Here is a 115343-nt window from a genome sequence, read left to right as displayed (position 1 = left end):
TCTATCTTCAACGGAAAATTCTAAATGCGCGTCATGCAGGTCTTTATAAAGTCTGAAGTTTTTTGAGTAAGCGTGCAAACTGCCCTGCTTAAGTTCAAAGTCCATCCCGGCGTCAAAATACCAGGTGGAACCGGCGGGCCTAAACCAAATTTTTGTGTTAAATAAATATGAGTTAATATCGTCTGCATGGTTAGTCATACCGAAAACACCTCGGCTGGCTTTAAACAACTTAAAATCAGACTGCATAATAAAAGCCTGGTTGCCGTCTTTAACATCATAGTCATTACGTAAGAAAATATTAAACGCACCGTTGCTCATATTATAACCAAGCTCGGCAAAAATAGGGTCCAAGCGGTCGTCAAAGGTCCAGTCCGTGTCGTTATCTAAAATATCGTAAGCGGTACCAACTCTAAAATAAGTGTAAAGCGTAGGGCGGAAATAGTTTTGAATTGTTATTTTATTTTCTTCATCACCTTTATCAGCTGCGTCGTTGTCTGGTTTAAATTTATTTGTCTCAAAACGTTTAGTATAGCGGTATCCAACGTCGAATGAGCCTGTAATAAGCTCCGCACGCAGGTTAGCACCGCCGCCAAGGCGGCTTACATAAGTGTCGTCGTTATCATAGCCTTCGTCTTCTAGCACCACACGCTCGTCAAAGTCAACATATGGCGTAAAGGTAAACTTTTTACTTAACTTAAACGGCCTGGCGCTCTTCCAATAAGCGCGGGCGGTTTGGTTATAGTCGCCGTCTAATATTTGCGTATTATAGAGGTTAACGTTAAAATTATTTACTATACCAAGCGGAAACATAAACGGCATAGCCTGAAACTCAACGCGGGGCAAAGTGCGCTCGACAGTTTCGTACTTATCTTCACGTGAATTAAACCTGTCTTTTTGCGAGTAGCTTACACGGAAAATAGATTTTCTTGTCTGCCTGGAAAAGGCGAAACTTACGTCTTGGTCCGGCATAAATTTGTAAGGGTTGGAGCGGAAAAATGTGTCGTTAAAGTACGGGTCAGACACTGCCCTAAACTGGCCCTGGCTGCTGTATATCGCGCCACCGTCGTCACGGTTAAGCCAGTTAGAGTTATCGTAAAGTATAGCGCTGTAACCGCCATTTACGCCCCAGCGGCTTTTGCCGTATTCTTGGTCGTCAATGGCGTAGGCTTCCATATTGCCGGATACCTTGTCAGAGTTTCTTACCTGCAGCTGCGCGCCGTAACCAAAACCTGATTTTAAATAACCGTCTAAGTTAACAGTAGCGCGCAAGTTTTTTATAGGGTAAAACACGGTGCTTGTCAGTAAGCCAAAACCCGTTTTGCCGCTTTGCGTAAAATCAACATATGTTGTAAAAGGTTTTTGTGAATCTAAAGAACGCCAGAATATAGGCACGTAAAAAACCGGAATATCGCTGAGATACAAAAGCGCGTTGGCGCCAAAAATCTTTTTTTCAGGCGTCATAGCTATGTAACCGGCTTTAAGGTAATAGTGCGGGTTTTCCTGATCGCAGCAGGTGACTTTGGCAGACTTATAGGTTTGTTTGCCGCTTTTCATCTCGCCTTTTTGGGCGCCTAAAAGCCTGATGGGCGGATACTCGGCCGTCATATTTTCTATTTCTAAATCTTTTGTTTCGTAATTATATTTTATGTTCTGTCCGCGCAATTGCCCGCTGTCCTGCTCTACCAGCACATCGCCGTCAGATGATACTGTTTTATCAATCTGGTTAATCATCAGGTTTTGGGAATAAAGCCTGGTTTCTTCTGTGTCGGGCTGAGACAAAACAACATTAACATTGCCAAACAAGCTAAGCTGGCGGGCAACGGTATCGTAGGTAAGTTCGTCCGCCTCGTAGTATATAAATTTATCAGCGTCGGGCGGCGGCAGGTCATACTCCTGCGCACCGGCAAAAGCGGCCGCGCCCGTAATAAATAATATTAAGGTTAAAAGTTTTTTAATTTCCATTGCTTTGGTCTATCGCGTACAGCGCGGCGCCAAGGCCGCCTATCTCGGCCGTGGCTGAGGTAAAAATTTTAAGTTTATCAAACGGCGTTCTTATATGTTCCTGGCTAAGGCGCTTTTTAAGCGCGGGCATAAAATATTTGTGCGCGCGTGACACGCCGCCGGCAAGTACCACGGCGTCTAAGTCTAAAATAAGACAGGCGGCTATTATGCCTACGGCTATCGCAATGCCAACTCTGTTCCACACCCTAAGCGCGCTTGGGCAGCCTTGCTCAGCCGCTTCTGATACTAAGGCTATTTTAAATCTTTTGGCTTTGCCTACTGTCTTGGCAAGTTTGCTTTGCGGGTGCAGTTTAATTTCTTCGGCCACCATTCTTTGTATACCGTAAGTGCCCGCGTAAGACTCCAGACATCCTCTCGCGCCGCAGCCGCATTTGGGGGCGTGCTTATCCATAGACAGTTTAATGTGTCCTATTTCCCCCGCCACGCCGTGCGACCCCTGGAACAGTTGGCTGTTTAATACAAGCCCGCCGCCAATACCTGTGCCCATGGTAATAACAATTACATTGGGGTATTTCTTTTTAAGCTGTAATTCATAAACACCCCAGGCGGCTACGGTAGCGTCGTTAGCTACAACGGGGCGTATGCCCGTGTGTTTTTTAATTGCGTCGGCAAATTTTATATTTTTAATATTTTTGCCTTTAAATTTAAGGTTAGTGCCAAAGCGCAGTACGCCTTTAACGTTATCCACGTCACCCGGCAGGCCCATGCCTATAACAAGCTTTTCTTTTTTAAATTCTTTTTTCCACTCATTAATAAAATCAGAAATCTGCTTAAGAAAGTACGCCGGACCGCGGTTCATATCAGTTTCCAGTTTATGGGATTTAATGATATTACCTTTTACATCCACCGCGAAAAATTTGACGTATGTACCGCCAACATCTATACCTATAGAAATCATCTGCTATTTTCCCCTTGGGTGCGAATCCCCGTAAATTTTTTTAAGCCTGTCTAAAGACACGTGCGTATAAACCTGTGTGGCGGCTAAACTTTTATGCCCCAGCATTTCCTGCAAACTTCTTAAATCGCACCCGTTATTTAAAAGATGCGTGGCAAATGAATGGCGCAAACTGTGCGGCGTTATCTTCCTGGCCAGGTTAGACTTGATGGTAATATTTTTTACCAAATACGCCAGCCCGTCGCCCGTTAACCTGCCGCCAAGGCGGTTGAGAAATAACGGTGAGTTATTGTCGTACCCGGGCCTGGTGGCAAGATACTCTTTTAAAGCGTCTATCGCCGCGTCTGTTATCGGTACCAGGCGCTCTTTGCGGCCCTTACCCATAACACGCACTATGCCTAAATTTAAATCTATATCGCTAATGCTTAACTGCACCAGCTCGCTGCGCCTAAGGCCGCTGGAATACACCAGCTCAAATAATGCCCTGTCACGCGCGGGCAGCCTGCCTTGTTTACCCGCGGTTTCTATCAAACGGTCCGCCTCTTCAGGCGTAAGAAACTTGGGTAAAATTCTTTCCCTTTTAGGCAGCGGGATAAGCTTAAACGGGTTGGTTTCCAATATGCCGTGTTTTAACAAATATTTTGTAAAACTTCTAAGTACCGATATTTTGCGAAGCACGGTATTTTTCTTGTTGCCATCCTGCGTTATCATACCTAAATAAGAACGCAGGTTGCCGTGGCTAAAAAACGCTTTTACCGTAAGATTGTTTTTAACAGCGTAATCATCAAATTCTTTTAAGTCCGCAGTGTACGCACGCAAAGTATGCTCGGAAAAATTTTTACTTTGCAAACTTAAAATGAATTTGTTAACAAGCTCCGTTGATTCCATTTTTATTTATTTTTAGCTTCGTGCTCTTTTTCTATCTTTTCAATTTCTTCAGGTGTTACACTGACGATAGTTTTGCACTTAGGATAACCGCTGCAACCTAAAAATTTGCCGCGTTTGCTGCTGCGCAGTATCATGTTTTTACCGCACTTTTCGCACTTAATATCTGTCTCTACCGGGCCGGATGTGGCGACTTTTTGCCCCTCGGCGTTAATAGAAAATGTATTTTTACATTTGGGGAAAGCGCTGCATGCCATAAACTTGCCCCTGCGGCCGCTGCGTATTACCATGGGGCTGCCACACTTTTCGCAGACTTCATCGGTTGTTTCGGGCGCGGCCTTTTCACCGGATGATGATAAATTTATTTTACCTTTACATGTAGGATAAGTTGAACACGCAAGGTACTCGCCGTATCTGCTGCGGCGCACTACCATTGGGCTGGCGCAAAGCGGGCACTTTTCGTCCGACGGTTTGGGCGCGGCGCGTTCCATGCCTTTGTCCGCGGCGGCAAGGTCGCGTTTAAAGCCGTCGTAAAAACCGCCTATAACCTTAACCCAGTTAATATCGCCTTCGGCCACGTCGTCCAGCTTTTCTTCAATACCGGCTGTGTAAGAAAGGTCCATAATATCTTTAAAGAAACCTTTTAACTGGTCTGTTACCGTTGTGCCAAGCTCTGTTACCATAAGTTTATTGGTTTTGGGCTGGCGCATAATATATTTGCGGTCTATAATAGTTTTAATTGTAGGCGCATATGTGGACGGGCGGCCAATGCCGTGCTTTTCAAGCGTTTTGATTAAGCTGGCTTCGTTATAGTTTGGCGGCGGGGCCGTTTTGTGTGATTTAGTAATAATATCAATAAGATTAAGCTTGTCGCCTTCCTCAAGTATGGGCAGCAGCGCTGAACCTTCATCTTCGCTTTCTTCGGCCTCGTCATCTTTATATACGGAAAGGAAGCCCGGGAATTTAACCGTGCGGCCTGTGGCCCTTAAAATACAATCCGTCTTTTCGCCTGCTTCAATATCTACTGACACGGTGTTAAACACCGCGTCCGCCATTTGGCTGGAAATAAAACGTAACCAAATAAGCTCATAAAGTTTGTACTGGTCGGAGCTTAAGGCACTTTTAATTTCGGCCGGGGTTTTGTATACATCGGTAGGATGTATAGATTCGTGCGCTTCCTGCGCGCCTTTTACTTTACTTTTAAAAACGTTCGCGCTGGCGGGGGCATAGTCCGCGCCGTATTTGCCGGAAATAAACTTTTTGGCCTGCGCCTGCATGTCTTTTGATACGTTAAAAGAGTCCGTTCTCATATAGGTAATTAAACCTACTACTTCGCCGGCAATTTCAACGCCTTCGTAAAGAGACTGCGCCGTCATCATGGTTTTTTGTGAGGAAAAGCCGAGTTTATTGTAAGCGTCTTGCTGTAAAGAGCTGGTGATAAACGGCGGTTTAGCGCGCTGTTTAACTTCCTTCTTTTCAATTTTTGTTACCGTCAGCGGGCCTTTGCGCAGTAATGAATTTACCGGCGCTAGGTCTTCCGCTTTTTTAAATACTGTTGTTTTTACTTTGTAGTCTTCGGCAAACAGTTTATAGGTGGTAATAATTTCTGTATTTTTACCCTGCCATTTAAGCATACGCGCGTTAAACTTGGGCTGTACGCCGGCCTTTTCAACCTCGGCCGATAAAGAATAGTATTCTTCTTCTTTAAAATCTTCTATTTCTTTAGCGCGCTCGGCAAGTAACCTTACCGCAACGCTTTGCACTCTGCCGGCGGAAAGGCCGCCCGTAATCTTCTTCCAAAGAAGCGGCGAAAGTTTGTAGCCTACCAAACGGTCAAGCACGCGCCTCGCTTGCTGCGCGTCTACCAAATCTTTATTTATGCCTCTGGCATGGTCAAAACTGGCCTTAACCGCGCTTGGCGTAATTTCATGAAAAAATATACGTTTAATTTTTTCGGCCGGGATTTTTAAAAGTTCTACCAAATGCCACGCGATGGCTTCGCCCTCGCGGTCAGGGTCAGTGGCGAGGTAAACGTACTCAGATGCCTTGGCGGCTTTCTCAAGTTCGGTTACCATTTTTTTGGCTTTTTCCACGGGGACATATTTGGGCTGGAAATTATTTTTTTCGTCCACGCCTATTTCTTTAGAGGGCAAATCTCTAACATGCCCGAAAGAACTTCTTACAATATAATCGTTGCCTAAAATTTTGCTGATGGTTTTTTGTTTAGTGGGAGACTCTACAATAACCAGGTTTTTACCAGATGGTTTAACTGCTTTTGTTGTTTTTTTTGCTGTTGCCATTTTATATCATCCTTTTATTTCAAGGTTAAAATTTATTTTTACTGTATTTGCCGTCAATACAGGTAAGTACGCCTTTTATTTCCATATCAAAAAGTACTGTGGACGCTTCCTGTACGCTTACGCCCAGGTTTTCTATTATTTCATCTACCGTTACTTCCTCGCTTCCTACTACGCTTAAATAGCGTTTTTCTACTTCCGTTAAATTGTCAAATTCTTTTTTATTATCCTCTTGCAAGAAGTCTGTATCCAAACCAAAACGTTCTTCAAAGGGGATCATATCTATTATATCTTTGGTGTCAAGCAGCGCGTGCGCGCCGTCTCTTATAAGTTTATTGGTGCCGCCGCTTTGTATGCTGTCTATATTGCCGGGCACGGCTAAAATGTCTTTGCCCTGCTCTGCCGCCAGTTTTGCCGTTATCAAAGCGCCGGAGCGTTCTTTGCCTTCTATAATAACCACCACGCTGCCTAATGCCGATATTATCCTATTACGTCTTGGAAAATGAAAAGCGTGCGGAGGCTTGTTAAAAGGCAACTCCGATATTATACAGCCGCCATGCTCAAGTATGGCTGAGGCCAAAGCTCTGTTTTCCGCCGGGTAACAACGGCCTATGCCTGTGCCGACTACCGCCCAAGTGGGTTTCTTGTTAGCTACTGCCGCGGCGTGACATGCGCTGTCCACGCCCCTTGCCAAACCGCTTACCACTATACAACCCGCCTGTGAAATTTCCGACGCAAATTTATTGCAGCACCTTCTGCCGTAGGGCGTTATCATCCTGGTGCCTACCATGGATACACGCGGGCCGGTTTCCTTCATTTGGCCGCGTACATAAAGGACAAAGGGCGGGTCTTTAATCTCCGCCAGTTTAGCCGGGTAGCCGTCTTCACCCAAAAATAAAATTTCGCCGCCCGCGTTGCGAGTAAGTTCAACTTCTTCTTCCGCGTTAAGCGCGTGCGCGTCACGCAGTAAGTCTGCCGCCGTACCCGTACTTATGCCGCCTTGTTGTGCCAAAGTTGCAGCGCTTTGTTTAAGCACATCTTCGGCGGAACCAAATACGTCTATCATTCTCTCCGCCCAGTCCGTACGTAAATAGGTAAAAGCGTTTAGTTTGATTCTGGCTAATTTTTCTTTGTCTGAAATTGTCATTATATATCCGCCACGCCTTTACGGTCTAAGGGCCTGTATTGTAATACTTCTATAATATGCGCCTTGCTTATAGCTTCAGCGCCCTCAAGGTCCGCTATGGTGCGGGCTGTTTTTAAAATTTTATCAAGGCTTCTGGCTGAGAGGCCAAGCTTTTTCATAGCCGCCTCAAGTATAGCCCCGCCGCCCTCAGGCATAGGGCAAAACTTTTTTATTTCCGCCGTTGTCATAAAAGCATTGGCACGGGTTTTGGATTTACCAAAACGTTCTTTTTGCGTTTCTCTGGCCCGCATAACGCGCTCTTTTATTTGCGCGGAAGTTTCCCCTTCCGCCTTCTTTTCCCAGTCTTTAAATTCCACCGGGTTAAGGTTAACAGTTAAATCTATTCTGTCCAACAGCGGGCCTGAAATTTTTGCTCTGTAACGGTTAATCATAACAGGCGTACAAGTGCACTGTTTGTGCGGGTGGCCGTGGTTGCCGCACGGGCACGGATTCATGGCCGCTATCAAAGTAAACTGCGCAGGGTATGAAACACGCTCTCTTGCGCGCGCTATGGCTACGGTTCCCGTTTCCATAGGCTCTCTTAAAACTTCTAACGTCGCACGCCCAAACTCCGCGAACTCATCTAAAAATAATACGCCGTTGTGAGAGAGTGAAACCTCGCCGGGTCTTGGTTTAACTCCGCCGCCTATTAACGCGATGTCTGATATTGTGTGGTGCGGGTCTCTAAACGGGCGGTTGCCTATAATTTTACTTTCGCCAAGCATGTTTGACACTGAATAAATTTTGGTAATTTCCAATGCTTCACCGTGTGAAAGCGGCGGCAAAATGGTTGGGAAGCGTTTGGCAAGCATGCTTTTGCCTGTGCCGGGCAAACCTATCATAAGTATATTATGCCCGCCTGCCGCCGCTATTTCTAAAGCGCGTTTTGCAAGCGGTTGGTTTTTAACTTCGCTAAAATCGAACGGATAAATTTGCTCATCTACGCCAAACTCTGTATGTTCAACTTTAGGTAAAACAACTTCACCGTTAAGCCAGTCCGCAAGTTCTTTTAATGTGGCGGGTGTAACACAGTCGGCTTTAGCAAGCGACGCCTCTGCCGCGTTTGCCGGCGGTATAACGGCGGTTTTGCCGTTAAGCACGCTAAGCATGGGCAGCACGCCCGCGCACGCTCTTATACTGCCGTCTAAACCAAGCTCGCCTATAAAAACATAATTTGTCAAAGATTTTTTAGCCGCGTCAGTCAACTGGTCTGAGGCCGCCAAAATACCCACCGCTATGGGCAAGTCAAAACCCGTGCCGGACTTTTTAAGTTCCGCCGGGCTTAAATTTACCGTTATTCTTTTAGAGGGGAAGTCGAAACCGGAATTTCTGACAGCCGCCACCACACGGTCTTTAGCTTCTTTTACTTCAGTGTCAGGCAGGCCTACTACGGCCATGGTAGGCATGCCGGAAGCTATGTCAACCTCCACCTCAATGCCGTACCCTTCTACGCCGCGTACACCTGCCGTTAACACTTTTGAAAGCATATTAAATTAGTTTAAGAACAATATCTTTAGTTGTAACAACGTCAACGGTAAAGTTGGCGTTGAATTGCCTGATAATTTTGGCTACCAGCTCGTCCGACGTTTTGATATTTGCCTGAATTTCAAAATCAGCGTTAGAGTTATTGTAACGCACCAGGTTAAAATCTTCTATCTCTCTTAAATCTCTTAAAATATTTTGCACACTTTTAAGGCGCTCAATATTGTTAACATCTTTTATTTTAAGATTATAAGACCTGGCGGAATTTACCGCTGATTTAAGAGGTTCAAGTAAATCTTTTGTAGCCATATCGCACGCGGCGCTGATAGCTTTTTGCGCGGCTATAGATTCTACGCCGTCAAGCCCGCTCTGCTGGCTGGCGCTGGTGCCTATGACGCCATAGTTTTTGGTTGAAAGCAGCCTCATGTTAACGCTGGCTCTGTATGATTTAAACGGTGTGGTAATAGAACCAAGCGTTGTAATAGGCGCAGCGTTAACGTCGGCCAATATAATGTATCTGGCGCCGTCGTAACGGGCTTTATCTATTATGCTGACCGGGTCGTCAATGTTACTTTGGCTCAGGTTGTCGCCGTTCATAAGAGCGTAAGGCGAGTTACGCATAGCGCCGTAAATGGCCTGTTTACAATCCTGCTTTAAAGAGATTTCATCGTTAACAGATTCCTTAGAAGCTACCATTATATTAGTTTTTTTAATTAAAGTAGATTCGTCAGATTGTTTGATAATATTGCTGATGTCCGTAACAAGCACAAGCGCTTTAATTTGCGTGTACCACTGGTCGCCTTTGCGGTAAGAACTCATAACATAATACTTTCTTATAAAGCCGGCGCTTTTAGAAACTATTTGGCTTTGCACTACCTGGCTGTGGTCAACAGTTGTGCTGGCGGACACAAACACGCCGGCAACCTGCTCTACCGCTGCTTTTTGCGCGGCGGCAATGCCTTCTTTTTTCATGCTGTTAACGTCAACTTCATTGTACGGCACCATGCTGTCGGCCAGTACGTATTCGCCCTCGCCTTTGGGGCCTATTTGTAAATATTTACACGCGCTCATACCAAGCACTAATGTAAAAATAAATAAAACGCTTATAAACTTTTTCATTATTTCTCCAAATTATTTTACTTCTATATTAGCCGCTTTAAGCTTGGCCAAAGGTAAACGCATAACAACACTGCAGCCGCCGTCTGACAGGTACTCTGTCTCGTAAATTTCCATACCGGCAACCACGCCTTTAACAGTGTTTTCTATGGTGGAATTATCCGCCACGGCGTCTTTTATTCTTACGTTAGCGTAAACACCGTTACCGTAAATATATTCCGCGCCGCGCTGGTAGCCGTGGGCAATGGCGGCCTCGCGGCTCATGATTCTTTTTTGGGAATCTGTAGTGTGGGCGGGGTTAACCGCGCCGAAACCGCGCACCCAAAGATATTTGGAATCAACTTTAGTGTCGCTAAAGCTGGGCGCAATTTCCCCTTTTTTAACAGCTGAGCCAAGCCCGCCGCAGGCGGCCATAAACACTATGGCTAAAAGTAAAACTGTAAGTTTTTTCATTATTTTAATAACTCCGCTATGACTTTAACATATGTGCTGGGCGCTTTAATCTTTTCAAAGTTTATTATGCCGCAGCGTATTAACATAATCTCAAGCATGTGAGTGAGAATGTCATAAAAGTTTTCCCTCACAGACGGGTCGCACACGTCTACAGACGGGCCCAATATGACGGCGCCTTTAAGCTTTTTATTATCGCAAATATTGGCGATTTTAAAGGCGGAAGAAATGATGCTGGCCGGGTTGTAGGATGATTTTAAAGCCAGCTCATAGCTGCCCTTAATGCCAAGTTCCTTTGCTCTTTCACCTGTGGAATAGGCCATCCACTTCATCATGTTAGAATTATCTTGCGGGTAGAAGAAGCCGATTTTGCCCCACTCGCCGCGGCCAAAGTTAGGCACCTGCGTAACTTGTGAAAAATCTTTTACGCTTATGGCGGACTCTACGTCTTCGCCGGAAACGGCAAGCAGTTTTTCAAAAAGTACGGGGTAGGGCGGCGGCACTCTGCCTTCAGTGGAAAGCACATTAGACAAAACTTTAGCGCGTTTAATAGTGCGTGAAATCACGCTAAGAGACATGCCTCTAAAAAACTTTTCATTGTCTGTATCCGTAAGTTCAATATCATTATCTGACAACATTTTTTTGACAATTTTAGCGTGATTGGCGCCTGTGGCTACTTTAAGTTCACTTATCCAGCCCGCGTCAAGTTTAAAGTCGATAAGCTCTTCTAACTTTAACAAACTTTCCGGCGGATATTTTGACGTAATAACAATTTGCTTATTAGCCGCCAAAAAGCCGTTTAAAAACTTGGAGATATACTCTCTGTTTTGTTCATTAACAGCGGTTAAATGAATGTCGTCAATAAGTATAGCTTTAACACTCTTAATAAATTCTTCAAACTGCTCTATTTTACCCTCAACCACATAACGCTGTATACCGCGTGAAAAACGCACGCCGTTTGTCATAAAAATATTTTTCTGCCCGTATTTTTTAGATAAAGCGTAACCGATAGCGTTAAGAAAGTGGGTTTTACCAGTGCCCGTGCCGCCGTGCAAAACAAGCGGGTTATACAAATTGCCCGGGTTATCTATTACTGAAATAGCGGTGGCGTGCGCAAAACGGTTGGCGCCCGTTACCATAGACTCAAAAGTAAAGGTTGGCACTAAAGGCACTTCAAGCGGCCAGTTATGCTTTTCTCTATCGGCCAATTCTATGGAATGGTCTATTTTAGACTGTTCGGCTTTTCTCGCGCCGTAAAAAGAATGCTGCGTTTTTAAAGCATTAGCGTTAGGAGCAGAGGCGGCCGGCGGCGGTGGCGCCACGGGACCGGCAGGTTTGGGCGCGGCGGTGGCTTTTGGCGCCGGAGCGACTGGCGCGGCCGGGGTAACAGCGGGCGGCGGCGGAACAGCGGCCGCAGGTTCCGCTTCTTCTACAGAAATTGGCGGCGGGGCCGGTTTAGAAGGTTCTTGTTCAGACACATCTTCCGCCTCTATAACAGGCTGGACAGGCGGCAGAGGTTTGGCCTCTTCAACTTTAGGCGCCGCAGGAGCGGACGGTGCCGGGGCCTCGGGGGCGGCGGGAGGCTGGGGAATACCGCATTTGCCCTCAGCGGGCGCGGGCGGTTCAACAACAAACTCATCCGCATTGTCCTCTAAAATGTTTTGTTCGTCACTATTTAAAATATCTTTATTCTCTTCCATTTTCTCATCCCCGTTTAAACTAACGTCTCCCTTTTGATTCTCTGCTTCTTTAGTTGTTTCCGTAGTTATTTCTTCTTTTTCCGGGCCGTCGTTGCCCGGCGGCTGGTCTTCAGCCGGCCCGCCGGAAGTGTCAATACTTTCCGGTGGCGGCATACTTAGGCCAAGCGTGGTGCTAAGGTCCATTTTCAATTCAGATTTTTCATGCAAAGTGTTTTCTTCTGACGGTGGCGGCGGGGTGTTTGCGCCAAGAGTAGTGCTTAGCCCGGGGGCGCCGTCAACAACTCCGTCCGCGTCCAAGTCCAAGTGCTGCGGGCCTGTAACCGTTTTTAAAGTTTCTTCTAAAAATGTTCTGGCTATACGCGCGGTATTTTCATTTTCGATATGCGCGTCCTCCACGTTTTCGTAATCAACCGTCTCCTCAGGCGCGGCGGACTCTAGCAGGTTTTCCCCACGCTCCGCCGGGGCGTCATTAATATCCCCCTTTAAAAGCTGCCTGGTATAATCATTTTCATCTTCTTTTACCTCAACAGCGGGAGCGGGCCGGGCAGGAGACTCATCTTCTTTATTTTTAGATAAATCAGATTCATAGCCCTTTTGAAATTTTTCAAAAAAATCCTGGTCTTCCATAGAACCGCTTTCTATTTCTTCAAAACTGTCAAACGGGTTTAAAAAAGTAGCTTTTGTTTTTTCCGCTTCTGCGGCCTGTAAAGCGGCGGCGTCTTCCACCGTTTGGGGCGCGTCTGCTTTTTTAGGCTCTTCTTCAGCAGGCTCCTCTTTTACTTCAGGCGCGGAAGATTCTTCAATTTTTTCTTTAGCAGGTTCTTCTTCTTTTTCTTCCGCCGGGGCTTCAACCGTTTTTGCTTCCTCAGCCGCGGGCTCCTGCGGTTTAGGTTCTTCTTTTTGCTGCGCGTGCCCGGCCTCTTCAGAGTCTACTGAAACTGTTTTCTTCACCACATTTTTTTCTCTTTCTTTTTCAGCGGCTTGACTGAAAATTAAATCAAAAGGGTCAACCGCGTGTTCTTCCGCCCTGGGGTCTTTGGGCGCGGCGGAGCCGTCAAAAACATTAAAAGTAGTTTTAGCGGCGTCGTTAAGAAAAATTTCTTCTACGTTTTTTCCCTCGTCTTTTTTATCCTCACCGGGCTGTAAAGGCGCCTGGTCAAGGCCTGTGGTGGCGTACATATCCAAAACTGTTTTAGCGGCTAAAATATCCTCAAGACTGGCGCCCTTTTCAGCCTTTAAAGGCACCGCGTCATCGTCGTCACCCAATTTAACGGCGCGGTTTTGTCTGCCGGCGTTAACCTTACCCAAAATAGCGTCTATTTTGGGGCTTAAGTCAGACTCTGAACCCGGCGCGGTATTGGTTATATTATCCATTTTACCCGCGGTATTTAATGTGTCTTCACCTATACCCGCGGCCTCGGTCTTGTCCTGCTCATCAAAGTCATAGTTTACGTCGTATTCTGTATCAGGTTCTTCTTCCTGCACGGGCACTGGGGGACGGTCGTCTATAAACAAGCTTTTTTGGTCAAATATTTCAGTTGTGGGAACAGATTCTTTTTCTACAGGTTTATCGTCTTTAACAGAAACAAGACCCAAGCCCTCTAAATTAAGGTCAAAGGATGTAATTTGGTCCAGTTGCGTCCTGTCCGCAAAGGGGTTGTACTCTTCGTCGCGGGCAATTTCTATGCCTGTTAACTCAAGCGGGTCCTCTTTCTTACCCGCAGCGGCGTTTTCAAGATTGGCAGGAGTAAACGGAATAACTTTTTTACTCTGTTCAACCACTTCAGCAATGGCTATTTTTATTTTGGACAGAGAATCCGGGTCATACGCGGTTAAATCTAAACGGTAATTGTAAGGCGGGATACTTGTTTGCACAGGGTCTTTGCTAAACCCCTGCAGCTTTTTAGCCGCGAGTTTAGCGTCGGTCATATTCCCCTGGAGGAATAAAACCATAACACCCTCTACATTTTTAATATCCCACTTCTCAATCATAAACTTTCCATTATTGTTACACCGGAGCTGGTGCCTATTCTTGTGGCGCCGGCTTCAACCATTTTTTTAAGCGTTTCTAAGTCTCTTACTCCGCCTGAGGCCTTTACCTGCATGCCCTCTTTTATGTTAGCGGCCATAAGTTTAACGTCTTCCACCGTGGCGCCGCCATTTGCAAAACCCGTGGAGGTTTTTACAAAATCCGCGCCTGCGCATGACGCAAGTTCGCACGCTTTTATTTTTTCTTCATTTGTTAAAAGTGTGGTTTCTAAAATAACTTTTAAGACAAAGTTGTTGCCAAGGTCTCTTATAAGTTTAATATCGTGGTACACGTCCTCGTTAAGGCCGCTTTTAAGAGCGCCTATATTAATAACCATGTCCACTTCCTGCGCGCCATTTTTAACAGCGTTAGCGGCCTCAAACACTTTAACATCCGTTGTGTTGGCCCCTAAGGGAAAACCTATTACGGTACATACTTTAACGTCTGTACCTTTAAGTTCTTCCGCGCAAAATTTAACCCAGTACGGGTTAACGCAAACGGAAGCGAAGTCAAACTTCTTTGCCTCGGCGCAGAGTTGGGCAATTTCCTCTTTTGTAGCGCCGGGGCGAAGTAAAGTATGGTCTATTAATTTAGCTATGTTCATATTAGTTATAGTTTATAATTCTGATAAACTGTTCCGCCACAAGTGACTGGCCGCCTACAAGCGCGCCGTCCACGTCCGCGCCCGCCATAATGGCGTCTACGTTGTCTGTTTTAACGCTGCCGCCGTAAACTATTCTTACGGATTGGGCGTAACCTTCGCTGTATGTTTTGGTAAGGTACGCTCTGATAGCGGCGTGCACTTCTTGGGCTTGCTCGGGCGTGGCTGTTTTGCCTGTGCCGATGGCCCAGACAGGTTCGTAAGCTATTACCATGGTTGAAAGCTGCTCGGCGGTGAAACCTTTAAGGCCGTTTTCAAGCTGGCCTTCTATAACGGCAAGCGTTTTGTCCGCTTCGCGTTCTTCAAGTGTTTCGCCTACGCAAAATACGGGTACTAAACCGTGCTTAAGGGCGGCGGCTACTTTTTTGTTAAGTATGGCGTCGGTGTCGCCAAAAAGGCTGCGTCTTTCGCTGTGGCCGATTATAACGTGCGTGGCTCCGGCGTCTTTAATTTGTGACGGGGAAACAGCGCTTGTAAAAGCGCCTTTTTCTTCATAGTGCACGTCCTGCGCGGCTACTAAAACTTTTGACCCTTTTACGGCCTGCGCAACGGCGGCAAGACTGGTGTAGGAGGGGGCTATCATAATGTCGGCGTTATTTTTGTTTTCTTTAGCTTCCGCTATGGCTTTGGCCAGGGCGGCAGACTCCGCTATAGTATTGTGCATTTTCCAGTTGCCTGATATGAAGGGTGTTCTCTTTGTCATTTTACAAGACCTCTTAAATAAAAGTTTTTTACATATATAGTATAAATATATATATTTATATTATCATTATATGCAGTAAAATGGAAAGATTTCTTTTAAAACCGTTGTTTATCCACGTTAAAATACTAATTGGTTATAGTTATAAATTTTCAAAGCATAAGGCGGGCGCCTTTTAGCGTCCGCCTTAATATAAGCCATAGAAACCGGTTTTTATTTTTTTGTTTTAACGACAACCCCATTTTTGGGGCAGGTTTTGGTTACACGGCAAACATCGCATTTGGGCTTTCTGGCATCGCACACTTTGCGCCCGTGCCATACAAAAGCGTTGCCCACCCATATCCAGTCAGATTTGGGGATTTTCTTCATTAAATCTTTTTCTACTTTTACGGGGTCTGTATTTTTGGTAAAACCTAAGCGGAAGCTGACACGCTTAACATGAGTGTCCACCACAACCCCCTCACTAATGCCAAAATGGTCTGCCAAAACAACATTTGCCGTCTTACGCGCCACACCTTTTAGTGTAAGCAGATCCGCCATATTGCCGGGCACCTCGCCGCCAAAGTTAGCTGTTAATATTTGCGCTGTGGCAATAATATTACTGGCTTTGGCACGGTAAAATCCCGTGGAATGTATTATTTTTTCTACATCTTCCTGTTTAGCTTTAGCCATTTTTTGCGGGGTAGGAAATTTGGCAAAAAGATGCGGGGTAACCATGTTTACGCGCGCGTCTGTGCACTGCGCGGAAAGTATGACTGATACCAGTAACTCAAAAGCATTTTTATGCGTAAGCGCTGTTTTGGTAGCGGGGTAATCTTTTTTTAAATCTTTTATCACTTGCAATATTTGAGCTTCTTTAAGTAACACTTAATTCCCCCTTGGCCCCGGCGTCTAAATACATTTTTAAAGGTTCGGGTAAGACGCTTTTTTTAATACTCTGGGCAAAGCCCTTTTCCACGGCGTCGTAAATAATTAAGTCCTCATAAGCGGCGCCCATGGCAGCGCGTAAAATGCGTAAGCTTCTGTCGTTAAAAGTGGCAAAGCCCGAATATGTGTGCGCCACTTTACCCGTGCTTATTTTGATGTAAGAAGAATCGAACGATACTATGCCGGCAAGCTCCCCGGTGTTTGTCATAACGCCGGAACCTGATACGCCTTTTTTAGAGCCAAAATTTCTGGTCATTAAAATTCTGTCGTCTTTTAAAAAGTAAGATGGGTTTTTGGTGCCTGCGGCGTCACGCGCGTAGTCGCCCGATACTTTTACTTCTCTATCCGCGCCGTCAAGCGTAATTAAAGTTAACACTCTGTTTAACCTGTAAAAATTATTTTTAAAAGAAATCATCGGCAATTCTTTTACGCTGCCCATTCTGCGTTTAACGCGGCTTACAATATTTTCAGCATTAGGCGCGTTAAGCAAAAAATTTCTGCCGTCATAATAACGCTTAACTTTTGTATTAAAAAAGAAAACCGTCCCCATCGGGTTAAACTTTAAAACCGCTACGTCTGAGGCGCGCTGCCCGGCGTAAGGCGTGTCTACAAAACCGGACTCGTAAAAAACCGTTTGATTGTCTGCCGTATTATTTATATAAGTAAAAATTTCGTATGAAGGCGTGGTATGCAAAACAACTTTTATGCTGCAGCCGTTGTCGCACGCGCCGGCCACGCAGTGCGCCGCGGTTAAAAAATAATTTTGGTGCACGCGCACAGCCTGGCACTTCTTTTCTTGGTTGGGCGATACTCGTACGCGGATGTCGTAGGTGTTGCTAAAATCATCTTCCTGTGTATATGCGTCTGTCCCGGTTACGCTTATAAAACTGACTTCCGCATATACCGGGACGCTAAATAAAACTAAAAGTAAAACTAACAATTTTTTTAAGTTCATTATTATTGGTTGGATTTATAAATATCCCAATTACCCGCCGTGGCTACCTTTTCGCCCATAAAAATTTCGTCGCAGGCGTTTCTGTCATGTAAGGTGGTTTCTTCCATACAATACTCTTCGCCTTTGTAAAAGAATAAGCCGTAACCTCTGAAATAACCGTTGTTTTTTATTGCGACTATATTTTCATACAGCATTTCGTTGGGGTTGGAGGAAATAACATAATCATAATTTTTCATGGTGCCTTGCCCGTCGGGGAATGCCTCCAGGTTGCCGTAGTTGGACGTTGTTAAAGTAAAAGCGCTGTAAGTTCTGTCAAAGTTTTTAAAGGCGCGCATTTTCTTTTCAAGCGTGGCTTCTGATATTGACTGCATATCTCTAACCCTTTTTAGCACGGTCATAGGCTCCGCCGCGCGGGTCTTCTCTATCGCTTTAATATAATACGGCATGGCGGCAGCCGCCAAAATGCCTATAATTATTACAACAACCATTAACTCTATAAGAGTAAAACCTCTTTTATTTCTCATCATTTCCCCTTGGCAATTAGATTATACCCATCTCCTTGCCCACTTTTTTGTAAGCGGCTACAGCATGTTCTAAATCTTCTATGGTGTGGCCGGCGGTAATAATATTGCGCAGCCTCTCTTTGCCTTTACCAACCGTAGGAAACCCTATGGAAAGAGCGAAAACGCCCTCTTCAAATAAGCGTTGGCTGAACTCTATGGCTTTTTTGGTGTCGCGCACCATAACGGGCGTTATCGGCGTTTCGGATTTGTTTATATCAAAACCCGCTTTAATAATTTCCTCTTTAAAAAATTTAGTATTGTCCCAAAGTTTTTTAAGCCTTTCAGGTTCATTATAAATAACGTCCAGCCCGGCTAAACATGTTGCAATAACACTTGGCGGATGGGAGCTGGAAAATAAAAACGGCCTGGCTGTAGAAACCATATAATCACGTAATTTCTGAGAGCCGGCAACATAACCGCCTATCGTGGCAAAAGCCTTTGAAAGCGTGCCTATCTGTATGTCCACACGGCCTTTTAAATCAAAATGGTCCACGGTGCCCCTGCCCTGACGGCCAAGCACGCCGCTTGAGTGCGCGTCGTCCACCATGATAATGGTGTCGTACTTTTCACAAAGTTCTACAATTTCAGGTAAAGGCGCTATGTCGCCGTCCATACTGAAAACGCCGTCTGTTACCAGCATTCTGCGTCTTGCCTTTCTTACTTCGGGGCTTTCTAAAATTTCTTTAAGGTGGGCCATGTCGCAGTGCCTGTAAACTTTTTTAAAAGCTTTAGACAGGCGCCCGCCGTCTATGATAGAGGCGTGGTTAAGTTCGTCTGAGATAAGCACGTCTTCGGGGCTGGTCATAAGGCTTTGGCAGGTTGCTGTGTTGGACGTAAAGCCTGATTGTATTACCAGCGAGGCCTCGGTGCCTTTAAATTCCGCAAGTCTCTGTTCCAGTTCCTCATGCAGTGACGTTGTGCCGATAATTGTGCGCACAGCCGCCGTGCCTATGCCGTACTTCATGGTAGCGTCGGCCGCTGCCTGCTTAACTTTGGGGTGCGTGGTTAAATTAAGGTAATTGTTAGACGTTAAGTTAACAACTTTTTTACCGTCAATTACCGCCACAGGCGCTTGTTCTGACTCTAAAATGTGCAACTTAATAAACCTGTTTTCTTCCTTTAACTGCGCTATTTCGCCGTCTAAAAAGTTAAGTCTGTTGTTCATATTTTCCTCTAAGGCACCATAATTACTTTGCCGCACTTTCTTTCGGGGTCCATCATGGTGGCAAAAGCTTGTTCAAAATCTTTCATTTCAAATGTATGCGTTATAACAGGCGTAGGGTCAATGGCGCCGCTGCGAAGCAAACTGTCCATTTGGTGCCAGCTTTTAAATATTTTACGCCCTGTAACGCCCTCTACTTTAACGCCTTTAAATACAATATCATTCGAGTAGTCCAGTGTCAACGGCGCGCCGGGCAAGCCAAACGCCGTAAAACGGCCAGCGGGCTTAGCGGCTTTAAGGCCCAGGTTAATAGCGTCGGGGTGGCCGGACATTTCTAAAATTACGTCAATGCCGCTGGGGTCAGAAGAGGCGGAAATTATTTTTCTGAGTAAATCGCCCTCTTGCGGGTCAAATATCATATCGGCGCCCATTTGCTCGGCCATTTCTTTGCGGAACTGTGAGCCTTCCATAGCAAGCACCTTGCCCGCGCCGCAGGCTTTGGCTATTTGTATGGCAAAAAGGCCTTGCGGGCCGCAGCCCGTTACCAACACGTCTTTCCCGGCGATTTCATCTGCCAAGGTGGCAAAAACCGCGTTGCCAAGCGGCTCAAAAATAGAGCCTATTTCTTTAAACTTGTCGTCTTTGTGCTTCCACGCCACGCGGGCGGGGATAGCGGCATACTCTGCAAAACCGCCCTGGCTGTCCAACCCTATGACTTTCATGTTGGAGCAAACATAATTTTGGTCATTTTGGCACTGGTAGCAGTGCCCGCAAAAAACGTGTGATTCTACTGAAATAAAGTCGCCTTTTTTAAGCGTTTCTACGCCGGGGCCTATTTCTACCACTTCACCGCAAAGCTCGTGCCCGAAGACGAAGGGGATAGGTATTCTTCTGGGGGCCCAACCGCTGTAGTTGTAAACCGGGATATCGCTGCCGCAAATTGATGTTTTGTAAATTTTTATAAGGACTTCGTCGTGCTTGATTACGGGGACGTCTACGTCTATATACTCAACGCCTTTTTCAGGTTTTGTTTTGCAAAGTGCTTTCATAAAGTGGCTCCTTTAAAACGCCTTAGCAATATTCTATATTATTTTTAAAATTTTTAAAGGGATATATGATTATTATATAGCGCCCCCCATTTTATCCCCTCGCCCCATCGGGTGATAGCGTAGCATGCATATATAAAAATGCGGAGAGCGTGAGCGAAGCGAGCGGGTGAGGGGGAATGCGCACAAATATTATGCTGTAAAGCTTATGTTAAAAATCTAATTTTATAACCCCAGCAGCACCCTCACCTGCTTTTTTGCAGCCGCTATGCGGCAAACAACGCAAAAAAACTTCCTCTCCCCTAAGAGGGAGAGGAGATAAGGCGTATATAAAAACTGAAAATAGCTTACTGTTCTTTTAACTTTTTTAGTCTTTCTTTGATATTTTTTTCTTTGCCCATTTCTGTGGGCTCGTAAAACTTTTTGGGCTTTGGCATGTATTCCTGCTTAACGTAATGGTTAGGGTAATCATGCGCGTATTTGTAACCCTCGTTTTTAAAGCCTGAGCGTAAATGCGCGGGCACACGGCGGGCAATGCCTGTACGCACCTCTTCAAAAGCGGCGTCTATGGCCAAATAACTAGCGTTGGATTTAGGCGCGGCGGCCACGTAAATAGCGGCCTGGGCAAGCGGGATACGCACCTCCGGCATGCCAAGAACCTCGGCCGATTTAAAGGCCGCCTCGGCCACCATAATGGCGGCGGGTTCGGCGTTGCCAACGTCCTCGCTGGCGCAAATTAAAATGCGGCGGGCTATAAAGCGCGGGTCCTCGCCGGACTCTAACATTCTTGCCAGCCAGTATACGGCAGCATCCGGGTCAGAGCCTCTCATAGATTTTATAAAGGCGGAGATAATATCGTAGTGTTCGTCGCCTTTTTTATCATAATTAAGATGGCGCTTTTGTATGCACTCTTTAGCAATATCCAGCGTAATGTTTACTACGCCTTTTTTGTCTTTATCAGTTGTTAAAAGAGCCAGTTCTATGGCGTTTAATAAACGCCTGGCGTCGCCGTTGGCCTGGGTTATTAAAAATTCTTTGGCGTCTTTGTCTATTGCGGCGTTTTCAAGCTTTAGTACGCGGGTTAAAATTTGTTCAAAATCTACAGCGGCAAGCGGTTTAAACTCGAAAATGGAAAAGCGGGAAAGCAGCGCGGAATTGATGTAAAAATAGGGGTTTTCGGTAGTTAAACCTATTAAAATAATGTCACCGCGCTCAACTGAGGGCAGCAGTACGTCTTGCTGCGTTTTATTAAAATGGTGTATTTCATCCAGCAGCAAAAGTGTGCGCTTTTCAAGGAATGTATCGTTACGCCTTTCTTTAGCTTCTTCTATTACTTTTTTAACGTCGCCTACGCCGGCGGCCGCCGCGTTAAGCTCTACGGTAACGGCCTCGGTTTTAGAAGCTATGTAACGGGCCAGCGCGGTTTTCCCGCAGCCCGGCGGGCCAAAAAACACCGCTGACTTAATAGTGTCAGACTCCACCAGACGGCGCAACATTTTGCCCGGGCCAATGATATGCTTTTGCCCGGCAAACTCGTCTAAATTTTTGGGCGCCATACGCGCCGCTAAAGGCATCTGTTTTTCTTCCATAAATTATTTAGAAACTTTTATTGTTGGTGTTGCGTTATTATGCATGTTAAGAAAAGATTTGTTTATCTCATCCACTTTTTTTAAAGTCATTTCACCCATTTGGGTGCCTGTTAAATTATGATATTTTTCGCCAAGTTCTTTGGTATGTGTCATAGCGGCGTCAAAATATATTTTGCCGTTGCTGCGGTCAAGTACGCCATTATCTATAATTTTTCCTAAAATAAGACTTACCACAACGCACCTTTCATTAGCAGCCGCGATAACATCGCCCATATCACTTAACCTATTTTCAAAATCTTTTGGGGTAGGATTACCGTCAAAAGTTCCCAGAAAAACATTAAAAACATAGTCTTTGGCGGGAAGTATTTTTTTATCAACATCCGCCATGCACATGGTACCAAACTTCTGCGGCAAAACCCCCATATCTTCAAAACCCACATCCATAGCGTGTCTGGCAATTTTTTCTTTAATATCAAAAGTTATAAAAGAATTTAATACCTTATCAAAATTATCGTCAACAGCTTTTTGTTTGGCAAAATATTCCTTTTCTAAAGCAAGAGCCTTTTTTCTCAGCTCTTTACCTGTTATGGTTGTGCCCGCCTCGGCAACTACCGATTTCGTAAAATTTTTTACATTTTCTTTAGTTTTAGCGCAGGCTTTATTATGGGCGGCCATGCCGTATTTTCTTAAAAATTCGACGTATTCTATTTCTGTGTAGTATTTTTTATAATCCCAGGTATTTGTTTTTCTTGAGGCAAAAGACGGACAATTTTCCATGTATCTGTCTTTATATTTACTATGGTAGAAATCATTTTTACTCATATATTCCACAGTAATACGTTTTTTTTCTTCTGTCGTAACAGCAGCGGAAGTTTTGTTTATAATTTTATACATAAACGGTTTGGGGCGGTAAATATAGCCTAGTGTTACCAAAAGAACTACAAACAAAACAATCAGTATTAAGAAAAATACTCCCAGCCTGATAAAGAATTTTTTCATTTCCTCTCCTATTTAGTTGGCAAGGTGTGTGACAGGGTGGATTGTAATTTTAAAATAATTTCGTCTATTCTGTGCTGCTCTTCCTGGCGTTTGGCGCCGTCGTCTGAACCTTTTAAATATACTTCGGCGGCAAACTCCATGGCCGCCATTATGGCAAGCTTAAGAGTGTCAACACTGCCGGTATTGTCAGAAATACGCTGCATGCGGTCTTCCACCATAGTTACCAGCGTGGCTATCTCCATAGGCTCTACGCCAGTTATAGCCACCTCTAAAGGTATTCTGCGTACAGAAACTTCTATGCCTTTTTTTGCCATAATTTTACCTTTTATAAATTTTCCTCTCCCTCTTAGGGGGTAGCGTAGCATGCAGATATCAAGCTGTAGAGGAAGCGAGTGTATACGAGCAGGTGAGGGTGATGCACACAAATATGTGCTGTTATAAAATAAAGTGCCTTTATGAATAAAAGCTGTAGCACCCTCACCTTACTCCTCTCCCCTAAGAGGGAGAGGAAAAATTATTACCCTTTTAATTCTTTTTCTACTTTGGACTGAAGTTTTTTAAGTTGAGCAAGAGTGTTTTTTTTCCAGTCGCGAAGCTCGCGGGCTTCGTCTTCTATTTCACGCAGTCTGTTAATTTGCCCGTCAACGGTACGCAAACGGTTTTTAAGCGTGGAGTTCTCTTCCTCCAAACCGGTTAACCTGGCCGTTGCCTGCGATACAAGCAGTTCTAACTGTTTTATTTTCTCTTGCATAATATTAATATAAAAATTATAGGAAGGGGTTCTAAAATCCCCTCCCTATAATATACAAATTTTAAGCTTATTTTTTACTTTCTAAGTTCCGCGCCCAGCGCCGCTATGGCGGACACTATTTTATTCATATTATCCTCCACCTCTGCGTCTTTAAGAGTACGGTCCATCAGCCAGAAAGCAAAGTTAAGTGTTACGCTTTTTTTACCCGCCGGCACGTTACTGCCGTGGTAAACGTCCATTAAACTGTAAGACATTTGTGCCCACGCGCCGCTGCCCTTTATAGCGTTTTCTATTTGGCTATAGGCAACGTTCTCATCAATAATAAAAGAATAGTCTCTATATGATGACGGAAACTGCGCCACTGCCTGGGCAGGTTTGAAATCCTGCGCGTTAAACTTTTTCTCAAGCGGTTTTATGGCAAGTGAAAACACAAAGATCTCGTCATTCTTAAGGCCATATGCTTTTGCCGTTAACGGGTGTAATTTGCCCGCAAACCCGCAGGCTTTACCGTCAAGCAGCACATCCACACACACCTTGGGGTGCATGTAAACAGGCGCTTTGGCCGCCGGGGCGAATGTTACGCCCGGCATATCTTTAAGCAGTTCCTCTACCATGCCTTTAATAAAGTAAAAATCAGCCTGTGCGGGCTTTTGCGCGGCAAAATACTGTTGCTGAACATTACCGCACGCTGCGCCGGCAATCGTCCAGTTTTCAGCCGGGAAACCTTTGGCCAAAAGATATTCTTTGCCTGATTCAAAAAATTTGTAATCTGCCGTGCTTCTGCTTTGGTTAAAGGCGGCGTTTTTAAGCAGGCCCGCAAGCAAAGTGGGGCGCATATACTGCCAATCCTCGTTAAGCGGGTTGGCAATTTCTATAGCCTGCTCTTTTGTAAAACCAAAATTATTTAAATCACGTTCAGACAAAAAGTCGAAGTTCTTACATTCGCAAAACCCGGCCCCGATAAGTTTGGCGGCAAACTGCGTAGCAATATCCACATTTTTAGGGTTTTCGGCAAACGCCACACTGGCGCGGGTACCTGCAACGGGTATGTTTTCATAACCGTTAAAGCGGGCGGCTTCCTCGGCCATGTCCCATTTATGGTTAAGGTCGCGGCGGTGCGCGGGCGAGACAAACGTCCACGGCGTAAGGTTGGAATCAAAGCTGCCAAGCGCGTTAAAAATATCTTTAAGCTTAGCGTCCGGTATTTCCATACCGAGGATTTTAGCTATATCCTGCGGAGTAAATGAAACCACGGGGTTTGTGTAGGGCGCGGGGTAATTGTCCTGCGCGTGCGCGGCGGTGCCGCCGCAGATTTCTTGCACTAAATTGGTAGCCCTGTTAAGCGCGGTTGCTGTTATAGAAATATCCGCGCCGCGTTCAAAACGCTGGCTGGCCTCGCTGGAAAGGCCGTACTTTTTAACAGTTTTATTTATTGTGGGCGGGTTAAAATAGGCCGCTTCTATAAATAAATCTTTAGTGTCATCTTTTATACCGCTGCCCAGGCCCCCCATTACGCCAGCCAGACAAAGCGGTTTTTCTTTGTCGGCAATCATAAGGTCGCCTGAGTTAAGCGTAAGCTTGGTGCCGTCTAAAATTTCAAAAGCCTCGCCTTCAGCCGCTTGGCGGATAATAACGTCGCCGTTAATATCATTCAAATCAAAAAAGTGCAGCGGCAGGCCAATGTCATAGAGCACATAGTTGCTGATATCAACCAAAGCATTTTTGGGGTTTACGCCCATAGCGGTTAAACGTTCCTGCATCCAGGCGGGTGACTGCGGGTTTGCCACGCCGCGTACCGCGCGGCTGGTGTAGCGGTGGCAGTTTTCGCTTTCTATTATTGTTTTGGGGGAGTCGCCAGACTCTGTAACAGGTTTTAAAGCTACAGGTTTAAGCGGTGTGTTAAGCGCGATGCTTAACTCTCTTGCTACGCCTAGGTGTGACAAAAGGTCGGGCCTGTTAGAGGTAATTTCAAGTTCAAAAATATAGTCCGCTTTGCCGTAAAGGCTGCTGACGTCCGTGCCCGGTTTAATAGACTGGTCTAAATGTAAAATACCTTTGGCACGGGTTGCGGTAAGACCAAGCTCGTCGCTGGAGCAAATCATACCGTCTGATTTTACGCCGCGTATCTCGGCCGCTTTAAGCACGTTTGTACCCAGCCTGCTGCCCTCGCGCGCTAAAGGCACTATAATGCCTACTTCTAAATTTTGCGCGCCGCAAACAACTTTTTTTACTTCTGTACCATTGTCTAATTCTACAAGAGAAAGTTTGTCGGCGTTGGGATGTCGGTCAATTTTTAAAATTTTGGCGGCAAGCACATTTTCAAAATCCGCGCCGCGTTTTTCTACCGACGCTATTTCTATGCCTAATGCGCCAAGCTTGGCGGACAGTTCTTCCGCCGTTAAATTAATGTCTATATAATCTTTTAACCAAGAGTAAAGTATCTTCATTTATTTTCCTAAAACTGCTTTAAAATCCTTAAATCATTTTCATAAAACGCTCTAATATCTTTAATATTAAGCATTAACATGGCCAGGCGCTCAACACCCATGCCAAAAGCGTAACCACTGTAAACTTCCGGGTCTATGCCCACATTGCGCAGCACATTGGGGTGCACCATGCCGGCGCCAAGCATCTCTTTCCAGCCGGTACCTTTGCAGAAAGCGCAAGGCGAGTTGCCGTCGCAAAGTACGCATTTTACGTCAACTTCAACGCTGGGCTCTGTAAACGGGAAAAATGACGGACGGAATTTAACTTCCGCTTTGTTACCGAACAAGCCTTTCATAAATGCGGTCAAGTCGCTCTTAAGGTCAGCCATAGTAACGTTTTTATCCACGTACAAACCTTCTATCTGGTGAAACACCGGGCTGTGCGAGGCGTCTATATCGTCTTTTCTAAACACTCTGCCGGGCGACATAATGCGCAGCGGCGGTTTATTCTTTTCCATATAACGCACCTGCACGTTAGAGGTATGCGTGCGCAGCACCATGCCCTTTTTGGCGGAGTTGGCTATAAAAAGTGTGTCCTGCACGTCGCGCGCGGGGTGGTTTTGCGGAATGTTAAGAAAGTCAAAATTATATTTTTCTTCTTCAATCTGCGGCCCTTCTGTCCATACAAAGCCGAGTTTGGAAAGCACCGTTGTCATGCGTTCTAAGGCTATTGTAAGCGGGTGGCTGTGGCCGCCCGTTACAGGCGTGCCCGGCAGAGTAAGATCAATGTTAGTTTTGTTAAGCTCTTCGTTTAATTTGGCCGATGCCAGTTCAGCCTCTTTAGCGTCAAAGGCGGACTCTAAAGTTTTTTTAAGGTCATTACCCAGCGGGCCGGCGACCTTTTTTTCTTCTATGCTAAAGTCTTTCAGGTTTTTAAGAAGTTCAGTAAGAACGCCTTTGCGGCCTAAGGAGGCAACTCTGGCGGTTTCTAATGCTTCAAGCGTTGTTGTTTTAGAAATAATATCAACATACTCCGCCGCCACGGCGGAGCATTTTTCTTTCCATTCGTTTAAGTTCATATAGTCCTATCTGTAATTTGTGAATTGCAAGTCTAAACCCGCGTCGTTTGCTTTAAGCAGGGCCATTGTTGCCTGCAAGTCGTCTTTAGACTTAGACGTTATTCTAAGCTGGTCGCCCTGTATAGAGGCGTTTACTTTCATTTTAGCGTCTTTTATTGTTTTAACAAGTTCTTTTGCTTTGTCTGATGGTATACCCTGCTGTACTTTAACAGACATTTTGGCGGTGCCGCCAAGGGCGCTTTCCACAGTGCCGGGCTTAAAATTTTTAAGGCCTATGCCGCGTTTTGACATGCGGGTAAGCAAAATGTCGTAAAGCGATTTTACCTTGAAGTCATCGGCCGAGGAAAGCTTTATTTCATTATCCTTAGCGTTGTATTCCATGGTGGAATTTGAGTCTTTAAAATCGTACCTGTTTACAATTTCTTTTAAAGCAACGGCTATTGATTCCTCAATAAGGCTGTTTTCTATTTTTGAAACTACGTCAAAGCTGTAATCTGCCATATTAAATCTCCTAAATTATATTTATGCTGCTGATTTTTTTGCGGCCGGCTCCCTAAAAAACACCATAAACAGCACCGCTATTACTAAGGCGTATATTGCAAAGCTAAGCCATATGCCGTGCCAGTCCTTCATATTGCCGTGCGTGAAGAAAGCGTCTATCACTATACCGCTGATAAAGCTGCCCGCTACCGCGCCCAGGCCGTTGGTGGCCATCATAAAAAGCCCTTGCGCGCTGGAGCGCATTTTAGGCTCGACCGCGTTGTCCATATATAAAGAACCTGAGATATTAAAGAAGTCAAAAGCCATACCGTAAATGATGCAGGACATTATGATCATCCAAAATCTGCCAACAGGGTCGGCGTAGGCAAACAGGCCAAAGCGCAGCACCCACGCTATCATGCTGATAAGCATAACCTTTTTAATACCAAAACGTTTTAAGAAGAACGGTATGGTTAAAATAAACACAGTTTCCGATATTTGCGAAATAGACATTATGATTGTGGAGAATCTTACCACGTAAGAGTTGGCGTAGGCGGGTATTTTGCTGAAATCGTCTAAAAACACGTCGCCGTACATATTGGTAAGCTGCAGCGCCGCGCCTAAGAAAACGGAGAACAATAAGAATAATGCCAGCTGCCTGTTTTTAAGTAAGGCAAAAGCGTCCAAACCAAGAGCCTGAGCAATTGTTTTTTTATTACCGTCGTTTGTTGGCGGGCAAGCGGGCAAGGTAAAAGCGTATGCGCCAAGTATAAAAGCGGCCGTTGCGGCTATATAAAACTGGTTTGGGGATGCCTTGTTGCCTGATAAGTTAACAATCCACATAGCGGCGATAAAACCTATTGTGCCAAATACGCGTATCGGCGGGAAGGCCTTAACAATATCAAGCCCTTCTTTTTTAAGCACTGTGTATGCGATAGAGTTGGAAAGAGCGAGCGTAGGCATATAAAAGAACATTGCTAAAAGTATACCCCAGAAAAATATTGTAGGGTCAGTCACCATAGGCATACAGGTAAGAGTCGCGCCGCCAAGTATGTGCAGTATACCGTATAAACGTTCCGCGTTTACTTTTCTGTCGGCCAGCATACCCATAAGGGCGGGCATAAAAAGCGATGAAATACCCATTGTTGAAAACACCAATCCAAACTGCGCACCTGACCAGCCTTTTGTTCCAAACCAATAGTTTGCTATTGTAATAAGCCAAGAACCCCATATAAAAAACTGCAGGAAGTTCATTACCGTAAGACGCATCTTTATGCTCATATATAACCGCCTCTTGTCTAGTTTATTGTTAATTTTAACGCGCAGGCACATGCCTGTAAAATATATAATATCAAATCTTGCACAATATGGCACCCCCGTGTAAAATGGGGGGAGGCTATAAAAAGCGTCTAATTTCCATCTTTTTATTTAAAAGAAAATTTGTTATAATAGTTTTACAGTTAAATTTTAGCGCCTGTAGCTCAGTTGGTTAGAGCAGCCGACTCATAATCGGCGGGTCGCAGGTTCAAGTCCTGCCGGGCGCAGTATATAAATTGCCGCTTTTTTAAGCGGCAATTTATTTAATATAATCAAAATGTAGGGCAAAAGCAGTTGCTGTATAATACGGGGCATGGCTCAATTGGCTAGAGCGCTCGCTTTGGGAGCGAGAGGTTCCCAGTTCAAGTCTGGGTGCCCCGATTTTTATTTTGAGAAATAGTTTTACGTTGGGACACAAGTGTTATGTTCGACTTGGGAACCTCAAAAAGCGAGGCAAACTTGCCGAGCGTATCAATAGGTAGAGGACGAAAGTTTTTCTCGTCCCAGTTCAAGTCTGGGTGCCCCGATTTTTATTTTGAAAATTAGCTTTAGTTTGGGACACAAGTGTTATGTTCGACTTGGGAACCTCAAAAAGCGAGGCAAACTTGCCGAGCGTATCAATAGGTAGAGGACGAAAGTTTTTCTCGTCCCAGTTCAAGTCTGGGTGCCCCGATTTTTATTTGATAAATAATTTTAGTTTTGGCTTGAGACCCTCACGCTCCTACGTCGCTGAGGGAACGGCATTTAATATATAAGGCTCCCAAGCTTGTGTAACAATAAGTGCTGTTATGCCGTTTTTGCTTCTGCCCCGCAGTCAAGGAGAGGCAATATATAAAGTTTTTAAGGGTATTTTTTGAATTCTGTTTGAGTAAAAAATTTATAGGTTGCCGTACTACAACAAATTTTTTACGAGTTATTCAAAAACCCTTAAAACACCTTGCTCGACCATGGCGGGGCGAGGTTTTTGATTACTTTTTTACGATAAAAAAAGTAATTCGCGCTCAAAGCGCGAAACTATGAACCATATTTTAGGGAGGAAAAATTTATGCCCCACACCCCTCTTTACCGCAACTCCCTAAGCTTTGCCCACACCAAAAATAACACGCTGGAAACAATAAAAACAGAAACCTCCACCATAACAATCTCAAAAGTTATCGAAACCCCTTTCAATTTTTCAAACTTAATACTTTCACCCTGCGTGTTTGTACCGCAAAACTCATCAGTATTACTTGAAGCCAAAATATTTAAAGATACGCAGGAAACTCCTTGGCTAAACATAATAAAAATTGAACATAAACATAACACTTCTTTCGACCCGCAGGAGTCAAATATAGGCAAACTGAACATAGATAACTTTACCTGCGCCTCATACGCTACAGCCGTGCAATACCGCATAACAATTACCGGCAAAGCAATGCTGTTGGGCTTAACAAATACCATAATAAAAAACGACGCAGAGTTTAACCTTAACGAGGCCGTAAAAGGCGATATTAAAGCGGTTAAACTAAATGTCCCACCCATAAGCCAAATAACAAACGGAAGAGATATTAAAGAAAGGATTTGCAGCCCAACGTGCGTTACCATGCTTCTAAAATATTATGCGTTTAAAGACAGTCTGTTTGACGTAGTTGACGCGGTATATGACAAACAAAACGATATTTACGGCAACTGGCTTTTTAATACAATTTACGCCGGCAACCTAGGGCTGGATTCTTACGTAACAAGAATAAACACGTTAGAACAAGCGTACAATATTGTATCTTGCGGCACGCCTATAATAGCGTCAATTACATTTACCGAGGGCGAGCTGGATAACGCGCCAAAAAAATCTACCAAAGGCCACCTGGTACTTATAAAAGGTTTTGACGATAAAGGCAATATTATCGTTAACGATCCCGCCGCCCCCACCGATGACACCGTAGAAAGAATTTACGACAAAGAACAGTTTGCCAAAGTATGGCTGGGCAATAAAATGGGGTTGTCTTACATAATAGTAAAACCAAATTTATATTAATAGGAAAATTCTTATGAAAAAATTTTTGCTTATTGCTTTAACACTTTTTATTTTTGCCTGCGGCAACGGCTCGCAGGATAATAAAGAAACTATTATTTTCGCGCACAAAGGCGAAATGCAGTCGCTTGACCCTATATATTCCTACGACGCTGTAACACAAGGTTTGATAATGAACGTGTATGACACGGTTATCAAATTTAAAGGCAGTTCTATTACAGAATTTGAACCGCTTATATCAACCAAAGTACCGTCTGTTGAAAACGGTTTAATATCTAACGACGGCCTTACATATACTTTCCCCATAAGAAAAGGCGTTAAGTTTCACGACGGCACAGAACTTACCGCTGAGGACGTAAAATATTCCATGCTGCGCTTTATGCTGTCTGACCGCGCGGGCGGCCCGTCTAACTTACTGCTGGAACCTATTTTGGGTGTTTCCTCTACCAGAGGGCCAAACGGCACCTACACAATTACAGATAAAGAAATTCAAGAAGCAGTTAAAGTTATTGGCGACAATGTTGTAATCAAACTTAAACGCCCGTTCTCACCGTTTCTGTCAATTATGGCGCGCTGGTCATATGTTGTCAGCCAAAAATGGTGCGCTGATAACGGCCAGTGGGACGGCGGCATTTCTACATGGAAAAAATTTAATAATACGGACCGTGACTCCTCCTACCTGTTTGACCATATGAACGGCACCGGCCCGTTTAAACTGCTGCGCTGGGACATTCCCGCTAAACGCCTTACGCTTACCGCGAACGAAAACTATTTTCTTGGCGCCGCAAAAATAAAAAATATTTTACTTATGACGGTGGACGAACCTTCCACCATGCGCCTGATGCTTGAAAGCGGCGATATTGACCTGGCCGAAATTTCCACAAAGTTTGACGCGCAATTTGCCGGCCGTGACGAAATAGTAATTGCCGACAACCTGCCCAGATTAAAAACTGACCCCGTAGTATTTTTTACCCTGGACATTAACACAACCGCCAACCCAGACGTGGGTTCCGGCAAGCTGGACGGCAATGGCATACCGTCGGATTTTTTTACAGATAAAGACTTACGCAAGGCTTTTGCCTATTCATTTGATTACCAGGCCTTTTTAAAAGAAACCATGGAAGGCAAAGGAACTCTGGCCAACGGCCCCGTACCTAAAGGTCTTTTGGGTTATGACGAAAACGCGCCTTATTATGAGTTTGACAAAGAAAAAGCTAAAGAATATTTTAAAAAAGCCTGGGGCGGCAAAGTGTGGGAAAAAGGTTTTAAATTTACCGTAACCTACAACACCAGCGGCGAAATGCGCCAAATAGCGTGTGAAATTTTAAAAAGAAACGTAGAGTCGCTTAATCCAAAATTTAAAATAGAACTGCGCGGTGTAACCTGGGCAACATTTTTAGAAAAGACAGACGGCCGCCAAATGCCAATGTGGTCGCGCGGCTGGATTGCCGACTACGCGGACCCGCACAATTTTGTGTTTCCATTCCTGCACAGCCACGGGCGTTACGCTTACAGCCAAGGTTTTAAAAATGCGGAGCTTGACGCGCTTATAGAACGCGCGGTAACCAGCGTCAGCGTTAAAGAAAGATCGTCTTTATATTCGCAGATACAACGCAAATCCTACGACGAGGCGCTGCAAATTTATACCGTTTATCCCTCGGGCCTGTGGGCGCATCGCAGCAGGGTAAAAGGTTTTTACGATAACCCGGTTTTTATGGGAATTTATTTTTACCCTTTATATAAAGAATAAAACAAGTCATGTTGAGAAGGCGCGACAACGCGCCGACGTAGACATCTACCGCTTAAAAACTACAGTTGTTTTATAAGGTAGATCCTCACATTTTTGCGTTGGCGCAAAAATTCAGGATGACTTTATTTATAATAATATAAATATATAAATAAAAACTAACCCCGGCGCTCCCGGGGTTAGTTTTTTATTGTATATTTCATAGGGGTATATTTTATACCGTCGTCTTCTTGTTCGGGCTCGGTATCGACAAAACCCAGTTTGTGGTACGCTTCTAGTGCGTAGGGGGAAGAATTTACTGTTATCTCATCAGTCTTATTTTTATAAGCCGCTAAAATCGCTTCAAATAGTCCTCTTGCCACACCGCGCCTGTGGTGTTCTTTATCAACAAATAAAAACATTATATGCGCCGGCACTCTTACAGCGGCCACGCCGATAATATTTTCCCCGTCATAACACGCAAACATTGTAAGTGCGCAGGCTAAAATATATTCACGCACCTTTTCTTCTTTAAGAACAATGTTTTTAAAATGATTCACACCCTCTTCACTGTACCCGGGCGCCTGAAACTCGCTAAAAACAACCCACACCAACGTTAACGCACGGTTAAGGTCTTCAAGTGGAAGTTCTTTTATTTTATACTTGCTGTCCATTACAAAGACATGCCTAGCTTTTGGGCGCGGTCAAGAAGATTTGTTTTTGCCACATCGCCTTTTTTAACAATACCGGGCGCTATAATTATGCCGGCGTTTTTCCAGTTCATATAATCGGCAGTAAGTTTGTAGGAAGAAATTACGGCGTCAAAACTGTCTTCCTCACCCGCGCCGCAGCAAATAAATACGCTTTCGGAAATCTTTAATTTACGTTTCGCGTTTGGGTGAGAGTAGCAATACATTCTGTCTATAGCCGCTTTAATTTGCGCCGATACCGTAAACCAATATAAAGGTGACGCTATTACCAGCACATCCGCCGTCTCAAGCAAAGGTTCCAGCTCGGCAAATTTATCTCTAAACATGCACGGTAAACCGTTGCCCCAGCAATTGTCGCACGCCGCGCAGGCGGCAAGTTTTTTAACACCCGCGTCAAATCTTGTTGTTTGGTGCCCGTTGGCGCTAGCGCCTTTTATAAAAGCGTCTGCAAGAAGTTCCGTATTGCCGCCCTCGCGCGGGCTGCCGGTAATTACAAGAATATTTTTAGACATAGTTATTCCTCATCTATTTTTAACATAGCTACAAAAGCTTCTTGCGGTATGTTAACGCTGCCTATGGACTTCATCCTCTTTTTACCCTCTTTCTGTTTTTCTAACAATTTACGTTTGCGGGTAATGTCGCCGCCGTAACATTTGGAAATAACGTCTTTACGCATGGCGGGGATGGTCTCTCTCGCTAAAATTTTACCGTTTACACGCGCCTGGATGGCCACTTCAAACATTTGGCGGCCGATAAGCTCTTTAAGCTTTTCGCATAATGCGCGGCCTTGTGTTTGCGCTTTGTCTTTGTGTGTGATTACGGAAAGCGCGTCTATAGGTTCGCCGTGGATAAGTATTTCCATAAGCACAACGTCGCCGCTTCTGTATTCGTCAATTTCGTAATCGAACGAGGCGTAGCCCTTGGAAACTGATTTTAGTTTATTGTAAAAGTCTATAACCATTTCAGCCATAGGCATGTAATATTTAATAATAACGCGCATATTAGAAATGTGCTCCATTTCAATATACGTGCCGCGCTTTTCTTTAAGCAAGGTCATCACGCCGTCCATAAATTCTACCGGGGTAACCACGGTTATTCTTATGGTAGGCTCTTTAATGTCTATGATGTCGCCGTACGGCGGGAAGTTTGCGGGGTTATCAATAATTTTATAGCCGTCACCCGCGTCAGACAGGGCCAATAATTCCTGCGGATGCGTTTTGCGGTTATGAAATTTTACATGATACACCACGTTAGGGCTGGTGGCGATGAGCGAAAGATTAAACTCACGCTCTAATCTTTCTTTAACAATTTCAATATGCAAAAGCCCCATAAAACCCAAACGAAAGCCATAGCCCAAAGCCTTAGAAACTTCGCTCTGGTAATGGAAAGACGAGTCTGAAAGGTTCAGCTTTTCAAGCGCCGTTCTAAGCAGCGGGTAATCGGGCGAGTCTATAGGAAAGATACTGGCAAAAACCACAGGTTTAGCGTCTTCATAACCAGGCAAAGGGTCTTCAGACGGGTTGTCGGCCAATGTAACAGTGTCGCCCACATGCACGCTGTGAATGTCTTTGATACCCGCCACAATGTAACCTACTTCGCCCATGCTAAGGCCGTCGCATTTTACAAGCTGCGGGCTCATGTAACCTATTTCTTCAATTTTAGAGCTTATACCGCTGGCCATAAGTTTTAAGGTTTGGCCTTGTTTAAGAGTGCCGTCCACCATGCGGACATAAATAATTACGCCTCTAAAGGTGTCATAGTAAGAGTCAAAAATTAAAGCGCGGGTTTTGCCTTTAGGTTCACCTTTTGGCGCCGGAATATCGGCAATAATCCTCTCAAGCAAACTATCCACACCCATACCTGTTTTGGCGCTGACACGTTCAGCTAAAATAGGTTCGCGTAAAATTTCCCACAGCTGTTCTTCCGCCACGTCAGCGTCTGACTGTGAAAGGTCAACTTTATTCATTACGGGTATAACTTTAAGGCCAAGGCTTTGCGCCAAATGCGCGTGCGCCACAGTCTGCGCCTCAACACCTTGCGAAGCGTCTACAAGCAGCAACACGCCCTCGCAAGCGCGCAGCGAGCGGGCTACTTCATAAGAAAAGTCCACGTGGCCGGGGGTGTCAATTAAATTTAATTGGTAGTCTTTATATTTAATGCGCACGGCTTTGGCTTTAATGGTAATGCCTCTTTCTTTTTCAAGGTCCATACCGTCAAGCAGCTGCGCCGTCATTTTGCGCTTGGCAACTGTGCCGGTGTCTTCAAGTATACGGTCAGAAAGTGTGGTCTTGCCGTGGTCTATGTGTGCGACTATGGAAAAATTACGAATTTTCATCTAATGTATTTAAACTCAACTTTTTAATTTCTTCAGAACTGTCCATAAGAAGCGCCGCTTGGGCCAAATTGGCGCACGCGTCGTAACTTACCGTGCGCAGCCTGTTTTTAATTCTTAAGAACATTCTTGGCGTGGTGGACAATGTGTTAACACCCAGACCTATAAGCAGCGGAACCATGTTAGGGTCGGACGCTACCTCACCGCAGATGCTTACACTCTTATTTTTTTGCGCGCAAGTTTGAATTATATGATTAATAATTCTTATCACACCCGGGTGATAGGGGTCATAAAGAGAGGCCACTTCCTGGTTAACTCTGTCTACCGCTATTATATATTGTATCAAGTCATTAGTGCCAATGGAAACAAAATCTATTTCCGGCAGTATACTGTCAAGAGCCAACGCCGTCGATGGAACCTCCACCATAATACCATAGTCTATCTTGGTCTTAGGCACTATGCCTTCCGCCGCGCACTGCGCTAAAACCTCATCAAACGCTTTTCTTACCGCGCGCACCTCAGTTATGCACGATACCATAGGCACAATCATTTTTATTTGCGCCGGCACTATTGAAGCGGCGCGCACTATGGCGCGTAACTGCGTGGTTAAAAGCGCGGGATATTTTAAAAGTAATCTTACGCCGCGGCACCCCATAAAGGGGTTAAGCTCGTGCGAATAATCGCCAAGATGCAATGAGTGCACTTTATCCCCGCCCAAATCGGCCAGCCTTATGTGAACGGGACGCAGGTCAAATTTTTTGGCGGCGTTAACATAAATATCGGTCTGTTCCTGCTCGCTTGGCGGGATGGAGCGGTCCATATAAATAAACTCTGTGCGCAAAAGACCAAGACCGTCCGTTTTTAGCTTTTTGGTTTCTTTAGAATCCAGGCGCGGGTCATAGTTTATCATCATATGCACCTGCTTGCCATCGGTAGTTACAAAAGGCAGGTCATTAATTGTTTTTAATAAAATTTCTGACTTTTTAATTTCACGCTGCGCGCGTTTGTAAGTGACAAGCGTTTCATGGTCCGGGTTAATTATAAGCAGGCCGCTTTCGCCGTCAACTATTACAATGTCTCCGTCTTTTACCGTTTTACTTGCTGTGGAGGAACCTACAACAGCCGGCAGTTCTAAACTTTGCGCCAAAAGCGCCGTGTGGCTTGTTTTGCCGCCTATATCAGTAACAAAACCTATATAGTTGTGGTCTTTTAAAGTAAGCGTGTCCGACGGCAGTAAGTTATGCCCTATAAGTATAGACGGCGTGGCAGCGCGCTCAAACGCCGTGTGGTTGCTGCCGGTAAGGTTAGTCAAAATTCTTTTAGCCACGTCGTATACATCGGCCTTTCTTTCTTTAAAAAAATCATCGGCAATATTGTCAAAGCTTATTACTATTTCCTGTAAAACACTATATATCGCGGTCTCGGCCGATAAAAGATCTTTTTCTATTTTATTTTTTACGGATTCTTTTAACGACGGGTCTTCCATGATAACCTTATGGGTGGCTATCATCTGCGCGTATTCAGGGCCAAGCGCGTCCATAATCTCCCGCTCGGACCTGACCAAATCCGCTATAGACTTAGCGTAAGCTTTTTTAACGCGCGAAATTTCCGCCGCCACATCGGCGGCGTTTATGTGACGCGCCTCAATATTAAAATTGGGGTGCTTATAAAGTGACGCGGGCCCTATTGCCACACCGGGGCTTGCGGCTATGCCTTTTATAATTTCCATTAATATCCTTCCGAGAACTGGCTGTTAAATAATTCTTCCATGGCGCTAAACGCCTCGGCTTCGTCCTTACCCTCAATAGTAAACATTAACATGCTGCCGCACTCCGCGGCCAACATCATTATACCCATAATGCTTTTTGCGTTAACTTCTATGCCACCTTTGGCAACCATAATGTCGGAAGCGAATTTTGACGCCAACTGCGCCACCATTGCGGCGGGTCTGGCATGGACCCCCATTTTATTTTTTACCTGTATACTTTTTTTTATCATAGTTTATATAATGTACATCACTACACTGAGAATTAAACATACCATAAGATATATATACACATTAGGTATGTCGTACTTGTAAGCAAACCCGCTTACCACAAAAATTAATAATATCATACCGCAAAAAACTAAAAACTGCGGAGAAAAAGAATATAAAACAAAAATGTCACAAAACACTAAAATTATAAGCGCCGCCGTTAGGGCAAGGCCTATTATTCTAAACGTTTTTATAATCTTGTTCCAGTTAAAACCAAGCAGACCAAAAGTATTGCCCCTGCTGCCGGCGTAGCCGGCGCCTATACCTTTCCATTTAATATAAAAAGCAACGCTGTTATAAGACACCAGTACCGCTAAAATTAAAAAAATGCCTGTAAGCCAACTGCAGCGCACCATATCAAAATCCGGCAAATCTCTTACCAGTAAATAGGTTATAAAGGTGCCAAAAGCCAGAGAAAGCGGGCGCAAGGTATCCCAAAACAACCTGTCGCCAATAGACGCTAACGATGATGATAAAAATGTTTTTACCACGCGCCATTCTGTTTTTTTAGCCGGGGCGAGCAGCACATCCTCTTCCGCCTTGGCCAACGCGCCAAAACAAAAACCCGCCATAACAGGCTGCGTGTTAAAAGTTTCCATATATCTAAGCACAACAATATCCAACGTTTTGCCTTTATATAATTTTTTTAAAAACGGCAGCATGGTAAAAGCAAAACCAAAACCCTGAAAGCGCAAATAATTCCACCCTGCCTGCAACAGCATGGAGCGGAAAAATATTGTAAGCCTGGTTTTAAGCTTCATGCTTTTAACCTCACTCTAAATTTTCTAAATAAAACAAACGCGCCCATCCACGGCACCGCCATATACGCCGTGTGCAGCGCCAGGTGCAGCTGCGGGCTTAAAGTTTTGCCATAATATAAAAACAAATTTACAGAGTAAACAGCAAAGAACATAACAAAAAAGTTTATTATAAACTGCCCCAAAATGCTGCCGTATACAAAATGTTTAATTGTTCTTATAGGGTAGTTAACAATTTCCACCTGTCTGCCCATAAGCATTTTGCCTGTAAAAAGCCTTATTCGCATTTCAACAAACCTAAAAATAAGCCCTGTTAAAACACCGTAGAAAAACGCCGCGTACACCGGCGCGCCAAACGCCGCCGCGCCAACGGCGCAGGCCGTGGCCACGGTACCGTTAGGCGGCAGCACGCCGCCGACAGGCGTATAATCTAAAAATAAAAGTTCTATAAAAATACCCAGCTGTAAACCCGTGCCAACATCGCCTATAAGCGCGCCAAAAATAATGCCGCACACAAACGGGCGGCCCAAACCTATTTGGCCGAAAATAACATTGTCCAGCTCCAGCAAAGCGGCAACAAAACAGAGAATTATTATTACTTGCATAATATCTTCTCCACATCAACGTGAGCTTCCTTGGGTACGGAGCGGCCGTCTAAAGTTATGCCCATTTTTATTATTTGCTTGGCTACGTCTTTTTCATGGGAATCAAGGTAAACGTCTGTAAGAAATTTTTCTCTGCCATCGCGGTAATGTATGCCGCCAACGTTGAGTGTGGTAAGCGTAAGCCCCTTTATAAGCGCTACGTAAACATCGTCAATATTACTGAAAAGTAAAAAGATTTTATTTTTGGCTTTTGCCGTATAATTAACGGCTTCTTCAACGCCTAAAACTTTGAGAGAGTATTCTTCCGGCAGAGACATTCTTAAAAGAGAGGTCATTAAACTATCGGCATTGTTTATAACAACAACAAACTCATCCACATTAAGCCCCGGCAGCCAGCCCTGCACTATCTGCCCGTGGATAAGCCTGTCGTCTACTCTTGTAAAAACAATTGCCATGCGTACCTCACGCGTTCATAAAATTAGTAGCGTTTATTACAGCGCGTTTACCGTCCGCTTCTACTTTGGCGGCCAAGGCCTCTATATCCATTTGTCCGCGGTTATTAAGCGCGGAGATAAACATGCCCATATTAACGCCGGTAATTACTTTAATTTTAGGCAAATCTCTGGAAGCTAAAAGTGAAATATTAGCGCCTGACCCGCCAAACATATCGGTAAGCACAATAGCCCCTTCCTCAGCGGCCGTAAAAATATTTCTTAGTTCTATAATTATAGACTCCACGTCACTGTTGCACGCTACCGAAAAGCACGTCACGCGGCTTGTGTCCATACAAGACATCGCGTGCGTGGTTTCAAAAATGCTTTTGGCCAAATTACCGTGCGCCACAATAATAATTTCTATCATTGCCTCATATCCCTATGGTATTCAGATACGGTAAAGCCACCCTTTCTAAGCACTTTGGTAAGCTCGTGCGCCATATAAACGCTTCTGTGTTTACCGCCGGTGCAGCCTATGGCTATGGTAAGGTAAGATTTACCTTCTTTCATATATTTGGGTATTAAAAATTTAAGAAGATCGGCGTATTTATGCAAAAATTCCTTCGCTTCCGGGAACTGCATTATATATTTACCAACAGGCGCGTCCAGCCCCGTTTGCTCTTTAAGCTCGGGTATATAATACGGGTTTGGCAAGAAACGCACGTCTATAACAGTGTCGGCCTCTAACGGTAACCCGCGCTTAAAACCAAAAGACAGAATGCTTATTTGCATTTCACTTTCTTTTTTAAGGTTAAGCACTTTTGAAAGCTTTTCTTTAAGTTCACCAAGCGTAAGGTTAGTAGTGTCTATTTCTTTATCAGCTATGGCCTGAATAGGTTTTAACTGCTTGCGTTCCTGCGCGATGGCGGCTATAAGCTTTTTTGTATAGGATGCTTGTGTTTTGTTTCGGAAAATCTTTGCACCAGTTTAGAGTCAGACGCGTTAAGAAAAATTATGTAAGTGTAAAAACCGCTTTTTTTAAGGTCTTTAACAATACGCGGCAGAGTTTTAAGATCTTTACCTTCTCTGATATCAACGCCAAGCGCTATGTTTTCCTCTTCTCTGTTTTTTATGTGTTTAGAAAAGTCTTCAAACAAAGCCAGCGGCAAATTGTCCACGCAATAAAACCCAAAATCGCCAAATGTTTGCAGCGCTTTTGTTTTACCCGCGCCGGAAAGGCCGGTAATTATAAAAATTTTTTTATCCGTTTTTTTCATCATTTTTATTTGCCGCCGCGTTTTTGTCTATTTTTTCAAGCACGCGCTTGCTAAACTCTTGCGCAGGAAAAACACCCTGGTTTTTAAGACGCTGGTTTAAGGCGGCCACCTCTATAAGTATGGCTAAGTTTCTGCCCGGCGTAACCGGTATTGAGAGCGACGGTATTTCCACCCCCAGTATTTCAATTTTTTTCTGCTCTACGCCCAAACGGTCCAGCGGCGCATTGCTGGGGGAAAGAAGGTTAACCTCCATTTCCACCTGGTTAGACTGCATTGTATACCCCACGCCAAACAGCAGCTCCACGTCAATAATGCCAAGCCCGCGCACTTCCATGTAATGCTTAATCATGGTGGGGCAGGAGCCCATTAAAATATTACCCCTTCTTCTTTGTACTTCAACAATATCATCAGATACTAAAATGTGGCCCCTTTTAACAAGTTCTATGGCGCACTCGCTTTTGCCTATACCTGCCTCGCCCCTGATCAACACGCCAAGGCCGGACACGTTAACAAGCACGCCGTGCACATGTGTGGTGGGTGAAACAAGCTGGTCAAGATAAGCGGACAAATCGCCCACAAAGGCGGACGTGTCTAAGGTTGTTGTGAAAAGCGGTACTTTGCCCTCGCGGCAGGCTTCTATCATAGGTTCTAACGGCGGCTGCGATGCGGTAATAACAAGACAGGGTACATTGCCTACGGCAAGCATTTTAACAATGTTTTCTTTAAGGATTTTTGGATCAATGGTTTTGCAAAAAGCGTATTCCCCGCGGCCAATAACCTGCACTAAGTCCGCGCGGAAGTTTTCTAAGTAGCCGCACAAGGCCAGGCCGGGGCGGTTAACGTTACGGTGGGCAATTTCTCTGTTTAAAAAGCCGTCACAGCAAACAAGAGTAAGGCGCAAATCGCGCTGCTTTACCTTTAAAACTTCTTCTACCGTAACTGCCCTGAAATAATTCGCGCTCACGTTTCCCCCCATAAACATTATGCGCCGCGACGCCGCGGCGCATAACAGTAAACTTATTTTTTCTTAATAGGCTTGATAAGGCCGTATGTGCCGTCGAGACGTTTGAATATTAAGTTGATTTGTTTAGAATCCTCGTCAAGAAACATCCAGAATGTGTAGCCCAGTCTTTCCATTTCATAGGCGGCGTCTTCCGGGTTCATGGGGTTAACTTCAACCTGTTTTATTACCGAGAATTTAATATCGTTCTGCACAGCTATAACCGGGTCAATAAAAGCGATGGGTTCGGCTTTTTTAGCGGTTCTTTTGCTTTTTGTTTTTTCTTTAAGTTTTTTAATTTGCGCTTCGGCTTTTGTAACAGCGGCGTCAATAGCTCTATATAAGTCGGCCTCAACTGCTGTTGCGCTTACCGTTTGCTTATTGCCTATGTGTACAATAACTTCCGCACGCTGGTTAATTTTTTTATCAACAGCTAAAAGTACTTGCGCCCATACAACATTGTCAAAATACTTCTCAATTTTGTCTACCCTTGTTTGTGCGAACTCTTTAATAGCTGGTGTTAATTTAATATTTTTAGCTGTAATTTTGATTTCCATAAATCCTCCGGTTTTCAGGGCAAAAATAAAGCATTCTACCCCGTCTAAAGATTAAAGAATTTTAAGAGCGCCTAGTCAAGGATATTCTGGAGATAAAGGAAAGGCGGCCCCTAAGGGCCGCCTTTTATTTAAGCATTAGCATTTTTACTGCTAAATTTACTTTTGACCCAATTGCTTAAGTCGTCAAGCAAAGTATAAGCTACAGGCGTCATGAGCAGCGTAATTAACAGCGATAATGTCTGCCCGCCGATAACTACGATGGCCAAGCTGCGTCTTAATGTAGCGCCCGAGCCTGTGCCGAACACCATGGACAGCACGCCGCAAACAAGCGCGATTGTGGTCATCAAAATAGGTCTTAAACGTACTTTGTTACCCTCTAATATAGCGTCAAGCCTGTGTAAGCCCTCTGAGCGTAGTGTGTTAATATAGTCCACCTGCAAGATAGCGTTTTTACTGACAACGCCTATCAACATGAACAGGCCTAACATACTGAATATGTTTAGAGACTGGTTTGTTATCAGCAGTGAGAATATGGCAAACGGTAACGTTAACGGCAGAGAAACCAAGATTGCCAAAGGATGTGAGTAATTCTCAAACTGCGAAGCCAAAATCATGTATTTAAACAATATGGCCAAGGTAAACGCAACCGCAAAGGCGGCCATCATCTTACCCATTTCTTTACTCATACCCACGAGTTCGCCTTTATAGGTGACAGGTGCGTTAAGCTTTTTAAACTCTTCATCCACAAACTTGCCCGCTGTACCCAAGTCCATATCTTTAGTAATGTTTGCCGATACGGTAACCTGGCGCTGCCTGTTATAACGGTCAATCTGCGTGGGGCCGAAGCCGGGCTCAATTTTTGCCAAACTGTCCAGCCTGACTAAACCTTTTGATGACGGAATCATAAGAGCGGAAACGGTGGCCACGCTGTCTCTAAATTCCTCAGCGACGCGCAGTCTTACTTCATAAAGCTCCTCGCCTTCTTTATATTTAGTAATATCCTCTTCACCGCCGACCATTGTGCGTAAGGCGGACGCTATGTCCAATACTTTTACGCCAAGATCCTGCGCTTTATCTCTGTCTATTACTATACGATACTCAGGTTTTGCCAATGAGAATGACACGTCAACGTCAATAAAACCTTTTGTATGCCTAAGAGTATCGGCTATAGTATCGGAATAGTTTGTGAGCGTTTCTATATCCGGGCCGGAAATAAGGTATTCCAACTGCGCTTGACCGCCGCTGGGGCCGTCGCTGACTATAGCAACCATGGTGCGTAACCCTTCATACTTGGCCAACATTTCTCTTATATTGTCCTGGTATGTGAATGTGGTAATCTTTTTACGCGCGTCTCTGTCTTCAAGTTCAACAAGAATATAACCCTCGTTAACCGCGCTGCTGCCAATACCGCTCATAGCGGGCACGCCAACAGCCACAAACAAGTCTTTAATATAAGGCAGCCTTCTTAAATCATTAGACAATGTGCCAAATATTCTTTGCGTATCCTGGTAGCTGGTGCCAACAGGCGCTTTAATAGAGATTCTTATTTTGCCGGTATCGTCCTGGGGAATAAAGTCAGACTTTACGCCTTTTAATATTCTCTCCATCACAACATTGTGGTCGCCCGCAACGTATTCGGGGGCAAACTTCTTTACAACACCGCCGATACCTGTAACCATCGGTATTGCCGACAAGAACAATAATACTGAACCTATTACCATTATAGCTCTGTGTCTGAGAGCCCACTCAAGCATAGGCATGTATATCTCTACAAGCCAGCCGTTGATTCTGGTAACAACATGTTCAATTTTACTCTTCTTTTCATTCTGGTTAAGCATTTTGGCGCAAAGCATAGGCGTTAATGTCAAAGCGATAACGCCAGACAAACCAATAGCCACCGCCACTGTAATACCATAGCTTCTTACAAAGCGGCCCACTATACCGCTCATAAAAGCAAGCGGTAAGAAAATAACCAATATGGACAGCGTAGTGGCGATAATAGCGCCCGTAATTTCTTTAGACCCTTCTAAAGCGGCCTGAAGCGGCGTCTTGCCGTACTCTTCCATATGCCTATAAATATTTTCCAACATAACGATGGCGTCGTCGATAACGATACCTACCGCCACGGTCAGCCCCAACAGCGTCATGTTGTTAAGAGTAAAACCAACTTGGTCCATAAAGAAGAACGAACCTATAATAGACGTAGGTATGGCCATAGCCGCTATAAACGTAGATTTCATAGAACCCATGAATATAAGTACCACTATAGCCGCCAAAATGCCGCCTAATATTAAATGCTCAATAACGCTGTAAAAAGAATCTCTGATGTTGCCGGACTGGTCGGATAAAAATGATATTGAAAAATCTGAAGGCAATGTGGTATTAAGCTCATCAATTCTGGCCTTAACGCCCTCAATAACTTCCAATGTATTGGCGCCGGACTGTTTTTTTACCTCAAAAGACACCGTGCGTTTACCGTTAAGATATGTTGACTGCCTTTCAAATTCACCGGTATCGGAAACTGTGCCGATATCTGAAATTTTAATAGGCGTGCCGTTAACCATGCTTACAAACACGTCTTTAAAACCCGCCACCGTGGGAACACGGCCTAAAATGCGCAGCACAAACTCCTGCTTAGGCTGTTCTATACGGCCGCCGGGGATTTCAACGTTCTGCTCTTCTAAGGCTTTTTTAACGTCCGCTATCGGTATGCCAAGAGCGTAAAGCTTAAAAGGGTTAACCTCTATATGCACTTCTCTTTTACGGCCGCCCACAATATCTACAGAGCCTACGCCGCGTACGTTTTCAATATTTTCTTTAACCTGCTTTTTGGCCATTTCCGTAAGTTCGACAATATCTCTGTCGCCGGAAACAGCTATTGTAAGCACCGGCAACGCGCCAATATCCAACTTTAAAATAACAGGCACATCCACACCGTCAGGCAAATCAGCCTGAACCTGGTTAACTTTATCGCGCACTTCCTGCGAGGCCACGTCGGCGTTCTTTTCAAGTTCAAACTCAATAAGAACCATTGACAAACCTTCCATACTGTAAGACTCTATAGCCTCAATACCGGAAATGGTGTTAACCGCTTCTTCAATAATTTTGGTTATGGATGTTTCTATTTCCTCAGGGCTGGAACCCGCCAATGTTGTCTGTACAAGCACGTAAGGCATTTCCACGTTAGGGTACATATCAATACCCATGTTTTTAAAACCCATGAACCCCAGTACCAAAAGAGCCAGCGATATCATTATGGTTGTGACCGGGCGTTTAATAAAAACTTCGGCCATGCCGCCTGTTGCTGTTTCGGGAACTTTTTCCCCTACATGTTCTTTCTTTTTATTTTCTTCCATAAAATTTACCGTTTATTTTGATACCGTTATTTTGCTGCCGTCTTTAATGCCGAAAACGAATGTTATAATATCATCGCCTTCTTTAATACCTTTTTTAATTTCAAGATATTCACCGTTTTGAAAACCGGTTTCAACGTCTTTTCTCATGGCGAAATCATTGACGGGCACAAAAACATATGTTTTGCCTGAATCATCAGTATAAACGCTGGATTTCTGTATAGAAAGAGCGTCTTTCTTTTCATCAAGCACAATATCTACCTTTGCGAACATACCGGATTTTAACATGCCTTTGGGGTTATCTGCCAAAAGCTCAACAAGTACGCTGCGGCTGGCTGTGTCAACCACGGGGCTGATAATATTTATTTTACCCTCAAATCTTTCATTTTCCAAAGATTCTACGGTAAAAGAAGCGGACTGGCCTTTATAAATTTTGCCAATATATCTTTCAGGTATATCTAAAAGCACTCTGACTTTTGTCTGGTTAACAATAAAAGCAATTGCAGTATTACGCGTAACGTTAGCGCCGGAATCCAAATATACTCTGCCCACCACACCCGTAATTGTGGACGGCACGGCGGCGGCCTCATAAACGGCGCCTACTTCGTCGCGTTCTATTAAAGAAACTGTTTCACCCCTTTTAACGGCAGAACCTTCTTTAAGAACGTTCCTGAGCAGCTTGCCCTCTACACGGGGGAAAAGCGTGGCTTCCTCAAGCGCTTTTATGCTGCCCGAGATGAGAAGCTCGTTCTTAAGATTACGTTTTTGCACTTGTTCTAATACAACTGTAAAACGGTCCTTTTCCACAGAGGAGACCTCTTTGGAGCTATTTCTTGTCGCGAAAAATATTATACCGGCGACAACTATTATTGATCCTATTATTAGTATTTTCTTCATATTATATTTTCACCTCGTACCCTACTGAAAATCTTAAATCCGCCAGCGCGTTAAACGCGTCATGCACCGCCTGCACATACTGCAGCTGGGCATTTGTAAGAGCTACCACCGCGTCGTCAAGTTCCAGCCTGCTGGCAAGCCCCGCGCGGTATCTCTTGGTCATAGAGTCTAAATTCTGCTTAGATTGTTTTATAACAGTATCGCCGCTGGCCATTCTTTTTTTGGCTTCGCCAAAGTTAAGCCAGGCGCTTTTAATGCTGATACGCACCTCTCTCTTCATGTAATCATAGTCCTGCTGCGCTTGTTCGTAGGCAAGCTTTTTCTGTTGTACTACAGAGTTAACCCTAAAACCCTCAAACAGCGGGAAATTCATTTTAAGCCCAAAAGCAGATGACCAGTAATTCTCCGTATTATCCGGCCATACGCCGTCGCTCTGCCCGTTATAATACTTATTGGCAAACGCTATAAGCTGCGGGAAGTGTTCAGATCTGGCCAAAGTAATATCTTTTTTGGTTATCTCCACTCTTAACGCCGCCGCTCTAAGGTCCGGCCTGCTTTCGGCGGCCAGGTCATAAAGCTGCGCCAGGTCTTTTACTTCAGGCACATCCATAGCTACGTCCCACGCCAAATACACCTCGTCTTCCGGGTCTTTATTTAAAAGTTTTTTAAGCTGCAGGTTACCCACTTCAAAGGTATTGTGGGCCTGTATGACCAAAGGCTCAATGTTAGCAACTGTAACTTCCTGTGAAAGAAGGTCCAAATTGCTTGATAAGCCCTGGTCATATTTAAGCTTCATTTCTTTTAATGTCTGGTTAGCAATATCCAAGTGCCCCTGCTGCACTCTGGCCACAGCGTTAGACAGGATAATAGCGTAACACATGCTTGTTACTTCTTTTTCTATCTGGTCACGCACACTTTGCAAGCTAAACTCAGCGGACGCTTCCGTCTTTTTAGCTATTGTGTAACCTGACCTTATCTTCCCCCCGGACCACAGAACCCAGTTTGCGTCTGCCCCTACGGCTAAAGAATTGTCTGAACCCATTTCCATTTTGGCGCCGTTAAAAAACGCGGCTTGCCTTTCATTATTATATGTATATGTGCCGCTTACACTTAATGTGGGGAACATATAGGACCTGAACTCTTTTACCTGCGCGCGGTAAATATCACGGTTCTTCACAGCGTCTTTGATAGTTGTGTTATTATCAAGCGCTATTTGCACGGCTTCTTCTATGGTAATGGGGGTGCCCTGCTCCGCATGTTTAGACGGAACAAACAGCTCTTCAGCGTTTTGCAAAGCAAAAACACTGCAGGCCAGTACCATTAATGTACTTGCTATAATTATCTTTTTCATCTTATTTATCCTTATAATATTCCTTTAAGCCTAAAAGAATTATTTTAGTAAATCTTGCAGGCATGGTTTTATCAAATGTAAACTCGCTGTTGTGCGCGTTTAAAAGTAAATGCGCGGACAGCGCCCCTAACAAATGCGACAAGTCCTCGCCGCTGCCGCGGGGTACCGCGCCTATTTTTTCCTGCTGCGCTAAAAAAGTTTCCCAAATGCAGCGTTTTTTCATACGCGCTTCCAAAAATGTTTTGCTGCCTTTTTTATCATTAAAAGAGTAGCTCATAAGATGAAGAATGAACGCGTACATTTTTTTATCTTTAGTAAAAAATTCCAGCTGGTTAACAAACGCCATCGATAATAAATCCTGCAAAGAAGCACCGCTGTTATAAGCCACCTCTATAGCCTTATTAAAGCCGGACACCCCCTCCATTATAATACTATGGCAAAGATCTTCTTTATTTTTAAAATAGTAATAGAGAACAGGTTTGCTTACGCCAATTTCCTCAGCTATTTCACGCATAGACACCTGGTTAATCCCTTTTTTACTCATAAGATTAAACGCTTTGTGTATAATGCGGGAACGCATTTTTTGCTCTCTGGATATTTTTTTTGTCATATTTTACCTTTAATTAAAACCATATTAGCAACAAACAGTAATTAAAACTACCTTCTGAAAATCTGTTTTTTTACTACCCGGCAGTATAACATCTACTTACCGGTCGGTAAAAATATTATAACAAAAACCAAAAACTTTGTACAGCCCCAATTTTACAAATATGCTAATCTATCTTTTGTACTGGTACGCGTATGATGGTAAAGAATATTAATAAAAGCACTATTATTGTTGGCGACGTGCACGGGCACTATGACGAGCTTGTGCTCATACTGCGTTCCGCCGAACTTATTGACGCGAAACTGCGTTGGTGCGGCGGCGCGTCCACCCTTATACAAATGGGCGACCTTATTGACAAAGGCCCGCAGTCAGACCAAGTTTACCAGCTGACGGACGCGCTTCAAGGCCAGGCGGCGCTCGCCGGCGGGGAGGTGGTGCGCATTATAGGCAACCACGAACTGGAGCTTATTATGGGTAACTTTGTAATATCAGAACTGGGCAGAACCGCCGCGCAACATTACCAGGAAGACCTTATAAAATGTGTCCTAAACGGCAAATTTAAAGCGGCCTATCATAAACACGGCCTTCTTTTTACCCACGCCGGCGTATGCGGCAAACTTCTAAATGTTTTCAAAATGCAGCTTGGCGCTCTTTCAGAGGCTAAAGTAGCAACGCTTATTAATAGTATTTTTACAAATTGCGTAAAACACGGTTTTTACAAACACCCTATTTTCAATATCAGCATATCACGCGGCGGCCGCGATAAATACGGCGGTATTTTTTGGGAAGATTTGCAGGACCTTTACCTGTCTTTCCCGCGCAGCCCGCTTAAGCAGGTTGTCGGGCACACTATGGTGGACGAAGTTGTTATAAACGCCGACAAAAATATTATTGCCACCGACGTAGGCATGCACCGCCTTATACAATACTTAAAAATAGAAAATAATAATATGGAAATAGTAACCCTTTCCTAAGTCTACTTTAATGCCTTATAAATTTTTGCAAGTATTACCCAAACAACTATAAGTGCAACTCCAAAATAAGCCGCTTCTAAATATTGCCTTGCGCCCGCGCCGGGAAACAAGAAAAACACCACAACGCCGCAAAGAACTATAAAAACCAGTCCTAAAAAATAAGGCAGCAAAGCCTTACGCATTTGCGGCAGTTCATTTCTCATTTGCATAGAAACATTATGCAAACGGTCTTCCACACTTTCAACTTCTACGTAACCTTTGTCTTTAATCTCACGCTCAATATCCTGTGGAGATTTTTTCAAGCCCGCTCTTATCTGTTCTACTTTTTTCTGTAATAAAACAATAAAAACCGCTATAGATATAAACACCAAAATAAAAAATATAAATCCCATATTTTACCTCTAGTTTTTTGAGTAAAGATATTCAATTATTTTCATACAGTCCGCTGTGTACGCCAACATATCCTTAGGCATACCGCGCCTGCTGTTATCTTCTATTACAATACGCCCGTCCATATAGGAAATATTAAAAGAATTATAATTGTTTTCAATAATAAACCCGCTAAACCCGTTATTAAAAAAACTGGCGGCATCTTCCGGTTTTTTTACATATAAATTACGCCCGGTTATAACACTTTGTTCGGGTAAAACAATTTGGGTAAAATCCGCCGGCTTACCAAAGTTTTTATCATATTTAAACTCCGGCAATTTACGCTGCTGCATTTTGTAAAGAGTTTGGCACATATATGTTCTTCTTGTCTTACCGCCGTATCTTTCAGAATGGGAAATAAAACTTGTAACAGCCCTGCTGTCCTGATACGGAATTATTAAAGAAGATTCTATTTCATACTCAGGATACGGCAGCCCCCAATATTCTTTACTTTCAATGCCCGTCTCGTCAATGTAAATGCCCGGGAAGGTATTATTCAAAACCATGGCTGCGTGCTTAATTCTCTTTTTAAAAATTATTTTTATACCTATAAAACCTAAAAAAAGTATAGTTATAACCGTGCCGGCAAAACCAATAAACCCAATAACGCCTATTGTCTTATTGGTCTCAACATTCATTATCCCCAAAGCAAAAAAGGCGACCGCAATAGGAAAACCTATCAACATTATTTTTTCAAGCATTTTATTACCTCTGAATACAAAAAAGCCTTGGTTTTTGGCCAAGGCTTTTTAATTTGTATTAACTTATTTCAAATTTTTAAAAGCCCTGAACAGCACCGCAAATAACCCCATCAATACATACGCGCTAAACACAAGTAGCACCACGTTTTGCGGGTATTTAATAAGCAAATATATAATTATCGCTATAAATATAATAAAGAAAACGCTTCTTTTCTTTCTTTCTTTTTTATCTTTAAACGCCGCGTACGGGATGTTGGAAACCATCAGCACCGCAAGCCCCACAACTACAAAGGCCAACATATTATAAAAGTGCGGGAGTATAGCGTTAAAATAAGGTAAGTTTTGCCCTTTTGCGCTGACATCGGCAAATATTGTGTATGAAATAGCAAACGCCGCCAATACCGCCGCCGCCGCTGGTGTGGGCAAACCTGAAAAATACTGTTTAGAACCTGTGCCCGCATGCGCCATGGCGTTAAATTTAGCCAGCCTTAAAGCGCCGCAAAGCACATAAATAAAAGCTATGGCCGAACCTACCACCGGGGTATGGGCCAAAGCCATAAAATAAACTAAAAAAGCCGGCGCCGCGCAAAACGTTATAAGGTCAGCCAAAGAGTCCATTTCTATACCAAAGTCACTTTCCGCCTTAAGGTATCTTGCCACTTTACCGTCAATGCCGTCCAAAAACATGCCCACAAAAATAAGCCAGCCGGCCTTATAAAAATTACCTTGAAATGAGGCCATTATCGAGAAAAACCCGCAAGCCAAATTACCTATGGTAAATAATGACGGCACCGCCATCGCGCTTCTGTGTCTTAATTTTTGTAATGTTGTTGTTTCTTTCATATATACTCTCTTTAAAGTCTGTTATCAGGCTCTAGAAATAAAGCCGCCAAATACACTATGGTACATTGGCGGCTTTAATTAAAAATGTATTTTTTACGGGGCCTTGTGCCAAATAGCGAGAACAGTGTTGCCGCCTTCAACTTTTTGCCCTTCTTTTACAACTATTCTTACAGCGTCCTTAGGCAAATACACCGCCACCTGTGAGCCAAATCTTATAAGGCCTACCAACTGGCCTATTTTAACATCTTCGCCCGCTTTTACGTAGCATTTAATACGCCTGGCTATGGCGCCTGTAATCTGCTCAAGGTGGGCATATTTAAAATTTCTTGAAAGTTTAATAAGGTTGCGTTCGTTATTTTTAGCGTCATCATTATTGGCAAAAGCAAATTTGCCGGGGGTATATATAACATCTTCTATAGTGCCCGTCATTGTGGCGCGCTGCACGTGAACGTTAAAAACGGATAAAAAGATACGTATTACTATAGTGTCGGGGTTGTCTTCTGTTTTAATAGAAAGCACCTGGCCGTCGGCCGGGCAGGCTATTTCATCATCGGCAAAAACTGTATTTCTTGTAGGATTTCTGAAAAAGAAAGCGCAAAAAGCGGCAAGACATAAACCTATAAAACCCAGCGTCCAGCAAAACCACCCCAAAATGACCGCCACAACTGCCACGCCTAAAGAAAGGAGAACCCCCTCTTGCAGCACTGTGGGTATCCAGCCAAAAACATGTCCTAATGTTTTTTTGATATCTTCTATCATTTTTTTACCCTTTAAATAAATGTGGGCAGGGGGGGACTCGAACCCCCACGACCTTGCGATCAACAGATTTTAAGTCTGTCGCGTCTACCAATTCCGCCACCAGCCCAACAAAGATATTTTAGCAAAAAATAATTTATTTTTGTGAATTAATACGTTTATGTTTAAATTTCTCAGAAGTAAATTAATCTGTTTTATGCTGTTATAAGTGCCGTTGTATCAGTGAATTTCACAGGATTTTGAGTGGTTTTCGTTTATTTTTGTTTTCGGCACACTTGGTGCGGGCAACACGGTGGGTGTGGTGAAAATATAAAAATTCAAAAGCCGCCAAAAGCCGAAGAAATTTTATTCCGCTTATTGAAACTCAAGCGAGCGCAGAGAGCGCCACCTGGAAGATGCGAAGCAAAAGCCGTCCTGCAAGGACAGCGAAGCAAAAAAAGAAGTGGCCTCTAAGGTAAAACCTTAGAGGCTTTGTCAAAAAACTTTTGGCAAAACATTGTCTTAATACCGTGCTCGCGCACGTCGCTTTGCAGCCCGCGGTCAGAGGTAACTACAACAACTCTTTCGCCCCGGTTATATAAATAGTACGCTTGCTCATATATAAGGTTATCGGCTGTTTCGCTTTCGGCAAAAGTTACTTTTAAAGCGCGGCGCGCGGTTGCGCCAACAGGCCTGTAGGAACCGTCAAATATTACCCTAAAAAAAGAATCATAATAAATTTCTGTATCAGAAAGTTCTTCCAACCAATTTAAAAATTCTTTTGTAACGGCTTCTTCATTGGCTGGTTCTGCATTAAGGCAGCTGCGTACAAAGTTATGTCCGTCTATAATATAAATAATCGCTTTTCTACTAATATACATATTAAAAATGATACAATATTATCCCTGTACGTTGTTGTACCCGGGTTTAACGGGGGTGACAAGTTTCGACAGGTGTAAGTAGCTTACAGTTGCAGGTACTGGTTGGCCAGGCCAGTTAAAACAGGGCTAAAAAAAATAATCGGCAATCAACCGACATTCGAATACGCACACGCGTAATCACCATATCCTTGTTAAGCCCGCGTAGCGGGGAATATGGTCAACACAGCGGGATGCTGCATATAGGGCGAGTTTCGTCCTTATCTGCCTAAGATCAACGAAACAAACAAAACTCCGGCGGTTACGGGCCATGGGTTTTGTTAACAACCGTAACTAAACCTGTAGTAGCTGTAACTTAATTATGCTTGGACGGGGGTGCGAATCCCCCCACCTCCACTTTTGGCTTCGGTGTTTGGCGGCTTTTTTGTTTTTCCTTATGCTCGGATACCATACGCGCTGCGCGCGTTACGCTGTAAGTATACCTCGCAACAGAAAAACAAAAAATCCACTCAAACCCCTTTGCCAAACCGCATGCCTTGCTGGCCAAAAGCCCCGCCGTTTTATTTCCCCGTACAGATATTTTTTTAAAGTTAGGCAAGTTAAATACTTGCAAAATAATATTTATTTGTTTATCATGATGTTTTGGCACAGGAGAGAGTTTATGGCAGACATTAAATTTGGTACAGACGGCTGGAGAGGCGTAATAGCCTGGGATTTTACTTTTGAAAACGTGCGCCGCATGGCACAAGCTATAGCTGATTATGTTAACGAAAACGCCCCTACGCTTGACGACGGCAGGTCAACAGTGGTTGTAGGTTATGACCGCAGGTTTTTATCAGACAAATTTGCCGCCGATATCGCCGCTATTTTACGTTCCAACAAAGTTGACGTTACATTACTTTCAGAACCCGTGTCCACACCTGTAATAAGCTGCCTGAGCATGATGAAATTTTGGATGGGCATCATGGTAACCGCCAGCCATAACAAGCCGGAATGGAACGGCGTTAAAATAAAAATTGACGGCGGCAGCGCCAGCGCCAGGGTAACCAAAGAAATTGAACAGTATATAGACGAGTCTTCCATACTTTACCTACACGGCCAAAAAGCGCCGCAAAAAAGCATGACGGATGTTTACTTTAAATATTTAAAATCTAAAACAAATGTAAAGAAAATAGAAACCATAAAAGGCGCCATAGTGGTGGACTATATGTACGGCAGTTCCGCCGGGTTCTTCTCTGAAGTTTTGCCTAAAAACAAAGTAATTGCAATAAGAGACGAGCATGATCCGTCTTTTAAGGGTATACAGCCCGAGCCTGTAGAGGCCAACCTGCATTTACTGCAGGAAACCGTGGTTAAAAACAAAGCGGTACTTGGCGTAGCGTTTGACGGCGACGGCGACAGAGTTACAATTATTGACGAAAAGGGCGTCTATCTTACGCCGGAACATTTGTCTGCCGTACTGCTTGATAATTTGCTTAAAACAAAAAAACTTAAAGGCAGCGTAGTACAAACATTTTCTATGGGATATATGCTTAAACGCATAGCGCGTGAAAACAATATGCCGTTTGAAGAAGTAAACATAGGCTTTAAACACGTGGCTGAAAAAATGGCCCTTGAAGACGTGGCCTTTGGCGTGGAAGAATCCGGCGGGTACGCGTGGAAAGGCAATGTGCCTGACCGTGACGGCCTTTTGGTAGCCATGGCGTTTTTAGAAATTATGGCATCCACAGGTAAAAAAGCAAGCGAGCTTGTGGCAGATGTTGAAAAGAAGTACGGCGCCAGCGCTTACCTGCGTAACGATTACCACCTTGCAAAACCGGTGGAAAAGTCTTATCTTACAGATAAGCTTAAAAAGAAGCTGCCCAAGAAAATTCTTAATTTTAAAGTGGCAGATATTTACACACAAGACGGCCTGAAAATAATTTTTGAGGGTGACGAATGGTTATTAATCCGCCCCTCCGGCACGGAACCCGTGCTTAGAGTATACGGCGAAACGGCGGATAAAAAAACCACAAAGGCGCTGCTGGACCTGGGGTATAAACTGGCGCTGCCTTTTATGAAAGGGAGGGAATAATGAAAATAGCTGTTCTAGATGATTCCAACATACTGCGTACAGCCATAAGAAACACGCTGGAATCTTTTGATTATGAAGTTACGTTTGACGCTTCGACCTCGGCAGAGTTATTTGAGCACCTTAAAAAAAACAGTGTGGACGTTATACTTTTGGACATATTTTTTCCTAATGAAAACGGGCTGGATACGCTGCGCACATTAAAGCAGTTTCACCCGGATATTAAAGTTATCATCATTACCGGTATGAACCAAAAGACAATAACTCAAGAAGCGCAAAAACTTGGCGCGGACGACATAATCTACAAACCGTTCGGTACCGAAGACTTAACTATGGCGCTTGAAAAACTACGTTCTTAAACAAAACAAAAGGCCCCGCGAAAATTCGCGGGGCCTTTTTTATAATATTTTTAAACTGCGCCTTTTTGTTTTAAAAGCTCAACCACATCCATAAGTCCGCTTTGCTCGGCCAGCATAAGGGCGGAAACGCCATCTTTATTTTTAATGTTAATATCAGCACCCGGGAATGAGGCTAAAATATTTATAAGCTCTCTGTTGCCGCCGCGCACCGCTATCCACAACGCGCTGGCGCCCGTGCCGCTGTAAACGGCGTTAACATCGGCCCCCTCAGATAAAAGTTCTTTTACTTCTTCGACATTTCCTTGCACAACAGCGTTCATCAGCGGTGTTGTTTGAAAAAATGTATTTGGCGCGGCCTGTGCTTGTTCTTCAGCGGCCGCCATAGTTTATGCAGTCTCAAAAACAGGCACCGCAAAATCTTTAGCTACTACTATCGTCCCGCCGAAAAAATCATGTAATGCGGGTCTGGTATCGGCGAAAAAACAGGTTAACGCCCCCCATGGCATAGCTATGCCTTTAACCAAAGCTCGTATAAAAGACATGTACGCGTCAGGTTTAGTGCCGTCCGGGTTTATAATTTTAATACCCACAATCCTTTTGCCCGGGCTCCTGCCCATAAGATAATCAAAAATAAAGAACATAAAACCGTTAATACAGCCACCCACTATATAGCCGCCCCATCCCGGAATTGAAAAGGAAGTCTTCATGCGGGATATCAAGCTAATCATTACCGCCATAATAATACAAGCCGCTATTATATTGTCAATAAGATACGCAAGCATTCTTTTTCCAAACATAATTGTCTCCTTATTATTAGACTTTCATTATTCTAAATTCTATTAGAACTGCCGCCGCACATAGCACAACTATCCCCCAGCCGGCCACAACCGGGCTGAGCACGCCGTTTTCACCGGCGGTTACGGCCATTGTCATAACCCACCAGAATGTGAACGACATTACCATAGCCGCAATCATGTTAACAATCTTGCCTTTCTTGCGTACCGTTATGGCAAACGGCATGCCAAGCAGGCACATAAGCACCGTCATAAAAGGCATGGCTATTTTATTATGTAAATTTGTAGTTTCTTTGTAGGATACAAGGCCGCTGCGTTTTAAAAAATCTATTTTTTTAAGCAGTTGTTTTATGCTGTATGTTTTTTCTTCGGTGCTGCCCACGCTTATGTCTTCGGGCGCTATTTTAAGCGGTGAGAGAAGTTTTTCAAAAGGCGTTTCTTTTAACTCTATGCCGTTGGCAAAAGTGCGTTCAACGCCGTTATAAAAATACCAGTTATCCACGTTGCCGTCCCACACCATGCTTTTGGCGACAACCTGGCGTTCTATTTCCCAGGCGGAATTATATTTTTCAAAACTGACGTCTGTTATTACTATGGAATTGCTTTGTATTTTGCCGGCAAACAACATTTCGCTGTCGCCTATGCGCAGCGTAACATCCTGCTCAATGCCGGGCTTAAAATCTTTTTCGCCTTTCAGCCTTTTGTGGTAAACTTCCTCTGCCCGCTGGTTAACTTTTGGGAAAACAAATTCCTGCAGCCAGCTATTAACGGCAACTACCAAAAGTACGCACGCTATTATAGGCATAAACAACTGCCTCGGGCGGTAGCCGCTGGCCAGGCAGGCCGTCCACTCGCCGCCGGCAACTAAGTCTGATATTACAAATAACGCCGCCAGCAAACACGCCACAGGTATCAGCATGCCAAGCCAGCCGGGTAAATTTAAAAGACAATATTTTAATATCAGCCTGAACGAGGCATAACCATTGGTTATGATTTTAACGTTCTCAAAAAAATCGCCCAATAAAACTAAAATACAAAACATGGCCATAGCAAAAAAGAACGGCATCCAAAACTTGCCAGCAATATAGCGGTAAATTATTTTTACGTTCATCGTTTAAGCCTTGTCTTCCATAAATATCTTGATACTCCAAGCCCGGTAACTATGGGTAGCAGCGGCGCGATATAGGCCACTATCTCATATTTTTTACCCAAGCTTATGCCGCCCATAAGCAGCATATAAAATGAGAGTACTATAATTATACTCCACAGCATACCCCAGGCCTTATTTGTTTTTTTGCCAAGGCCAAACACCAGCGGGCAGCTTAAAAGTAAAAGCACTATAGGCGACATTGCCATAACCTGACGCATTGCAACCTCTGTTTTATACTCCGCTCTTGTTGTGGGCTCCAGTTCGCTTTTGTTTATTTGCGCTAGTATTTGCGGGGTGGTAAACTCGCCCACTTTTAACCTTCTGTTATGCTGTTTTACCAACGGGAACACCACTCTATAGTTTTTAAAATTGGCCGCTATTATCTGTTCGGGCTTATCGGGCGATACTCTTTGCATTTGTCCGTCTTCAAGTTTTAAAGAAAGGTATTCCGAACCTAAATGCACGTTACCCTTTAAAGCGTTAATTTTGGTAGTTACAGAGTCTTTAGCCTCTTTACTTACCAGGTACACCATGGACATGGTGTTAGTTTTTTCGTCCAGCGCTTCTGTGTACAGGCTCCAGTCGCCTATTTCCATAAATGTTTTGGGTTCTAAAATTATTTTGCCTATGCGGCCGCGCACATTACTGCGTTCGTCCAAAAACGCTTTTGTGTTTTTAGGCGTAATCCAATTGGTAAAAGAAAAAATTATTACGCATAAAAGTATGGCAAAACCAAACAGCGGGCGCACAATCTCGCCAAAAGAAAACCCCGCGGCGCGAAGCGCAATAATTTCGCCGTTTTCACTCATAGCGCCAAGGCTTAACAAAATACCCAGCTGAAACGCCATAGGCGCGCACAGTGAAAACACGTCCGGCACTAATTTGAGCATGGTTTTAAACACCCATGTCATATCCGCCCCATAATACATAGCCAGGTTAAACAACTTTATAAAGTGCATCATAAAAAATATAAACACCAGTACAAAAAGCGCCCCGCCAAAAAATGTAAGCAGGTTTGTTATTGTATATCTGGATATTATATTTACACGCATTTTTATATTTTAGCTTTTTTAACCGCTGTATGGATAGTTTTTAGCCTGTTTTTACTCACTAAAAATGGTTACAAGACAAAAATCCCCATTTCTCTATATGATTTTATATTATATAAATTAGGACATTTGTCAAAAAATGAAAAGAATTATCAGCCTGGTACTTAGTATGGGACTTGTGCTACAGTCATTGCCCGCATTTGCGGACAATGATTTTGGCTTGTCTATTTTAGAGGAAAACGACTATAAAATTTTAGCCATTCCCGAAGATGACTACCCCGCACAGCCCGAGAAACTCAGCGACGCGCAACTGATGGAATATTCCGAACAGTTCTGGCGCGACGCCGTGCGTGCTATTGACGGAGATAATCCTTTAGACAAAGACGTCCCCCCGTCCATAACCAGCTTACGCCCGTCACTGGCTTTGCCGCTTTATGGCACCAGCATTTCTCTTACCGGCAAGCAGACGTTCGGCCTTAAGATGGACAGCAAAAGATATAAAGAAGACAACGGCACGGAAAAAAAATCATACAACGATACCAGCTTTGAACAGCAAATGCAGATAAAAATGCAAGGTAAAATAGTAGACAGAATTTTTGTTGATATCGACTATGACAACCAAGACAGCGAACGCCAGGACATATCTGTCGCGTACCGCGGCAAAGAGGGCGAGCTGGTGCAAAGCGCGGAGTTTGGCGACGTGCAGCTCTCGCTGCCCACCACAGAATTTATTTCTTTTAATAAGCAGCTTTTCGGCGCCAAAATGCACTTGCAGCACAAAAAGGCCAACCTGCGCCTTATAGGCAGCAAAACAAAAGGTACCAGCAAAAACAAAACATTCCAGGGCAGCAGTGTATTTGAAACCGTAACAATCCGTGATATTGACTATATCCGCCGTAAATATTATTACGTTAACAATATGCTTGACTCGTCGGACCCTAATTACAACTTTTTCCGCTACCAAATAACAAAAAATACCGAATATATTTATATTGACGACGGCAAATCATCTAACCAATACAGTTATGAAACACTGCCCTATGCCGACTTTGCCGACCCGCACAACGTAAAAACAGACCGAAAATTCCGCCTGCTTAACCGCGGCACAGACTATACGGTTGATTATTCTTCCAACACAATTTCTTTTAAATCTTCTTTGGCGGAGAGTGACACCGTTGTAATAGACTACACCAACTCAATAGGCCAGCAGTTAAGCCTGCAGGATATTCCCGGCGCGCAGCCTATTTACAAAACGCTTAAAAAAGAGGGTGATAAGGTGGTATCCGGCGTAAACGGCGTGGAAACCGAAGTCAAAACCATGTACGACATTGGCCGCCAGCAAATTACCCGTGACGACGGCAACGGTAACTTCACTCTAGTTTTGCAGGACGCTAACGGCAACAATATAAGCAAGCAGGAATCACAAATATACCCCACTACAATAGGCGTGGATTTTGAAAGAGGCACATTCCAGCTTATTAACCGTTTAACGGAACAAAGCGTTTATAATAGTACCCCCACCTCAACACGTAACTTAAGCTTCCGCCTGGAACTTAACTCTAAAATTAAATCTTACTTTGTTGAGGCTGACATGGTTGTACAGTCTGAAACAGTTAAAGTAAACGGCATGACGCTTAAAAGAAACGACGACTACTACATTGACTACTCCTCAGGCTTTTTAACTTTTTATAAAGAAGGCACGGTAACGGAAAGTTCCACCATAGACATTACTTATGATACTGTCGGCGGCGAAAGTTCCGACGTTACCCTGCTTGGCGCCAGGTTTGACTATGATTTTACCGATGACATAGGCGTTGGCGCCACAGTACTGCAGGAGGGCGGCACAGAACCTAACCGGGCGCCCAACATTAACGCGCTCTCACAAAACCTTACCGTATATGAGGCCGACGTTAAAGCCAACAATATTTCCGTAACCGATGACTTTAAAGTCTCCGCCTCCGGCGAAGTAGCAAGAAGTGTAAGAGAAAAAAATATGTTCGGCTACGCGATTATCGAGAACTTTGAGGATAGCAAACAATTGGTGGCAGGCAGCATGGCGTTTCGCGATTGGCTTATAGCGTCCAACCCGCTGGCGGGCCCCTCATACTGGGGCTCTATACGCTGGGACACGCAGGAACTGCACGCATTGGAAATTAACCCTAACTCCGCCAGCACAGGGTCAGACAAACAAAATGTTTTAGTTATTGATTATGACTTTACCAAATCGTCCGAAACGTCTATAGTTTTCCCGCTCAGCCAAACAGGCGTGGATCTTTCGGAAAAAAATATGTTTGAGCTTACCGCTTTAGGCGCCGCCGGCGGGCCTGATATCAACGTACACTTTGGCAACATAGACGAAATTTCCGACAACAGCAACGGTGACTCTACCATAACCTGCAGCCCCTACAGCCCTGTGCCCAAAACAGAAGACAGATATTGCAGAGGCACGGTATCGGCCGAGGAAGACCGCGGCTGGATATTTGTTGACCCCGACGGCACGCAGCACCGTTATGACCCTTTTTCCAATAATGAGTTTAATAAAGAGTCCCAACCCAACGGCCGCGTGGACACGCAGGATTTAGACGGAAACGGCCGCATTGACCATGGCGACACAGGCATAGGCGGCAGTTTTGGTTACACAACATTTAACACACGCGCCATCCCCGACATGACCAACGGCTACACGCTTGATAACACTTCATGGAAAACATATACAATGCCGCTAGATATCCCGGTGTCGGACAAGGCTATGTGGACATCCGTTAAACACTTAAGACTCACTTTAAAAAAACCCGCCTCAGGCCCGCTTAAAGGCCGCATTAAAATTGCCAACGTGGGCGTGTCTGGCAGCGCGTGGACGCCAAACAGCGACACCGCGCAAATCACTCCTATCAACAAAACCGACAATACAGATTACGTGCCTATATTTGACGACCACACCGGCGACGGCCGCCGCGTATTTAGCGACTTGTACGGCTCTTTAGACGAACTGCGCTCTGAAAGCAGAGACAAAAACATTTTTGAACAAGCTTTAAATTTTAAATATGACACTATTGTTGATAATGAGATTTACGCTAACAGAAACTTTAGCTCTATGGACTTTACCACCCACAAGCAGCTGCGCTTCTTGCTATACCCAAAAAGTACGGACACTGAAAGCTCTTTCTTTATGCGCCTTGGCACAGACCAAAACTACCAACAGGTTGAGGTGCCGCTTGACACTCTTATCCCCAACCAGTGGAACCTGATTAAACTGAAGCTTAAAGACAGCAACGGCGACAGTATTAACGATGTTTTAGAGCCCATAACCGCCGGAGTAACAGTGACTGAAGTGTTTGACTCCATCAGCCCCGCAAGCGTAAACTACCAAAAGATAAGTAAAATTGTGGCCGGTATCAGACGCACGGGTTCTTCAGGCGCTGTGGGCGAAATTTGGTTTAACGAGCTGCACATGTCAGAATCAAGCGTGGCGGAAGGCACGGCTTACCGCGGCGACGTTAAAATGCAGCTTAATGGCTGGGGCGAAGCCGGCGCGACATACAAAAATGTTGATGACAAATTTGAAACCCCCGTAAGCGTGGCCACAAACCAGAAAAATGAAACAATGGATTATTACCTTAATTTAACCAGAATAAATTATCTGCCCATTAAGGCCACATACAAAGAAAGCACCGTGGAGACAGTAAGTTTGTTAGACACAGTAAACACAAACACTATCCGCACATTAGACCAAGGTGTTGTTAATAAGAAAAACGGTTCTATCCGCGCGGATTTCCAAAAACCGAACCTGCCGCAAGTTACTATGGAATACTCTTTTGACAAAACAGATTATGAGTTGGCCGAACGTAAAGACGACAGGCAAACTTACTCCGCAAACGTTAAGCACAACCGGCCGGCAGGAAACTTTTTTAGAGATGTACAGGCGGGCTACGCGCTGTCAAATAATGATATATCTTACAGCGGCCGCGTGCTAAATTCATCAGACTTATACTATGACACACAGGAACAAACCAGGCGTTTAAACGCCAAGCTAAGTATGGAGCCGTGGCAAGGCTCCACAATAACGCCAACCTACAGTTTAACCACGGTTAAAGAGGACCGCAGCGGCGGCTCTTACGATTCTATCAGCTACCCAAAAGGCATGCAGCAACAGGCGGGCATTACGGCAAACCTGAGAATAACCAAATGGCTTGTGCCGGCGCTCAGTTATAACGTAAACACAACCGAAACAAACAATTTGTCACAGACACAGCTTACCGCAAACGGCGTTACCGAGACATTTGAAATAGGCTCTATCAAAAACATTAACCGCAGCGCCGACGGCGGCATAGCGCTTACATTAAACATGCGCGACATCTTGCCCAAAAATAAACTGCTCAGCACTATGGTGCTGTCCAACTCTTATAAATTACAGGACGCGGACTCTTATGTAAACGTGGAAGATTCTTATGACTCCAAAGGTTCTTTATGGATAAGAAAAAGCCTTGACGCCAGCAACCCATACTCCTACAGGCGCAACATGACTTTAAGAGATACACTGACATCTTCGCAAAGATGGTCCCCGTTTAAAGAATACTCTATGCAGGGCAGGCTGGCGCCGTTAAAAACAATGTCTATTATTAACAATTTTACGCAAACCTTCCAAACCAGCGAGGAGACGGGGACAGAGTCCAAATCCAACTCTATCACTTTACCGGACGCTGTTATAACTATAAGCGAAATGGAAAAGTTTTACAGCGGCACATTCTGGCTGACATCAGTAAACATGAAGGTACGATACTCGCAAATTAACAGCGAGATTATAGACACCAGCGATAAAAAAGAAGTTAACTACGGCGTAGAGCTGCGCTTTATGCTGGCCAAAATTTTTGACACCGCGCTTATATATTCACATAAAAACAGCAATAACATAGACCTTTACACCAACGAATCTTTTGAAAAAAATACTTATGACGAATATTCCGCGCAGACATCATTTTACATAAAACGCTTTAGAATAACGCCAAAGGTTATATATGTGGAAAGCAGAAAAACACAAAGGCAGGGCATTGTTTCCGAGGAATATACAGAACTCAACCCCAGCATCAACTGCCGTTTAGACTTTAGTATGCCCGGCGGCATATGGCTGCCGTTTGTTAACCGTAACTACGCTACCACAAACCGTATTATCTGGAACACAAATCTTGGCTATACTAAACGCCGTTCTGACGTAGTGGTACTAGAAAATAAAGACTACTATGACCTTAACACAAGCTTGGATTACGAGTTTTCCAAAAACCTGCGCGTAACGGTAAGCGGCGGCGTACAGCTTATGGACCATCTTTATATAGAATCTGAAAGTTATGTGGGCTATAACTTGGGCACAATGGTTACGCTGCAATTTTAATATGAAAAATTTTATTATAAAAGTAAAAAATCATATTCTAAATATTCTCTTGCCAAAAACCTGCCACCACTGCGGGCGTGACCTGGGCGCGGACACTGTTTTGCCTTTATGTGAAGACTGCCTGAAGCGTATTAAAACGCCGGGGCCGCTGATATGCCGGCGCTGCGGCATAACTTTGCCTTCCGGCGGGGCAACCTGCCATAACTGCCGCGGCGTAAAAGAGAAAAAGTATAAATGTTCTATTATCCGCTCCGGCTTTGTTTTCACGCCGGAGGTTAAAAGCATAATCCATAATTTTAAATATAATGAGCACACCTACCTTGGCAAATTTCTTACCGCCGCCATACTGCTGACTTTTGACGAAACTAAAGAATTTGAAAATGTGGACATTATCGTCCCCGTGCCATTACATAAATTAAAACAGAGAATACGCGGCTACAACCAAAGCGCTCTTATTGCCGCGCGTCTGGCTAAAAACAAAAATATTATTTATGATGAAAAGCTGCTTAAGAGAGTTAAGTTTACCAAGTCACAGGCCAAGCTTGGCAGAAAAGACAGAGAGAAAAACACCCTTGAAGCCTTTGCCTGCACAAGAGAAGTAAAAGGCAAAATAGTTTTGGTTATAGATGACGTGGCAACTACAGGTTTCACACTTGAGCAGTGCGCCATAGCGTTAAAGAAAGCGGGCGCAAAAAAAGTCTACGCCCTAACCGCCGCCAGAGAAGAATAAAATAATAAAACTAGTGCCGTTTATGTTTTTATTAATGCCGTTAAAAGGGGCCCCGAAGATTTGAGATTAGTTTGCGTTTTTATTTTTTGGGCACACTTGCGCGAGGAGCCCAAAGGGCGGACGGGGTGTGGTCAAAAAATAAAAACGCAAAATAACTCAAAGATTTGGGGATAAAAAAGCCCGCCGAAATCGGCGGGCTTTTTTTATTTAAGATCTTCTGTGCAGTTGGGGCATTTGATTGCGCGTTTGTCTATCTTGGTAAAGCAATACGGACATTCTTTTGTGGTATCGGGCGCGGGGGCGTCTTCATGTTTAAATTTATTAATAAATTTAATAAGCAAAAATATTGCAAACGCCATTATTATAAAACTGATAATGGTATTTAAAAATATACCATAGTTAACAGTAACCGCGCCGGCCGCCTGCGCCGAGGTAAGTGAAGCGTACGGCCCTGCAACCGTGGCGCCGTCTTTAAGTGTGACAAACAGGTTAGAAAAATCTACTCTGCCAAGTAAAAAACCCAACGGCGGCATTAAAATATCCGACACTAAAGAGTTAACAATTTTGCCAAAGGCCGCGCCTATAATAATACCCACTGCCATGTCTAAAACATTGCCTCTCATGGCGAATGTTTTAAATTCATTACCCATACTTTTAATTGCTTTAAACATTTAATTTCTCCCTTTTATGTGGTATGATACCAGTATACATTTTTAAGGTGAAATTATGAATACCCAAGAACTTAACGAACACAAAAAATTTTTACAAATGGCCATAGATTTGGCCAAGAAAAACATGCTTGCCGGCAAAGGCGGCCCCTTTGGCGCCGTTATAGTAAAAGACGGCAAAGTACTGGCGGAGGGGTTTAACCAGGTAACATCATCTAACGACCCTACCTGCCACGCCGAAGTGGACGCTATTAGAAAAGCGTGCGCCCAGCTGAACAACTTTGAACTGGACGGCTGCACTATATACTCATCATGCGAGCCCTGCCCCATGTGCCTGGGCGCCATATATTGGGCGCGCCCCAAAGCGCTTTACTTTGCGGCGGATAAACATATAGCGGCCAAGCACGGCTTTGACGATAAATTTATTTATGACGAAATAGCCTTACCGTATGAAAAGCGCACCATAAAAACAGTTGTTATAAATATGGAAAACGCCGAAGAACCTTTTAACCTGTGGGACAATAAAGAAAGCAAAATAGAATATTAAATTATAGTGTAAAAAATACCCCGTGAAAATCACGGGGTGCTTTTTATTTTTTAAATTTTTCAATTAGCGCTTTGTGCACCTCGGGCGGTACGCAGCCGGGCAGCTGCCCGCCGGCGCCGTATGCCTCGCGCACTACGCTGGATGTTAAAAATGTGTAGTTGCTACTCGGCATAAGAAACACTGTTTCTATGCCGGGGTCCATCATATTATTAATGGTGGCCAGCTGGAATTCGTACTCCATATCAGTCGCCGCGCGCAGGCCGCGCAACACAACATTACACTGTTTCTTTTTAAGATAATCCACCATCAGCCCGTCGTAACTTTCAACAGAAATACCTTTAAGGTGCGCGGTGGATTTTTTAATAAGCTCCACACGCTCCTGCGTGCTAAAAAGCGGCGCTTTTTTATTATTAACAAGCACGGCTATAATAACCTCGTCAAAAATATCCAAAGCGCGCGCGGCTAAATCCACGTGCCCGTTTGTAATAGGGTCAAAAGTTCCCGGGTAGATTGCAAATTTCTTATTCATGTATATTATGATATCATAATCTTAGGGTCCTAGCATGCACTGCACCCACAGTGCATTTGCCTAAAACAAGCAAATGCTAGGCCCGACGAAGAGAAGACCCTTACCGGGTCTCGATGAGGAGAACGACGCAGTTGCTTGTTTTAGGCAAACCCTGCGGGCTTTCTTCTTTTTTGAAAATTTTTATTTTTTTATTCCTTACATACCTTTTGGTATGCTCGTCATAAAGAAAATTAAAATTTTCTAAAAAATAATTTAGTGCACTGCGGGTGCAGTGCATGCTAGGACCCTATGGCAACAAAACATAAAAATCCGTTTTCTTATGAAGTTTACACCAAGCGCGCCCACCCACATACGCCGGACGTGCGCGGCGAGTATTTTAGAGACCAAACCAAAATTATACACTCTCTGCCTTTTAGAAGATTAAAACATAAAACGCAGGTTTTCTTCGCCCCGGATAACGACCATATTTGCACGCGTATAGAACACGTGCTGCACGTTGCCACCATCGCCGCCACCATATGCCGCGGCCTTAACCAAACAGGCGACTGGGAGCTTAGCGAAGACATGGCCTACGCCATAGGCCTGGCGCATGACCTGGGCCACGCCCCGTTCGGCCATGAAGGTGAGAAAGCTATTTCTAAATGTATCGCCCCAGACAAATTTATGCATGAGATTAACTCTTACCGTGTGGTGGAATATTTAGCCAACTACGGAGAGGGGCTTAACCTTACCTATGCCGTAAAAGACGGCATACTGTGCCACTGCGGCGAAGACTTTAACAATAACGCTTTACAGCCGTCACAAACTTTAAATGATTTAGACACTATATCATCACGTACCTATATGCCCACAACGTACGAGGGCTGCATTGTAAGACTGTCGGACAAAATAGCCTATCTTGGCCGTGATATTGAAGACGCTATTAAAGCCAAATTTATAACCAAGTCAGACATACCGGAAATTGTACGCAAAGAAATAGGCGCCTCTAACGGTGAAATTATTAACACTCTTACACTGGACCTTATTAATAATTCAGCCAAAACAGGCACCATAGGATTTTCTAAAGAAAAATTTGACATAGTATCTGAACTTAGAAAATTTAACTATGAACAAATTTATTATAACACCCAAATGCAGGAACGCAAAAAAATGATAGACAAAGGCATAGCGGAGCTTTTTGAGTTTTTCTTAAACTTATTTGAAAAATACCGTTATGACTACCCGTCTTATGACCGCTTGGGCAAACAAAGCGCGGTAGCATTTGGCCGTTATATAAAATCAATGACAAAGTTATATAAAGAAGATGAAACCATGGGTAAAACAATAGTAACAGATTATATAGCGGGGATGACGGACAGCTTTGCCATAGAAAACCTGAAAGACGTTATTTTGCCTACAGCCATCAAATTTAAATTATAGAGGTAATATGAAGAAAACACTTACTGCGCTTACATGTTTAGTTTTAGTCGCCGCCGCTTGCCAAAAGGCTTCCGCGCCCGCGCCGCAAGGGCCTACGGCGGAGCAATGCCTTGGCCAAAGTAAATTTGAAAAAACAATGTATAAAAACGACTGCTTGGGCATAACCTTAAAATCATCGGCCAATTTTTTATTCAGCCAAACTATGCTGGCAAACAACCCGTTATTTTTCAGCGTGCCGGATTTTAATTATACGCTTTCTATTTTTGTTCTTAATTTTGAAACCCCAGACATTAACAGCGACGGCAACAAAACTCTTTTTGAAGCTGAGGTTGAAAAGTTTTTCGCACAAAACCTGCCCTATTTTAAAAAGATGAAAGCGCAGTACACAAATTTTGGCAACGTGCCCTCATACTATATAGCGGGTTCGGAGTCCGGCATAATAGAAAAATATTTTTTCTTTAAGCACAACGGCGTTTGGGCCTATCTTTACATGGGCGCGCAGGAAAAAGAATATAATAAAGCCAATAAAGACCAGGCCAAACTTATTAAAAGTATAAAGTTTTATACAGCAGAAGAAGCAGCACAATAATAATATAGTTAAAAAGATAAAAAATCCCCTGGTTTTTACAGGGGACTTTTTATTTTAAATGCCAAACATTTTTTTAGAGTTTTCTGTAGTAGTGTCGGCCACCTGCGCAACCGTTACACCAAGATAGTCCGCTATAAAAGTTGCTATTTCGGGTATGCTTAGCGGGCTGTTACGCTGGCCGCGTATGCTTTGCGGCGGCAGGTACGGGCAGTCCGTTTCCAACAAAATATTTTTTAGTCCCACTTTTTTAAGCGTTTCTCTTAAATCATTATTCTTTTTATATGTAATAATACCGTTTATACCCAGCTTAAGCCCCATATCAAGCGCGGCGGCAGCGTGTTCATAAAGCCCGCTGAAACAGTGCAGTACGCCGCCTGTTTTACCCGGCATCCAAGAGGATTTTAAAATACTGAACATATCCCCGTATACGCCCCAGTCCTCAGGGTCATTATTTTTTCTGGCGTGCAAAACTATAGGTTTATTTACAGTTTTTGTAAAGCCCAAAATATTTGTAAAAATTTCTTTTTGCGCCTCGGCCGCTGTACTCATATGCACATAATCTAAACCAATCTCGCCAATGGCCACAACTTCCGGCCTAACAATTAAATCCGCCAAACGGGCCAAAACATCTTCACTATAATTACTGCCGCAGCTGGGGTGCAGGCCAAGCACAGGGTAAACTATGCCTTTATATTTAGCGGCAAGTTCTAGTGTAGGTTCCCATTCCGGCACGTCGCAGCCTATTTCTAAAATATTTTTTACGCCATTTTTAACGCACGCTTCTATAACGGCATCTCTGTCAGCGTCAAAAGCAGGGTCCGTCATGTGGGCGTGTGAATCTATAAGATGTATGTTCATATATATATTTTATTAAATTTATATGTATAATACATTTACCCCCATAACTAGCAGACTAAAAAGGGGATTGACAAAAATAAAAAATTTATTTATACTATTAGCAGAGTGATTTAATGACTGCTAATTAATCAATAAGATATTAGACGGTTACTAAACAATTAATAATAAGCTAAACATATGAGAATACTTAGACCTGAAGTAGCTAAAGAACGTGAGGAAAAGCTGTTGCGCTGGGTTATACAAGAGTTTGTGGAAACCAGGCGCCCTATAGGCTCTGAACTTATAGCAAAACACGCTTTACCGGGCATTTCCAGCGCTACAATTAGAAATATTATGAAAAAGCTTGAGGAAGAGGGTTTTTTACTGCAGCCCCATACCTCCGGCGGGCGCGTGCCTACCGACAAAGCTTACAGGTTTTATGTAGACTATTTGTCGCAAGTGCAAAAGATAGCCGCGCAGGAGCGCCAGCGCATACAGCAGGAGTACGACGACCGTATTGCGGAACTGGACAGAGCTATGCTGCAAACCTCAAGAATGTTGGCGTCACTATCAGGCTCGGCCGCGTTTGTTTATACGGGCAATATAACAGACCAAATTGTAACAAGATTAGATTTTATACCATTGGCGCCGGGGCATATTTTAGCGGTGTTGGTAACGGATACGGGTACGGTAAGAAACTGGCCGCTGCGCACCAATTATAATATCTCCCCCTCCAGGCTTAGAGTGTTAAGCAGTTTTATTAATGAGCAAGTGGCGGGTAAGACGCTTAAAGAAGCGGAAAGGGTTCTGTGGGAACACTTGGAAAAAGAGCATAATGAGTTCACTGGCGTTATGGACCTGGCCAGACATGTTTTGGCGGAAATAGGCCAGCAGGAAAACAGCTCTGAGCTTTATCTTGAAGGGCTTGGCCAGTTATTGGCGGAAACTACCGACGTAGACCACGAAAGCCTGCGCCAAATGATAAAAGTGGTTGAGGAAAGGGAAACCTTTGTACATATGCTGGAAGACAAAATGAACGAGCTTAAAGCCAGCGACAAAAAACTTTCCGTAAGCATCGGTTCTGAAAACCATATTAAAGAATTTAAAGATTTAAGCGTAATAACCTCCGCCTATAAAGTTGGCGATAAAACTATAGGCATGCTGGGCATAATAGGGCCTAAACATATGGAGTATACGCGCATGATCTCGCTGGTTGATTTCATAGGAAATTTACTTGAGGGCACAATAAATAACTGGGGTACTTTACCTGGAAGTACGGAGGACGATTTGGATGAAGAAACATAAGGAAGAAGAAGTAGAACAGGTTGAAGAAATGGCAGAAACACAAACTCAGGAACCGCAGCAGCCGGACTACTACGAGCAGCTTGTAAGGCTAAAGGCGGAGTTTGAAAACTACCGCAAAAGAACCGAAAAAGAAAAACCGGAACTTATAGCCTTTGGCGCCCAGAGCGCGATAGCAAGCTTCCTCCCCATATACGACGCTATGTTTAAGGCGGAAGAGGAAGCCAACAAAAAAGGCGCCACAGCTGAAAATATGAAAAAAGGCCTTGATATGGTGTTTAAAGAAATGAAGCGCACCTTTGAGGTTAACGGGGTAAAACCTATGGATACCATGGGCAAACCTTATAATCACACGGAGCATGAGGTACTGACAACTCTGCCCTGTGAAACAGAAGATAAAGACGGGGTAGTAACAGAAGAAGTACAAAAAGGTTTTAAAGTGGGCGACAGGGTGCTGAGACACGCTAAGGTTTGCGTAGGAAAATTTGAACCCAAAGACGCCCCCCAAGAGGAAGCACCAGAAGTAACCGACGAAAATTAAGCAGTTAAAATTTAAACGAAACAATAGACAGAAGGAGAAATTAGTATGGCTAAAATTATTGGTATAGACTTAGGAACTTCAAACACGGCCGCGGCGGCGATGGAAGGGGGTAGAGCCACCATCATACCGTCAGCCGAGGGCAGTTCCATAGGGGGCAAAGCATTCCCCTCATACGTAGCATTTACAAAAGACGGACAAAGACTTGTGGGCGAGCCGGCAAGACGCCAGGCCATCGCCAACCCAGAGGGTACGGTAACAGCGTTTAAACGCAGAATGGGTGAAGATTATAAATTCAACCTCCGCGGGCAGGATTTTACGCCCCAGCAGCTTTCCGCTTTCGTATTGCAGAAAGTTAAAAAAGACGCTGAAGCATTTTTGGGCGACACAGTTGAAAAGGCCGTCATCACCGTTCCCGCCTATTTTAATGACAACCAGCGCCAGGCCACCAAAGACGCCGGCAGAATAGCCGGCCTTGAAGTAGTAAGGCTTGTTAACGAACCTACGGCAGCTGCGCTTGCATACGGTATTGATAAAGCGGGTAAAGAACAAAAAATCATGGTATTCGACCTTGGCGGCGGTACGCTGGACGTTACCATTATGGAAATGGGTAAAGAAGGCACGTTTGACGTTATGTCCACCTCCGGCGACACAAAGCTGGGCGGCACGGACATGGACAACGCCATCATAGCCTGGATGACCGATGAGTTCAAAAAATCAACGGGTATTGATTTATCGGCCGATAAACAGGCCCAACAGCGCTTAAAAGACGCGGCTGAAAAGGCTAAAATAGAACTTTCCACCACAATGGAAACCGACATTAACCTGCCATTTATCACAGCGGGCGCGGACGGCCCGAAACACTTGGAACTTAAACTTTCCAGAGCTAAACTTGAGTCACTGGTTGACTCTATTGTTAAACGCTGCGGCGCATCAATAGACCAGGCCATGAGTGACGCCCAATTAAAAGCGGATGGGATTGACAAAGTAATTTTAGTAGGCGGCCCTACAAGAATGCCCATTGTGCAAAAATACGTAGAAGACCATGTAGGCAAAAAAATTGAACGCGGTATTGACCCTATGGAATGCGTTGCCATGGGCGCCGCGGTACAGGCCGGTATTTTAACGGGCGACGTTAAAGACGTGCTTCTTTTAGACGTTACCCCGCTGTCTTTAGGTCTTGAAACATTGGGCGGCGTAACCACCAGGCTTATTGAAAGAAACACAACAATACCTGTCAGAAAAACACAGGTTTTCAGCACAGCGGCAGACAACCAGCCCGCGGTTACCATTAACGTATTACAGGGCGAACGCCCTATGGCTAAAGACAACGTGCCTTTAGGTAAGTTTGACCTTGACGGTATACCGTCCGCCCCCAGAGGTGTACCGCAAATTGAGGTAACCTTTGACATTGACGCTAATGGTATTTTAAACGTATCGGCTAAAGACTTGGGCACAAACAAAGTACAGCATATTACAATAACTTCCAAAACCAAGCTTTCTGACGACGAAGTTCAGAAGTTTGTTAAAGAAGCCGAGAAGTTTGCTGACGAAGACAAAAAAACCAAAGAAAGAGTTGACGCTAAAAACAACGCCGACGCTGTACTCTTTAAACTTGAAAAAGATCTTAAAGAACACGGCGACAAAGTGTCACAAGACGACCGCCTTGCCATTGACCGCGCTTTAAACGACCTTAAAGACGCAGTAAAAGGCGACGACGTTGAAAGAATTAAAAAAACTACGGACGACGCTATGCAAGCCGCCCAAAAACTGGGTGAGGCCATGTACAAAAACGCCGGGGCTAACGCCCAGGGCGCAGAGGCCGCACAACAAGCAGGCGCGCAGCAGGCAGGCCCCGCTGACGGCGGCAATAAAGAAGACGTAGTAGAAGCCGAAGTCGTAGACAAATAAAAAAATATAAGTCCTGTAAACCGCCGCCCCGTACCCCGGACGGCGGTTTTTTACTTAGCAAAAAAAGACTAATCAAATCACACTATCCTCGTCTAGGCCCTATGGCCCCTTTATTTATGGGCCTAAGTCACCCGCCCCGCTAGGCCTTATGGCCCTGGTTGCAAACATAATAGGTATCTATACTATAAATATCCTTAGGAGGGATTATGAAAAAAGCAATCTTAACAGCACTTCTTGCAACAGTACTCGGGGCCACGGCTGCTTCAGCGCAGACCTTTGACTCTCTTATTAAAAGCGCGCATTTACGCATTGACGTTACCGGCGGCAGTTTTGGCGAAGTTTCAGGTAAAAACGCGGCATTAGACGGCGTTTTGGTCGCACCGGGGTGGGTGCTTACTAAAAAGTCCGATCTTCCCGGCGGCACAACCAAAGTAACAGGTTTTTTTACCGATACACATGACTATGTACACAAAGTACAGTTAAAGAATAACGGTGTTAAATCAACCGCTACATTTGCTATTAACAGAAACAGCAACCAGTGGTATGGCAAATATGATTTGTCTAAAAGCACAGCACCTAAGGACGATTTAGCCTTATTAGATATTTCCCCATGGGGTTTATCGCAAGAATTCAAAAGCAATTTAAACTTAGCGTTTATTCCCAAAATCATGCTTTTTGAAGAAGCTTATGACGCTAACGGCAACGCGGTTGTTTCACAAGATCTTAAAAACTTTTTTCCTAAAGCTGATGATTCCCGCAAAAAAGTACACACCCAGGCTAAAGGCGCCAACAGCGGTAAAACCTGCTATGTGGACGGCAATAATGACTACTGCTATGTCGACGGATTCTCAGGCATAGACAAAGGCGGCGCGATGTATATAAAAAGCCCGCACACAGGCAAACCGGTTCTAGTTTTCATCCAGCACAACCGTAACAAATTTACAGATGACGAAGCCACGGTGATTCCTTTAGCCGCCGCATATAAAATGCAGGAGCTTACCAAACGCGGCGTTAAATTTGTTAACAGCAAATTCCAGCAGGTTATTATCCACCAGGATATTTCCAAAACCGGTAAAGTTTCCTACAAATTAATACCCGTGACAGGAGTTAGTTTAGCATCGGTGGACGCGCAAGATTTACACAACAGCCCGCTTTACAAAAATATCAATTCCGGCAGACTCGCCGAAGTTGAAACAAAAGCGCAAGCTGTAAGAAACCAAATATAAGTCATACCCTCCTATCAGTACAACCTGCCCGCTACCCCCGGGCAGGTTTTTTTTACTTCGTAAAAAAGATTTTGAATATTTTGGCTTTGCCAAAATAACGACTTTCAAAATCCCCTTATTAATACGGCCGTGCAGTTGCCCGGCCTTTTTTGGCTAGCGTCGCGTCTCCCAAAGTTTCACTCTCTGCGTTCGCTTAGCTTAAAATTAAAATTGATTTACTCCATTTGTATGCCTAAAATAAAAAGATTTTGAATATTTTGGCTTTGCCAAAACAACAACTTTCAAAATCCACTTATTAATACGGCCGTGCGGTTGCGCGGCCTTTTTTACTTCGTAAAAAAGATTTTGAATATTTTGGCTTTGCCAAAATAACGACTTTCAAAATCCCCCTATTAATACGGCCGTGCGGTTGCGCGGCCTTTTTTGACTCGCTTCGCGTCTGCCAATGTTTCGTTCGCTTAGCTTTTTCTAACTGTATACTCTCCTCTATTTAAAAGAGGTATAATTTATTCATATTAGAGGAGGGGTACTATGAAAGTAATAGCATTTAACGGTAGCCCAAGAAAGGGCGGGAACACAAACTTAATGATAGAAACCGCGCTAAAACCCTTGGCGGCAGCGGGAGTGGAAACTGAGGTAGTACAAATAGGCGGCACAGGTATAAAACCATGCACCGCGTGCGGCATGTGTTATAAAAATAAAGACAGAAAGTGCATTATCAAAGACGATATTTTTAATGATTTACTGGAAAAAACATGGGCGGCGGACGGTATTATAATCGGCAGCCCGACATACTTTGCCGCGTTAACGCCCGAGACAAAAGCGTTTATTGACCGCTTAGGTTACGTATCGCGCGCCAACGGCGGCCTGCTTAGAAGAAAACCCGCCGCAAGCGTAGCGGTAATGCGCCGCGCGGGCGGTATAGAAGTGCTTAACAGTATAGACAAACTGTTTATGATAAGTGAAATGATTGCCGTAGGCTCCACCTACTGGAACGTGGCTTTCGGCCTGCAAAAAGGCGACGCCGCCAACGACGAAGAAGGCGTACAAACCATGACAAACCTTGGCAATAATATGCTGTGGTTACTGCAAAAAATTAACGGGTAAGATTACTGTTAGCCGTAAATATTTGAACCAGGTTTTCAAAGAGTTCTTTTTCATTCTCTGAGAACCTGTTTTTTATTGGAGAATCAATATCCAGCACACCGTATAAAACGCCGTCTTTTATAACGGGCACCACTATTTCGCTTTCAGACGCCGCGTCGCAGGCGATGTGGTCCGGGTGGGCGTGAACGTCGGGGACTATAATTGTTTGCTTTTTTTGGGCGGCCTCGCCGCATACGCCGCGGCCTATATTTATACGTACGCAGGCGGTTTTACCCTGAAAAGGGCCGAGTACCAAAACGCCGTCTTTTAATATATAAAAACCCGCCCAGTTAATATTATCAAGACTATTAAAAATAAGCGCCGATAAATTAGCCATATTAGCCACCGCGTCAGTTTCGTTTGCCAGCAGGCTTTGCGCCTGTAAAATTAAGTTATTCATAATAGAATTATATATAATTTACACCTGGGCGCTAAAATTTGATAAAATAAATATAGAAATGGGCCGGTAGCTTAGCTGGTAGAGCACCTCCTTTACACGGAGGGGGTCGTAGGTTCGAGTCCTATCCGGCCCACCATTTTAATACAAAAGCTTTCGCGTATGCGAAGGCTTTTTTATTTTGTAAAAAATTTTTAAACCGCATTTTTATATGCTTTTTTAACTAACCCAAAATGACTGTAAAACGTAGGTCTTTTTTTTGGGCCCTTTTTTTTGTTTACGACGAGGATTTTATTTTAGATAATTTAAGTGTAGCAACAACCAATATATATACTTAAACAAACAGAGGACAAAAAAATGAACAAAATAACCAGAGTAGCAGTTGCAGTAATTGCGGCAGCTTTCACAGCGGTAGCCGCCCACGCAAACGCAGACTTGTTTGCCTTATCCGCCAGCGGTAATGCTAACGCTCTTAAAGGTAATGTTGATAAATACAACGTGCTTAAGAAAAACGCAGCCGGCGAGACACTTTTTCACGTAGCCAAAAACAAAGCTACCGCAGAAGTATTGTTTGAAACATTAAGAGAGGCCAAACTTTCCGAAGAAGTAGGCCAGGTAAGATTTGTATCTAAAGATACACCCGCCTCTCCTTTCAACGATAGAATGACAGCTAAAAACAATGCTATCACAGAAATCAAAATGTTGAAAGACAACCAAGGCAGCAATGTTTTTACCTCAGCCGTAAATAAAGGTAACACAGAAACAGCCAGCTACTATGCCGACCTGCTTGGTTTCAAATCATCCAGCAAAACCTTAGCCACAACAAATAAAGATGATAAAGGCCAGGATAAATCAGCATTTGATACCGTTAAATATTATGGTAAAAAATTCGCAAAAAACTTTGTAACAGAAAACGCAAAACGTGAACCCTATAAGTTTGGCCAGGGTGTAAGATAGATTTAAAACAAAAAAAGCTCTCCCGTAAGGGAGAGCTTTTTTTATAGCCTTACCAAGCGTATATTTTTATATAATAAAATTAGGGTTTATTAAACAAGTAAGAGAGGCTTCTATGGCTGATAAAATATGGATTTTAAATATAGATGATTTTATGTTTAAGTCACAGGCCGTCAGTGCGCTTAAAAAGCATTCTTTGCCTTATATTAACCTGCTTAAGCCCGCAGACATATGCATAATATCCCCGCTTGTCCAAAAGGACGAATACTTTACCGCCTACGTAGAAGCGGTAAAAAAACTTACCAATAAAAAATGGATTTACCAGCCTAAAAAACAAGCTAAAGACCAAACTTTAATTAACGCCATAATGAAGGATGAAAAGTTAATAGCGCAAATTAAAAAACTTTGCAAACAAAATTTTGTCTTAATCCCGCTTATTTATACAGAAGAGTTTGCCAAACTCAGCAAAAAGGTAGGCAACAAACTTTTAAACAACTCCATCGCCGTGCAGGAAGCCAACAATAAACTTTTATTTAAAGAACTCTGCCAAGAATTTGGCGTAAAAACCATGAAGCCTGTGTTTGAAAAGCAGGGTGGCAAAAATAAATCCCGCGTACTTGCGTTTATAGATTTTAACGAAACCTACCTTTTAAGGCGCCCCTTTTCCGCCGGCGGTTACGGCAATATTAAAGGTAAAATTATTGACCTGCTGCCGCTAATCCGCCAGTATCATAAAGACGGCGATTTTTATATAGAAAAATTTAAAGAAATTTACAAAACGCTTGGCTCGCTGTGTATTTTAAAAGATGACGGCATACAATGGGTTGGTATAGACTGGCAGTTTGTGCATAGGGCCGGCTCTGAGGGGCGCGCGTTTCCGTTTAAGAAAATGGACAAAGCAATTTTGGACCGCATTAAAGAAAAGTCCTTACAAATGGCCGAATATTACCACAAAAAAGGCGTACGCGGCCACGTCAACTTTGACTGGGCCATCAGAATTATAGACGGGCAATATAAACTGCGCGCGCTGGAGTGTAACTCCCGCTACAATGGCTTTGGCATAGCTGTAAGAATAGCCAGCACAGTTTTTAATATCCCTAAAGAAAAACTAAATTTCTACCTGGATACCAACGTGCCGGTAGATGAGGAACTTACCACAAAAGATATTCTTGAAATAATTTTTGACATCAACAGTTCTGTCCGCTTTAAAGGCGGCATAGCGTTAACTGCCGGCGTGAAAAACGGCAAGCTTGGCGTATGCTACATAGGCACCAGCCACAAAAACGTACAACTGCTGATACTGGCGCTAAAGCGAAAACTAAAAGCTCTAGAGAAATAATAAACACATAAAACGCCCCCGACAACCAATCGGGGGATTTTTTATATAAGTGTCTTTATATGTCCTTTCACTCTTAGTGGATAGCGTAGCATGCAGGTATAAAGCTGCGGAGGTCGATGTTTACGCCGGATGAGGGTAATGTATATAAATATGTGTTGTTATAAAATAAAGTGCTTTTTATAAGCACCCTCACCTGCTTTGCCGCATGCTGCTACGCAGCAAACAACGCGTCAAAACTTCCTCTACAGCTTGATATCTGCATGCTACGCTATCCCCTGGAAATAAATCAAGTGCCGTTATATCATTATTCTGATTTTGTGTTACAAAGTGTCGTTAAAGGGGCCCCGAAGATTTGAGTGGATTTTTGGTTTTTCTGGGTTTCGGGCATAATTGAAATTTTTATATAAGTGTCGTTATAGAGGAAAATTTTCACAGGAGTTTGAGTGACTTTTTGTTTTTCTTTGCGCGAACAAGTACTTAAGGCGAAGCGTACGGGGAGTGTAAAGAAAAACAAAAAGCCGCCAAAATCCGAAGAAAATTTAAACCGCTGATGAAACCCAAGCGAACGAAGAGAGTGCAATAGTTGGGACGCGAAGCGAAAAGAAGAATAAAAAAGTCCCGCCTTTTAGGCGGGACTTTTTACTCTAAACCTTCTTCTATTTCCATGGTGCCGGGGGTGTTGTCTTCCTCAAACACTTCCTCCGTCTCCGTGGCGTTAAGTGCTTTTTTTAGCCTGCGCTCTTTACGCTTGGCAAGGCGCTCGGCCTGTGTGGTTCTGCGTTTGTAGCCGGCAAAATCGGGCTGCTCGGCCATGTCATTATCAAGGTCCGTGCCGCTCCATTCAAACTCTTTTTCACCCACTACAATAATATCGCCGGGGGTAATGCCTTTTTTAAGAAGAGCTTTTTCAAGGCCTATTTTTTTAAATGTTTTTCTAAGACGCTCTACGCCTTCCGGCTGGTTAAAGTGTGTCATGGCAACCATGTCTTCTATTTTGCGGCCGTATATTTGTATGCGCCCGTCGTCCAGCTCACCAACGCGGAACATGGGCTCCACCCCGTGCACGGCAACATCTGTGCGCATAAGTTCTGTTTTAGGTACGGGCGTGGTGGCTATAACTTTTACTATCTCGTCCAGCACATCATTAACGCCCTCGCCGGTAGCGGCGGAAATTAAAAATATTTTATGTTTTTTATATTTTTTTACAATTTTAGCGTAAACTTCTTTAGCCTCGGGCAGGTCTGCTTTGTTTACAGCTATTATGCGGGGCTTTTTAGCAAGCTCGCGGTCGAAAGATTTTAATTCTTTTTCTATAATTTTAACAGACTCCACGGCGTCGGCGTCCTTAAACCCCATAGGGTCAACAAGATGCAAAAGCACGCGGGTGCGCTCGATATGTTTTAAAAACTGGTGGCCTAAACCTTTGCCCTCGCTGGCGCCCTCAATAATGCCCGGTATGTCCGCTATGGCAAAGCTGACTTTTTTGTGCATGGCTATACCAAGGTTGGGGTTTAAGGTTGTAAAAGGGTAGTCCGCTATTTTTGGGCGGGCGGCGGAAACACGTGATAAAAACGTGCTTTTGCCAGCGTTTGGAAAGCCCACTAAACCAAGGTCCGCCAACACTTTAAGTTCTAAGTAGAGTACAATTTCTTCGCCGGGCTGGCCTATTTCTGATATACGCGGCGCGGTGTTGGCGTGCGACTTAAAACTCTGGTTGCCGCGGCCGCCGCGGCCGCCTTCGGCTACTTTTAACACTTCGCCTTCTTCGGTTAAGTCAGCTATAATTACGCCGTCTTTTTTTACAATGGTGCCGCAGGGCACATAAATATAATGGTCTTCCCCGCCTACGCCAAATTTGTTGTATGTACCGCCTTTCTCGCCGTCTTGCGCTTCTATGTGCGGGTTATAGGCAAGCTCCAAAAGCGTGGTAAGGTTGCGCTCTGTTTTAATGTAAACATCGCCGCCCTTGCCGCCGTTACCGCCGTTGGGCCCGCCAAATTCTATAAACTTTTCTCTCCTGAAAGAGAGGCACCCGTCGCCGCCTTTACCGGCCTTAACATATATTTTTACTCTGTCTAAAAAACTCATATTTATTCTCTACTATAAAAACCTACTTTAAATTATACTTTTTTTAACTGTTATGCAATCTATAAGTCCGCGCGCAACAATGCTCCGCACCAGTTAAAAAGTTTTTCAAATTTTTCCTGCGGCGGGCTTTCCTTGCCCATACAAATTTCTAATATTTCTTTATCTATACCGTTAAGATTGGCCAGAAGTTCCTTTCTGCTTGAGTGGAACTTTCCGTCACGCAAATATTGCAGCGGCAGCAAAACAAAAAATGTATTTTTATAAAGCGCGGGCAAAACGCCATCTATATCGCCATGCAAATAAGTGTGCGCAGCCGCGTGGTACAGGCCGGAAGCGCCCGTTTTTACAGCGTTAACAATGTCATCTCTGCCAATTTGCGGCACAACAGCGTCAAGATTACCGTAAAAAGTGACTGTGTCATTATAAAACTGAAAAATTTCCTGCTTCGGCCAGTTTAAAAGTTCGGCTTTACCGCTGATAAACCCGCACACCAGTTCCGCCTTAGGCATAGTTGCCGTAATATTTTTATATTCTTTTAAATCTGCGGTGCTAAGCGTGTCCAGTATTACAACGGCGTCAATATCGCTGGCGGCGGTTTCCTCCCCGCGCCTGTAGCTGCCTTGCAGGCCGACAAATAACAACCTGGGGCCAAATGCGGCGGTTAATTTGCCTGTTAAATCTTCCATCCATTTGTTTATAAAGTTATTCATATTTTCTCCTATTTAACAGGTGTCTATTTTAGGTCAAAAAAAGCACATACACAAGGTGTATGTGCTTTTATTAGTTTGCAATCAGTTTATTTTGCTTCAGCTTTTTTAGCGGCCGGCTTTTTAGCGGCTGTTGCTTTTTTAGGCTGTGCTTTGGCTGCGGGCTTGGCCGCGGCTTTTGTTTCAACTTTTGCTTTAGGTTCTTCACCCTTCGGGTAGACAGAAATTTTCTTTTTATCTTTCTTTGCCCATTCAAAGGTAACTATGCCGGCTTTTCTTGCGAAAAGGCTGTCATCGCTAGCTCTTGAAACGTTGGCGCCCGGTAAAAATTTTGTACCGCGTTGTTTTACGATAATTTCACCGGCATTGACAAATTGATTTCCGTATCTTTTCATCCCAAGTCGTTGACCGTGGGAGTCTCTTCCGTTTGAGGACGAACCTTGTGATTTACTTGTAGCCATTTTATCTCACCTATTTATCCTAATTTAATGTCTGTTATCTTAATCTCGGAAAGATCCTGACGGTGACCCTGGGTTCTTTCGTAACCCTTTTTAGGTCTTTTCTTGAAGATAATTATTTTTTTGCCTCTCAAATGTTTAACCACTTGAGCGGTGACCTTGGCTGTATTGCTGCCAGCTTTGGCATCTGCTGAGGTACTGTCGGTATCGTTGGCCCAAAGCACTTTTAAATCAACGCTTTGACCGGCTTCAACGTCCAGTTTTTCAACCTGCAGATTTTGACCGGGTTTAACCCAGTATTGTTTTCCACCTGTTTCTATTATTGCGTACATGTTTTTATTATACCAAAAAAAGGACAAAGTGCCCAGCCCCCCGGTTTCTCCCGTGGTCTGAGCGTCCTTCAGATTAGCTTATTCAGCTTTAAATATAATAGCAAATAAACCCGCTTCCAGACAACTAAAATCTCAAAAAGGTATAATATAAGCATGAAAATACTGGTAGGCCTTAGCGGGGGCGTAGATTCCGCTTTAACAGCCGCCCTCTTAAAAGAGCAGGGCAACGACGTAACCGGCGCCATAATGTCTATATGGGACGCCAGCCTGCCCACGCCCCAGGGCCCCAACAACGCCTGCCTGGGCCCGGAAGACAAAGACATTGAAACTGTGGAAAAGGTGGCCAATCTCTTAAACATCCCCTTTAAAGTGGTAGACTGCCGTGAAGAATACAAAAAAATAGTAATAGACAATTTTAAAGAAGAATATAAAAAGGGCCGCACGCCAAACCCGTGCGTATGGTGCAACAGCTATATTAAATTTGGCATGCTGCCAAAACTGGCCAAAGAACAAGGTATAGATTTTGATAAATTTGCCACAGGCCACTATGCCCGCATAACATTTGACGCCGCTACCAACCGCTACCAGCTTAGAACCGCGCTGGACGCCACGCGCGACCAAACCTATTTCCTCTACCGCCTTACCCAGGCGCAGCTGGCCACAACACTGTTCCCGCTTGGCGCAATGACCAAGAAAACTGTGCGTGAATTAGCTAAACAAAAAAACATTCCCGTAGCCGAAAAGGCCGACAGCCAAGATTTTTACTGCGGCGATTATAACGATATTTTAAAATTTGACGCAAAACCCGGCAGCATTGTGGACAAACAAGGCAATGTACTGGGCACGCATAACGGTGTGTGGAACTTTACCATAGGCAAACGCAAAGGCATAGGCCTGAGCGGCACCAAAGAGCCTATGTACGTAATAGAACTTTTAGCCAAACAAAATTTAGTTGTGGTTGGCACAAAAGAAGATTTATATTCAGACACTCTTATAGCAACTGACCTTAACTGGGGGTCTGTAGAAACGCCGGCCGCACCAATAAAAGTGCGTGCCAAAATACGCCAAATGCACCCCCCGGCGGACGCAACCGTAACCCCGTTGACAGACGGCACGGCGGAAGTAAAGTTTGACGCCCCGCAAATGTCGGCCACATCAGGCCAAAGCGTTGTTTTTTACCAGGATGACCTGGTGCTTGGCGGCGGGATAATAGATTAGTTTATGTTGTTATAAGTGCCGTAGTATTAGTGAATTTCACAGGATTTTGAATAAAATTGGGACTTTCTATTTTTCAGCACACTTGGTGCGGGTAACACGGTGGGTGTGTTGAAAAATAGAAAGTCCCAATTTTACCAAAAGCCGAAGAAATTTTATTCCGCTGATTGAAAACAAAGCGACCGCAGAGAGCGCAACAAATGGGACGCGAAGCGAAAAAAGGATTTTTAAATCTAACTGTCTCTGCGGTCGAAAGCATATGCGCTGCCCGCCTGCTGTTTGACAAGCGCTTTAAGCTCGGCGCCGATATTGCTAACCATGGCAAAAGATGTTATCGGGCGTTTAGTATTATGCACTATACCTATGCCAATTGAAAGGAACGGGAACTGCTGCTCCTCGCCTTTTCTGTCGTGCGAAATCATATAGCCTTGCGCTCTGTCCTCGTCATTATAAAAATAAGGTGACTTTTGGTCGAACACAGAAATTATTTCTTTAGCAACGTCATCGGCGTAGTCAAAGGCGCATACTGCTATAAAATCATCGCCGCCTATGTGCCCGACAAAACCGTCTTTGTCTAACTTAGTTGCCGCTACAATAGTATCGGCGGTAAATTTTAATACTTTGTCGCCCTCGTCAAAACCGTATTTATCGTTAACGGCTTTAAAATTATTTAAATCGCAGTAAAGCACGGCAAAGGGCAGGCCGGCGTTTATTCTTGCCTCAACATGTGACTGTATGGCCGGGGTGCCGGGCAATCTGGTAAGCGGGTTGGAGTTTAATTTTTGCACGTTGCGGCGCAGCAAAAGTTTTACTCTTGCCACAATTTCATCAGCGTCGGCAGGTTTGTTTAAATAGTCGTCAATGTCTAAGCCAAGGCCTTCTAATTTTGTTTCTCTGTCTTCAACGGCGGTAAAAATCATTATAGGCATGTTGAGGTAGGCCACGCGGCTGCGCACTTCTTTAACAACGTCAAAGCCCGTGCGGCCGGGCATCTCATAATCAACAATGCAAAGCGACGGGTTTTCTTTATAAATTTTTTCAATAGCGTCGTGCCCGTCAACGGCGGTTACAACCTCGTACCCGGCGTCAACTAAAATTTCTGACACAAGTTCACGTATCTGTTTGTTATCGTCCGCTATTAAAATTTTTTCGTTAGCCATAATAGTTAATTATATAAATTTTGTAGAATATTACTATGGAAATTTTAACTCAAGCCGTTGACGTTTTTTTACATCTTGATGTACACCTTAATGCTTGGGCCGGCACGCTTGGCCCGTGGCTTTACGTTTTACTCTTTGTTATAGTGTTTTGCGAGACGGGGCTGGTAGTAACGCCGTTTTTACCCGGGGACTCGCTGCTTTTTGCCGTAGGCGCGCTGGCCAGTATTGACGGCAGCCCTATTAACCTTTACCTGGTTATCGGCCTGCTAATAGTAGCGGCAATAGGGGGCGACAGCGTTAATTATGAGATAGGCAAACATATAGGCCCAAAAGTTTTTAAAAGCGAAAGCAGCCGCTGGCTTAACAAAGCGCACCTTATGCGCGCGCATAATTTTTACGAAAAATACGGCGGCAAAACAATTATTTTAGCACGTTTTATACCCATTATACGCACCTTCGCCCCGTTTGTGGCGGGCATAGGCGCTATGACGTACCGTAAGTTTATAAGCTACAACGTAATAGGCGCGATAGCGTGGGTATTAATATTTTGCGTGGGCGGCTATATTTTTGGCGATTTGCCTGTAGTGCAAAACCATTTTCACTACGTAATTGTTGCGATAGTTGTAATATCGTTCATCCCGGCGGGGGTAGAAATAATACGCGCCAAAATGGAAAAGAATTAAATATTTAAAAACAAAAAATCCCGCTACTTAGTAGCGGGATTTTTACGTCATAAATATTATTATTTTATTTTTATACTTTTCAAAAGCCTTTGTGCGAACTCTTTGTTTTCATTAGTATTTTTATAATTAAGCACAAAAAGCCAAACTTCGTTTTTTTGTATACAGCTGATATATTGAGAATGAAAATCTCTGCCTAAATAAGTATTTACTTCTTCGCTGGAGTTACATTTTTTACCGCCTATATCCAACACTGTTTTGGTAAGATTCCCCTCTATTTCAGGCTCCTGAATTTCCGAATTGGGGAAAGCATAATAGCCTAATGCAAAGTTAAAAGCACTCGGATCGGAGTTTATTGCATAAGTTAACATAGAATCTTCTCCGTCCGCTAATTTTCTTTCTGCTTTTACAAGCGTCAAAGGAAACTCCAAAGAAACCCTTTCCTTCTCAAAATGCTGTTCTTTCCAAGAGTCATGTGACAGCGCAATATCAGATTTTGGGAAAGACAAAGGGGTAAAATTAAATTTATAAAAAACAAATCCAAACAGTACTCCCAAAACAAGTATAACTGCTGCTACAAGTAAAATAATTTTTTTCATAATCTCTCCAGGTAAATTTAATTACTTCAGTTCAATTGGCAGCTTGCCCTGCACGGGAATATTACCCAGCAGTACGTCCGCCGCCGCCCTCATGGAAAACCTGCTTATGCCGTATGTCAGCATTACATTTTTAGCCTGCGGATAGGTAGAAACCTCGTACGGGCTCATCATAGAAATTACCACGGCGTTGGGGTTATTTTTAAGTATAGCCGCTATAGTTGAGGTCTGCGCTCTAAACGGTTTTGCCGCCCATTGCAAGCTGCCCACCACAACCAGGTCGGCGTTTTTGGCGCAGTTATTGGCGCGTTTTAAATCTTTGCTGGTGGGGCGCATGGCGGCGTTATAAAAATTTACTTTCCAGCCTTTTTCTAAAAAAGGCTGTTTAAATGCGGTTATTTCCTCGGCAAATCTTGTTGGGGCGAAGAAAACGGCGCATAATTTTTTGCCTTCGTGATTATCTGTTTTATACGGCACAGCATTGCTTTTGTTTCTTAAAACTGTTACCGCTTTTTGCGCTATGGTGTTAGCCGCTGCGGCGTAGGCTTTGGCTGTTTCTTTATTATCTTCCTTTTTGTTTGTGTCAAACAAACCAAGATCGCGCTTTAATTCGTATATTTTTTTGGCGGCGTCGTTTATTCTTTTTTCGGAAAGCTCGGTGCCTTTATAGGCGTATACTTTATGGTAAATAGACTCAAAATTTAAAAACCTGCCCGTCAGCGCCATATCTGTGCCGGCCTCAATAGTACGCGCGGTGCTAAGCGCTATATTGCCGTCAGCGGTGGCGCCCTTCATATCCAGCGCGTCTGATATTATTACGCCGTTAAATTTCATTTGTTTTCTAAGCAGGTCGCCCAAAATCTTTTTAGAATATGTGGCGGGGTATTTAGGGTCGTAACTTTTATAAATTATGTGCGCCGTCATAATGCCGGGCACGCCGGCTTCTATGGCTTTTTTAAAAGGCGCAAGGTGCACCGTTTCCATTTCTTTTTTATTTGTATCCAGCACAGGCAAAGCGTAGTGAGAGTCTATTACCGTATTCCCATGCCCCGGGAAATGCTTGGCCACAGGCATTACGCCCGCCGCGCTCAGCCCGCTTATAACAGCGCCTCCCATTTTGCCCACCAGCACAGGGTCAGACCCAAAAGAACGCACGCCTATAATAGGGTTGCCGGGGTTAATATTAACGTCAACCACCGGGGAAAAGTTAATATGTATGCCCGCGTTTTTTAGCTGCAGCCCGGCAAGGTAAAACAGACGGGCGGCGGCGTCTTCATCAGCCGCGGCGGCTATCATCATATTTGTGGGCAAGTATTCAAAGCCTAAAGTTACAGGCGTATAAACGGTGCCGCCCTCATAATCTATAGAAATAAGCAAAGGTATTTTGGTAGGTGATTTGGCGGCCCAGCCTTGCAGTTTAGCGGCCAATTTTGTGGTTCGCTCTAGAGAATAATCGCCCCATTGTATAAGAATACCGCCCACCATGCCCGCCTCTATGGCCGTGCGGTAAGAGTCGGCATTGTCGGTATCTACAAACGCCACAAGTGTCTGCCCCAGTTTTTGCTCTACGGTAAGAGAATCAAAATCAGGCACCTGCGCCAAAAGCAAAGTGGGGCAAAGTAAAATAAAAACTAATAGTTTTCTCATTCTTTTTCAATATTAAATACCGCTATTTCGTTGCGGCTGAACAGCCTCATGGGCGGGCCCCAGTAAAATACGCCTGAGGTTACATAAAAACTACTGCGCCCTTTTTGGTACAAGCCGTATACATGCGGGTAGCGTGTCTTAACAAGGTAGCGGAACGGGAATATCTGCCCGTCATGCGTGTGGCCAGACAGCATAAGGTCCATTTTGCCTTGCGCTACGTCATAATATTTAGGCTCGTGCTGTAAAATTATATTAAACTCGTTTTTATTAAGCCCGTCTAAAAACCTGCCAAAATCCGCCTTGCTTATATGCGCTGTGCTAAAATCGTCCAGGCCCGACACCGCCACACCGGGCAATGGGCGCACAGTCTGCTGGCGCAAAAGCTCTACGCCTGCTTTTTCAAAAAAATGTGTGCTTTGTTTTAAACCCCTGTAAAATTCATGGTTACCTAAAGTGCCGTAAATGCCGTACTTGGCCTTCATATGCTTTAGGGCGTTGGCGTTTTTTTCAACAAGCTTATTGCCGTTTTCAAAAAAGTCGCCTGTTACAACGATAATATCGGGTTCCTGCGCGTTAATTTCTTTTACCATATCGCGCACTCTTTTTACTCTTACGCCCGTACCAAGGTGAGTGTCAGAAATTTGCACAATTTTAAGTTTATCCACAGGTAAATGAGGGGATTTTATGTCAATTTGCCTTACAACAGGCGCTGTTTGCCCGCCCATAATGCCAAGCAGCGTAAACACAACCATAAACGCCAGGCCTGTGCGGCCTATCCAATAAATTGACGGTATTTTAAAAAGCGATAACACAACAAAAGCAAGAATCATTACTATACCGATAAAAACCAAAATGCCAAGTATCCCCGTCCAATAATGGCCAAGCATGGCTATTAACCCGCCAAAATAACCCTCTGAGCGGCGGTTAACGGCAAAACTAAGCAGTATAAACAACGGCCCCGCTATGGGTAATGCCCACAACAAAATCTTGGTAAATTTTGACGGAAAAAATATGTAAAAAATGCCGCCGACAAACAAATTAAAAGCAAAAAATATGCCAAATACAACAACGTAAAAAAGATTCATACCAAAAACTCTCCAAATGCAAAAAATAAAACTCCTATATAGTATAATATATAATAACATTTTATATTTTACGGAGTCCTAAAATTATGACGCACAGAGTTCGTTTTGCCCCCAGTCCGACAGGTTTTTTACATATAGGCGGTGTGCGCACCGCTCTTTTTAACTATTTATTCGCTAAAAGAAACAGCGGCACATTCGTTTTAAGAATTGAAGATACCGACGAGCAGCGCTCCACGGCCGAATCAGTGGAAGCTATTTTTGACGGTATGGAATGGACACAGTTAAACTGGGATGAAGGCCCGATGCGCGACGGTACGGAATTTGGCCCGCACAAGCCCTACCTGCAGTCCGCCCGCGCCGACGCCGGTATTTACAAAAAATATATAGACCAGCTGCTTGCCGAAGGCAAGGCCTACAAATGCTACTGCAACGCCGAAGAACTGGAAACTATGCGCCACGAGTTGCAAGCGCAAAAACTTCCCCCAAGATACACCGGCAAATGCAAACACCTTACAGACGAGCAAAGAGCAAAGCTTGAGGCCGAAGGCAGAAAGGCGGCCATACGTTTTGACATGCCCAAAGAAGGCAGCGCCGGCTGGGACGACCTGATTCGCGGCGAGGTTACCTTTGCCAGCAAAGACTTGTACGACCTGGTTATACAAAAAACATCAGGCTACCCCACATACAATTTTGCCTGTGTTATTGACGACCATCTTATGGGCATGACGCACATTATCCGCGGCGACGACCATATTTCCAACACCCCCGCGCAAATACAAATTTACCGCGCCTTGGGCTGGGCGCCGCCGCAGTTCGCGCACCTTTCCATGATACACGGGCCCGACGGCACCAAACTTTCCAAACGCCACGGCGCCACCAGCGTAATAGAGTACCAAAAAGCGGGGTTTTTACACGACGCTTTGGTTAACTATCTTGCGCTGCTTGGCTGGTCCACCTCAGACTCTCAGCAAATTTTTGGCCCAGGTGAGCTTGAAGAAAAATTTGACATTAAAGGCTGCCAAAAAAGCCCCGCTGTTTTTGACCCCGTAAAACTTGAGTGGATGAATAGCGAGTATATCCGCGCCACACCTATAGCTAAATTGACTGACCTTGCCATGCCATTTATTAAAGACGCCGGCATAAATGTGGACGGTGTGGACAGAACAAGGCTTGAGCAAATTATAGAACTTGAGCATGAAAAATACCGCAGGCTTACAGAAGTGCCGGGCCTGATAAAGTTTTTCTTTGACGAAGTTGAATTTGAACAGGCCAGCGTGGATAAAGTTTTTAAAAAGCCAGAAGCTAAAGACGTGCTTACAAAAATTATACCCGTTTACCAAAATTTAGAAGCATGGACAGAGGCGGAAATTGAAAGAGTAACACGCGAGTTCGCGCCTGCCAACGGCTTTAAAACAGGCCAAATTTTCCACCCTGTGCGTGTGGCGGTATCAGGCAGAACGCACGGGCCGACACTTTTTAGAATGTTAGAATATTTGGGCAAGGATACAGTAATAAAAAGAATAGAAACAGCAATTAAAACTTACTTGGGGTAACGCATGAGATACTGGACTCTGGAAAAGGGCGATGTTATAGGCCCCTTTGAAGCGGCCGAGCTTACAAAAAGAGAAGGCTTTTCTCTTAGTAATCTCGTATGCCCCGAGTCGCACGGCGACAACCACTCCTATTGGAAAGAGGCCGGTAAATATACGGACTTTAACCCCGACGCCGCACCTCTGGAAGAAGAAAAAAAGCAGCCCGCCGCAGCCGGCGCGGACCAAGCGGACGCCCATGAAAATATTTCTATAGAAGAATATTTTGAAACCGTTTACCAAAATGAAGACAGCGAGTTAAGCTCTATCTTAGGCATACCTGACGAAATGGAAAACTCTGACCTGTACCTGGGCAGATTTTTACAGCGCGAATTGCGCCCGGACACCCGCACAACATCCAACACCAAAATTAAACGTTTGGAAGAAGAGGAAAAACGCCAAAAAGCGGAAAAAGCTTTTGGACAGCAAGGCAAAGTATTGGTTAACCGCACGGTAAAAACTTCCGCCGGTGAGCCGCCCGCCGCGCCAGCGCAGCCTAAAAAAGAAGAGCCTAAACCGCAGGAAAAGAAAGTGGAAATCTCCGCGCAGGTTACCATTACGCCCGAACAGAAAAAGGAACAACAAAATACACCCCCTTTAAAAGAAGAACCGCACAAACCCGCGCTCCATCAACACCCCGCTGAAGTAAAAAAAGAAATCCCGGCCGCGCGGCCCATACCCGTAAAAACAGAAGAAAAGCCTGCCGCAGAGGCTATGCCCGCGTTACCGCAAACAAAAGCGGAGGAACCAAAAAAAGAAGAGGTTCCCGCTGCCACTCAGCCGGCCCCTACGGCGGAAGAACCCGCCCGGCCCGTTGACCTGGCGGACGCGTTTGTAACAAAAGTGGAAGAAAAAACACCTTTGGACGAACCTATTAAAACACTTTCCCCAAGCGAAGATACCATTACTTCTTTTACAGCGGTAAGGCGCAACCTCAAGGCAGAAACTTTTGTAGACAAAAATCTTACCGAAAACGGCGGAGAAAACAACAAGTCTAACCTAACTGTGCTTACGGCGGCGCTTGTGGTATTTTTACTTTTAGGCGCGGCCTCTTTTGGCATATACAGATATACGGCGTCAAAGCTAAATAATGAACCTAAAAAAGCAGTGCCGGTACCCCAGCTGAAACAACCGCCGCAGCCGGCCAAAGCGGCCGCAGCCGTTACAGCGCAACCCGCAGCGCCCGCGCCGCTGCCGCCCTTACCCAAAAAGGCGGAAAACCCGCAAACTGTTTTAAAAGAAAAGGCCATACAAACAGCGCAAAATCATATGCTTAAAAAGAAAAACGTTACGGTAAACGCGTTTTTAAGCTCTTATTTTTCAGAATATCTTAAGCAGGGCTACACCGCCGCCTGGTCAAGCGAGCCGCTGCACAAAGACACTTACATTGTAAAATACCGCCTGACAAAGCCGCGCCAGGAACCTATAGTTTACATATTTGAAGTTGACACAAAAAAAGGTACACTTACAGGAGCCTTAAATAATTTAACTTTAGATTTACTGGATATGTAGTACAATTACTTTGTAAGGGATACTAAACAAGAGAGGGATATTATGCTGGTAATGGACGAACTTTTTAGACTGATGAAAGAAAATGGGGCATCAGACATACATTTAACAGTAGGCGCGTCACCTATACTGCGTATTAACGGCAAACTTTTCGCGACGCCTTTTGAACCGCTTACCCCGGAAAAGGCCCAAAACCTTATTTATTCTATCATGACTGACGACCAAAAGCAGCGTTTCGAGGCTGACCAGGAACTGGATTTCGCGTTCGGCATGAAAAACATAGGCCGTATGCGTATGAACGTGTTTAAGCAGCGTAATACAATAGGCGCCGCAATCCGCGCAATACCTTTTGAGTTTAAAACATTTGAAGAGCTTGGCCTGCCGGCCGCCGTGCATAATATTGTGCGCCTGCATAAGGGGCTGGTATTAGTAACCGGGCCAACAGGTTCGGGTAAATCCACCACACTGGCCAGTATTATTAACTACCTTAACACAAACCATAACTATCATATTATGACGGTGGAAGACCCAATAGAATTTGTGCACACACATAAAAAGAGTATTGTTAACCAGCGCGAGGTAGGCGCCGACACCCATACCTTTGGCGAGGCTTTAAGGCACGTTCTCAGGCAAGACCCCGACGTTATTTTAGTGGGCGAAATGAGAGACTTTGAAACAATTCAGGCCGCGCTTAACATAGCGGAAACAGGCCACTTGGTTTTTGCAACCTTACATACATCGGACGCGCCGCAAAGTATTAACCGTATTGTGGACGTTTTTCCACCGCACCAGCAGGAACAGGCCAGAATGCAGTTATCCTTCGTGCTGGAGGCCGTTATGTGCCAACAGTTATTACCTACGGTTGACGGTAAAGGCCGTATAATGGCGGCTGAAGTGCTGTTGGCTAACTCCGCAGTAAGAAGCTTAATAAGAGACAAAAAGCCCGAACAGATTATTACTGTTATGCAGACAAACCTATCTAGCGGTATGGCAACAATGAACCAGGCGCTTGGCGATTTATATTTACAAAAGAAAATCACTTACCAGGACGCTGTTTCCCACGCCTCCAACCCAACGGACTTTAAGAGTTACTTACAGCAGAGAATGGCAAAATAATATTGGCAACAAAAAATTCCCGGAACTTTTTGTTCCGGGAATTTTTATTGTCTTTCAAATTCTATATCATTTATTGTAATTTTATCAGGCACTCTGTAGTCAATTTTTTCATTATTAAATTTACGTAAAATATCAAATGTTTTTTTACATACTTCAAGTTTATACTTTGTAAGAGGAATGCAGTTGGTCTCAATAACTTGCGGTTTGCCGGCCTCCGGTGTTTTGTAAAAAAGCAGAAAGCCAAGTTCCGATAAATCTGTAGGAACTTCTTCCATATAATCAATATTATCAGAAGCCTGGTCAACTAACCCCTGCGCGCTGTAGCCTGCCTGTATCTTATCCTGATGCATAAAATATATCCAGCGGCCGTCATAAAAACCAAAGGCTAAGGTAAGTTCGCCGGGTATTTGGTAGTCCAGCTGGCCATAAATACGCGCGAAAGAATTTTGCGGGTAGTTATTGTCTTCGCTAATTTGTTTTTTACCTTTGGCAGAGGTCCATTCTTTGTATATTTCGCTGTCTATGGTGTTGCCGGTTCTCTCTTTGTAACGCATGGCGGATTTATACCAGAGATAATGCGTTTGTATGGCGGCGACGGCTTTGTTGGCCTCTTCGTTAATTTTAACGGATTTTTTATAATTGGCAAACACTACGCCCAATACCGCGAAGAATATAAGACATACCGCCAATATTACTTGATCTTTTTTCATCTTTACCCCGCCCTAAAATACCGTTATAACCATGCCGTTTTTATTAGCCATTTCTATGACCTCGGGCATGTCTAAAATAAGTGTTTTGTGCGCTTCAATAGCCAGTACTTTTACGCCGGCTTTTATATTGGTTTCGATAGTGCCTTTGCCTATGATAGGCAGGTCAAAACGCAAATCTTGGTTGGGCCTGGCGGCCTTTACCACAATAAGACTATGCTTTGTTTTATTACTTTTTTTGTAAAGCTCGCCCGCGCGTTCTATACAGGCGTCCGTGCCTTCCATACCTTCAAGCGCTACTACCGCTCTGTCGGCAACCACCACCGTCAGGCCTATGTCTAAACTTGATAAAGCCCTGGCAACCTGTATGCCGTAGGTTATGGTTTTTTCTTCTTCCGCCGAAGGTTTGGTTTTGGTAAGCAGACCGGGGCCGGGCATATAATCTTCTAAAAATAAAGCGGAACTTAAAAACTCTATACCGTCTTTTTTAAATTCATCTATGATTGCAGTTAAAATGGTTTTGGGCTGCATGTCTTTAAGCCCCGCCAGCATTTTAGCGCCGCGTAAATCAGGCATGATATTACTAAAAATGGCGGTGTGCTTTACACGCCCCGCCATTAAAATTTGCGTAACACCGTTTTCTTTAAAAAAATTTATGCCTTTGCTCATCTGCCCCATTTTAAACTCTACCACACTGTGGCTGAGGGCAGAAAAGTCCTCCGGGTTGGCATTGCCTTTTATGCAAGCGGTATACACAGCAACGCCGCGCTCTTTAGCTTTGGCCGCTATATAAAGGGGCATTTTGCCCTCGCCCGCTATTATGCCTATTTTTTCCATTTTTGCTATTCCGCCTGGTCTTCTTCCGTCATTTTCATTCTGGCCATGGCCATGCCGCGTTTGGAATTTTTGCAAAAGTCCACCATGTGCTTGGCTTCCGGGGTTGCCGCCTGTTTTTCAGCCTCAACTAAAGCTTCGCTGAAAATAAGGTCAGACATAAATAAAATTTTATATGTGTCTTTAATAGACTTAATTGTTTCGCGGCTGAGGCCGTTGCGCCTTAAACCTATTATGTTAAGCCCCACTAAGCCGGCTCTGTAGCCCTGCGCTGTGCAATAGGGCGCGATATCTTTATGTATGCCTGTAGCGCCCGATACCATTGCCATGCTGCCCACTCTGCAAAACTGGTGCGCGCCGCAAAGGCCTGATATTATGGCCCTGTCTTCTATAATAACATGCCCCGCTATGCCGCAGGAGTTAGCTAAAATAACGCCGCTGCCTACCTGACAGTCATGCGCCAAATGCGCGTTTGCCATAATTAAGCAGTTGTTGCCAAGCCTTGTGGGTACTTCTAAATCTGTGGAGCGGTGTATGGTAACACACTCTCTTATTTTGTTGCCGTCGCCCATTACAACCATGGTAGGCTCTCCTTTGTAAGACAAATCCTGTGGTTTTATGCCCACAAAACAGCTGGCGACAAGCTCGTTATTTTTGCCCATTTCGCAATGCTCTACAACGCAGTGCGGGCCAATTTTGCTGCCCGCCCCTATTTTTACTTTGGGGCCTATAACTACAAAGGGGCCTATTTCTACATTATCTTCTAAAATCGCGGTTTTATCTACTACGGCTGATGGGTGGATATTTACAGGCATTTAGTTCTCCTTCTACTTTTTATCAGTCAAAATATAATTAAAATAACCTTGTACGCACAAAGTTCCGTTTGCGTAAGCCTCCGCGTATATACGCGAAATCTTACCAAAACGTAAAATTTGCATTGGCATAAGCACAGTATCCCCCGGTTTAATCATACCCCTGAACTTAGCCTCGTCAATGCTTAAAAACATGGGTACCTTGCCGTTAATGCCCCTCATAAGCGCAGCCCCCGCGCACTGTGAAATACTTTCTATAGTAAGCACGCCCGGCATAACCGGCATACCCGGAAAATGGCCTTTAAAAAAGTCCTCTTCCCCGCTGTACTTTCTTACGCCTACATAATATTTACCCTCTTCTATTATGTTAACATAATCTACAAATAAAAACGGGTCTCTGTGCAAGATAGTGCTAAGCACTTCTTCATGCGTAATTACCTTGTCCGCCTTTTTATCTAACAAAAAAGCCAGGTTCAGTTTTTCCTCAGCCATCTATATCCCCCTCAGCAAGTAATTTCTTGGCCAGTTCAACATTATATTTGTGCCCGCCCGCCCGCGCAAAGACATGCATGTCTTTAAGTACGCAGCCGGTAAGCGCCAAATCGCCTATCATATCAAGTATTTTATGGCGCACCATTTCGCCCTCAAAACGCAAAGGTGATGAAAACCCGTCTTTAGTTATAACAACGGCGTTTTCAGTTGTGCCGCCTTTGGCAAGGCCGTGCTTCTTTAAAAATTCTAATTCTTCCACAAAACCGAATGTTCTTGCGGGGGCGATTTGCTCAAGGTAATTATCTTGGTTAAATTCCAAAGAATATTCCAGCCTGCTTACCAGCGGGTGGCTGTGCACAAAAAGGAAACTGTATTTTAACCCGTCGTAAGGTTCAACCAAGTAAGAAACATTTTTATCTTCAAATTCTATTTTTTTACTAATTGTGAGAACGGGCATTTTTTTATCTAACTTTTTTTTGCCGCATTCTTTAAGAGCGTCCGCGTAAACTTGTGAAGAACCGTCCATAACAGGCGGTTCGGGGCCGTCCATAGAAATTAAAATATCGGTAATGCCAAGCGCCACGCAGGCGGACATAACGTGCTCAATAGTGTGCACTTCCGCGCCTTTGTATTTTAAGTTTGTCCCGCGCATTGTAGATGACACATTATCCACAACCGCTTTAATAGGTTCTGAGTCTTTGATATCCGTTCTTAAAAAATAAATGCCCTCTTTATCATACGGCTCAAAGGACATATTGCTGGGTTCCCCCGTGTGCAGCCCTATGCCTGATATTGTTTTTTTATTTTCTATTGTATGCCTAAACATATTTACCCTTGGTTTTCTAATTTCTTTTTAATCTCTTTTATATCTTTATATAACTCCGGCAATTTTGATTCTATTGCGTAAATTTTTAGCATCTGCCCGTAATCTCTCTCGGGGGTGCCAAAAATTTTGGCGCCTGCGGGCACACTGCCCATAACGCCTGTTTGCGCGCCTATCATAACGCCGTCGCCTATTTTAATGTGGCCGACAATGCCTACCTGCCCGCCAATAACAACGCCGCGGCCTACTTCTGTAGAGCCCGCTATGCCCACCTGAGATACTATAATGCTGCCCGCGCCTACTTTAACATTATGCGCCAGCTGCGTGAGGTTATCCACCTTGGCGTTTACGCCCACTACGGTGCTGTCAATTTTTGCCCTGTCTACGGTTGTGTTAGCGCCAATTTCAACGTCGCTTTCAATTATAACATTGCCTACTTGAGGTATTTTTTCATGCTTGCCGTTAATAAGCACAAAGCCGAAGCCGTCGGCGCCTATAACTGCGCCCGCTTCTAAAATAACATTATGTTTAATAATACATTTTTCCCTTACCACAACATTAGGGTAAAATAAACAACCGTTGCCTATTGTAACGCCGCGGCCTATGTAAACATGCGGGTAAAGCGTAACATTGTCGCCGATGGTAACATCGTTTTCTATAACGGTGTAAGCGCCTATATTTGCGTTAGCGCCTATTGTTACGTTTTTACCTATTACGGCTGTGGGGTGTATGCCCTTATCAAACTTAGGTTGCGCCTCGTCAAAGTATCTAAGTATTAGTGTAAACGCCCATTCCGGGTTGTCTGCGTAAATGGCGTTGCCTTTAAAATCTATTTTGCCTTTAGCGGCGGTGGGGAAAATAACGCAGCCCACATTGTCAAGCGGGGCTTTATTTTTGGCCGGGTTTGACAGATAGCAAATGCCATCCTGCTGCGGGTTATCTATACTGCAAGGCGTATTTATAACAAAATCTGCTTTGCCAACCAATTCGCCGCCTGTGATTTTTACTAAATTTTCTAAAGTTATATTCATAGCGTACCTCTTAATATTTTATCTCCGGCGCGGTATCTTTGTCCAGCCCCACCACTATGGCGGCCTCTTTATCTTTTTTACCCTTGCGGTTCTTTTTGGTCTTTTTAATTCTGTCCATAAAGTCCGCCGTTATGTCCACCGGTTTTTGCCCGTATAAAATGTCTTTTTTATTAACTATTATGGCGATATTTCTTTTTTGCGCGTAAAGCTTAAGCTCTTCGTAAATATCGGCTAAAATCTCTTGTACTTCAAGGCCTTCTTCCTGCTTGACTTTATTTTTGGTGTCGTATTTTTGCTGTTCTATGGCAAGTTCTTTGTCGTAAATAACAGCTATATTATTTTTTATTCTATCATTATACTTCTCTGTTACCAAATAGGAATCAACAGGACTGTTAAACCTTATGTCCGCGCCGCTAAACACTATGTCGCGCACTATAGAATCCACTTTATCCTGCGTTAAAAAATCTTTAGGAACAGGATAAATTTTTACGTCTTCACCAAAATAATTGGCTTTATAAAAAGGTTTGAGCTTTTGCAGCCCCTCGTCCAAAAGAGCCGTCTCTTCCCGCAGGAACTCAACGTCCTTTTTTAACTCTTCTATCTCAAGCGCCTTTGACTGCAGTTCCGACTGTAAAGACGCTTTAGTGTTAGAAGTCCAGGGGTGGTTTTTAAACACATACGTTATGTCTAAATACGCGGCGACGGGCGCACCGGGCGCGTCCTGCGGCGCCTGGGCGGACAATGCCTGCCCCCTCACACCTACGGCGGCGGCTAATAAAAATATTAATAGAAGAATATTTTTTTTCATTTAAACTCTCTGCCGCGCAGCATACTAAACTAAAAAGAATTAGACATATTAAAGTAAAACTTAGCCCTTGAGTCGCCGGGTTTATGGTTAAGGCCGTAACCCCAGTCTATACGTATAGGCAGCTGCGGCGTGGCAAACCTGAGGCCTACGCCTACGCCGGCTTTAAACTCGTCCTGGTCAGAACCTATTTTAAATTTAATATCATCTACACTCTTCCATGTATTACCAATATCTAAGAACGTGGCAAGCTGGGCTATGTTACGCCTGCCCTCTCTGGCAAGCGGAAAGCGCAGCTCTATGTTAGACACAAAATATAAATCGCCGCCGTCCGGCGGGCCGACTTCGCCGGTGTGGTCATAACCCCTTACAGTATCCGCGCCGCCTATAAAATACCTTTCATAAACGGGCACTTCTTTTGTTCTGCCGTAAGGGTTGGTAGACGCAAATTTATTAGACCATACAAAAACAACCGGGTAATTGCCGCCAATATTAAAAACCGTGTGGTTAAATATAGAACGCAAACTTACCGTCCACAAATCCAAGTCACCCATAAACGGGCCGCCGGCAAGTTCTAAACCTATAGAGTTGCGCCAGCCTGAGGTAGGGTCCCACATATTATCGCGCGTGTCTATAGCAAAATCCACGCTGAAAGACGAATATAAGGTATCTTCTTTCTTTATATCATTTTGGAACTGGTCGTCAATGTCATAAATTTCGATATTCTGCAAAGTATAGGCCATGCTGAGCAAATAAATATCTTCCGAAAATCTGGGCCCTATGCGCACGCGTCCGCCGATACGTCGGTCAGTATAAGCGCGGGATTCATCCTGATACGGACGGTAACGCCTGGTATTAAAAGCGTCTACACCAAAAGAAACGGGACGGTCAAACACCCACGGCGTTGACCAGCCTATAGAATAGTCCAACAGATTTTTACCAAACTGCGTACGTAAATTAAGGCGTTGCGCCCTGCCAAATAAATTCATGTGGCTGAGGCTGACCTCGCCATATAAACCGTCCAGCGAAGACATGGCTATACCTGCGCTGAACATGCCGGGGCGGCCCTCGGCCACTTCAAAGTCCACGTCAACTCTGTCCGGGCTTGGCGTGCCTGATATTTTGGGCTCGGCATTATTTAAAAAACCAAGGTTCATAAGTTTTGTCTGACTGCGTTTTATTTTAGCGGCGCTAAACAAATCCCCGGGTTTAACGGTAATTTCCCTTGCCAAAACGTTCTTTTTGGTTGTTTCGTAGCCGGAAACGTCCACGTGGTCCACATAAAAAATGTGTGATTCCGAAATGTCAAAAGTAATATCAAGCTTGCCGTTTTCGTCAACTTTTTTAATAGGGTTAATTCTGGCGGCGAGGTAGCCGTTGTCGGCGTACTTTTCGCTAACGTCCTGCCAGGTAAGGCCGAAGCTTTTTTCTTTATACTTTTGGCCCGGGCGGTAAAACACAAGTTTAGCCAGTTCTTCGTCAGAAAATACTGTATTTCCCTCAAAGGTTGTTTCACCGTAAAACGCTTTTATACCCTCGGTAACTTCGTAGCTGAGGGTGATTTCGCTTTTATCTTCATTCATGTCTATTTTGGGCTGGGTTATGTTGTACTCACTGTAACCTTTGTTGCGGCCGTAGAGAATCATTTTAGACAAGTCCGCCTGTAAGTTTTGCGGTTTAAATACTTTGCCGGGGCGGTTGGCGCTTTTTTTAATAACTTTTTCAGCGGGTATTTGCGCGGCGCCGTCCATATCCACCACAAATATTCTTGCCCTGGCGCCCTCGTTAATAATAAGCGTAACTTCCGCCGTGCCAAACTCTTTATTAAAAGTTGTGCTGTAGGAAACATTGGCGTTGATATAACCCTTTTCGGCATATTTTGCTTTAATACGGTCCATATCCAGCGAAAGTTTGGTTTCGTTGTAAGGGTCTTTAAGTTTAAGCGTCATAGCCTCTGTAATAGCGTGGCGGCTGAGCTTTTTGCGGCCCTGGTAAATTATTTTGTCAAAGATAGGTTTTTCCTGCACTTTGTAGGTAACTTTGTGGCACTGGTAGGCTTCTTTATCTTCTTTGTTTTTGCGGGTGCCCTTAGAGGGAGAAAGGTCAACCTCGACATTGTCAAAGTTGCCAAGCGCGATTATGCTTTGCATATCTTCATATACGTAGCTTTTTTCGTACATTTCGCCCTTTTTGGCGTGCGCGGCCTTTAGCACCGTCTTAGGCGTTATATTGTTAAGCCCCGTTACGGCCGTTTCGCAAACCATCCAGGGGCCTACAGGGTCCATTTCTTCTTCTGCGGCGGCAACTATGGCCGACGATAAAAATAGTAAAAATAGTAGTTTTTTCATTCTTTTAAAATAACTCAAAATTGGTAAATAAAAACCCGTACTCAATTGTTGCAGCACGGGTTTTTAAATTATAAAACTTTCCTTATTTAGAGGGTTTTGTAACAAACCCGCCTTTCATGCATCTTGTGCAGACATAGGCTGTTTGGGTTTTACCGTCAAGAACCAGCTTCTGCTTTTGAAGATTGGGGTTAAAAGTTCTATTTGTTTTTTTGTTGGAATGGCTGTATGAACCGCCTGATACAGGGCCTTTTCCGCATAATTCACATTTATATGACATACTCACTTCCTAATACTAGTATTTAATTTATATATACATTATAACAAAATTTAATCTGTTTTTGCCTTATTTTCTCTATACACCGTTTTAAGCATAAACGGTACCAATATGAAGCTGGGCACCGTCAATACGCAGGTCACTATAAAGAAATTGGTGTAACCAAGCGCCATTTGCAGCTTGCCGCTGACCATATTGGGTATCATCATGCCAAGCGTCATTATACCTGTGGATATGGCGTAATACGACGTACTGTACTTGCTGTAGCGGCTTATATCCATAACAAAAACTGTAAAGGCCATAAAGCCTAACCCATAGCCAAACTGCTCTAGCGTAAGCAATGTGCCCACAACCAGCAAAGACGGCTTATATACAGACAATATTACATAAAATATATTGGGTACATTAAGCAGCGCCACAAAAGCCCAAATACACTTTTTAAACCCGTATCTGGCCAACAGCACACCACCTATAATATTGCCGGCTATTAACGCCGCCATTGAAACTGTGCCTCTGACAAAACCAAAAGTCTCTGTAGTTAAACCCAGGCCGCCCTCGGCCGCAGAGTCCAGCATAAAAGGCGCTATCATTTTTTCCAGGCTGGCCTCGCCAAGTCTGTAAAGTAAAATAAAAAGTATTATTACAACAATATTTTTTTGCGTAAAGTAAGATTTAAAAACAGCCCAAAAATTATCAAAAACATTAGTTTTTTCAACCTTTTCATTGACTTCGCTGGGTAAAATAAAAAGATGATACACCGCCGCCAGCGCAAAAAATACGCCAAGCGCGCACATAGTAATAGTCCAGCTTAACGATATATCTCCCGTCTCACGCTCTATAAACCCGGCCATCATTACTAAAATACCGCCGCCAAAAATCATGGCAAGACGGTAAAAAAGCGTTCTTATGCCTACATAAAAAGACTGGTCTTTATCAGTAAGGCTCATCATATAGTACCCGTCTGTAGCTATATCATAAGTAGCGCTTATAAATGCGCCCGCGAAAAAGCCCAGCATTGAAAATATAAAAAATTGGTCAAGTTTAAATGTAAACCCGATAAGCACAAAAATTGCCGCCAGCGCGAACTGCGCCGACAGCAGCCACTTTCTTTTGGTAGAAGCGCTTTCTAAAAGCGGGCTCCAAAACATTTTTAAAACCCACGGTAAATATAAAAAGCTTGTCCAAAATGTCATTACGTCTTTGCTTACGCCCATTTTTGTATATACTACGGCGGACACTATGTTAATAACAACATATGGCAGCCCCTCGGCAAAATATAATGACGGCACAAACAACCACGGCGCAGTATTTTTTTGTGACATTATAACCTCTTTTTATTTCATATCCGCCCTAAAACTATATTATAATAATTAAACAAGGAGAGTAACATGACAACAATATTATTTATTGCTTTAGCGGTTTGCTGGGGCAGCGCGTTTTTAGCAACCAAAAATATCGTGGACAGCATAGACCCTATGTGGGGCGCGTTTTCAAGAGTATTTTTTGGTTTTATTTTTTTAACGGCATTATTTGCCATAAGGCGCAAAAGCATAAAAGTGCCCACAAAAGAACTTTGGAAGCCGTGGGTGCTGAGCTTGCTTTTGATTGCACTGCCTTTTATTTTTATGTTCTGGGGCCAGCAGTATATACCGTCCGGCGTGGCGGGCATATTTAACGCGACGGTGCCGTTGTGGGTGTTTTTAATAGCGGCGGTAACGCTTAAAGGGGAAGACGCTTTTAACTGGCGCAGAGCAGTGGGCGTATTAATAGGTTTGGGCGGCATATTTTTTATAATGTACCCTAAGCTGCACTTTAGCGGAAGTATGAGCGAGTTTTACGGCTGTGGCGCGCTGCTGTTAATGGCGGTTTGTTACGCGCTGGGCAATGTGGGCACAAAGTATGTTATGGTAGACCATAAAACTATTTCTATTGAGGGCAACGTATTTCAGCAATATTTATTTTCAGCGGTGCTTTTACTGGCGCTGTCACTTGCTTTTGGCACAATGCCGACGGCAGCGGCTTTTACGCCTAAAGTAATAATTTCCATGATTGTGGTAGGCGTATTTTCAAGCGCGGTTGCGTACCTGATACTTGTGGAGCTTATTAAAAGGCTTGGCGCGCTGCGCGCATCTGCCGTTACGTATTTGGTGCCTTTAGTGGCCTTGTCTTTGGACTTTGCCGCTACAGGCAGAATACCGTTATTTAATGAAATTGGCGGCGTATTATTAATTTTCTTCAGCTTATTTTTAATACAAAAACCGCTTAAAAAATAGTTTTAATAAGATTGCCTATAAAAAAATCCTCTTTCATTATGAAAGGGGATTTTTTATTTTCCTCTCCCTTTTAGGGGAGAGGAGGCCAAGCGCATAGCGCGGCTTGGTGAGGGTATTATACACAACTATTCTGCTTTTATAAAACTAGAAAACTTATTAATAACAACTATAGCACCCTCACCCGGACTCACTACGTTCGTCTCGACCTCTCCCCTAAGAGGGAGAGAAAAACTTTATTTTACTTTTGGAAATACTGTTATTCTTAGGTGCGTGGCGCCGTATGGTACCAGTGTTACTGTTTCTTTTTTACCTAATTTATTTTTTATATTTTTAGGTAATTTGGGCGTAAACTCAAAGGGCCCTTTTTCTTTAACGCTCCAGCGTTTTTCCCAGTCGGCATATTCGGCCATGGTATAAAGCGGTTTTTCTGTTTTCCAGTCTTTCACTTTATATGCCGCGGCTTTTATGGTGACGGGGGTATTACCGATAGTCCACGGGTTGCCCTTAAGCGGGCGTTCGTGCACCTCAAAACGGCTTGTATCAAGCGCGTAATTCCACGCTGATTTTGGCGCCAGGTTATAGGCTGGCAATTTTTTATTTTGGCGTTTTTCCGCTTTATCAATTTTCCAATTTTCTTCCATTTTAAGCGAATATACCAGAGGCCCGCGCTGCACATATACTCCGCCGCCGGGATAATTTTTTACTTCTATTTGCATAGGCAAATACAATTTTAACGTGTCGCCGTTTCTAAAAACAAAGTTTTCAAATGTTACAAAACCGGGCTCTAAAACGGTATCCAACAAACTGCCGTTAAATTCCAAACTTGCGTTTTTACACCAGGCGGGTATACGCACAGTAAAGCTGAACTTTTGCGCCTTAGCCGTTTTTATTTTATAAGAAATAACGTCAGAAAACGGGTAAGATGTTTCGCACGTAATCTCGGCGTTTTTATATTTAACTTTACCGGGGGCGATAAATACCGCCGCTATGCCGTCCGCCGTTTCCATCCACTGCCTGGCGGCAAAATTTGGTATGGCGCGGTTAACGTTGCCGGGGCAGCATTCTGTACCGGGGTTGGGCCGGTAGCTCATCCACTTTTGCCCGCGGTGGAAAAAATTGTGGTTAGTATTATTGGCGGCAACCACTTGGTTGGGGGCGGAAAAATATTGCAGCCCGCCAAAATCATCACTCTTTACGGCGCCCGGCAAAGCATTATAAATAGCCGCTTCTATCATGTCTGCATACTCCGCTTCTCCGGTAGCCATAAGCATGTAGCCAAGCGCCCAGGTCATGTCTGTAATATCGCAAACCTCACAACTGTTAAGCTCGTCTTCCACTTTGCCAATGTGTTCAGCACTAAGGCAAACGCCGTTAAGCAGCACCATATCTTTAAACAGTTTTTTGTAACCATTAACAGCCGCTTTTAAATATTTTTTATCACCGCTGTATATATACGCTATGACAGCCAGTTTGGTTAACTCATTAAACGTAACGCCGTGGTCATACGGGCGCACATTACTTGTTAAATTTTTTATTGTGGCGGTGTTTTTGGGGTTGGCTTTTAACCACGCTTTATAATTTTTAAAAGCGATATCTAATATTTTTTTATCACCAGTTTGCTCATATAGCCAAACCATAATTTCAAAATTACAAATTTCTCTATGAAATGTATGGGGCGAAGTTTCGCTCTTATAATGTTTAAGCAAAGCTTTTAAAATTTTTTTATCTTTAGTGGCGCTATACTGCGCCATAAGCGCACGGAAAAATACCGCGTGCGGCCAGCGGTGGTTGCCGCCCGGCGCCTTCATATAATGCGGGCCTATGTAACCGTCTTTATCGGGGTTAGCAATTGCGTAATCGGTTTGTCTTTTAGCACGGGTAATAAGTTTTTTATCGCCCGTAAGATAACCGCATTTTATAGCGCCGTCCACCCAGTAACCAGTTTGCTCAAAGGGCCACCAGTCATCGGTACCGCCGTCAATAAACTTGCGTGTTTCCCAGCCCGGCGTGTCAAACGGATAACCCGCCGCCTCAATATTACCCGTAAGCCCGGTTGACTGCATTTTCAGCCAGTCTTTTACCCAGCCTGCGGGGGTAATATTATTTAAAGAAGTCTCTTTAAAAACACGGTTTATTTTCATGCCTCGGCCTCTTTTACTTTAAGCGTAAACAACGCGGCTATTATAAAACAAATGCCTGTAAGCGCAACCGCAACAATTTGGTTTTGTTGCCCTATGGCAAGTAAAATACCGCTGTAAATAAACGCGCCCAAAATCTGCGGCAGCACAATAAAGAAGTTAAACACGCCCATGTAAAAACCCATCTTCTCGGCCGCTATAGCGTTTGAGAGCATTGCGTAAGGCATAGACAAAATACTTGCCCAACCTATACCTAAAAGCACCATGGGGAAAATAAGATACTGCGGTGTTAAATTTACGCCAACCTTAGTTAACCCAAGCGACGCCATGCCAACACCCGCCGCCACCAAACAGCCTATATGTATTTTTTTAGCGGTATATTTTTTGGTCAGCCAAATAAGCGCGAAAGCGAATAAAAACGCCACACCGTTATATATGGAAAAGCATACCCCCGCCCAGTTTGACGCCGCCTCATACTGCGCCGTACCGCTGGTAAACGCGCCGTACACAGCCTTGGCCACGCCGCCTGAAAAGTTTGTCCATATGCCAAACATGCCAAGCCACGTAAAAAACTGTACTAATGCTAGCTGCTGCATGGTTTTGGGCATGCTGGCAATGCCTTTAATAATGTCGGTAAACATCGGTGTAATGCCGCTGGTGTCAGCCTTATGTTTTTCAAAAGCGGCAATGTCTTTGGGCGGTGTTTCAGGCGTGGTGACTATTGTAATTATAATAGCCGCTATATAAACAACCGCGCCTATTGTAAAAGAAAGTTTTACCGACATCGGTATATGCCCGGCTGCGGCCATGCTGGAAACGCCGAACCACTTTGTCAAAATAAAAGGTAAGGCAGACGCTATTACCGCGCCCGCGCCAATCATAACGCTTTGCATGGCGTAGCCTGTTTTGCGCTGGTCTTGCGGTAAAATATCAGCGACGAAAGCTCTAAAGGGTTCCATACTTACGTTAACAGCGGTATCTAAAATCCACAACATCATAGCGGCCATCCAAATGGCGTGTGAGTGCGGCATAATTAAAAGCGCTAAACTTGCAAATATCGCGCCGCCTAAAAAATAAGGGCGCCTTCTGCCAAGGCGGTTCCAGGTGCGGTCACTGAAATAGCCTACTATGGGCTGTACTAAAAAGCCTGTGACAGGCGCGGCAAGCCAGAGTAAAGGTATGGCGGCTTCGTCTGCGCCAAGGCGTGAGTAAATGGCGCTCATGTTTGCCATTTGCAAGCCCCAGCCAAATTGTATGCCAAAAAAACCAAAGCACATAAACGCTATTTGCGTAAGTGTTTTTTTAGATTGTGTATGTTCCATAATCCTCCCGTGCAAAGTAGTTTACCCAATCATTATATATAGTTTTCCCCGCCTTGCAACCGGGTTTTTAATAATTAAATTTATAAAAGCACCCTCACCTGCTTTTCTGCATGCTGCTACGCAGCAAACAACGCGTCAAAATTTCCTCTCCCCTAAGAGGGAGAGGAAATTATTAGTGCTGTTATGCCGTATTCCGGTTCGGTGTTATAAGTGCCGTTGTAGAAGAAAATTTTCACAGGAGTTTGAGTAAAATTTCTATTTTCTTTGGACGATTAAGTACTTAAGGCGAAGCGTACGGTGAGTTCAAAGAAAATAGAAATTTTGCCAAAATCCGAAGAAAATTTAAACCGCTGATGAAACCTAAGTGAACATCGTGAGCGAGACACCCGGGACGCGAAGCGCACAAAAAAAAGCCGCTCATATGAGCGGCTTTTTTATTCCATGTCTTCGAAATCTTTTGTTATGCTTTGGTCCGGCATTGTTGTTTCTACCATTTCTAAGAGGCGCATGTCGCTGGGGTACTGCACCATATCTTTAGCTTTGGGAATGGAAACCCAGCGCACTGCCAGTATTTCGGAAGCGTCGGGCTTGCCTATGCGGCCAAGCTTTTTCATAAGATACCACTGCACGGTTTTTTTAATGTAATTGCCCTGAAAGGTAAAAGCGTAGCGCACCCTTATTATAGGGCGTACTATGGAAGCTTTGTAACCTGTTTCCTCTAGCACTTCTCTAAGGGCGGCCTGACGCGGGGTTTCGCCCGGCTCGATATGGCCCTTGGGAAATGTCCAAAGCTTTTTGCCCTTCATATTTTTTACCTGCACAAGAAGCACTTTTCTACCGTCTAAAAGCACCCCCCCGCAGGAAAACTCTGACACTATCATTATTTTCCTTGTGCGGCCTCAAAAGCGTAAGCCGTTTTTAATAAAGTATCTTCTTTAAATTCATCCGCGTAAAACTGCAAACCTATCGGCAAGCCTTCGCTGTTTTTGCCGCACGGCACGGAAATGCCGGGAATCCCGGCCATGTTGCCGGGGCAGGTAAAAAGATCGGCCAGATAGGTATTAACCTGGTCGTCGGCGCTGCCAAGTTTTTTGGCTACCACAGGCGAAGTAGGCGTTATAATAACATCCACATTTTTAAACGCGTCTTTAAAATTTTTGCGTATAAGCACTTTAACCTGGCGGGCTTTTACGCAGCAGGCTTCGTACTTTTCTTTGCTTAAAACGTAGTGGCCTATCATAATGCGCCTTTTAACTTCCGTACCAAAACCTTCCATGCGGGTTTTGCTGTAAAGCTCGTCCAGGTCTGCGGCGGACGGTGTTTGGTAACCGTACCTTATACCGTCAAAGCGGGATAGGTTGGAGCTTGCTTCGGCGCTGGTTAAAATGTAATAACACGGCGCGCTGTATTTGGCAAAAGGCAACGGTACGTCCACCAGCTCCGCGCCAAGTTCTGCCAGTTTGTTTTTAGCGGCTTCAAAAGAATTTTTTATTTCGTCATCAAGATTATCAAAAAAACCTACGGGGATACCGACTTTAAGACCTTTTAAATCTTTCTTAAAACCGCCGATAATATCCTGTACGGGCTCCAGTGCGGAGGTAGAATCTTTTTCATCATACCCGCTTATTACGCCGTACATAATGGCGGCGTCTGTCACGCTGCCCGCAAGCGGGCCGACCTGGTCCGCGCTGGAGGCAAAAGCTACTAAACCGTATCTGCTTACTCTGCCGTATGTAGGCTTAAAACCCACTATACCGCAAAGGCTGGCGGGCTGCCTGATGGAGCCGCCTGTGTCAGAACCTAAAGTTGCAGCTACCATGCCCGCAGCTACGGCGGCGGCGCTGCCGCCGCTTGAACCGCCGGGTATTCTGCTGGTATCAACAGGGTTTTTAACGGGCCCATAAACGGATGTTTCGTTGGTGGAACCCATGGCGAACTCGTCCATATTAACACGGCCTATTATAACAGCATCCTGGTCAAGCATTCTCTGCACAACGGTTGAGGTATAAGCGGAAACATGATTAGAAAGCATTTTTGAGGCGCAGGAAACCTTGTGTCCTTTATAAAGCAAATTGTCTTTTATGCCTATAGGTACGCCGGCCAACGCGCCCAGCTCACCGCCGGCCGCTTTTTTAGCGTCTATTTCTTTAGCGCGGGCAATGGCTTCGTCCTCAAACACTTCTATAAAAGCGTTGATTTCGGGGTTTTTTTCTTTAATAATTTTAAGGCTTTGTTGGGTAACTTCCAACGCTGTAGTTTTGCCTGTGCGTATATTTTGTACTATTTCAAAAACGTTCATATTAAAGCACCTTTTTAACCTTTGCCATATTATCTTCAGACTCTGTAAAAGCGGCTATAATAGCCTCGCGGCCGGGGAAAACGGAGGCCTCGTCCGCGCGTACATGCTGCGCGTTAGCGGCGGTGTCTTCTGTTACGGAAGACGTGTCGACTTTAGAAAGCTCGTCCAGCCAGCCAAATATGCTTTCCATGTTCTTGCTCCAGTCTTTTAGGTCCGCCTCTGTAAATTTTAATTTGGCGCTTTTGGCAAGGCGCTCTATTTGATTTGTGTCCATAACTGCTCCCGCGCTTTCCGGTGCGGAAAGCTGAATAATTAAATACATTTTATATAATTTAGAGAGTTATTTATATTATTTAGTATTTTAGGAGATTTTATGGCAGAAAACACACCGCAACCCCAACAAGTAGAAACGCATTTAACGCTTGCCGTAGTATCGCTGTGCCTGTCATGCTTCAGCGGCTTTTTGGCCGCCGCGCCCGCGCTGGCAAGTTTAATTTTTGCCTTAAGGGCGGACGATAAACAAGATTTAGGCGAAATGGCGCAAGCTAGAAAATCCGCAAAGTACGCGCAAATACTGGGGTGGATATCCATAGCATTGATAGTTTTGCCGTGGGTGGCTATATTTTTATTTGTAGTAGTTTTTGGCGTAGGATTGGCCGGATTGGCGGCTATTGCGGCTTAAAGAGCACTTTTTAACGTTTATATACACATCCAAACAACCGTAGGGGCGGAGCTTGTCTCCGCCCGTCGTTATTTATAAGGTGGATGTCCACGTCGGCGCGTTAACGCGCCTCCTCAACATGACTTTATTTTAATATTTACCGGGGCAGGCCTAAAGAGCGGCTATTATACGCTCGGTCTTGGCGTCCATTTGCGCGCGCAGTTTGGGGGTGGCGTCGTCCATGCCGGCAAGGTGCAATGCGCCGTGTACGGCATAGGTTAATAATTCTTTTAAAATGCTTTGTTTATATAACAAGGCATTTTTTTTGGCTATATCAAAGCAGACAAAAATATCGCCAAAGGCAAAATCTTCCATGTTTTTATCATAATCATAACCAAACGAAATTACGTCAGTCTCATAATCATGGTTAAGAAATTCTTTGTTAATTTTATGTATTTCTTTACCATCAACAAAAATCAAATTTACCTCGCCTTTAAGCTTGCCGTACTTACCAAGCGCGGCGGTAACGCCGTTTTTATACAGCGATGTTTTACGGTAATGTTTGGGTAAATCTGTTTTGTAAAAAACGTTTATTTTCATTTCTTTTTCTCAAATTTCCCATAAGCTTCCAGAATTGCTTTTACAAGCGGGTGGCGCACAACGTCCTCGCCGGTAAACTCTACCACTGCTATGCCGTCAACGCCTTTTAGTATTTTGGCCGCCAGCATAAGGCCGCTTTCTTTTTTAATAGGCAAATCTATTTGCGTAGGGTCGCCGTTTATAATCATGCGTGAGTTGCGGCCCATGCGGGTTAAAAACATTTTCATTTGCTCGGGCAAGGTATTTTGCGCTTCGTCCAAAATAATAAAAGCGTTTTCTAATGTGCGCCCGCGCATATAGGCAAGCGGCACAATTTCAAGCGTGTTGGAATATTTTAAAGCGCGGAATTTCTCAGCACCCAACATAGTATTAAAAGCGTCATACACGGGCCTTAAATAAGGGTCTACTTTTTCGTTAATGTCGCCCGGTAAAAAGCCAAGCTTTTCGCCCGCTTCCACTATAGGGCGGGATACTATTATTTTGCCCACCATGCCCAGCTCCAGCGCGCGCAGCGCGCAGGCACACGCCAAAAATGTTTTACCGGTACCAGCCGGACCCACAGAGACAACCAAGTCATTAGCGAAAATGGTTTCTATATATTTATGCTGGTTTTTGGTGCGTGGTTTTACGGGCGCGTTATGCGCGGGGTAATACAGCACGTCGCCGTCAAACGCTTTTGCGCTGGCGGTGCGCTGCATTGTTATAATGGTTTCTTTATTTTGAAGCAGTTTTTTAATGGTGGCGGACGCTTTGTCCACACGTGAGTTGGGGCCCGACAGCGACACTTCCGCCCCGCCGCCGTCTTCCTCATAGCGTACAAAAATTTCTATTTTAAATTCTTTTTCCAACGCGCGCAGGCGGGCGTCCTGCTCGCCCAGCACTAAAAATATTTCGTCCTGGTTTTTTAATTTAATTTTTTTAATCATATGGTTTTATTCTGAAAATAACGGGCGGAGACAAGCTCCGCCCCTACATATTGTTTTTATAAGGCAGATCCTCAGGATGGCTTTTTTATATAAACTTGCTTCTGCCGCGCGGCAGCACCACTATGCCCGAAGGGTCAATAAAGTACCTTTGCGCGTCTGACTGCGGGTCGTGCCCTATTGTCTGGCGTTCGCCTATTACGTTAAACCTGTCTATAATAGCCTTTCTTACCTTAGAGCCTTTTTTAAACTCGCAGGAATCCATAACCACGCTGTCTTCCAACACGCAACCCTCGTGCACTATAATATTGCTGCCCAGCACGCAGTTACGCACCACGCTGTGCGGGTGTATAACACAGCCGCTGCTGATAGAAGAATTTTCTATATTCCCGCCCAAAAACATTGTGGGCGGCAAATGCGCTGTGGTGGTGCTTATGGGCCAAAGCGGGTTGTTAAGGTCCATTTTAGGTTTGGGACCCAAAAGGTCCATATTAGTTTGCCAGTAGGCCTCTATGTTACCAACGTCGCGCCAGTAACCTTGTTCTTCATAAGGTTTGGCGCCGGGTAACTTTTGGCTGGGGAAGTCATAGGCGAAAGTGCGGTATTCCGTTAAAATCTTGGGCAGAATATGTTTGCCAAAGTCTAAGGACGGCACATCGCAAAAACGTTTTTGCAGTACGCGCATAAGCGCGTCCGTATTAAAAATGTAATTGCCCATAGACGCGTAAGCGTATTTAGGGCGGCCGGGGATGGCCTTGGGGTTTTCGGGCTTTTCTTCAAAGCGGGTAATGCGGTTTTTATTATCCACGCCAAGCACGCCAAAAGACGTGGCTTCCTCAAGCGTAACAACATTGGCGGCCACCGTAACGTCGGCTTTGTTAGCAAGGTGAAAGTCTATCATTTGGCCGATATCCATGCGGTACACATGGTCCGCGCCGAATATCGCCACCAAATCAGGCGCGAAATCTTTAATTAAATTAACGTTCTGCCGCACAGAGTCTGCCGTGCCCCTGTACCAAATTTCGCCCAGCCTCATTTGCGGCGGAACGCAGGTTAAAAAATGGTCGCGGCTGATACCGTCCGTCTTCCATGTTGTGCGTAAATATTCAATTAATGACTGCGAAAGGTATTGCACCAAAATATATGAAGCGAAAATATTTGAGTTGACAAAATTGGAAAGCACAAAATCCACAATTCTGTACTTGCCGCCAAAAGGAACTGACGGTTTGCTTCTCTCTTTAGTCAGCGGGTAAAGCCTTTCGCCTTTGCCGCCGGCCATTATCATACCCAGTACTCTCATAAGTAGCCCCTTTACTAATTTAATGATGCCGGAAACGTAAAAGCTTAGTTGGAACCAAGCGGCAGCTTTTTAGACATTTGCTCAAAAGCTTCCCAGGTCCAGGGCATTCTTTCGGCAAACATTACTACTATAGCGTCCGCGTAGTCTCTTATTTCTTTTTGCGCGTGTTTGTCTGCGCGCAGTGAAATAAAGTTAAGCAAACTTCTGGAGTTTACGGTCCAGTAAAATTGGGTGTATTGGCAAACGGGTAAAATGCCGCGGGCCATTTCGCGCGCGACGCCGGCTTCCAATAATTTTTTGTAGGCTGAGTAGGAAGCTTCCACGCTGTCCTCATATATTTTTTTAAGCGCGGCATTGTCTAAATCAGAAGAAGACAAAGAGCCTTGCTTATTGTGCGTGTCCTGCACGCGAAATTCCGAAGGAATGTAAAATTCGTCTTTAACCTCGGTATATCTGGCGCTGACTTCGTTGTAAGAGGCCCAGCGGTGTCTCATCCACTGTCTGGCTATATAAATAGGGCAGCAAATGCGGAACTGAAAAGTAGAATGTTCAAACGGGCTGTGGTGGGCGTTTTCTAAAAGATATTTAATAAGTTTTTTATCTTTTTCTTCCCCTTTAGATTCTGAGCCAAACGTAACGCGCGCGGAACTTAACACACGGTTATCGCCGCCCATAAAATCTACCAACTCCACAAAACCTTTGTCTAAAACTTCTATTCTTTCAGTCATCACTGGTCTCCGTTACTTAAGTTTATAAATTTCTAAAATTGAATTGCCCGAATCATACACCTGCGTAACCAGTACGCCGCGAGCCCCGCCATAAGATACCGCCGCCAAGTCATAAATAACGCCGTCGGACTCAAGCTCCGCGAAGGTTTTAAGCGTAACGCCGTTCCAGCCCACAAAGCGTATTACGCCGCTTTTGTATATGCCAAAGCTGTCGGCCACTACCGCTACTTTAGGTAAGTTTTCGGCCACGGCAAAAACGTGTTTATCCGCGCTGCCCACATATGTTATAGGCAGAAGCACACGCACTATTGTGCTACCCATATTAAACCTTACCGGCGTGGTGGAGTAGGCGCCGTCGTTTAAATCTATTTTTTTACCTTTGGCGGTAAGTATTTTGATTCTGCCGTATTCGGTGGCGAAAATAGAATCCTCTTTACCGTCGCCGTCAAAATCGTCCACGTTATACGCGCTGAACGTGGCCTGCGTGCTGGATTTTACGGGCATTTTGGTATATTTAAAATTGTTTTTCTTAGCGTTATATTCAAGCGTGCCGACAGGCGTTGTTTTAATTTCATTATGCCTGTAAATTTCCTGCCCTAAAAGTACCGTGCCGCCGGGCATAGCGGCAACCTTAGCCATCCATTTAAAAGAACCTGTCTGGCTGATTTTGCCATCGGCAATTTCTAAAACAAGCGTTGTTGTTTTGGCGGAAGACTCCTCAAAAACAACGGCGTAAATTTGCGGTGTGCCGGTGCCTTTAATATCGCCGGCGGAAATAGTTAAAATTTTCTTGTAAGGCGAAACAGCGTGCTCTAAATAATCTTTGCCGTCCATGGTAATAATTTTGACTTTATTGCCGGACTCCAGCGCCATTACTATATAATCTTTACCGCCCAGCTTAATCATGGTTGAAGAAAGCACTTTGTCCGCTATAGGCTGCGATTTGTACAGCATTTCAACATCTTGCATGGGGGCTTCTTCTTTAAGCGCGGCTTTGGTAACAATTACCGGGGTCTGCGCAGGCACGGCGGCGGCATCCACTTCCATCTTTTGGCCGGGTTTTGTTTGGTATTCAACAGCTATAGAGCCAACCGCGTACATATCCTGCACGCTTGTTACCGTAACCGTGGGGCCGTACTTATGTATTGTGCCAAGGCTTACGCCTTTATGGTTTTTAAGTTCTTCAGAACTTTCCACCAATTTTAAAGAACTGCCTTGTTTAAGTTTGGAGCCAAGCTCCGTGGTATCAATGTAAATTGTTTTTCCGTCTTGTTTTGCTACGTAAGCAATATCCTGCGCAAAAACGGTTCCTGCAAAAAGTAGTGTAATGGTTATGTATATATATTTTTTCATATAATAGATATATACCATTTTTGGACCATTTTTTACACGTGGATTTGTACAAAAACGGCCGTTTTACGGTTTTATGCCGGGTTTGCCAACGTAAAACTTACCGTTTTTAGGAGAGGACATGGAAAAAGAATTTAAAGATTTTGTAGCCACAACCAAAAAACTTATTGCCCCCGGCGGCTGCCCGTGGGACAGAAAACAAACACATGAAACGCTTATAAAATGCCTGCGTGAAGAATCAGAAGAAGTTGTAACCGCCATAGAAAATAAAGATTTTGAAAATTTACAGGAAGAGCTGGGCGACCTGCTGCTGCAAGTAGTCTTTCACGCTAATCTGGCCGAGGAAGAGGGAAAGTTCACACTAACCGACGTTATAAACGGCATAAACGATAAGCTTATCCGCCGCCACCCGCATGTTTTTGGCGGCGCCAAAGCCTGCGCTACGCCTGAAGAAAGTTTAGCACTGTGGAGAGAAGTAAAAGCCAAAGAAAAAGCCGAAAAACTGAAGAAGTAATATTAAACAACAAAGCATAAAATTTATTTATAACAGCACATATTTGTGTGTAGCACCCTCACCCGGCCTAAACGCCGACCTCTCCCCTAAGAGGGAGAGGAGATAAAACAAGTGCCGTTTGCCGTTCCCTAAGCGAAGCGCAAGGGCCCACCGAAATAAATCAGTGCCGTACCCCTCCTTTAACATATAAGTGCCGTTACTCCTGCCCCGCAGTCATGGAGAGGCAACATCATAAAGTTTTTAAGGGCATTTTTTGAATTCTGTCTGAGTAAAAAATTTATAAGGTTGCAGTACTACAGCAAAATTTTTTACGAGTTATTCAAAAACCCTTAAAAGACCTTACTCGACCACGGCGGGGCGAGATTTTTGCTTACTTTTTTACGATAAAAAAAGTAAGTCGCGCTCAAAGCGCGAAACTATTTACACTCACAAAAGATAAAAAGCCCCGCTCAAACGAGCGGGGCTTTTTTATTTAATCTAATTTTTTTAGCAACGGAAAAAACACTATCTCTCTTATAGAATCTTGCCCCGTTAGCAGCATTATCAGGCGGTCTATGCCTATACCCATACCACCCGTTGGCGGCATGCCGGACTCTAAGGCCTCAATATACGCGGTGTCAACAATTTCAGAGTTATCTTTATTGTCTTTGGCTTTTTGGGCGGCCTGGTCTCTAAGGCGTTCGGCCTGGTCCGCCGGGTCGTTAATCTCGGTGTAGGCGTTGCCAAGCTCGCTGCCGCAGACAAACGCTTCAAAGCGTTCTACTAAAGCCGGGTCACCCTCTTTAGTTTTGGAGAACGGGCTGACGGCTGTAGGATAGTCCATCATAAGTATCGGGTTAGTATAGTGGACTATTATTCTTTCGTCAAAAATAGCGTCAAATATTTTACCGCTGGACTCTTCTTCATCCACTTTCAGGCCAAGACGTTTGGCTAAAGCTATTACTTCCGCTCTTTTAAATTCACGGCCGTCTAAAATATTGTGAATGTCTTCGCCAACATATTTCTGCCACGCTTCTGGCATAGAAACCCTTTCATAAGGCGGTTTAAGGCTGACTT

Annotated in this window: 108 protein-coding genes, 4 tRNA genes and 1 other RNA gene (2 of these 113 only partly in view); 29 read left to right on the top strand and 84 right to left on the bottom strand. The window is 44.2% G+C overall.

The genetic code is table 11. The annotated features are described in order from the left end of the window. The 24 genes from lptC to AAIR98_RS02155 form a co-directional block, all read right to left on the bottom strand. Window positions 1–1962, bottom strand: the 5' portion of a protein-coding gene (lptC, locus tag AAIR98_RS02270) for an LPS export ABC transporter periplasmic protein LptC (protein ID WP_423970628.1). It extends 123 nt beyond the left edge of the window; the window shows 1962 of its 2085 coding nt (coding positions 1–1962); it begins with the start codon at window positions 1960–1962; its stop codon lies beyond the left edge, outside the window. Further along, window positions 1952–2920, bottom strand: coding sequence for an ROK family protein (locus AAIR98_RS02265; RefSeq protein WP_423970627.1), 969 nt, complete (start codon window positions 2918–2920; stop codon window positions 1952–1954). Before AAIR98_RS02265 ends, lptC begins: the two co-directional genes overlap by 11 nt. 3 nt (window positions 2921–2923) lie before the next feature. Continuing rightward, the gene (xerA, locus tag AAIR98_RS02260; protein WP_423970626.1) at window positions 2924–3805 is read right to left on the bottom strand and encodes a site-specific tyrosine recombinase/integron integrase; all 882 of its coding nucleotides are present in this window, start codon (window positions 3803–3805) and stop codon (window positions 2924–2926) included. A 2-nt stretch (window positions 3806–3807) separates the two neighbouring features. Then, on the bottom strand, window positions 3808–6102 hold the full coding sequence (gene topA / locus AAIR98_RS02255; protein WP_423970625.1) for a type I DNA topoisomerase: 2295 nt from the start codon (window positions 6100–6102) through the stop codon (window positions 3808–3810). Between the two features lie 25 nt (window positions 6103–6127). Next, window positions 6128–7246, bottom strand: a complete 1119-nt coding sequence (gene dprA / locus AAIR98_RS02250; RefSeq protein ID WP_423970624.1) for a DNA-processing protein DprA — start codon at window positions 7244–7246, stop codon at window positions 6128–6130. After that, complete coding sequence (locus tag AAIR98_RS02245; RefSeq protein WP_423970623.1) at window positions 7246–8772, bottom strand: YifB family Mg chelatase-like AAA ATPase; 1527 nt, start codon at window positions 8770–8772, stop codon at window positions 7246–7248. Before AAIR98_RS02245 ends, dprA begins: the two co-directional genes overlap by 1 nt. A gap of 1 nt (window position 8773) precedes the next feature. Continuing rightward, complete coding sequence (locus tag AAIR98_RS02240; RefSeq protein WP_423970622.1) at window positions 8774–9886, bottom strand: hypothetical protein; 1113 nt, start codon at window positions 9884–9886, stop codon at window positions 8774–8776. A gap of 12 nt (window positions 9887–9898) precedes the next feature. Continuing rightward, entirely contained in the window at window positions 9899–10336 is a 438-nt protein-coding gene (locus AAIR98_RS02235; RefSeq protein WP_423970621.1) for an LPP20 family lipoprotein, read from the bottom strand. Next, on the bottom strand, window positions 10336–14025 hold the full coding sequence (locus AAIR98_RS02230; protein WP_423970620.1) for a DnaA ATPase domain-containing protein: 3690 nt from the start codon (window positions 14023–14025) through the stop codon (window positions 10336–10338). The genes AAIR98_RS02235 and AAIR98_RS02230 overlap by 1 nt, the downstream gene beginning before the upstream one ends. Then, window positions 14022–14666, bottom strand: coding sequence for a deoxyribose-phosphate aldolase (gene deoC, locus AAIR98_RS02225; protein ID WP_423970619.1), 645 nt, complete (start codon window positions 14664–14666; stop codon window positions 14022–14024). Before deoC ends, AAIR98_RS02230 begins: the two co-directional genes overlap by 4 nt. Window position 14667: 1 nt before the next feature. Continuing rightward, window positions 14668–15426 carry a triose-phosphate isomerase gene (gene tpiA / locus AAIR98_RS02220; protein WP_423970618.1) on the bottom strand — a complete coding sequence of 253 codons (759 nt, stop codon included), beginning with the start codon at window positions 15424–15426 and terminating at the stop codon, window positions 14668–14670. Between the two features lie 210 nt (window positions 15427–15636). Continuing rightward, window positions 15637–16290: an endonuclease III gene (gene nth / locus AAIR98_RS02215; protein WP_423970617.1), complete on the bottom strand. Its 654-nt coding sequence runs from the start codon at window positions 16288–16290 to the stop codon at window positions 15637–15639. Continuing rightward, entirely contained in the window at window positions 16280–17305 is a 1026-nt protein-coding gene (locus AAIR98_RS02210) for a trypsin-like serine protease (protein ID WP_423970616.1), read from the bottom strand. The genes nth and AAIR98_RS02210 overlap by 11 nt, the downstream gene beginning before the upstream one ends. 2 nt (window positions 17306–17307) lie before the next feature. After that, the gene (locus tag AAIR98_RS02205; RefSeq protein WP_423970615.1) at window positions 17308–17829 is read right to left on the bottom strand and encodes a type IV pilin protein; all 522 of its coding nucleotides are present in this window, start codon (window positions 17827–17829) and stop codon (window positions 17308–17310) included. Between the two features lie 16 nt (window positions 17830–17845). After that, window positions 17846–19033 carry a glycine C-acetyltransferase gene (locus AAIR98_RS02200; RefSeq protein WP_423970614.1) on the bottom strand — a complete coding sequence of 396 codons (1188 nt, stop codon included), beginning with the start codon at window positions 19031–19033 and terminating at the stop codon, window positions 17846–17848. 8 nt (window positions 19034–19041) lie between these two features. Continuing rightward, the gene (tdh, locus tag AAIR98_RS02195; protein WP_423970613.1) at window positions 19042–20079 is read right to left on the bottom strand and encodes an L-threonine 3-dehydrogenase; all 1038 of its coding nucleotides are present in this window, start codon (window positions 20077–20079) and stop codon (window positions 19042–19044) included. Window positions 20080–20423: 344 nt separating this feature from the next. Then, window positions 20424–21665, bottom strand: a complete 1242-nt coding sequence (locus AAIR98_RS02190; protein ID WP_423970612.1) for a replication-associated recombination protein A — start codon at window positions 21663–21665, stop codon at window positions 20424–20426. 3 nt (window positions 21666–21668) lie between these two features. Beyond that, a complete protein-coding gene (locus AAIR98_RS02185; protein WP_423970611.1) occupies window positions 21669–22664 on the bottom strand; it encodes a hypothetical protein in 996 nt (331 codons plus the stop codon). Window positions 22665–22672: 8 nt separating this feature from the next. Further along, on the bottom strand, window positions 22673–22978 hold the full coding sequence (gene zapA / locus AAIR98_RS02180) for a cell division protein ZapA (RefSeq protein ID WP_423970610.1): 306 nt from the start codon (window positions 22976–22978) through the stop codon (window positions 22673–22675). 203 nt (window positions 22979–23181) lie between these two features. Next, window positions 23182–23415 (bottom strand): hypothetical protein, encoded by a 234-nt coding sequence (locus AAIR98_RS02175; RefSeq protein ID WP_423970609.1) that lies wholly within the window; start codon window positions 23413–23415, stop codon window positions 23182–23184. Between the two features lie 74 nt (window positions 23416–23489). Beyond that, window positions 23490–25862, bottom strand: coding sequence for a phenylalanine--tRNA ligase subunit beta (gene pheT, locus AAIR98_RS02170; protein ID WP_423970608.1), 2373 nt, complete (start codon window positions 25860–25862; stop codon window positions 23490–23492). 8 nt (window positions 25863–25870) lie between these two features. After that, window positions 25871–26920 (bottom strand): phenylalanine--tRNA ligase subunit alpha, encoded by a 1050-nt coding sequence (gene pheS, locus AAIR98_RS02165; RefSeq protein WP_423970607.1) that lies wholly within the window; start codon window positions 26918–26920, stop codon window positions 25871–25873. 6 nt (window positions 26921–26926) lie between these two features. After that, window positions 26927–27421, bottom strand: coding sequence for a YajQ family cyclic di-GMP-binding protein (locus AAIR98_RS02160; RefSeq protein ID WP_423970606.1), 495 nt, complete (start codon window positions 27419–27421; stop codon window positions 26927–26929). A 21-nt stretch (window positions 27422–27442) separates the two neighbouring features. Then, window positions 27443–28681, bottom strand: coding sequence for a nucleoside permease (locus tag AAIR98_RS02155; protein WP_423970605.1), 1239 nt, complete (start codon window positions 28679–28681; stop codon window positions 27443–27445). Window positions 28682–28870: 189 nt separating this feature from the next. Here AAIR98_RS02155 and AAIR98_RS02150 point away from each other — a divergent pair. The 4 genes from AAIR98_RS02150 to AAIR98_RS02135 all read left to right on the top strand — a co-directional run bounded on the left by AAIR98_RS02150 (window position 28871) and on the right by AAIR98_RS02135 (window position 32478). Continuing rightward, window positions 28871–28944: transfer RNA gene (locus AAIR98_RS02150), tRNA-Ile, on the top strand. 80 nt (window positions 28945–29024) lie between these two features. Beyond that, window positions 29025–29098: transfer RNA gene (locus tag AAIR98_RS02145), tRNA-Pro, on the top strand. Between the two features lie 664 nt (window positions 29099–29762). Next, window positions 29763–30731, top strand: coding sequence for a C39 family peptidase (locus AAIR98_RS02140; protein ID WP_423970604.1), 969 nt, complete (start codon window positions 29763–29765; stop codon window positions 30729–30731). A 13-nt stretch (window positions 30732–30744) separates the two neighbouring features. Further along, the gene (locus AAIR98_RS02135; protein ID WP_423970603.1) at window positions 30745–32478 is read left to right on the top strand and encodes an ABC transporter substrate-binding protein; all 1734 of its coding nucleotides are present in this window, start codon (window positions 30745–30747) and stop codon (window positions 32476–32478) included. A gap of 176 nt (window positions 32479–32654) precedes the next feature. Here AAIR98_RS02135 and AAIR98_RS02130 read toward each other — a convergent pair whose 3' ends face one another. From AAIR98_RS02130 to AAIR98_RS02050, 17 genes are all read right to left on the bottom strand, one after another. Then, entirely contained in the window at window positions 32655–33128 is a 474-nt protein-coding gene (locus AAIR98_RS02130) for a GNAT family N-acetyltransferase (protein ID WP_423970602.1), read from the bottom strand. Then, complete coding sequence (locus AAIR98_RS02125) at window positions 33128–33676, bottom strand: flavodoxin family protein (RefSeq protein ID WP_423970601.1); 549 nt, start codon at window positions 33674–33676, stop codon at window positions 33128–33130. The genes AAIR98_RS02130 and AAIR98_RS02125 overlap by 1 nt, the downstream gene beginning before the upstream one ends. 2 nt (window positions 33677–33678) lie before the next feature. After that, entirely contained in the window at window positions 33679–35499 is a 1821-nt protein-coding gene (lepA, locus tag AAIR98_RS02120) for a translation elongation factor 4 (RefSeq protein WP_423970600.1), read from the bottom strand. Continuing rightward, window positions 35486–37225 carry a phosphoenolpyruvate--protein phosphotransferase gene (gene ptsP, locus AAIR98_RS02115; RefSeq protein WP_423970599.1) on the bottom strand — a complete coding sequence of 580 codons (1740 nt, stop codon included), beginning with the start codon at window positions 37223–37225 and terminating at the stop codon, window positions 35486–35488. Before ptsP ends, lepA begins: the two co-directional genes overlap by 14 nt. Next, on the bottom strand, window positions 37225–37494 hold the full coding sequence (locus tag AAIR98_RS02110; RefSeq protein WP_423970598.1) for an HPr family phosphocarrier protein: 270 nt from the start codon (window positions 37492–37494) through the stop codon (window positions 37225–37227). Before AAIR98_RS02110 ends, ptsP begins: the two co-directional genes overlap by 1 nt. A 3-nt stretch (window positions 37495–37497) precedes the next feature. Continuing rightward, window positions 37498–38292 (bottom strand): PTS system mannose/fructose/sorbose family transporter subunit IID, encoded by a 795-nt coding sequence (locus AAIR98_RS02105; protein WP_423970597.1) that lies wholly within the window; start codon window positions 38290–38292, stop codon window positions 37498–37500. Further along, window positions 38289–38894, bottom strand: coding sequence for a PTS sugar transporter subunit IIC (locus tag AAIR98_RS02100; RefSeq protein WP_423970596.1), 606 nt, complete (start codon window positions 38892–38894; stop codon window positions 38289–38291). The genes AAIR98_RS02105 and AAIR98_RS02100 overlap by 4 nt, the downstream gene beginning before the upstream one ends. Beyond that, window positions 38885–39349, bottom strand: a complete 465-nt coding sequence (locus AAIR98_RS02095) for a PTS sugar transporter subunit IIB (RefSeq protein WP_423970595.1) — start codon at window positions 39347–39349, stop codon at window positions 38885–38887. Before AAIR98_RS02095 ends, AAIR98_RS02100 begins: the two co-directional genes overlap by 10 nt. Before the next feature lie 7 nt (window positions 39350–39356). Continuing rightward, window positions 39357–39755: a PTS sugar transporter subunit IIA gene (locus AAIR98_RS02090; protein WP_423970594.1), complete on the bottom strand. Its 399-nt coding sequence runs from the start codon at window positions 39753–39755 to the stop codon at window positions 39357–39359. Beyond that, on the bottom strand, window positions 39752–40120 hold the full coding sequence (locus tag AAIR98_RS02085; RefSeq protein WP_423970593.1) for a RapZ C-terminal domain-containing protein: 369 nt from the start codon (window positions 40118–40120) through the stop codon (window positions 39752–39754). The genes AAIR98_RS02090 and AAIR98_RS02085 overlap by 4 nt, the downstream gene beginning before the upstream one ends. Window positions 40121–40257: 137 nt before the next feature. Beyond that, window positions 40258–40605 (bottom strand): RNase adapter RapZ, encoded by a 348-nt coding sequence (locus tag AAIR98_RS02080; protein WP_423970592.1) that lies wholly within the window; start codon window positions 40603–40605, stop codon window positions 40258–40260. Beyond that, window positions 40589–41569 (bottom strand): HPr(Ser) kinase/phosphatase, encoded by a 981-nt coding sequence (hprK, locus tag AAIR98_RS02075; RefSeq protein WP_423970591.1) that lies wholly within the window; start codon window positions 41567–41569, stop codon window positions 40589–40591. The genes AAIR98_RS02080 and hprK overlap by 17 nt, the downstream gene beginning before the upstream one ends. 53 nt (window positions 41570–41622) lie before the next feature. After that, window positions 41623–42162: a ribosome hibernation-promoting factor, HPF/YfiA family gene (hpf, locus tag AAIR98_RS02070; RefSeq protein WP_423970590.1), complete on the bottom strand. Its 540-nt coding sequence runs from the start codon at window positions 42160–42162 to the stop codon at window positions 41623–41625. A gap of 128 nt (window positions 42163–42290) precedes the next feature. Next, window positions 42291–45518, bottom strand: coding sequence for an efflux RND transporter permease subunit (locus AAIR98_RS02065; RefSeq protein WP_423970589.1), 3228 nt, complete (start codon window positions 45516–45518; stop codon window positions 42291–42293). A 12-nt stretch (window positions 45519–45530) separates the two neighbouring features. Further along, window positions 45531–46412: an efflux RND transporter periplasmic adaptor subunit gene (locus AAIR98_RS02060; protein ID WP_423970588.1), complete on the bottom strand. Its 882-nt coding sequence runs from the start codon at window positions 46410–46412 to the stop codon at window positions 45531–45533. A 1-nt stretch (window position 46413) separates the two neighbouring features. Then, the gene (locus tag AAIR98_RS02055) at window positions 46414–47763 is read right to left on the bottom strand and encodes a TolC family protein (RefSeq protein ID WP_423970587.1); all 1350 of its coding nucleotides are present in this window, start codon (window positions 47761–47763) and stop codon (window positions 46414–46416) included. 1 nt (window position 47764) lies between these two features. Beyond that, window positions 47765–48373 (bottom strand): TetR/AcrR family transcriptional regulator, encoded by a 609-nt coding sequence (locus tag AAIR98_RS02050; protein ID WP_423970586.1) that lies wholly within the window; start codon window positions 48371–48373, stop codon window positions 47765–47767. A gap of 191 nt (window positions 48374–48564) precedes the next feature. Here AAIR98_RS02050 and AAIR98_RS02045 point away from each other — a divergent pair, with 191 nt between their 5' ends. Then, window positions 48565–49344 (top strand): metallophosphoesterase, encoded by a 780-nt coding sequence (locus tag AAIR98_RS02045; protein ID WP_423970585.1) that lies wholly within the window; start codon window positions 48565–48567, stop codon window positions 49342–49344. Window positions 49345–49346: 2 nt separating this feature from the next. On the opposite strand, the gene AAIR98_RS02040 is transcribed toward AAIR98_RS02045, so the two are convergent. The 6 genes from AAIR98_RS02040 to AAIR98_RS02015 form a co-directional block, all read right to left on the bottom strand. Further along, window positions 49347–49736, bottom strand: a complete 390-nt coding sequence (locus AAIR98_RS02040; protein ID WP_423970584.1) for a hypothetical protein — start codon at window positions 49734–49736, stop codon at window positions 49347–49349. Between the two features lie 9 nt (window positions 49737–49745). Continuing rightward, entirely contained in the window at window positions 49746–50474 is a 729-nt protein-coding gene (locus tag AAIR98_RS02035; RefSeq protein ID WP_423970583.1) for a hypothetical protein, read from the bottom strand. A 63-nt stretch (window positions 50475–50537) separates the two neighbouring features. Beyond that, on the bottom strand, window positions 50538–51317 hold the full coding sequence (gene pssA / locus AAIR98_RS02030) for a CDP-diacylglycerol--serine O-phosphatidyltransferase (RefSeq protein ID WP_423970582.1): 780 nt from the start codon (window positions 51315–51317) through the stop codon (window positions 50538–50540). Between the two features lie 93 nt (window positions 51318–51410). Then, window positions 51411–52076 (bottom strand): phosphatidylserine decarboxylase, encoded by a 666-nt coding sequence (locus AAIR98_RS02025; RefSeq protein ID WP_423970581.1) that lies wholly within the window; start codon window positions 52074–52076, stop codon window positions 51411–51413. A gap of 22 nt (window positions 52077–52098) precedes the next feature. Further along, window positions 52099–52182 (bottom strand) — tRNA-Leu (locus tag AAIR98_RS02020). A gap of 340 nt (window positions 52183–52522) precedes the next feature. Continuing rightward, window positions 52523–52933: an NYN domain-containing protein gene (locus tag AAIR98_RS02015; protein ID WP_423970580.1), complete on the bottom strand. Its 411-nt coding sequence runs from the start codon at window positions 52931–52933 to the stop codon at window positions 52523–52525. A 51-nt stretch (window positions 52934–52984) separates the two neighbouring features. On the opposite strand from AAIR98_RS02015, the gene ssrA reads away from it, so the two are divergent. The 3 genes from ssrA to AAIR98_RS02000 all read left to right on the top strand — a co-directional run bounded on the left by ssrA (window position 52985) and on the right by AAIR98_RS02000 (window position 55360). After that, window positions 52985–53329, top strand: a transfer-messenger RNA (tmRNA) gene (ssrA, locus tag AAIR98_RS02010). Window positions 53330–53591: 262 nt separating this feature from the next. Beyond that, the gene (locus AAIR98_RS02005) at window positions 53592–55004 is read left to right on the top strand and encodes a phosphoglucomutase/phosphomannomutase family protein (protein ID WP_423970579.1); all 1413 of its coding nucleotides are present in this window, start codon (window positions 53592–53594) and stop codon (window positions 55002–55004) included. After that, window positions 55004–55360, top strand: coding sequence for a response regulator (locus tag AAIR98_RS02000; protein WP_423970578.1), 357 nt, complete (start codon window positions 55004–55006; stop codon window positions 55358–55360). The genes AAIR98_RS02005 and AAIR98_RS02000 overlap by 1 nt, the downstream gene beginning before the upstream one ends. A 50-nt stretch (window positions 55361–55410) precedes the next feature. On the opposite strand, the gene AAIR98_RS01995 is transcribed toward AAIR98_RS02000, so the two are convergent. Genes AAIR98_RS01995 through AAIR98_RS01980 form a run of 4 tightly spaced genes read right to left on the bottom strand, consistent with a single transcriptional unit; the run spans window position 55411 to window position 58356 of the window. Continuing rightward, window positions 55411–55743, bottom strand: a complete 333-nt coding sequence (locus tag AAIR98_RS01995) for an ankyrin repeat domain-containing protein (protein WP_423970577.1) — start codon at window positions 55741–55743, stop codon at window positions 55411–55413. A 3-nt stretch (window positions 55744–55746) separates the two neighbouring features. Next, complete coding sequence (locus tag AAIR98_RS01990; RefSeq protein ID WP_423970576.1) at window positions 55747–56157, bottom strand: RDD family protein; 411 nt, start codon at window positions 56155–56157, stop codon at window positions 55747–55749. A 16-nt stretch (window positions 56158–56173) separates the two neighbouring features. Beyond that, window positions 56174–57265, bottom strand: a complete 1092-nt coding sequence (locus AAIR98_RS01985; RefSeq protein ID WP_423970575.1) for an LptF/LptG family permease — start codon at window positions 57263–57265, stop codon at window positions 56174–56176. Continuing rightward, window positions 57262–58356, bottom strand: coding sequence for an LptF/LptG family permease (locus AAIR98_RS01980; RefSeq protein WP_423970574.1), 1095 nt, complete (start codon window positions 58354–58356; stop codon window positions 57262–57264). Before AAIR98_RS01980 ends, AAIR98_RS01985 begins: the two co-directional genes overlap by 4 nt. A 136-nt stretch (window positions 58357–58492) precedes the next feature. On the opposite strand from AAIR98_RS01980, the gene AAIR98_RS01975 reads away from it, so the two are divergent. Next, the gene (locus AAIR98_RS01975) at window positions 58493–63739 is read left to right on the top strand and encodes a hypothetical protein (protein WP_423970573.1); all 5247 of its coding nucleotides are present in this window, start codon (window positions 58493–58495) and stop codon (window positions 63737–63739) included. Between the two features lies 1 nt (window position 63740). Continuing rightward, window positions 63741–64469, top strand: a complete 729-nt coding sequence (locus AAIR98_RS01970; protein ID WP_423970572.1) for a ComF family protein — start codon at window positions 63741–63743, stop codon at window positions 64467–64469. Window positions 64470–64672: 203 nt separating this feature from the next. Here AAIR98_RS01970 and mscL read toward each other — a convergent pair whose 3' ends face one another. After that, window positions 64673–65119, bottom strand: a complete 447-nt coding sequence (gene mscL, locus AAIR98_RS01965) for a large-conductance mechanosensitive channel protein MscL (protein WP_423972030.1) — start codon at window positions 65117–65119, stop codon at window positions 64673–64675. Window positions 65120–65195: 76 nt separating this feature from the next. Between mscL and AAIR98_RS01960 the strand changes: the two genes are divergently transcribed. After that, window positions 65196–65684: a nucleoside deaminase gene (locus AAIR98_RS01960; RefSeq protein WP_423970571.1), complete on the top strand. Its 489-nt coding sequence runs from the start codon at window positions 65196–65198 to the stop codon at window positions 65682–65684. A gap of 43 nt (window positions 65685–65727) precedes the next feature. Here AAIR98_RS01960 and coaD read toward each other — a convergent pair whose 3' ends face one another. After that, window positions 65728–66213, bottom strand: a complete 486-nt coding sequence (gene coaD / locus AAIR98_RS01955) for a pantetheine-phosphate adenylyltransferase (RefSeq protein WP_423970570.1) — start codon at window positions 66211–66213, stop codon at window positions 65728–65730. Window positions 66214–66501: 288 nt separating this feature from the next. Between coaD and AAIR98_RS01950 the strand changes: the two genes are divergently transcribed. Together AAIR98_RS01950 and AAIR98_RS01945 are read left to right on the top strand one after the other, a co-directional pair. Continuing rightward, window positions 66502–67632, top strand: coding sequence for an HD domain-containing protein (locus AAIR98_RS01950; RefSeq protein ID WP_423970569.1), 1131 nt, complete (start codon window positions 66502–66504; stop codon window positions 67630–67632). A gap of 7 nt (window positions 67633–67639) precedes the next feature. After that, the gene (locus AAIR98_RS01945) at window positions 67640–68221 is read left to right on the top strand and encodes a hypothetical protein (protein WP_423970568.1); all 582 of its coding nucleotides are present in this window, start codon (window positions 67640–67642) and stop codon (window positions 68219–68221) included. A 54-nt stretch (window positions 68222–68275) separates the two neighbouring features. Here the strand turns inward: AAIR98_RS01945 and AAIR98_RS01940 are convergent, their stop codons facing one another. Continuing rightward, complete coding sequence (locus AAIR98_RS01940) at window positions 68276–69079, bottom strand: TatD family hydrolase (protein WP_423970567.1); 804 nt, start codon at window positions 69077–69079, stop codon at window positions 68276–68278. Window positions 69080–69256: 177 nt separating this feature from the next. On the opposite strand from AAIR98_RS01940, the gene hrcA reads away from it, so the two are divergent. The 5 genes from hrcA (at window position 69257) to AAIR98_RS01915 (ending at window position 75142) form a co-directional block, all read left to right on the top strand. Continuing rightward, window positions 69257–70363: a heat-inducible transcriptional repressor HrcA gene (hrcA, locus tag AAIR98_RS01935; RefSeq protein WP_423970566.1), complete on the top strand. Its 1107-nt coding sequence runs from the start codon at window positions 69257–69259 to the stop codon at window positions 70361–70363. Continuing rightward, window positions 70350–70901, top strand: a complete 552-nt coding sequence (locus tag AAIR98_RS01930; RefSeq protein ID WP_423970565.1) for a nucleotide exchange factor GrpE — start codon at window positions 70350–70352, stop codon at window positions 70899–70901. Before hrcA ends, AAIR98_RS01930 begins: the two co-directional genes overlap by 14 nt. A 45-nt stretch (window positions 70902–70946) precedes the next feature. Then, the gene (gene dnaK / locus AAIR98_RS01925; protein WP_423970564.1) at window positions 70947–72809 is read left to right on the top strand and encodes a molecular chaperone DnaK; all 1863 of its coding nucleotides are present in this window, start codon (window positions 70947–70949) and stop codon (window positions 72807–72809) included. Between the two features lie 206 nt (window positions 72810–73015). After that, on the top strand, window positions 73016–74035 hold the full coding sequence (locus AAIR98_RS01920; RefSeq protein WP_423970563.1) for a hypothetical protein: 1020 nt from the start codon (window positions 73016–73018) through the stop codon (window positions 74033–74035). A 531-nt stretch (window positions 74036–74566) separates the two neighbouring features. Beyond that, on the top strand, window positions 74567–75142 hold the full coding sequence (locus tag AAIR98_RS01915) for a flavodoxin family protein (protein ID WP_423970562.1): 576 nt from the start codon (window positions 74567–74569) through the stop codon (window positions 75140–75142). Here AAIR98_RS01915 and AAIR98_RS01910 read toward each other — a convergent pair. Next, window positions 75132–75581, bottom strand: a complete 450-nt coding sequence (locus tag AAIR98_RS01910) for a GAF domain-containing protein (RefSeq protein ID WP_423970561.1) — start codon at window positions 75579–75581, stop codon at window positions 75132–75134. The two genes, AAIR98_RS01915 and AAIR98_RS01910, sit on opposite strands and share 11 nt — an antisense overlap. A gap of 60 nt (window positions 75582–75641) precedes the next feature. On the opposite strand from AAIR98_RS01910, the gene AAIR98_RS01905 reads away from it, so the two are divergent. From AAIR98_RS01905 to AAIR98_RS01895, 3 genes are all read left to right on the top strand, one after another. After that, window positions 75642–75717 (top strand) — tRNA-Val (locus tag AAIR98_RS01905). A gap of 218 nt (window positions 75718–75935) precedes the next feature. Beyond that, entirely contained in the window at window positions 75936–76535 is a 600-nt protein-coding gene (locus AAIR98_RS01900; RefSeq protein ID WP_423970560.1) for a hypothetical protein, read from the top strand. Between the two features lie 112 nt (window positions 76536–76647). Continuing rightward, complete coding sequence (locus tag AAIR98_RS01895) at window positions 76648–77871, top strand: hypothetical protein (RefSeq protein ID WP_423970559.1); 1224 nt, start codon at window positions 76648–76650, stop codon at window positions 77869–77871. Window positions 77872–78510: 639 nt separating this feature from the next. Here AAIR98_RS01895 and obgE read toward each other — a convergent pair. The 4 genes from obgE to rplU form a co-directional block, all read right to left on the bottom strand. Further along, window positions 78511–79959, bottom strand: coding sequence for a GTPase ObgE (gene obgE, locus AAIR98_RS01890; protein WP_423970558.1), 1449 nt, complete (start codon window positions 79957–79959; stop codon window positions 78511–78513). A gap of 59 nt (window positions 79960–80018) precedes the next feature. Continuing rightward, complete coding sequence (locus AAIR98_RS01885; protein ID WP_423970557.1) at window positions 80019–80669, bottom strand: nucleotidyltransferase domain-containing protein; 651 nt, start codon at window positions 80667–80669, stop codon at window positions 80019–80021. 86 nt (window positions 80670–80755) lie between these two features. Continuing rightward, complete coding sequence (rpmA, locus tag AAIR98_RS01880; protein WP_423970556.1) at window positions 80756–81127, bottom strand: 50S ribosomal protein L27; 372 nt, start codon at window positions 81125–81127, stop codon at window positions 80756–80758. 14 nt (window positions 81128–81141) lie between these two features. Further along, window positions 81142–81456: a 50S ribosomal protein L21 gene (gene rplU, locus AAIR98_RS01875; protein WP_423970555.1), complete on the bottom strand. Its 315-nt coding sequence runs from the start codon at window positions 81454–81456 to the stop codon at window positions 81142–81144. 153 nt (window positions 81457–81609) lie between these two features. On the opposite strand from rplU, the gene mnmA reads away from it, so the two are divergent. Further along, the gene (mnmA, locus tag AAIR98_RS01870) at window positions 81610–82674 is read left to right on the top strand and encodes a tRNA 2-thiouridine(34) synthase MnmA (protein WP_423970554.1); all 1065 of its coding nucleotides are present in this window, start codon (window positions 81610–81612) and stop codon (window positions 82672–82674) included. Window positions 82675–82904: 230 nt separating this feature from the next. On the opposite strand, the gene AAIR98_RS01865 is transcribed toward mnmA, so the two are convergent. Further along, the gene (locus tag AAIR98_RS01865) at window positions 82905–83831 is read right to left on the bottom strand and encodes a GGDEF domain-containing response regulator (RefSeq protein ID WP_423970553.1); all 927 of its coding nucleotides are present in this window, start codon (window positions 83829–83831) and stop codon (window positions 82905–82907) included. Between the two features lie 35 nt (window positions 83832–83866). On the opposite strand from AAIR98_RS01865, the gene AAIR98_RS01860 reads away from it, so the two are divergent. Further along, on the top strand, window positions 83867–84514 hold the full coding sequence (locus AAIR98_RS01860; RefSeq protein ID WP_423970552.1) for a DedA family protein: 648 nt from the start codon (window positions 83867–83869) through the stop codon (window positions 84512–84514). A 59-nt stretch (window positions 84515–84573) separates the two neighbouring features. On the opposite strand, the gene AAIR98_RS01855 is transcribed toward AAIR98_RS01860, so the two are convergent. The 3 genes from AAIR98_RS01855 to AAIR98_RS01845 are packed head-to-tail and all read right to left on the bottom strand — an operon-like array spanning window position 84574 to window position 87839. After that, entirely contained in the window at window positions 84574–85110 is a 537-nt protein-coding gene (locus tag AAIR98_RS01855) for a hypothetical protein (RefSeq protein WP_423970551.1), read from the bottom strand. 21 nt (window positions 85111–85131) lie between these two features. Then, entirely contained in the window at window positions 85132–86754 is a 1623-nt protein-coding gene (locus AAIR98_RS01850; protein WP_423970550.1) for a glycoside hydrolase family 3 protein, read from the bottom strand. Continuing rightward, complete coding sequence (locus AAIR98_RS01845) at window positions 86751–87839, bottom strand: metallophosphoesterase (protein ID WP_423970549.1); 1089 nt, start codon at window positions 87837–87839, stop codon at window positions 86751–86753. The genes AAIR98_RS01850 and AAIR98_RS01845 overlap by 4 nt, the downstream gene beginning before the upstream one ends. Before the next feature lie 86 nt (window positions 87840–87925). Here AAIR98_RS01845 and gltX point away from each other — a divergent pair, with 86 nt between their 5' ends. Genes gltX through AAIR98_RS01830 form a run of 3 tightly spaced genes read left to right on the top strand, consistent with a single transcriptional unit; the run spans window position 87926 to window position 92053 of the window. Continuing rightward, window positions 87926–89392: a glutamate--tRNA ligase gene (gene gltX, locus AAIR98_RS01840; RefSeq protein WP_423970548.1), complete on the top strand. Its 1467-nt coding sequence runs from the start codon at window positions 87926–87928 to the stop codon at window positions 89390–89392. A gap of 3 nt (window positions 89393–89395) precedes the next feature. Next, entirely contained in the window at window positions 89396–90940 is a 1545-nt protein-coding gene (locus AAIR98_RS01835) for a hypothetical protein (protein ID WP_423970547.1), read from the top strand. A gap of 51 nt (window positions 90941–90991) precedes the next feature. Continuing rightward, a complete protein-coding gene (locus AAIR98_RS01830) occupies window positions 90992–92053 on the top strand; it encodes a type IV pilus twitching motility protein PilT (protein ID WP_423970546.1) in 1062 nt (353 codons plus the stop codon). A 44-nt stretch (window positions 92054–92097) separates the two neighbouring features. Here AAIR98_RS01830 and AAIR98_RS01825 read toward each other — a convergent pair whose 3' ends face one another. From AAIR98_RS01825 to AAIR98_RS01780, 10 genes are all read right to left on the bottom strand, one after another. After that, entirely contained in the window at window positions 92098–92763 is a 666-nt protein-coding gene (locus AAIR98_RS01825; protein ID WP_423970545.1) for a hypothetical protein, read from the bottom strand. A gap of 12 nt (window positions 92764–92775) precedes the next feature. Further along, window positions 92776–93597, bottom strand: a complete 822-nt coding sequence (locus AAIR98_RS01820) for an LpxI family protein (protein ID WP_423970544.1) — start codon at window positions 93595–93597, stop codon at window positions 92776–92778. 5 nt (window positions 93598–93602) lie between these two features. Further along, on the bottom strand, window positions 93603–94409 hold the full coding sequence (gene lpxA, locus AAIR98_RS01815; RefSeq protein WP_423970543.1) for an acyl-ACP--UDP-N-acetylglucosamine O-acyltransferase: 807 nt from the start codon (window positions 94407–94409) through the stop codon (window positions 93603–93605). Window positions 94410–94421: 12 nt separating this feature from the next. Then, window positions 94422–94898, bottom strand: coding sequence for a 3-hydroxyacyl-ACP dehydratase FabZ family protein (locus tag AAIR98_RS01810; RefSeq protein ID WP_423970542.1), 477 nt, complete (start codon window positions 94896–94898; stop codon window positions 94422–94424). Beyond that, complete coding sequence (lpxC, locus tag AAIR98_RS01805; protein WP_423970541.1) at window positions 94891–95724, bottom strand: UDP-3-O-acyl-N-acetylglucosamine deacetylase; 834 nt, start codon at window positions 95722–95724, stop codon at window positions 94891–94893. The genes AAIR98_RS01810 and lpxC overlap by 8 nt, the downstream gene beginning before the upstream one ends. Window positions 95725–95726: 2 nt before the next feature. Then, window positions 95727–96752, bottom strand: coding sequence for a UDP-3-O-(3-hydroxymyristoyl)glucosamine N-acyltransferase (gene lpxD / locus AAIR98_RS01800; protein WP_423970540.1), 1026 nt, complete (start codon window positions 96750–96752; stop codon window positions 95727–95729). Between the two features lie 10 nt (window positions 96753–96762). Further along, entirely contained in the window at window positions 96763–97560 is a 798-nt protein-coding gene (locus tag AAIR98_RS01795; protein ID WP_423970539.1) for an OmpH family outer membrane protein, read from the bottom strand. Window positions 97561–97589: 29 nt separating this feature from the next. Further along, complete coding sequence (gene bamA, locus AAIR98_RS01790; protein ID WP_423970538.1) at window positions 97590–99905, bottom strand: outer membrane protein assembly factor BamA; 2316 nt, start codon at window positions 99903–99905, stop codon at window positions 97590–97592. A gap of 82 nt (window positions 99906–99987) precedes the next feature. Beyond that, window positions 99988–100182, bottom strand: a complete 195-nt coding sequence (gene rpmB / locus AAIR98_RS01785; protein WP_423970537.1) for a 50S ribosomal protein L28 — start codon at window positions 100180–100182, stop codon at window positions 99988–99990. Window positions 100183–100232: 50 nt separating this feature from the next. Beyond that, window positions 100233–101501: an MFS transporter gene (locus tag AAIR98_RS01780; RefSeq protein ID WP_423970536.1), complete on the bottom strand. Its 1269-nt coding sequence runs from the start codon at window positions 101499–101501 to the stop codon at window positions 100233–100235. A gap of 66 nt (window positions 101502–101567) precedes the next feature. Here AAIR98_RS01780 and AAIR98_RS01775 point away from each other — a divergent pair, with 66 nt between their 5' ends. Beyond that, the gene (locus AAIR98_RS01775; RefSeq protein ID WP_423970535.1) at window positions 101568–102452 is read left to right on the top strand and encodes a DMT family transporter; all 885 of its coding nucleotides are present in this window, start codon (window positions 101568–101570) and stop codon (window positions 102450–102452) included. 233 nt (window positions 102453–102685) lie between these two features. Here the strand turns inward: AAIR98_RS01775 and AAIR98_RS01770 are convergent, their stop codons facing one another. From AAIR98_RS01770 to AAIR98_RS01750, 5 genes are all read right to left on the bottom strand, one after another. After that, a complete protein-coding gene (locus AAIR98_RS01770; RefSeq protein ID WP_423970534.1) occupies window positions 102686–104593 on the bottom strand; it encodes a beta-L-arabinofuranosidase domain-containing protein in 1908 nt (635 codons plus the stop codon). Beyond that, window positions 104590–105912 carry an MFS transporter gene (locus AAIR98_RS01765; RefSeq protein ID WP_423970533.1) on the bottom strand — a complete coding sequence of 441 codons (1323 nt, stop codon included), beginning with the start codon at window positions 105910–105912 and terminating at the stop codon, window positions 104590–104592. Before AAIR98_RS01765 ends, AAIR98_RS01770 begins: the two co-directional genes overlap by 4 nt. A gap of 434 nt (window positions 105913–106346) precedes the next feature. Beyond that, window positions 106347–106793, bottom strand: coding sequence for an NUDIX hydrolase (locus AAIR98_RS01760; protein ID WP_423970532.1), 447 nt, complete (start codon window positions 106791–106793; stop codon window positions 106347–106349). After that, complete coding sequence (gatA, locus tag AAIR98_RS01755; protein WP_423970531.1) at window positions 106793–108211, bottom strand: Asp-tRNA(Asn)/Glu-tRNA(Gln) amidotransferase subunit GatA; 1419 nt, start codon at window positions 108209–108211, stop codon at window positions 106793–106795. Before gatA ends, AAIR98_RS01760 begins: the two co-directional genes overlap by 1 nt. A 1-nt stretch (window position 108212) precedes the next feature. After that, window positions 108213–108485, bottom strand: a complete 273-nt coding sequence (locus AAIR98_RS01750) for an Asp-tRNA(Asn)/Glu-tRNA(Gln) amidotransferase subunit GatC (RefSeq protein WP_423970529.1) — start codon at window positions 108483–108485, stop codon at window positions 108213–108215. Between the two features lie 99 nt (window positions 108486–108584). Here AAIR98_RS01750 and AAIR98_RS01745 point away from each other — a divergent pair, with 99 nt between their 5' ends. Beyond that, a complete protein-coding gene (locus AAIR98_RS01745) occupies window positions 108585–108893 on the top strand; it encodes a CD225/dispanin family protein (RefSeq protein ID WP_423970528.1) in 309 nt (102 codons plus the stop codon). Window positions 108894–109043: 150 nt separating this feature from the next. On the opposite strand, the gene ybeY is transcribed toward AAIR98_RS01745, so the two are convergent. From ybeY to AAIR98_RS01720, 5 genes are all read right to left on the bottom strand, one after another. Then, window positions 109044–109472, bottom strand: coding sequence for an rRNA maturation RNase YbeY (gene ybeY / locus AAIR98_RS01740; RefSeq protein WP_423970527.1), 429 nt, complete (start codon window positions 109470–109472; stop codon window positions 109044–109046). Then, on the bottom strand, window positions 109469–110398 hold the full coding sequence (locus tag AAIR98_RS01735) for a PhoH family protein (RefSeq protein WP_423970526.1): 930 nt from the start codon (window positions 110396–110398) through the stop codon (window positions 109469–109471). The genes ybeY and AAIR98_RS01735 overlap by 4 nt, the downstream gene beginning before the upstream one ends. 85 nt (window positions 110399–110483) lie before the next feature. After that, a complete protein-coding gene (locus tag AAIR98_RS01730) occupies window positions 110484–111695 on the bottom strand; it encodes a glucose-1-phosphate adenylyltransferase (protein WP_423970525.1) in 1212 nt (403 codons plus the stop codon). Window positions 111696–111739: 44 nt separating this feature from the next. Next, complete coding sequence (gene thyX, locus AAIR98_RS01725) at window positions 111740–112423, bottom strand: FAD-dependent thymidylate synthase (protein WP_423970524.1); 684 nt, start codon at window positions 112421–112423, stop codon at window positions 111740–111742. A gap of 12 nt (window positions 112424–112435) precedes the next feature. Further along, window positions 112436–113776, bottom strand: coding sequence for a hypothetical protein (locus AAIR98_RS01720; RefSeq protein ID WP_423970523.1), 1341 nt, complete (start codon window positions 113774–113776; stop codon window positions 112436–112438). 118 nt (window positions 113777–113894) lie between these two features. Here AAIR98_RS01720 and AAIR98_RS01715 point away from each other — a divergent pair, with 118 nt between their 5' ends. Further along, entirely contained in the window at window positions 113895–114287 is a 393-nt protein-coding gene (locus AAIR98_RS01715; RefSeq protein WP_423970522.1) for a MazG family protein, read from the top strand. 472 nt (window positions 114288–114759) lie between these two features. Here AAIR98_RS01715 and lysS read toward each other — a convergent pair whose 3' ends face one another. Continuing rightward, window positions 114760–115343, bottom strand: partial view of a lysine--tRNA ligase gene (gene lysS, locus AAIR98_RS01710; RefSeq protein WP_423970521.1) — the 3' end only. It continues 913 nt past the right edge of the window; the window shows 584 of its 1497 coding nt (coding positions 914–1497); its start codon lies off the right edge, out of view; it ends in the stop codon at window positions 114760–114762.

Source organism: Elusimicrobium simillimum, assembly GCF_049639735.1.
In the GTDB taxonomy this organism is placed as follows: domain Bacteria; phylum Elusimicrobiota; class Elusimicrobia; order Elusimicrobiales; family Elusimicrobiaceae; genus Elusimicrobium; species Elusimicrobium simillimum.
This window is presented reverse-complemented; position numbering and strand designations above follow the sequence as displayed.

What these genes read in the sequence shown, in the direction of transcription:
- AAIR98_RS01865 (WP_423970553.1), bottom strand. Translation starts at nt 83,831, where the DNA reads ATGGCTAACGAAAAAATTTTAATAGCGGACGATAACAAACAGATACGT.
- AAIR98_RS01855 (WP_423970551.1), bottom strand. Translation starts at nt 85,110, where the DNA reads ATGAAAAAAATTATTTTACTTGTAGCAGCAGTTATACTTGTTTTGGGA.
- AAIR98_RS01760 (WP_423970532.1), bottom strand. Translation starts at nt 106,793, where the DNA reads ATGATAGTGTCAGAGTTTTCCTGCGGGGGGGTGCTTTTAGACGGTAGA.
- tdh (WP_423970613.1), bottom strand. Translation starts at nt 20,079, where the DNA reads ATGAAAGCACTTTGCAAAACAAAACCTGAAAAAGGCGTTGAGTATATA.
- AAIR98_RS02130 (WP_423970602.1), bottom strand. Translation starts at nt 33,128, where the DNA reads ATGGACAGCAAGTATAAAATAAAAGAACTTCCACTTGAAGACCTTAAC.
- AAIR98_RS01950 (WP_423970569.1), top strand. Translation starts at nt 66,502, where the DNA reads ATGGCAACAAAACATAAAAATCCGTTTTCTTATGAAGTTTACACCAAG.
- AAIR98_RS02160 (WP_423970606.1), bottom strand. Translation starts at nt 27,421, where the DNA reads ATGGCAGATTACAGCTTTGACGTAGTTTCAAAAATAGAAAACAGCCTT.
- AAIR98_RS02095 (WP_423970595.1), bottom strand. Translation starts at nt 39,349, where the DNA reads ATGGCAATTGTTTTTACAAGAGTAGACGACAGGCTTATCCACGGGCAG.
- AAIR98_RS02175 (WP_423970609.1), bottom strand. Translation starts at nt 23,415, where the DNA reads ATGCAAGAGAAAATAAAACAGTTAGAACTGCTTGTATCGCAGGCAACG.
- AAIR98_RS01765 (WP_423970533.1), bottom strand. Translation starts at nt 105,912, where the DNA reads ATGGAACATACACAATCTAAAAAAACACTTACGCAAATAGCGTTTATG.
- zapA (WP_423970610.1), bottom strand. Translation starts at nt 22,978, where the DNA reads ATGGCAAAAAAAGGCATAGAAGTTTCTGTACGCAGAATACCTTTAGAG.
- AAIR98_RS02080 (WP_423970592.1), bottom strand. Translation starts at nt 40,605, where the DNA reads ATGAAAAAAACGGATAAAAAAATTTTTATAATTACCGGCCTTTCCGGC.
- AAIR98_RS02140 (WP_423970604.1), top strand. Translation starts at nt 29,763, where the DNA reads ATGCCCCACACCCCTCTTTACCGCAACTCCCTAAGCTTTGCCCACACC.
- AAIR98_RS02055 (WP_423970587.1), bottom strand. Translation starts at nt 47,763, where the DNA reads ATGAAAAAGATAATTATAGCAAGTACATTAATGGTACTGGCCTGCAGT.
- deoC (WP_423970619.1), bottom strand. Translation starts at nt 14,666, where the DNA reads ATGAACATAGCTAAATTAATAGACCATACTTTACTTCGCCCCGGCGCT.
- lepA (WP_423970600.1), bottom strand. Translation starts at nt 35,499, where the DNA reads ATGAAAATTCGTAATTTTTCCATAGTCGCACACATAGACCACGGCAAG.
- AAIR98_RS02125 (WP_423970601.1), bottom strand. Translation starts at nt 33,676, where the DNA reads ATGTCTAAAAATATTCTTGTAATTACCGGCAGCCCGCGCGAGGGCGGC.
- AAIR98_RS01970 (WP_423970572.1), top strand. Translation starts at nt 63,741, where the DNA reads ATGAAAAATTTTATTATAAAAGTAAAAAATCATATTCTAAATATTCTC.
- AAIR98_RS02050 (WP_423970586.1), bottom strand. Translation starts at nt 48,373, where the DNA reads ATGACAAAAAAAATATCCAGAGAGCAAAAAATGCGTTCCCGCATTATA.
- AAIR98_RS01980 (WP_423970574.1), bottom strand. Translation starts at nt 58,356, where the DNA reads ATGCGTGTAAATATAATATCCAGATATACAATAACAAACCTGCTTACA.
- AAIR98_RS02185 (WP_423970611.1), bottom strand. Translation starts at nt 22,664, where the DNA reads ATGAAAAAATTCTTTATCAGGCTGGGAGTATTTTTCTTAATACTGATT.
- thyX (WP_423970524.1), bottom strand. Translation starts at nt 112,423, where the DNA reads ATGACTGAAAGAATAGAAGTTTTAGACAAAGGTTTTGTGGAGTTGGTA.
- AAIR98_RS02060 (WP_423970588.1), bottom strand. Translation starts at nt 46,412, where the DNA reads ATGAAGAAAATACTAATAATAGGATCAATAATAGTTGTCGCCGGTATA.
- xerA (WP_423970626.1), bottom strand. Translation starts at nt 3,805, where the DNA reads ATGGAATCAACGGAGCTTGTTAACAAATTCATTTTAAGTTTGCAAAGT.
- AAIR98_RS01885 (WP_423970557.1), bottom strand. Translation starts at nt 80,669, where the DNA reads ATGAATAACTTTATAAACAAATGGATGGAAGATTTAACAGGCAAATTA.
- lpxC (WP_423970541.1), bottom strand. Translation starts at nt 95,724, where the DNA reads ATGTTTAGGCATACAATAGAAAATAAAAAAACAATATCAGGCATAGGG.
- AAIR98_RS01820 (WP_423970544.1), bottom strand. Translation starts at nt 93,597, where the DNA reads ATGGAAAAAATAGGCATAATAGCGGGCGAGGGCAAAATGCCCCTTTAT.
- AAIR98_RS01810 (WP_423970542.1), bottom strand. Translation starts at nt 94,898, where the DNA reads ATGGCTGAGGAAAAACTGAACCTGGCTTTTTTGTTAGATAAAAAGGCG.
- pheS (WP_423970607.1), bottom strand. Translation starts at nt 26,920, where the DNA reads ATGAACTTAAACGAATGGAAAGAAAAATGCTCCGCCGTGGCGGCGGAG.
- lpxA (WP_423970543.1), bottom strand. Translation starts at nt 94,409, where the DNA reads ATGCCTGTAAATATCCACCCATCAGCCGTAGTAGATAAAACCGCGATT.
- mnmA (WP_423970554.1), top strand. Translation starts at nt 81,610, where the DNA reads ATGAAAATACTGGTAGGCCTTAGCGGGGGCGTAGATTCCGCTTTAACA.
- AAIR98_RS02085 (WP_423970593.1), bottom strand. Translation starts at nt 40,120, where the DNA reads ATGCAAATAAGCATTCTGTCTTTTGGTTTTAAGCGCGGGTTACCGTTA.
- AAIR98_RS01960 (WP_423970571.1), top strand. Translation starts at nt 65,196, where the DNA reads ATGAATACCCAAGAACTTAACGAACACAAAAAATTTTTACAAATGGCC.
- tpiA (WP_423970618.1), bottom strand. Translation starts at nt 15,426, where the DNA reads ATGACAAAGAGAACACCCTTCATATCAGGCAACTGGAAAATGCACAAT.
- topA (WP_423970625.1), bottom strand. Translation starts at nt 6,102, where the DNA reads ATGGCAACAGCAAAAAAAACAACAAAAGCAGTTAAACCATCTGGTAAA.
- rpmA (WP_423970556.1), bottom strand. Translation starts at nt 81,127, where the DNA reads ATGGCTACAAGTAAATCACAAGGTTCGTCCTCAAACGGAAGAGACTCC.
- AAIR98_RS02110 (WP_423970598.1), bottom strand. Translation starts at nt 37,494, where the DNA reads ATGATAAAAAAAAGTATACAGGTAAAAAATAAAATGGGGGTCCATGCC.
- AAIR98_RS01715 (WP_423970522.1), top strand. Translation starts at nt 113,895, where the DNA reads ATGGAAAAAGAATTTAAAGATTTTGTAGCCACAACCAAAAAACTTATT.
- AAIR98_RS01850 (WP_423970550.1), bottom strand. Translation starts at nt 86,754, where the DNA reads ATGAGAAAACTATTAGTTTTTATTTTACTTTGCCCCACTTTGCTTTTG.
- AAIR98_RS01720 (WP_423970523.1), bottom strand. Translation starts at nt 113,776, where the DNA reads ATGAAAAAATATATATACATAACCATTACACTACTTTTTGCAGGAACC.
- AAIR98_RS01830 (WP_423970546.1), top strand. Translation starts at nt 90,992, where the DNA reads ATGGACGAACTTTTTAGACTGATGAAAGAAAATGGGGCATCAGACATA.
- AAIR98_RS02230 (WP_423970620.1), bottom strand. Translation starts at nt 14,025, where the DNA reads ATGATTGAGAAGTGGGATATTAAAAATGTAGAGGGTGTTATGGTTTTA.
- lpxD (WP_423970540.1), bottom strand. Translation starts at nt 96,752, where the DNA reads ATGAATATAACTTTAGAAAATTTAGTAAAAATCACAGGCGGCGAATTG.
- AAIR98_RS01915 (WP_423970562.1), top strand. Translation starts at nt 74,567, where the DNA reads ATGAAAGTAATAGCATTTAACGGTAGCCCAAGAAAGGGCGGGAACACA.
- AAIR98_RS02200 (WP_423970614.1), bottom strand. Translation starts at nt 19,033, where the DNA reads ATGAACAACAGACTTAACTTTTTAGACGGCGAAATAGCGCAGTTAAAG.
- AAIR98_RS02090 (WP_423970594.1), bottom strand. Translation starts at nt 39,755, where the DNA reads ATGATAGAAATTATTATTGTGGCGCACGGTAATTTGGCCAAAAGCATT.
- rpmB (WP_423970537.1), bottom strand. Translation starts at nt 100,182, where the DNA reads ATGTCATATAAATGTGAATTATGCGGAAAAGGCCCTGTATCAGGCGGT.
- AAIR98_RS01975 (WP_423970573.1), top strand. Translation starts at nt 58,493, where the DNA reads ATGAAAAGAATTATCAGCCTGGTACTTAGTATGGGACTTGTGCTACAG.
- gltX (WP_423970548.1), top strand. Translation starts at nt 87,926, where the DNA reads ATGACGCACAGAGTTCGTTTTGCCCCCAGTCCGACAGGTTTTTTACAT.
- AAIR98_RS01845 (WP_423970549.1), bottom strand. Translation starts at nt 87,839, where the DNA reads ATGAATCTTTTTTACGTTGTTGTATTTGGCATATTTTTTGCTTTTAAT.
- AAIR98_RS02205 (WP_423970615.1), bottom strand. Translation starts at nt 17,829, where the DNA reads ATGAGAAATAAAAGAGGTTTTACTCTTATAGAGTTAATGGTTGTTGTA.
- pssA (WP_423970582.1), bottom strand. Translation starts at nt 51,317, where the DNA reads ATGAAAGAAACAACAACATTACAAAAATTAAGACACAGAAGCGCGATG.
- AAIR98_RS01735 (WP_423970526.1), bottom strand. Translation starts at nt 110,398, where the DNA reads ATGATTAAAAAAATTAAATTAAAAAACCAGGACGAAATATTTTTAGTG.
- AAIR98_RS02025 (WP_423970581.1), bottom strand. Translation starts at nt 52,076, where the DNA reads ATGATAGAAGATATCAAAAAAACATTAGGACATGTTTTTGGCTGGATA.
- obgE (WP_423970558.1), bottom strand. Translation starts at nt 79,959, where the DNA reads ATGAGTTTTTTAGACAGAGTAAAAATATATGTTAAGGCCGGTAAAGGC.
- AAIR98_RS02190 (WP_423970612.1), bottom strand. Translation starts at nt 21,665, where the DNA reads ATGGAAGAAAAACAGATGCCTTTAGCGGCGCGTATGGCGCCCAAAAAT.
- gatA (WP_423970531.1), bottom strand. Translation starts at nt 108,211, where the DNA reads ATGAACGTTTTTGAAATAGTACAAAATATACGCACAGGCAAAACTACA.
- AAIR98_RS01930 (WP_423970565.1), top strand. Translation starts at nt 70,350, where the DNA reads ATGAAGAAACATAAGGAAGAAGAAGTAGAACAGGTTGAAGAAATGGCA.
- AAIR98_RS01795 (WP_423970539.1), bottom strand. Translation starts at nt 97,560, where the DNA reads ATGAAAAAAAATATTCTTCTATTAATATTTTTATTAGCCGCCGCCGTA.
- ptsP (WP_423970599.1), bottom strand. Translation starts at nt 37,225, where the DNA reads ATGGAAATTATAAAAGGCATAGCCGCAAGCCCCGGTGTGGCAATAGGG.
- AAIR98_RS02265 (WP_423970627.1), bottom strand. Translation starts at nt 2,920, where the DNA reads ATGATTTCTATAGGTATAGATGTTGGCGGTACATACGTCAAATTTTTC.
- AAIR98_RS01985 (WP_423970575.1), bottom strand. Translation starts at nt 57,265, where the DNA reads ATGAACGTAAAAATAATTTACCGCTATATTGCTGGCAAGTTTTGGATG.
- AAIR98_RS02015 (WP_423970580.1), bottom strand. Translation starts at nt 52,933, where the DNA reads ATGTATATTAGTAGAAAAGCGATTATTTATATTATAGACGGACATAAC.
- AAIR98_RS02155 (WP_423970605.1), bottom strand. Translation starts at nt 28,681, where the DNA reads ATGAGCATAAAGATGCGTCTTACGGTAATGAACTTCCTGCAGTTTTTT.
- hrcA (WP_423970566.1), top strand. Translation starts at nt 69,257, where the DNA reads ATGAGAATACTTAGACCTGAAGTAGCTAAAGAACGTGAGGAAAAGCTG.
- AAIR98_RS01825 (WP_423970545.1), bottom strand. Translation starts at nt 92,763, where the DNA reads ATGAAAAAAGATCAAGTAATATTGGCGGTATGTCTTATATTCTTCGCG.
- AAIR98_RS02040 (WP_423970584.1), bottom strand. Translation starts at nt 49,736, where the DNA reads ATGGGATTTATATTTTTTATTTTGGTGTTTATATCTATAGCGGTTTTT.
- AAIR98_RS02035 (WP_423970583.1), bottom strand. Translation starts at nt 50,474, where the DNA reads ATGCTTGAAAAAATAATGTTGATAGGTTTTCCTATTGCGGTCGCCTTT.
- AAIR98_RS02245 (WP_423970623.1), bottom strand. Translation starts at nt 8,772, where the DNA reads ATGCTTTCAAAAGTGTTAACGGCAGGTGTACGCGGCGTAGAAGGGTAC.
- AAIR98_RS01990 (WP_423970576.1), bottom strand. Translation starts at nt 56,157, where the DNA reads ATGTTTGGAAAAAGAATGCTTGCGTATCTTATTGACAATATAATAGCG.
- AAIR98_RS01900 (WP_423970560.1), top strand. Translation starts at nt 75,936, where the DNA reads ATGAACAAAATAACCAGAGTAGCAGTTGCAGTAATTGCGGCAGCTTTC.
- AAIR98_RS02105 (WP_423970597.1), bottom strand. Translation starts at nt 38,292, where the DNA reads ATGAAGCTTAAAACCAGGCTTACAATATTTTTCCGCTCCATGCTGTTG.
- coaD (WP_423970570.1), bottom strand. Translation starts at nt 66,213, where the DNA reads ATGAATAAGAAATTTGCAATCTACCCGGGAACTTTTGACCCTATTACA.
- AAIR98_RS01750 (WP_423970529.1), bottom strand. Translation starts at nt 108,485, where the DNA reads ATGGACACAAATCAAATAGAGCGCCTTGCCAAAAGCGCCAAATTAAAA.
- AAIR98_RS02210 (WP_423970616.1), bottom strand. Translation starts at nt 17,305, where the DNA reads ATGAACTTAAAAAAATTGTTAGTTTTACTTTTAGTTTTATTTAGCGTC.
- AAIR98_RS02135 (WP_423970603.1), top strand. Translation starts at nt 30,745, where the DNA reads ATGAAAAAATTTTTGCTTATTGCTTTAACACTTTTTATTTTTGCCTGC.
- AAIR98_RS01920 (WP_423970563.1), top strand. Translation starts at nt 73,016, where the DNA reads ATGAAAAAAGCAATCTTAACAGCACTTCTTGCAACAGTACTCGGGGCC.
- AAIR98_RS02240 (WP_423970622.1), bottom strand. Translation starts at nt 9,886, where the DNA reads ATGAAAAAGTTTATAAGCGTTTTATTTATTTTTACATTAGTGCTTGGT.
- AAIR98_RS01775 (WP_423970535.1), top strand. Translation starts at nt 101,568, where the DNA reads ATGACAACAATATTATTTATTGCTTTAGCGGTTTGCTGGGGCAGCGCG.
- AAIR98_RS02100 (WP_423970596.1), bottom strand. Translation starts at nt 38,894, where the DNA reads ATGCAAGTAATAATAATTCTCTGTTTTGTTGCCGCTTTGCTGGAGCTG.
- AAIR98_RS01770 (WP_423970534.1), bottom strand. Translation starts at nt 104,593, where the DNA reads ATGAAAATAAACCGTGTTTTTAAAGAGACTTCTTTAAATAATATTACC.
- AAIR98_RS02235 (WP_423970621.1), bottom strand. Translation starts at nt 10,336, where the DNA reads ATGAAAAAACTTACAGTTTTACTTTTAGCCATAGTGTTTATGGCCGCC.
- AAIR98_RS02005 (WP_423970579.1), top strand. Translation starts at nt 53,592, where the DNA reads ATGGCAGACATTAAATTTGGTACAGACGGCTGGAGAGGCGTAATAGCC.
- AAIR98_RS01895 (WP_423970559.1), top strand. Translation starts at nt 76,648, where the DNA reads ATGGCTGATAAAATATGGATTTTAAATATAGATGATTTTATGTTTAAG.
- AAIR98_RS01940 (WP_423970567.1), bottom strand. Translation starts at nt 69,079, where the DNA reads ATGAACATACATCTTATAGATTCACACGCCCACATGACGGACCCTGCT.
- AAIR98_RS01745 (WP_423970528.1), top strand. Translation starts at nt 108,585, where the DNA reads ATGGCAGAAAACACACCGCAACCCCAACAAGTAGAAACGCATTTAACG.
- mscL (WP_423972030.1), bottom strand. Translation starts at nt 65,119, where the DNA reads ATGGGTAATGAATTTAAAACATTCGCCATGAGAGGCAATGTTTTAGAC.
- ybeY (WP_423970527.1), bottom strand. Translation starts at nt 109,472, where the DNA reads ATGAAAATAAACGTTTTTTACAAAACAGATTTACCCAAACATTACCGT.
- AAIR98_RS02065 (WP_423970589.1), bottom strand. Translation starts at nt 45,518, where the DNA reads ATGGAAGAAAATAAAAAGAAAGAACATGTAGGGGAAAAAGTTCCCGAA.
- AAIR98_RS02000 (WP_423970578.1), top strand. Translation starts at nt 55,004, where the DNA reads ATGAAAATAGCTGTTCTAGATGATTCCAACATACTGCGTACAGCCATA.
- hpf (WP_423970590.1), bottom strand. Translation starts at nt 42,162, where the DNA reads ATGGAAATCAAAATTACAGCTAAAAATATTAAATTAACACCAGCTATT.
- AAIR98_RS02045 (WP_423970585.1), top strand. Translation starts at nt 48,565, where the DNA reads ATGATGGTAAAGAATATTAATAAAAGCACTATTATTGTTGGCGACGTG.
- AAIR98_RS01730 (WP_423970525.1), bottom strand. Translation starts at nt 111,695, where the DNA reads ATGAGAGTACTGGGTATGATAATGGCCGGCGGCAAAGGCGAAAGGCTT.
- AAIR98_RS01995 (WP_423970577.1), bottom strand. Translation starts at nt 55,743, where the DNA reads ATGGCGGCCGCTGAAGAACAAGCACAGGCCGCGCCAAATACATTTTTT.
- AAIR98_RS01860 (WP_423970552.1), top strand. Translation starts at nt 83,867, where the DNA reads ATGGAAATTTTAACTCAAGCCGTTGACGTTTTTTTACATCTTGATGTA.
- AAIR98_RS01910 (WP_423970561.1), bottom strand. Translation starts at nt 75,581, where the DNA reads ATGAATAACTTAATTTTACAGGCGCAAAGCCTGCTGGCAAACGAAACT.
- pheT (WP_423970608.1), bottom strand. Translation starts at nt 25,862, where the DNA reads ATGAAGATACTTTACTCTTGGTTAAAAGATTATATAGACATTAATTTA.
- AAIR98_RS01780 (WP_423970536.1), bottom strand. Translation starts at nt 101,501, where the DNA reads ATGTCACAAAAAAATACTGCGCCGTGGTTGTTTGTGCCGTCATTATAT.
- AAIR98_RS01945 (WP_423970568.1), top strand. Translation starts at nt 67,640, where the DNA reads ATGAAGAAAACACTTACTGCGCTTACATGTTTAGTTTTAGTCGCCGCC.
- bamA (WP_423970538.1), bottom strand. Translation starts at nt 99,905, where the DNA reads ATGAAAAAACTACTATTTTTACTATTTTTATCGTCGGCCATAGTTGCC.
- dnaK (WP_423970564.1), top strand. Translation starts at nt 70,947, where the DNA reads ATGGCTAAAATTATTGGTATAGACTTAGGAACTTCAAACACGGCCGCG.
- dprA (WP_423970624.1), bottom strand. Translation starts at nt 7,246, where the DNA reads ATGACAATTTCAGACAAAGAAAAATTAGCCAGAATCAAACTAAACGCT.
- AAIR98_RS01835 (WP_423970547.1), top strand. Translation starts at nt 89,396, where the DNA reads ATGAGATACTGGACTCTGGAAAAGGGCGATGTTATAGGCCCCTTTGAA.
- rplU (WP_423970555.1), bottom strand. Translation starts at nt 81,456, where the DNA reads ATGTACGCAATAATAGAAACAGGTGGAAAACAATACTGGGTTAAACCC.